The sequence below is a fragment of the Vibrio lamellibrachiae genome, assembly GCF_050337265.1.
GTDB lineage: Bacteria > Pseudomonadota > Gammaproteobacteria > Enterobacterales > Vibrionaceae > Vibrio > Vibrio kyushuensis.
The window spans coordinates 1-115,343 of sequence record NZ_JAKJSU010000009.1 but is presented as its reverse complement, the minus strand read 5'-3'; the positions used below and the strand labels follow the sequence as shown (position 1 = coordinate 115,343).

113 protein-coding genes (1 of these 113 running past the window's edge) are annotated in these 115,343 nt (G+C 42.1%); 69 read left to right on the top strand and 44 right to left on the bottom strand.

What is annotated here, in order from left to right:
- From L4C54_RS15625 to L4C54_RS15615, 3 genes are all read right to left on the bottom strand, one after another.
- Positions 1-135 carry the 5' portion of a putative pterin-binding protein gene (locus L4C54_RS15625; RefSeq protein WP_428802947.1) on the bottom strand. Its footprint begins 339 nt before the window's first position, so only the first 135 of its 474 coding nucleotides appear in the window; its start codon is at positions 133-135; the stop codon falls past the left edge of the window.
- A gap of 254 nt (positions 136-389) precedes the next feature.
- Complete coding sequence (locus L4C54_RS15620) at positions 390-1,760, bottom strand: YjiH family protein (protein ID WP_428808891.1); 1,371 nt, start codon at positions 1,758-1,760, stop codon at positions 390-392.
- A 297-nt stretch (positions 1,761-2,057) separates the two neighbouring features.
- Positions 2,058-2,465, bottom strand: coding sequence for a GFA family protein (locus L4C54_RS15615; RefSeq protein WP_428802945.1), 408 nt, complete (start codon positions 2,463-2,465; stop codon positions 2,058-2,060).
- 155 nt (positions 2,466-2,620) lie between these two features.
- Between L4C54_RS15615 and L4C54_RS15610 the strand changes: the two genes are divergently transcribed.
- Both L4C54_RS15610 and shyA read left to right on the top strand, forming a co-directional pair.
- Positions 2,621-3,379, top strand: a complete 759-nt coding sequence (locus L4C54_RS15610; RefSeq protein WP_428808890.1) for a hypothetical protein — start codon at positions 2,621-2,623, stop codon at positions 3,377-3,379.
- 258 nt (positions 3,380-3,637) lie between these two features.
- Positions 3,638-4,939, top strand: a complete 1,302-nt coding sequence (shyA, locus tag L4C54_RS15605; protein ID WP_489686482.1) for a peptidoglycan DD-endopeptidase ShyA — start codon at positions 3,638-3,640, stop codon at positions 4,937-4,939.
- A gap of 148 nt (positions 4,940-5,087) precedes the next feature.
- On the opposite strand, the gene L4C54_RS15600 is transcribed toward shyA, so the two are convergent.
- Together L4C54_RS15600 and L4C54_RS15595 are read right to left on the bottom strand one after the other, a co-directional pair.
- Positions 5,088-6,932, bottom strand: a complete 1,845-nt coding sequence (locus L4C54_RS15600; RefSeq protein ID WP_428808889.1) for a putative bifunctional diguanylate cyclase/phosphodiesterase — start codon at positions 6,930-6,932, stop codon at positions 5,088-5,090.
- A 272-nt stretch (positions 6,933-7,204) separates the two neighbouring features.
- A complete protein-coding gene (locus tag L4C54_RS15595) occupies positions 7,205-8,092 on the bottom strand; it encodes a LysR family transcriptional regulator (protein ID WP_428808888.1) in 888 nt (295 codons plus the stop codon).
- 90 nt (positions 8,093-8,182) lie between these two features.
- Here L4C54_RS15595 and L4C54_RS15590 point away from each other — a divergent pair, with 90 nt between their 5' ends.
- Positions 8,183-9,439 (top strand): multidrug effflux MFS transporter, encoded by a 1,257-nt coding sequence (locus tag L4C54_RS15590; protein WP_428808887.1) that lies wholly within the window; start codon positions 8,183-8,185, stop codon positions 9,437-9,439.
- 93 nt (positions 9,440-9,532) lie between these two features.
- The gene (locus tag L4C54_RS15585) at positions 9,533-9,883 is read left to right on the top strand and encodes a hypothetical protein (RefSeq protein ID WP_428808886.1); all 351 of its coding nucleotides are present in this window, start codon (positions 9,533-9,535) and stop codon (positions 9,881-9,883) included.
- A 190-nt stretch (positions 9,884-10,073) separates the two neighbouring features.
- Here L4C54_RS15585 and L4C54_RS15580 read toward each other — a convergent pair whose 3' ends face one another.
- Entirely contained in the window at positions 10,074-10,697 is a 624-nt protein-coding gene (locus L4C54_RS15580; protein ID WP_428808885.1) for a glutaredoxin domain-containing protein, read from the bottom strand.
- 233 nt (positions 10,698-10,930) lie between these two features.
- Positions 10,931-11,944 carry a porin gene (locus L4C54_RS15575; protein ID WP_428808884.1) on the bottom strand — a complete coding sequence of 338 codons (1,014 nt, stop codon included), beginning with the start codon at positions 11,942-11,944 and terminating at the stop codon, positions 10,931-10,933.
- 662 nt (positions 11,945-12,606) lie between these two features.
- On the opposite strand from L4C54_RS15575, the gene L4C54_RS15570 reads away from it, so the two are divergent.
- Together L4C54_RS15570 and L4C54_RS15565 are read left to right on the top strand one after the other, a co-directional pair.
- Complete coding sequence (locus L4C54_RS15570; protein WP_428808883.1) at positions 12,607-13,653, top strand: porin; 1,047 nt, start codon at positions 12,607-12,609, stop codon at positions 13,651-13,653.
- Positions 13,654-13,966: 313 nt separating this feature from the next.
- Entirely contained in the window at positions 13,967-14,611 is a 645-nt protein-coding gene (locus tag L4C54_RS15565; protein WP_428808882.1) for a fumarylacetoacetate hydrolase family protein, read from the top strand.
- A gap of 50 nt (positions 14,612-14,661) precedes the next feature.
- Here L4C54_RS15565 and L4C54_RS15560 read toward each other — a convergent pair whose 3' ends face one another.
- Positions 14,662-16,410 (bottom strand): phospho-sugar mutase, encoded by a 1,749-nt coding sequence (locus tag L4C54_RS15560; RefSeq protein WP_428808881.1) that lies wholly within the window; start codon positions 16,408-16,410, stop codon positions 14,662-14,664.
- 341 nt (positions 16,411-16,751) lie between these two features.
- On the opposite strand from L4C54_RS15560, the gene coxB reads away from it, so the two are divergent.
- The 4 genes from coxB to L4C54_RS15540 are packed head-to-tail and all read left to right on the top strand — an operon-like array spanning position 16,752 to position 21,059.
- Positions 16,752-17,873 (top strand): cytochrome c oxidase subunit II, encoded by a 1,122-nt coding sequence (gene coxB, locus L4C54_RS15555; protein WP_428809058.1) that lies wholly within the window; start codon positions 16,752-16,754, stop codon positions 17,871-17,873.
- Positions 17,870-19,513 (top strand): cytochrome c oxidase subunit I, encoded by a 1,644-nt coding sequence (gene ctaD, locus L4C54_RS15550; protein WP_428808880.1) that lies wholly within the window; start codon positions 17,870-17,872, stop codon positions 19,511-19,513. The genes coxB and ctaD overlap by 4 nt, the downstream gene beginning before the upstream one ends.
- A 14-nt stretch (positions 19,514-19,527) precedes the next feature.
- Entirely contained in the window at positions 19,528-20,178 is a 651-nt protein-coding gene (locus L4C54_RS15545; protein WP_428808879.1) for a cytochrome c oxidase assembly protein, read from the top strand.
- Positions 20,175-21,059 carry a cytochrome c oxidase subunit 3 gene (locus L4C54_RS15540; RefSeq protein WP_428808878.1) on the top strand — a complete coding sequence of 295 codons (885 nt, stop codon included), beginning with the start codon at positions 20,175-20,177 and terminating at the stop codon, positions 21,057-21,059. The genes L4C54_RS15545 and L4C54_RS15540 overlap by 4 nt, the downstream gene beginning before the upstream one ends.
- Before the next feature lie 47 nt (positions 21,060-21,106).
- Here L4C54_RS15540 and L4C54_RS15535 read toward each other — a convergent pair whose 3' ends face one another.
- A complete protein-coding gene (locus L4C54_RS15535) occupies positions 21,107-21,334 on the bottom strand; it encodes a DUF2909 family protein (protein WP_428802931.1) in 228 nt (75 codons plus the stop codon).
- Here L4C54_RS15535 and L4C54_RS15530 point away from each other — a divergent pair.
- The 5 genes from L4C54_RS15530 to aroG all read left to right on the top strand — a co-directional run bounded on the left by L4C54_RS15530 (position 21,312) and on the right by aroG (position 26,087).
- A complete protein-coding gene (locus tag L4C54_RS15530) occupies positions 21,312-22,184 on the top strand; it encodes an SURF1 family protein (RefSeq protein WP_428808877.1) in 873 nt (290 codons plus the stop codon). The two genes, L4C54_RS15535 and L4C54_RS15530, sit on opposite strands and share 23 nt — an antisense overlap.
- Positions 22,181-22,729 carry a hypothetical protein gene (locus tag L4C54_RS15525; protein WP_428808876.1) on the top strand — a complete coding sequence of 183 codons (549 nt, stop codon included), beginning with the start codon at positions 22,181-22,183 and terminating at the stop codon, positions 22,727-22,729. Before L4C54_RS15530 ends, L4C54_RS15525 begins: the two co-directional genes overlap by 4 nt.
- A 43-nt stretch (positions 22,730-22,772) precedes the next feature.
- Positions 22,773-23,786: a COX15/CtaA family protein gene (locus tag L4C54_RS15520; RefSeq protein WP_428802928.1), complete on the top strand. Its 1,014-nt coding sequence runs from the start codon at positions 22,773-22,775 to the stop codon at positions 23,784-23,786.
- A gap of 17 nt (positions 23,787-23,803) precedes the next feature.
- Positions 23,804-24,697: a heme o synthase gene (gene cyoE / locus L4C54_RS15515; protein ID WP_428809057.1), complete on the top strand. Its 894-nt coding sequence runs from the start codon at positions 23,804-23,806 to the stop codon at positions 24,695-24,697.
- Between the two features lie 337 nt (positions 24,698-25,034).
- A complete protein-coding gene (aroG, locus tag L4C54_RS15510) occupies positions 25,035-26,087 on the top strand; it encodes a 3-deoxy-7-phosphoheptulonate synthase AroG (RefSeq protein ID WP_428802927.1) in 1,053 nt (350 codons plus the stop codon).
- A gap of 90 nt (positions 26,088-26,177) precedes the next feature.
- On the opposite strand, the gene L4C54_RS15505 is transcribed toward aroG, so the two are convergent.
- The 3 genes from L4C54_RS15505 to L4C54_RS15495 all read right to left on the bottom strand — a co-directional run bounded on the left by L4C54_RS15505 (position 26,178) and on the right by L4C54_RS15495 (position 29,777).
- A complete protein-coding gene (locus L4C54_RS15505) occupies positions 26,178-26,918 on the bottom strand; it encodes an oxygen-binding di-iron domain-containing protein (protein ID WP_428802926.1) in 741 nt (246 codons plus the stop codon).
- Positions 26,896-27,525, bottom strand: a complete 630-nt coding sequence (locus tag L4C54_RS15500; RefSeq protein WP_428802925.1) for a chemotaxis protein — start codon at positions 27,523-27,525, stop codon at positions 26,896-26,898. The genes L4C54_RS15505 and L4C54_RS15500 overlap by 23 nt, the downstream gene beginning before the upstream one ends.
- Before the next feature lie 185 nt (positions 27,526-27,710).
- Positions 27,711-29,777 (bottom strand): alpha-amylase, encoded by a 2,067-nt coding sequence (locus L4C54_RS15495; protein WP_428809056.1) that lies wholly within the window; start codon positions 29,775-29,777, stop codon positions 27,711-27,713.
- A 234-nt stretch (positions 29,778-30,011) separates the two neighbouring features.
- Here L4C54_RS15495 and L4C54_RS15490 point away from each other — a divergent pair, with 234 nt between their 5' ends.
- The 9 genes from L4C54_RS15490 to L4C54_RS15450 all read left to right on the top strand — a co-directional run bounded on the left by L4C54_RS15490 (position 30,012) and on the right by L4C54_RS15450 (position 38,560).
- Complete coding sequence (locus L4C54_RS15490; RefSeq protein WP_428808875.1) at positions 30,012-30,656, top strand: hypothetical protein; 645 nt, start codon at positions 30,012-30,014, stop codon at positions 30,654-30,656.
- Between the two features lie 187 nt (positions 30,657-30,843).
- A complete protein-coding gene (locus L4C54_RS15485; RefSeq protein ID WP_428808874.1) occupies positions 30,844-31,770 on the top strand; it encodes an aldo/keto reductase in 927 nt (308 codons plus the stop codon).
- 191 nt (positions 31,771-31,961) lie between these two features.
- The gene (locus L4C54_RS15480; protein WP_428802922.1) at positions 31,962-32,618 is read left to right on the top strand and encodes a hypothetical protein; all 657 of its coding nucleotides are present in this window, start codon (positions 31,962-31,964) and stop codon (positions 32,616-32,618) included.
- A 9-nt stretch (positions 32,619-32,627) separates the two neighbouring features.
- Positions 32,628-33,311 carry an ABC transporter ATP-binding protein gene (locus L4C54_RS15475; RefSeq protein ID WP_428802921.1) on the top strand — a complete coding sequence of 228 codons (684 nt, stop codon included), beginning with the start codon at positions 32,628-32,630 and terminating at the stop codon, positions 33,309-33,311.
- A complete protein-coding gene (locus L4C54_RS15470; RefSeq protein WP_428802920.1) occupies positions 33,299-34,558 on the top strand; it encodes an ABC transporter permease in 1,260 nt (419 codons plus the stop codon). Before L4C54_RS15475 ends, L4C54_RS15470 begins: the two co-directional genes overlap by 13 nt.
- Positions 34,551-35,348: an outer membrane lipoprotein-sorting protein gene (locus L4C54_RS15465; RefSeq protein WP_428802919.1), complete on the top strand. Its 798-nt coding sequence runs from the start codon at positions 34,551-34,553 to the stop codon at positions 35,346-35,348. Before L4C54_RS15470 ends, L4C54_RS15465 begins: the two co-directional genes overlap by 8 nt.
- A gap of 11 nt (positions 35,349-35,359) precedes the next feature.
- Entirely contained in the window at positions 35,360-36,673 is a 1,314-nt protein-coding gene (locus L4C54_RS15460; RefSeq protein WP_428802918.1) for a hypothetical protein, read from the top strand.
- A 2-nt stretch (positions 36,674-36,675) separates the two neighbouring features.
- Positions 36,676-37,755 carry a sensor histidine kinase gene (locus tag L4C54_RS15455; RefSeq protein WP_428808873.1) on the top strand — a complete coding sequence of 360 codons (1,080 nt, stop codon included), beginning with the start codon at positions 36,676-36,678 and terminating at the stop codon, positions 37,753-37,755.
- 13 nt (positions 37,756-37,768) lie between these two features.
- Positions 37,769-38,560, top strand: a complete 792-nt coding sequence (locus tag L4C54_RS15450) for a LytR/AlgR family response regulator transcription factor (RefSeq protein WP_428809055.1) — start codon at positions 37,769-37,771, stop codon at positions 38,558-38,560.
- Positions 38,561-38,612: 52 nt separating this feature from the next.
- Here the strand turns inward: L4C54_RS15450 and L4C54_RS15445 are convergent, their stop codons facing one another.
- Complete coding sequence (locus L4C54_RS15445) at positions 38,613-40,172, bottom strand: EAL domain-containing protein (protein ID WP_428808872.1); 1,560 nt, start codon at positions 40,170-40,172, stop codon at positions 38,613-38,615.
- A 266-nt stretch (positions 40,173-40,438) separates the two neighbouring features.
- Between L4C54_RS15445 and L4C54_RS15440 the strand changes: the two genes are divergently transcribed.
- Positions 40,439-41,149, top strand: a complete 711-nt coding sequence (locus tag L4C54_RS15440) for a substrate-binding periplasmic protein (RefSeq protein ID WP_428808871.1) — start codon at positions 40,439-40,441, stop codon at positions 41,147-41,149.
- A 191-nt stretch (positions 41,150-41,340) separates the two neighbouring features.
- Positions 41,341-42,123, top strand: a complete 783-nt coding sequence (locus L4C54_RS15435) for a substrate-binding periplasmic protein (protein WP_428808870.1) — start codon at positions 41,341-41,343, stop codon at positions 42,121-42,123.
- 42 nt (positions 42,124-42,165) lie between these two features.
- Here the strand turns inward: L4C54_RS15435 and L4C54_RS15430 are convergent, their stop codons facing one another.
- The gene (locus tag L4C54_RS15430) at positions 42,166-42,717 is read right to left on the bottom strand and encodes an MSHA operon transcriptional regulator (RefSeq protein ID WP_428808869.1); all 552 of its coding nucleotides are present in this window, start codon (positions 42,715-42,717) and stop codon (positions 42,166-42,168) included.
- Positions 42,718-43,011: 294 nt separating this feature from the next.
- Positions 43,012-44,595: a nitric oxide reductase transcriptional regulator NorR gene (gene norR / locus L4C54_RS15425; RefSeq protein WP_428808868.1), complete on the bottom strand. Its 1,584-nt coding sequence runs from the start codon at positions 44,593-44,595 to the stop codon at positions 43,012-43,014.
- 227 nt (positions 44,596-44,822) lie between these two features.
- On the opposite strand from norR, the gene hmpA reads away from it, so the two are divergent.
- Positions 44,823-46,001 carry an NO-inducible flavohemoprotein gene (gene hmpA, locus L4C54_RS15420; protein ID WP_428808867.1) on the top strand — a complete coding sequence of 393 codons (1,179 nt, stop codon included), beginning with the start codon at positions 44,823-44,825 and terminating at the stop codon, positions 45,999-46,001.
- 115 nt (positions 46,002-46,116) lie between these two features.
- On the opposite strand, the gene L4C54_RS15415 is transcribed toward hmpA, so the two are convergent.
- Positions 46,117-46,947: a LysR family transcriptional regulator gene (locus L4C54_RS15415; protein WP_428808866.1), complete on the bottom strand. Its 831-nt coding sequence runs from the start codon at positions 46,945-46,947 to the stop codon at positions 46,117-46,119.
- A gap of 260 nt (positions 46,948-47,207) precedes the next feature.
- On the opposite strand from L4C54_RS15415, the gene L4C54_RS15410 reads away from it, so the two are divergent.
- The gene (locus L4C54_RS15410; RefSeq protein WP_428808865.1) at positions 47,208-48,455 is read left to right on the top strand and encodes a DUF1254 domain-containing protein; all 1,248 of its coding nucleotides are present in this window, start codon (positions 47,208-47,210) and stop codon (positions 48,453-48,455) included.
- 302 nt (positions 48,456-48,757) lie between these two features.
- Here L4C54_RS15410 and L4C54_RS15405 read toward each other — a convergent pair whose 3' ends face one another.
- The 3 genes from L4C54_RS15405 to L4C54_RS15395 form a co-directional block, all read right to left on the bottom strand.
- The gene (locus tag L4C54_RS15405; protein ID WP_428802908.1) at positions 48,758-49,303 is read right to left on the bottom strand and encodes a hypothetical protein; all 546 of its coding nucleotides are present in this window, start codon (positions 49,301-49,303) and stop codon (positions 48,758-48,760) included.
- Positions 49,300-49,836, bottom strand: a complete 537-nt coding sequence (locus L4C54_RS15400; RefSeq protein WP_428802907.1) for a YaeQ family protein — start codon at positions 49,834-49,836, stop codon at positions 49,300-49,302. Before L4C54_RS15400 ends, L4C54_RS15405 begins: the two co-directional genes overlap by 4 nt.
- A gap of 71 nt (positions 49,837-49,907) precedes the next feature.
- Positions 49,908-50,117 (bottom strand): cold-shock protein, encoded by a 210-nt coding sequence (locus L4C54_RS15395; RefSeq protein WP_017034739.1) that lies wholly within the window; start codon positions 50,115-50,117, stop codon positions 49,908-49,910.
- 357 nt (positions 50,118-50,474) lie between these two features.
- Here L4C54_RS15395 and arfA point away from each other — a divergent pair, with 357 nt between their 5' ends.
- Complete coding sequence (gene arfA, locus L4C54_RS15390) at positions 50,475-50,690, top strand: alternative ribosome rescue factor ArfA (RefSeq protein ID WP_428808864.1); 216 nt, start codon at positions 50,475-50,477, stop codon at positions 50,688-50,690.
- A gap of 62 nt (positions 50,691-50,752) precedes the next feature.
- Here arfA and L4C54_RS15385 read toward each other — a convergent pair whose 3' ends face one another.
- Entirely contained in the window at positions 50,753-51,916 is a 1,164-nt protein-coding gene (locus L4C54_RS15385; RefSeq protein WP_428802905.1) for a threonine/serine exporter family protein, read from the bottom strand.
- A 471-nt stretch (positions 51,917-52,387) separates the two neighbouring features.
- On the opposite strand from L4C54_RS15385, the gene L4C54_RS15380 reads away from it, so the two are divergent.
- From L4C54_RS15380 to L4C54_RS15295, 18 genes are all read left to right on the top strand, one after another.
- Positions 52,388-52,753 carry an NADH:ubiquinone oxidoreductase gene (locus L4C54_RS15380; protein ID WP_428802904.1) on the top strand — a complete coding sequence of 122 codons (366 nt, stop codon included), beginning with the start codon at positions 52,388-52,390 and terminating at the stop codon, positions 52,751-52,753.
- Positions 52,754-53,001: 248 nt separating this feature from the next.
- Positions 53,002-54,162 carry a serine hydrolase gene (locus L4C54_RS15375; RefSeq protein WP_428809054.1) on the top strand — a complete coding sequence of 387 codons (1,161 nt, stop codon included), beginning with the start codon at positions 53,002-53,004 and terminating at the stop codon, positions 54,160-54,162.
- Between the two features lie 238 nt (positions 54,163-54,400).
- Entirely contained in the window at positions 54,401-54,748 is a 348-nt protein-coding gene (locus tag L4C54_RS15370; protein WP_428802902.1) for a helix-turn-helix domain-containing protein, read from the top strand.
- A gap of 119 nt (positions 54,749-54,867) precedes the next feature.
- Positions 54,868-55,551 (top strand): DUF3313 domain-containing protein, encoded by a 684-nt coding sequence (locus tag L4C54_RS15365; RefSeq protein ID WP_428808863.1) that lies wholly within the window; start codon positions 54,868-54,870, stop codon positions 55,549-55,551.
- A gap of 16 nt (positions 55,552-55,567) precedes the next feature.
- Positions 55,568-55,783, top strand: a complete 216-nt coding sequence (locus tag L4C54_RS15360; protein ID WP_295895397.1) for a DUF3820 family protein — start codon at positions 55,568-55,570, stop codon at positions 55,781-55,783.
- A gap of 413 nt (positions 55,784-56,196) precedes the next feature.
- Entirely contained in the window at positions 56,197-56,913 is a 717-nt protein-coding gene (locus L4C54_RS15355) for an IclR family transcriptional regulator (protein ID WP_428808862.1), read from the top strand.
- Between the two features lie 148 nt (positions 56,914-57,061).
- Positions 57,062-58,021 carry a Bug family tripartite tricarboxylate transporter substrate binding protein gene (locus L4C54_RS15350; protein WP_428808861.1) on the top strand — a complete coding sequence of 320 codons (960 nt, stop codon included), beginning with the start codon at positions 57,062-57,064 and terminating at the stop codon, positions 58,019-58,021.
- Positions 58,022-58,081: 60 nt separating this feature from the next.
- Complete coding sequence (locus tag L4C54_RS15345; RefSeq protein WP_428808860.1) at positions 58,082-58,528, top strand: tripartite tricarboxylate transporter TctB family protein; 447 nt, start codon at positions 58,082-58,084, stop codon at positions 58,526-58,528.
- 3 nt (positions 58,529-58,531) lie between these two features.
- Positions 58,532-60,046, top strand: a complete 1,515-nt coding sequence (locus L4C54_RS15340) for a tripartite tricarboxylate transporter permease (RefSeq protein ID WP_428809053.1) — start codon at positions 58,532-58,534, stop codon at positions 60,044-60,046.
- On the top strand, positions 60,046-61,191 hold the full coding sequence (locus tag L4C54_RS15335) for a mandelate racemase/muconate lactonizing enzyme family protein (protein ID WP_428808859.1): 1,146 nt from the start codon (positions 60,046-60,048) through the stop codon (positions 61,189-61,191). Before L4C54_RS15340 ends, L4C54_RS15335 begins: the two co-directional genes overlap by 1 nt.
- A gap of 18 nt (positions 61,192-61,209) precedes the next feature.
- Positions 61,210-62,124 carry a 2-dehydro-3-deoxygalactonokinase gene (locus tag L4C54_RS15330; RefSeq protein ID WP_428808858.1) on the top strand — a complete coding sequence of 305 codons (915 nt, stop codon included), beginning with the start codon at positions 61,210-61,212 and terminating at the stop codon, positions 62,122-62,124.
- Entirely contained in the window at positions 62,108-62,752 is a 645-nt protein-coding gene (locus tag L4C54_RS15325; RefSeq protein WP_428808857.1) for a 2-dehydro-3-deoxy-6-phosphogalactonate aldolase, read from the top strand. The genes L4C54_RS15330 and L4C54_RS15325 overlap by 17 nt, the downstream gene beginning before the upstream one ends.
- A gap of 2 nt (positions 62,753-62,754) precedes the next feature.
- A complete protein-coding gene (locus L4C54_RS15320; protein ID WP_428808856.1) occupies positions 62,755-63,489 on the top strand; it encodes an SDR family NAD(P)-dependent oxidoreductase in 735 nt (244 codons plus the stop codon).
- A 303-nt stretch (positions 63,490-63,792) separates the two neighbouring features.
- A complete protein-coding gene (locus L4C54_RS15315) occupies positions 63,793-64,287 on the top strand; it encodes a hypothetical protein (protein WP_428808855.1) in 495 nt (164 codons plus the stop codon).
- Between the two features lie 168 nt (positions 64,288-64,455).
- Positions 64,456-66,255 carry a protein translocase subunit SecD gene (gene secD / locus L4C54_RS15310; protein ID WP_428808854.1) on the top strand — a complete coding sequence of 600 codons (1,800 nt, stop codon included), beginning with the start codon at positions 64,456-64,458 and terminating at the stop codon, positions 66,253-66,255.
- 2 nt (positions 66,256-66,257) lie between these two features.
- Entirely contained in the window at positions 66,258-67,160 is a 903-nt protein-coding gene (gene secF, locus L4C54_RS15305; RefSeq protein WP_428808853.1) for a protein translocase subunit SecF, read from the top strand.
- Positions 67,157-68,248, top strand: coding sequence for a calcium:cation antiporter (locus L4C54_RS15300; protein WP_428808852.1), 1,092 nt, complete (start codon positions 67,157-67,159; stop codon positions 68,246-68,248). The genes secF and L4C54_RS15300 overlap by 4 nt, the downstream gene beginning before the upstream one ends.
- A gap of 73 nt (positions 68,249-68,321) precedes the next feature.
- Positions 68,322-68,972 carry a DedA family protein gene (locus L4C54_RS15295; RefSeq protein WP_428808851.1) on the top strand — a complete coding sequence of 217 codons (651 nt, stop codon included), beginning with the start codon at positions 68,322-68,324 and terminating at the stop codon, positions 68,970-68,972.
- Positions 68,973-69,031: 59 nt separating this feature from the next.
- Here the strand turns inward: L4C54_RS15295 and L4C54_RS15290 are convergent, their stop codons facing one another.
- The 4 genes from L4C54_RS15290 to L4C54_RS15275 form a co-directional block, all read right to left on the bottom strand.
- Positions 69,032-69,910, bottom strand: coding sequence for a putative adhesin (locus tag L4C54_RS15290; protein WP_428808850.1), 879 nt, complete (start codon positions 69,908-69,910; stop codon positions 69,032-69,034).
- 147 nt (positions 69,911-70,057) lie between these two features.
- Positions 70,058-70,891: a LysR family transcriptional regulator gene (locus L4C54_RS15285; RefSeq protein WP_428808849.1), complete on the bottom strand. Its 834-nt coding sequence runs from the start codon at positions 70,889-70,891 to the stop codon at positions 70,058-70,060.
- Between the two features lie 158 nt (positions 70,892-71,049).
- Positions 71,050-71,328, bottom strand: a complete 279-nt coding sequence (locus L4C54_RS15280; protein ID WP_428808848.1) for a hypothetical protein — start codon at positions 71,326-71,328, stop codon at positions 71,050-71,052.
- A 31-nt stretch (positions 71,329-71,359) separates the two neighbouring features.
- Positions 71,360-73,288: an alkyl sulfatase dimerization domain-containing protein gene (locus tag L4C54_RS15275; protein WP_428808847.1), complete on the bottom strand. Its 1,929-nt coding sequence runs from the start codon at positions 73,286-73,288 to the stop codon at positions 71,360-71,362.
- Between the two features lie 254 nt (positions 73,289-73,542).
- Between L4C54_RS15275 and L4C54_RS15270 the strand changes: the two genes are divergently transcribed.
- The 7 genes from L4C54_RS15270 to L4C54_RS15240 all read left to right on the top strand — a co-directional run bounded on the left by L4C54_RS15270 (position 73,543) and on the right by L4C54_RS15240 (position 80,482).
- The gene (locus L4C54_RS15270; RefSeq protein ID WP_428808846.1) at positions 73,543-73,935 is read left to right on the top strand and encodes a ribosome recycling factor family protein; all 393 of its coding nucleotides are present in this window, start codon (positions 73,543-73,545) and stop codon (positions 73,933-73,935) included.
- A gap of 258 nt (positions 73,936-74,193) precedes the next feature.
- Positions 74,194-74,613: a D-ribose pyranase gene (rbsD, locus tag L4C54_RS15265; protein WP_428808845.1), complete on the top strand. Its 420-nt coding sequence runs from the start codon at positions 74,194-74,196 to the stop codon at positions 74,611-74,613.
- Positions 74,614-74,672: 59 nt separating this feature from the next.
- A complete protein-coding gene (gene rbsA / locus L4C54_RS15260; RefSeq protein ID WP_428808844.1) occupies positions 74,673-76,178 on the top strand; it encodes a ribose ABC transporter ATP-binding protein RbsA in 1,506 nt (501 codons plus the stop codon).
- A 32-nt stretch (positions 76,179-76,210) separates the two neighbouring features.
- Positions 76,211-77,179: a ribose ABC transporter permease gene (gene rbsC / locus L4C54_RS15255; protein ID WP_428809052.1), complete on the top strand. Its 969-nt coding sequence runs from the start codon at positions 76,211-76,213 to the stop codon at positions 77,177-77,179.
- A 176-nt stretch (positions 77,180-77,355) separates the two neighbouring features.
- Positions 77,356-78,234: a ribose ABC transporter substrate-binding protein RbsB gene (gene rbsB / locus L4C54_RS15250; protein ID WP_428803530.1), complete on the top strand. Its 879-nt coding sequence runs from the start codon at positions 77,356-77,358 to the stop codon at positions 78,232-78,234.
- A 226-nt stretch (positions 78,235-78,460) separates the two neighbouring features.
- The gene (rbsK, locus tag L4C54_RS15245; RefSeq protein ID WP_428808843.1) at positions 78,461-79,396 is read left to right on the top strand and encodes a ribokinase; all 936 of its coding nucleotides are present in this window, start codon (positions 78,461-78,463) and stop codon (positions 79,394-79,396) included.
- Between the two features lie 81 nt (positions 79,397-79,477).
- Complete coding sequence (locus L4C54_RS15240) at positions 79,478-80,482, top strand: substrate-binding domain-containing protein (protein ID WP_428808842.1); 1,005 nt, start codon at positions 79,478-79,480, stop codon at positions 80,480-80,482.
- Between the two features lie 29 nt (positions 80,483-80,511).
- On the opposite strand, the gene L4C54_RS15235 is transcribed toward L4C54_RS15240, so the two are convergent.
- Complete coding sequence (locus tag L4C54_RS15235) at positions 80,512-81,003, bottom strand: peptidylprolyl isomerase (RefSeq protein ID WP_428808841.1); 492 nt, start codon at positions 81,001-81,003, stop codon at positions 80,512-80,514.
- Between the two features lie 291 nt (positions 81,004-81,294).
- Here L4C54_RS15235 and L4C54_RS15230 point away from each other — a divergent pair, with 291 nt between their 5' ends.
- A complete protein-coding gene (locus tag L4C54_RS15230) occupies positions 81,295-83,469 on the top strand; it encodes a CHASE3 domain-containing protein (protein WP_428808840.1) in 2,175 nt (724 codons plus the stop codon).
- Between the two features lie 71 nt (positions 83,470-83,540).
- Here the strand turns inward: L4C54_RS15230 and L4C54_RS15225 are convergent, their stop codons facing one another.
- The 7 genes from L4C54_RS15225 to L4C54_RS15195 form a co-directional block, all read right to left on the bottom strand.
- Complete coding sequence (locus L4C54_RS15225; protein ID WP_428803525.1) at positions 83,541-83,696, bottom strand: DUF3012 domain-containing protein; 156 nt, start codon at positions 83,694-83,696, stop codon at positions 83,541-83,543.
- 103 nt (positions 83,697-83,799) lie between these two features.
- Entirely contained in the window at positions 83,800-85,029 is a 1,230-nt protein-coding gene (locus L4C54_RS15220; protein ID WP_428808839.1) for a hypothetical protein, read from the bottom strand.
- Between the two features lie 423 nt (positions 85,030-85,452).
- Complete coding sequence (sstT, locus tag L4C54_RS15215) at positions 85,453-86,667, bottom strand: serine/threonine transporter SstT (protein ID WP_428808838.1); 1,215 nt, start codon at positions 86,665-86,667, stop codon at positions 85,453-85,455.
- Between the two features lie 319 nt (positions 86,668-86,986).
- Entirely contained in the window at positions 86,987-87,496 is a 510-nt protein-coding gene (locus L4C54_RS15210; protein WP_428808837.1) for a copper chaperone PCu(A)C, read from the bottom strand.
- Positions 87,497-87,530: 34 nt separating this feature from the next.
- On the bottom strand, positions 87,531-88,139 hold the full coding sequence (locus L4C54_RS15205; RefSeq protein ID WP_428803521.1) for an SCO family protein: 609 nt from the start codon (positions 88,137-88,139) through the stop codon (positions 87,531-87,533).
- Positions 88,136-88,591, bottom strand: coding sequence for a hypothetical protein (locus L4C54_RS15200; RefSeq protein WP_428809051.1), 456 nt, complete (start codon positions 88,589-88,591; stop codon positions 88,136-88,138). The genes L4C54_RS15205 and L4C54_RS15200 overlap by 4 nt, the downstream gene beginning before the upstream one ends.
- Before the next feature lie 125 nt (positions 88,592-88,716).
- On the bottom strand, positions 88,717-89,637 hold the full coding sequence (locus tag L4C54_RS15195) for a polyprenyl-phosphate transporter (RefSeq protein WP_428808836.1): 921 nt from the start codon (positions 89,635-89,637) through the stop codon (positions 88,717-88,719).
- 699 nt (positions 89,638-90,336) lie between these two features.
- On the opposite strand from L4C54_RS15195, the gene gltS reads away from it, so the two are divergent.
- A complete protein-coding gene (gltS, locus tag L4C54_RS15190; RefSeq protein WP_428808835.1) occupies positions 90,337-91,563 on the top strand; it encodes a sodium/glutamate symporter in 1,227 nt (408 codons plus the stop codon).
- A 97-nt stretch (positions 91,564-91,660) separates the two neighbouring features.
- Here the strand turns inward: gltS and L4C54_RS15185 are convergent, their stop codons facing one another.
- Positions 91,661-92,395: a PilZ domain-containing protein gene (locus tag L4C54_RS15185; protein ID WP_428808834.1), complete on the bottom strand. Its 735-nt coding sequence runs from the start codon at positions 92,393-92,395 to the stop codon at positions 91,661-91,663.
- 260 nt (positions 92,396-92,655) lie between these two features.
- Here L4C54_RS15185 and L4C54_RS15180 point away from each other — a divergent pair, with 260 nt between their 5' ends.
- A complete protein-coding gene (locus L4C54_RS15180) occupies positions 92,656-93,594 on the top strand; it encodes a phosphotransferase (RefSeq protein WP_428809050.1) in 939 nt (312 codons plus the stop codon).
- A gap of 71 nt (positions 93,595-93,665) precedes the next feature.
- Here L4C54_RS15180 and L4C54_RS15175 read toward each other — a convergent pair whose 3' ends face one another.
- From L4C54_RS15175 to L4C54_RS15165, 3 genes are all read right to left on the bottom strand, one after another.
- Positions 93,666-94,157 carry a GNAT family N-acetyltransferase gene (locus L4C54_RS15175; RefSeq protein ID WP_428808833.1) on the bottom strand — a complete coding sequence of 164 codons (492 nt, stop codon included), beginning with the start codon at positions 94,155-94,157 and terminating at the stop codon, positions 93,666-93,668.
- 67 nt (positions 94,158-94,224) lie between these two features.
- On the bottom strand, positions 94,225-95,217 hold the full coding sequence (locus L4C54_RS15170; RefSeq protein ID WP_428808832.1) for an endonuclease/exonuclease/phosphatase family protein: 993 nt from the start codon (positions 95,215-95,217) through the stop codon (positions 94,225-94,227).
- Positions 95,218-95,236: 19 nt separating this feature from the next.
- Positions 95,237-96,187 (bottom strand): helix-turn-helix domain-containing protein, encoded by a 951-nt coding sequence (locus L4C54_RS15165; protein WP_428808831.1) that lies wholly within the window; start codon positions 96,185-96,187, stop codon positions 95,237-95,239.
- A gap of 179 nt (positions 96,188-96,366) precedes the next feature.
- Here L4C54_RS15165 and L4C54_RS15160 point away from each other — a divergent pair, with 179 nt between their 5' ends.
- From L4C54_RS15160 to L4C54_RS15120, 9 genes are all read left to right on the top strand, one after another.
- The gene (locus tag L4C54_RS15160) at positions 96,367-96,762 is read left to right on the top strand and encodes a rhodanese-like domain-containing protein (RefSeq protein ID WP_428808830.1); all 396 of its coding nucleotides are present in this window, start codon (positions 96,367-96,369) and stop codon (positions 96,760-96,762) included.
- A gap of 92 nt (positions 96,763-96,854) precedes the next feature.
- A complete protein-coding gene (locus tag L4C54_RS15155; protein ID WP_428808829.1) occupies positions 96,855-97,454 on the top strand; it encodes a glutathione S-transferase N-terminal domain-containing protein in 600 nt (199 codons plus the stop codon).
- Between the two features lie 145 nt (positions 97,455-97,599).
- Positions 97,600-97,788 (top strand): hypothetical protein, encoded by a 189-nt coding sequence (locus L4C54_RS15150; protein ID WP_428809065.1) that lies wholly within the window; start codon positions 97,600-97,602, stop codon positions 97,786-97,788.
- A gap of 24 nt (positions 97,789-97,812) precedes the next feature.
- The gene (locus L4C54_RS15145) at positions 97,813-99,021 is read left to right on the top strand and encodes an MFS transporter (RefSeq protein WP_428808828.1); all 1,209 of its coding nucleotides are present in this window, start codon (positions 97,813-97,815) and stop codon (positions 99,019-99,021) included.
- A 172-nt stretch (positions 99,022-99,193) separates the two neighbouring features.
- Entirely contained in the window at positions 99,194-99,814 is a 621-nt protein-coding gene (locus L4C54_RS15140; protein WP_428808827.1) for an NAD(P)H-dependent oxidoreductase, read from the top strand.
- Positions 99,811-101,727, top strand: a complete 1,917-nt coding sequence (locus L4C54_RS15135) for a monovalent cation:proton antiporter-2 (CPA2) family protein (RefSeq protein ID WP_428808826.1) — start codon at positions 99,811-99,813, stop codon at positions 101,725-101,727. Before L4C54_RS15140 ends, L4C54_RS15135 begins: the two co-directional genes overlap by 4 nt.
- A 196-nt stretch (positions 101,728-101,923) precedes the next feature.
- Positions 101,924-102,610, top strand: a complete 687-nt coding sequence (locus L4C54_RS15130; protein ID WP_428803550.1) for a sulfite exporter TauE/SafE family protein — start codon at positions 101,924-101,926, stop codon at positions 102,608-102,610.
- A 36-nt stretch (positions 102,611-102,646) separates the two neighbouring features.
- Positions 102,647-102,937: an antibiotic biosynthesis monooxygenase family protein gene (locus L4C54_RS15125; protein ID WP_428803509.1), complete on the top strand. Its 291-nt coding sequence runs from the start codon at positions 102,647-102,649 to the stop codon at positions 102,935-102,937.
- Between the two features lie 11 nt (positions 102,938-102,948).
- Entirely contained in the window at positions 102,949-103,380 is a 432-nt protein-coding gene (locus tag L4C54_RS15120) for a YccF domain-containing protein (RefSeq protein WP_428803508.1), read from the top strand.
- Positions 103,381-103,429: 49 nt separating this feature from the next.
- Here L4C54_RS15120 and L4C54_RS15115 read toward each other — a convergent pair whose 3' ends face one another.
- The 4 genes from L4C54_RS15115 to L4C54_RS15100 all read right to left on the bottom strand — a co-directional run bounded on the left by L4C54_RS15115 (position 103,430) and on the right by L4C54_RS15100 (position 106,960).
- Complete coding sequence (locus L4C54_RS15115; protein WP_428808825.1) at positions 103,430-104,347, bottom strand: LysR family transcriptional regulator; 918 nt, start codon at positions 104,345-104,347, stop codon at positions 103,430-103,432.
- 109 nt (positions 104,348-104,456) lie between these two features.
- Positions 104,457-105,326: a glycerol kinase gene (locus tag L4C54_RS15110; RefSeq protein WP_428808824.1), complete on the bottom strand. Its 870-nt coding sequence runs from the start codon at positions 105,324-105,326 to the stop codon at positions 104,457-104,459.
- Between the two features lie 111 nt (positions 105,327-105,437).
- Positions 105,438-106,568, bottom strand: coding sequence for an HlyD family secretion protein (locus L4C54_RS15105; RefSeq protein WP_428808823.1), 1,131 nt, complete (start codon positions 106,566-106,568; stop codon positions 105,438-105,440).
- Complete coding sequence (locus L4C54_RS15100) at positions 106,568-106,960, bottom strand: DUF3302 domain-containing protein (RefSeq protein WP_428808822.1); 393 nt, start codon at positions 106,958-106,960, stop codon at positions 106,568-106,570. Before L4C54_RS15100 ends, L4C54_RS15105 begins: the two co-directional genes overlap by 1 nt.
- 197 nt (positions 106,961-107,157) lie before the next feature.
- Here L4C54_RS15100 and L4C54_RS15095 point away from each other — a divergent pair, with 197 nt between their 5' ends.
- Complete coding sequence (locus L4C54_RS15095; protein WP_428808821.1) at positions 107,158-108,042, top strand: DMT family transporter; 885 nt, start codon at positions 107,158-107,160, stop codon at positions 108,040-108,042.
- Positions 108,043-108,093: 51 nt separating this feature from the next.
- Here L4C54_RS15095 and L4C54_RS15090 read toward each other — a convergent pair whose 3' ends face one another.
- From L4C54_RS15090 to deoD, 4 genes are all read right to left on the bottom strand, one after another.
- Positions 108,094-109,674: a diguanylate cyclase gene (locus tag L4C54_RS15090; RefSeq protein ID WP_428808820.1), complete on the bottom strand. Its 1,581-nt coding sequence runs from the start codon at positions 109,672-109,674 to the stop codon at positions 108,094-108,096.
- On the bottom strand, positions 109,655-111,142 hold the full coding sequence (locus L4C54_RS15085; RefSeq protein WP_428808819.1) for a hypothetical protein: 1,488 nt from the start codon (positions 111,140-111,142) through the stop codon (positions 109,655-109,657). The genes L4C54_RS15090 and L4C54_RS15085 overlap by 20 nt, the downstream gene beginning before the upstream one ends.
- Before the next feature lie 175 nt (positions 111,143-111,317).
- Positions 111,318-112,787: a transposase gene (locus tag L4C54_RS15080; RefSeq protein WP_428808818.1), complete on the bottom strand. Its 1,470-nt coding sequence runs from the start codon at positions 112,785-112,787 to the stop codon at positions 111,318-111,320.
- 61 nt (positions 112,788-112,848) lie between these two features.
- Entirely contained in the window at positions 112,849-113,559 is a 711-nt protein-coding gene (gene deoD / locus L4C54_RS15075) for a purine-nucleoside phosphorylase (RefSeq protein WP_428808817.1), read from the bottom strand.
- Positions 113,560-113,966: 407 nt separating this feature from the next.
- Here deoD and L4C54_RS15070 point away from each other — a divergent pair, with 407 nt between their 5' ends.
- Positions 113,967-114,866: a L,D-transpeptidase family protein gene (locus L4C54_RS15070; protein WP_428808816.1), complete on the top strand. Its 900-nt coding sequence runs from the start codon at positions 113,967-113,969 to the stop codon at positions 114,864-114,866.
- 316 nt (positions 114,867-115,182) lie between these two features.
- Positions 115,183-115,343 (top strand): transposase (locus L4C54_RS15065; RefSeq protein WP_428809049.1); only part of this gene is annotated, 161 nt, incomplete at its 3' end.

The window sequence follows — 115,343 nt, the reverse complement described above, 5'->3', positions numbered from 1 at the left end:
AGAGCTGGCGGGAATCTCTTGGCTAATTTGTTCAAACGACAAAGTGACAGTCGTATCATCGGCTAAACGGACCACAAGAGGGGTCGCTTGAGAAGAAAAGCTTAAAAAAAGCAATATCGCGAATATCCATTTCATTCGACAAACCTCAAAACAGGGTTATATTAATTCGAGTCTTGTAGTAGGACAGAATTAAGTAGGGGGCTGAATATAAGTATAAGGGAAGCTTTGAGGCTTTACATCAAATAGTAATCAATTGCTCAATAGTGATTACTATTATTATGCATTGAAACCAGTATATGCTGAGTGTGAGCGTAATAAAAAAGCCCCGCAATGCGAGGCTTTAGAGTCAGTATCTGTTTGTAAAAGCGGAACTTTCTTGCGGGTACACCTTAGAAAATCAGGTGAGCAACACCGGCAATGACAGGTAGCGTGATGAGCGTACGTAAGATAAAGATTACAAACAGCTCTAAGATGTTCACTGGAATACGGCTACCTAGAAGTAATGCACCAACTTCTGACATGTAGATAAGCTGTGTAACTGACATTGCTGCTATTACAAAGCGTGTCATCTCGTTATCGATAGAAGCCGCTAAAATGGCAGGGATAAACATATCAGCGAAGCCAACTACAATCGTTTCCGAAGCTTGTACTGCTTCAGGAATGCCCAGCAGTTCAAGGAATGGGATGAACGGCATACCTAAAATTGTAAATACTGACGTATATTCAGCAATAACTAGTGCGATTGTACCTAAGCCCATAACAACCGGAAGCACACCAAACACCATATCAATTGCGTTTTTAACACCGTCACCAAATACCGATTTCAAAGACGTTACTTGACCCGCTTTGTTACGTGCTTGCTCAAGACCCCAAGACAGAGTCGAATGACCTGCAGGAATTGCATCTGCATCTTCATCACGTGTTGTGCCGTCAATAAAAGTATCTTTTTTACGGCTAAGAGGTGGCAGTCTTGGAATAATAATCGCCGCAACTAGGCCTGCTAAACAGACAGCGCCATAAAATGGTAAGAATAGGTGTTCTAGTTCTACTTGAGCGATGATAACAAGGCTGAACGTGATTGATACCGCTGAGAACGTTGTTCCCACAACAGCCGCTTCACGTTGCGTATAAAATTTGTTTTCGTACTGCTTACTTGTCAGCAAAATACCAACGCTGCCATCACCAAGCCACGATGTCATACAATCAATCGCGCTACGGCCAGGAAGGTTGAATACAGGGCGCATTACTTTACTAAGCAGTGTGCCAAATAGTTCTAGCAAACCGAAATTTAGCAGTAAAGGTAATAGTAGGCCTGCAAAAATAAAGACAGAAAATAGGGAAGGCAGTAGCCCTTCTAGAACTAATCCACCTGTATTCTCTTCCCAGATAGCCATTGGACCAATTTGGAAGAAAGTTAGCGTTACTGCGATACCGCCGATAACTCTTACTGCGAGCCAAAGTGGTGATGGGCTAAACAAGCCATGCAGGAAAGCGTTATTTTTAATAACGGCAGGTTGGTAAACCTTATAGATAACCGAAGCGATGGACATAAATGCAATGATCGCAACTATAATTGAGACCAGTGACTCTCCAAAGATTGCTTGAATAGATTTGGCTAAGACAGCAACAGGAATAGTTAGGCCGCCGTCATAGCTAATCGGAGCCATGAATAGGAATAGACCGATCAGGGATGGGATGAAAAACATCCAGAAGTTGCCTTTGTTCTTCGGCGTTTCGATTGATTGAGATTGATTCTGCATTTTTTTACTCGTGCTACTACTAGTCAAATTTTGCCCATATCCGTGGCGAAAAATGTCTAAACATCCATGTTTATCTATTGGTGATAAGAATATCCACAATGAACACTCATTGCAAGATTATTCATTAAATGTCGCTAAATATTCAACATCAAAGTCTGTGCGTGCAAATAATACGCGAATAATGTGTCGCTGGTGTGAATCATGTTAGTGTTTTGTGATGCTTGTAATTCTCGATTGTTAGGTGTTCTTATTGCAATGCATAGAGTTCCGTATCTGTTTAACCTCTACAGTTTGGGGCTAATCAAGGGGCTCTATTTGGCTGTCAAATTTTACCCAACCATGTTTTCTCTGTTCATAAATAGAAAAGCTTGGGGGAGGAAACTCATGATCGGAAAATATACCGATAGGAACCACAACCGAATCAGGTGAGGCACTGAGTTTGATGAGCATAGTTGTGCTACAACGAGGACAAAAATGGTAGGTGACTTGATTGCCAGAGTCTGCAATGCGCGAATATTGAGTTAATTCTCCATTGTAGGAGACTTGATCGGTCAAGAACCGAACCTGAACACCAAATACACTACCGGTTCGCTTTTGACATTCAAAGCAGTGACATATGGCAGAGCGGACGGGTTCTCCACGACATACCAAGTTAACGAGACCGCAGCTGCAATCCGCCATATGAATTGACGATTTACTTACCATGCTATTACCTTAATCTACTTCTAGATCACAGAAATTGTGATAGCTTCTCCTTGAGTATAGAATACGACAAAGTTCTGCTCCTCTCCCCTATGTTTATATAGAGAGATCTGTCTAGAAATAGGTTTATCGAGTTTAGTATTTAGAGTTCACGGGTTATGAAAAAGCGCATTTTACCAATACCACTTATTTTATTGATTCCAATCGTACTGCTAGTCGCTGTAGTGATTGCAGGAATCTATCGATTTAGCTTAAATGATGAGGATATTTTAAATAAATTTCCTCAGCATGCTCCCCTCAATCCTATTGTTGGGCAGTTATTTAATATTGACTCCAGTAACCCGTTAACGATTGATGTTCCAGAGAATGATGCGTTTGCCTTTATTAGCTTTGTTGATGAGAAGCGTGCACTGGCTGTTGGCCAATATGACTCAGGTTCGGAGCGAGGAGGGGTTTCCATTGATACAAACTTGATTACCCCAATGGAAATCGATAACGAAACCGTATTCGTCTCATCACTTGCTGTATCAAATCAAGGGACTGGCGTGTTTTATTATTTGGCATTGTATCGATATGACGCAATGAGAGATCGTATGATTCTGGCCGATTATGAGTTCTTAGGCGATCGCATTCGAATTGATATTCTTGCTATAAACGAGCAAACCGTTGAAAGCCCGATTAGTGAAGAGCCTGCCGTTAATGAAGACAGTGCATCTCGTGAAGATAAGTCGAACACTGATGGTGACATTTCTGATGATATGAGTAGCGCTGAAAAGCAGATTTCCATCACTTTTCGTACTCGTAACGTAGGTGAAGCTATGGCGAAACCAGCTACGGTTGAGCAGACACAGCTATTTAGAGTTAGTGAGAAATTTATTATAGAGCAAGTGTTACCTCAAGGCTCTGATGCTTCCTAACAGGGTTATCAACGAATTAGGTTAAGCCTTTTTGTGTGTCATTTACAAAATGGGACAGCTTTACATTCTAGGGCAATTTTACATAAATGTGACCTGAGCTTTGTATAATTGTTATGTAAGTGCTTACTCTCATGGCTAAGTAATTACACTAACCCGTGAATGACACAGTTTTGCAGGGCATTTGCTTTCCTCAGATGACATTTTGCTGAGAAACCCTTAATCTATTCGCCAGATTCATCATTCAAAGTGGAATACCTCGTGAGTTCAAATTCTATTGTAAGCCGATACTCTGCGCTCTCTAAGCGCAAAAAAATGTTTGCTATCAGCTTACCTGTCGTCGCTATTATTCTCTTATCTTCTATGAGTCCACGTTCTCTACAAAGATCGGTTGAACTCTCTTTGTCTAGCTCTCAAGCGGTCAGTGACTTTTTTGATGGCTCTACTGACAGTAGTGCAACCCGTATTGATATGCCTGATTTTGAATACGTCATTCAGTCTGGTGATAACTTAAGCTCGATCTTTACTCAGCTTGGATTTCGATATCAAGACATGATGCGCATTATGGAGACGGATTTAAACTATCTTGCACTTGATACATTGAAGCCGGGTAATACCCTGCGCTTTTGGCAAGGGGAAGAGCCCTCTGACCTTGCAAAAATGGAGCTACAATTCAGTGTTGTGAATCAGGTGGTTTATACACGGCTTGAGGATGGTGACTATACATTTGAAGAGATTCTAGTTCCTGGTGTTTGGGTCGAGCACCCGTTAGTTGGTGAGATTAACGGAAGCTTTTCCCAGTCAGTTAATCGAGCTGGTCTAAACAGTGCTGAAATAGAGCAAGTCGTTTCGCTGCTAAAAGACAAGATTAATTTCTCTCGTGACTTAAGAGCAGGTGATCGTTTTGAGCTTGTTCAATCCAGACAATATGTTAACGATGCACTTACTGGAAATCGTGAAATTCAAGCCGTGAAGATCTATAACCGTGGTCGTGAAGTCTCTGCTTATTTGCACAAAGACGGGCAGTATTACGATAACGAAGGAAACAGTTTACAACGAGCCTTTCAGCGTAAGCCTGTGAATGGTTCTTATCGTCTAAGTTCTAGCTTTAACCCTAAGCGTTTACATCCAGTAACGGGAAGAGTCTCTCCGCACAATGGAACGGACTGGGCGACCCCAACAGGCACCTCTATTGTTTCGACAGGTGATGGGGTTGTTGTTATGACACGTAACCACCCATATGCGGGTAAATACGTGGTTATTCAGCATGGCAGTACCTATAAAACGCGCTACTTGCATCTAAGCAAAATTTTGGTGCGCAAAGGGCAGACTGTTAGCCGTGGTCAACGTATCGGGTTATCAGGCAGTACCGGGCGAGTAACAGGGCCTCATATTCACTATGAACTAATGATTCGTGGTCGCGCTGTGAATGCGATGACGGCCAATATACCAATGGCAAACTCAGTACCGAAGAAAGAGATGGCTGGTTTTGTAGCAAGACGTAATGAGCTTGATTCGTTATTAAAAGAACAAGTAACAGAGTTGGCTTTAAACGCGCTGTAGCGTAGAGTTTTCATTTAAGCACCAACTTATTATTTAAACATGCAATAAAAACGACATTGAGTAACTATCTCAATGTCGTTTTTTCTTCTTTACTGTAGCTAACGACCTAATCATTGCTATCTATTCGTCGGATGTTAACCTCTGAATATTATGCGCTTCTTACTCCAGTTTTGTTATTAAGTGAATCGTAGTAGTTATTCACTATTGAGCGTGGTGTTTCTGGCCGAGAGAAGTAGTAGCCTTGAATTTGAAGACACCCCATCGAATAAAGCTTCTCTAATGCTTCAATTGTTTCCACGCCCTCTGCGACAAGTGCGACATTAAGTTGTTCGGCCAGTTGAATAATAAGCTTCACCACTCGTTCTGACTTTTGATTATTGAGCATATTCCGAATGAAAGTAGCGTCGATCTTAATACAATCGATTGGGTAGCTGTGTAGATAGTTCAAGCTTGAATAGCCTGTTCCAAAATCATCTAGTGCAATGGTAAAACCGAATGCTCGTAGCCGATCCAATATTTGTTTTACCTCATCCCCCCTCGTAATCAGTACTGTTTCCGTCAGCTCAATGACAAAATCATGGGGATCAAATCCATAACTGTCGATGGTGCTGGTAAGGTGTTGTATGTAACGCTCTGAACCACTAAGTTCATGTGCAGAACAATTTATTCCGAGTTTAACTTTATGACCAAAGCCTTTTTCTAATTCTAACTTAGCCTCACAGGCAAGTTGTACAATACGTTCACCCAGCTCAATAATCAGCCCTGACTGTTCAGCCGCTTCAATAAATTCCAGCGGGGAAATAGTTCCTAGGTGTTCACTGTTCCAACGAGCTAAGATCTCGAAATAGCGCCATTGCTCATTGTGTTTATGGACGATAGGTTGCGCAGCAACGAAGATTTCACTTGGCTTGTCTTTGGGTTTAGCCAACTCACTTCTTAGGGCATTGATAACTTGAGTTTTACGATGGTAAACCGCACTTAGTTGAGTGTCATAGCATCGGATTTTTGTTCCAGTCGCCTTCTTACAATCTTTTAAAGCAAGGCTGGCGTTAAGGATCATCTGCTCCGCGGTCAGTATCTGCTCTTGTGTTCTTGTCATCCCAATGCCTACTGACACACTGATATCGTGAGAAGGGTCTTTATATCCCTGTTTGAGTGAATGAATAATCTCGTGGCAGATACGGATTGGGTCACAAGCGTACGTGATAAAGGCAAATTCATCACCTGCAATTCTGAATGCGAGGTTATTTTCTGAAATAGCCTCGGTGATGACTTTGGCTACAAAGCGTAAAACTTGGTCACCAATGTAATTACCGTAGAGGTCATTAATCGATTTGAAATTATCAATATCGACGTAGGCCAAAGTAAATGGATTTGTTGAAGACTGAGTCAGGATTTCTAGTCTATCAGCTAAGCAACTACGGTTTCTCAGACCTGTTAAATTGTCGTGCGAAACCTCGTAGCTAAGTTGATTGACCAAACTGTCTGAGCGTTGAGCTAACCATTTTGCTCGTAAGCTATGAACGATAATATTGGCGAGTAAACTGTGATAGAAAAGAAGCTCTCCGGGATCGTCGATCGGCTTGTCATAAGTAGAAAGGAGAATCCCCATGATCTCGCCTGTCTGACTTTTTAATGGGATGCCAATATAACCACATAAGTGATTTTCTTGGATGTAGCTGTCTAAGGGAAACTGCTCAGCTAGATCTTCGATGAATAGACAATAATTGGCTTGTGTTTTACCAACAAACTCGCAGGGGGTATTTTTGAGCGCGTAGTGAAAGCTTGGTTGCAGGCTTTTATTGCACGCATAAGAGATAGTTTGAGCGTGATAGCGCAGTTTATCGAATTCGATGATGCAAGTTGAGAAGCTCTGAAATTGCTGATGCAACTTTAGAGTGACATGATCGAGTAGGGTGGAGCCTTCCATAAGTAAGGTGTCATTAACTTCGTCTAAGCCTATAACACCCGTGTTTTCTAGCCTCATAGCCATATTGAGATCTCACGTTTTGGTGATTTTTAACTTTTTTTATAATAAGTATATGCACTTAGACACTATGGTAGAGATCACGGTTTTTTGCAAACCAGATCCATGCCATTCAAGGTGAACTTTTTATTAAGTTTTGACGAATCATAATGTTAAATAGCAAAAAAAATGTGAACTAAAATGTTGGCGTTTTTCTTGCAAATATTTCGTGTTTTTTTGCTTTGAATGTTAGGTGTTTAAAGGTCTAGGCATTGAAAGCCAAGGCTATTAACGAAAACTCAAGGCTTATTAATAAGCTCTAATTTCTCTTTAAGGTAGTCAAGGAACAATCCCGTACGAGTATGCTGATAATCCAATTTTGGGTAGTAGGCAAAAAGAGTTCCTTCATCTACAGTGATGTCAGGAAGAATACGAACTAAAGCGCCTGAACTTATTTCTTCTTTAATCATAAAGTTATTGGTTAACAAAATGCCCATGCCACTTTTTCCCGCGTAGAACAGAGCTTCAGGGTTGGTCGTAGAAAAGTTGCCGCATACGTGAATTCGTTTGTTTCTCGCAACTGTGATCTCCCTGTGAGGTTGCTCTCCCCAAGTGAGCACATTGTGGCGAGTGAGCTCATCTACATTTTTAGGCGTACCAAACTTTTCAATGTAATTTGGTGAGGCATAAAACCCTGCCTGATGTGTAAAGAGTGGTTTGGCAATAAAACTAAGAGAGTTCAACTGTTCAAACTCACGGCTGATAAATAGATCAAGGCTTAGCTCGGGCAGTTGACCGGGTGTTGTTGTTATTAGTTGAATTCGAATATCTGGGTATTTCTGCAAAAACTCATCAAAGTGTTGAACAAGAAACTTAGACCCTACCGCCAATGTTGCGCCTATCTTTAATAGACCCGCTGGCGTTTTATTAATGCTACGGGTTTCATCAACAATAGATTGCCAGGTATCTAATTGAGTTTTGGAGCGTTGATAGAAAAGTGCCCCTGCTTCAGTTTGAGTCACTGAACGGGTGGTTCGAAGTAATAGCTGAACGCCAAGACGCTGTTCGATTGAGTGAACACGCTTGCTGATGGCTGAACTTGTGGTGTTGAGCTTCATTGCTGCGCCTTTAAAACTGCCTTGTTCGACGACTTGAATGTAACTTTTTATGCCTTCAATCCAATCCATAATACTCTGCCTTTTAATTTCCAATATGGATGTAATCTATTTCCAAATGGAGGAATTATCAAGTTATGGTTGTTAATGTAAGATTGTTGAATGAATAAAATAGACCCTAGTAAATTGAATAAAACACAACCATTGAATCAAATGCCTTCATTCAACAAGGTCCCGATGCTACTTGCCATTATGATCATTGCGACAGGGCAGGTAGGGGTGAGTATTTATTTGCCAGCGTTACCTGCGATCAGTGAATCGTTATCGGTCAGTCAGGCGCAAGTGCAGATGCTAGTGACTCTTTTTTTAGTCGGCTTTGGTGTTTCACAACTATTTTATGGCCCAATGTCTGATGCCATTGGGCGTCGACCTGTGTTCTTATTCGGCCAAGGTATTTATCTACTAGGTACACTCGTTTGTTTTCTTTTTTCCGATCAATTTGAATGGTTAGAGTTTGGTCGTTTATTGCAAGGGCTAGGTGCAGGCAGTGCATCAGTTCTAGGTCGTAGTGTATTACGAGATAGTTATGAAGGCGCACATTTTACGAAAGCACTCTCTTATCTTTCCATCACTGCATCAATCTTACCTATCGTTTCTCCGGTGATCGGTGGAGCAATCGCGTTTCACTTTGGCTGGCAATCGGTATTTAGTTTTGTATTGATCTATCTAGTGAGTATTTTTGTGATTGGCTGGAAGGTGCTGCCTGAAACGCTACCCTATAAGAAAAAGCGCTTTGATGGTCGCACGATCATAAAAAACTATGGTCAGTTGATAATAAACCCACAAGTTATTAGTAGTGCGAGTTATAACTGGTTCACCTATTTGGCTGCCGTTGTCTCGCTATCAATTTTGCCTTTTATTCTCCAAAACCAACTCGGTTTATCGATTGCTGAATATGGCATGATCATGATTATTCCATCCGCAGGTCTACTTGTTGGTTCTGTAGCACTTAATATATTGACCCGATACTACTCGATAAGCCGTTTATTGATGTGTTCGTTTATCATTATCGCATGTTCAGGTTTATGGTTAATCGTAATGCCATTTACTCTTTTCCATGTGGTTTGGGCCTTTACTTGGTTAACCGTTGCTCAAGGTCTCTCGTTTCCGTTATCAATACGTTTGCTTATTTCTCCGCATAAACATCAAGCGGGTGCAGTATCTGCTCTCTCTGGCTCGATTCAAATGGCATTGGCAGGCATGGTGGGAGGTTACCTCGTTCAGTCTTGGGTCACCGTCCACAGTGAACTGGGATATTTTTACTTAATGATTGCAACCATATTGGTAACGGTACTGTTTTTTAGCTGTAAGAACTCATGGAATGGTGAACCTCTTAAAGCCAGTGCTGCTAGCACCTAACCGAACCTTGGCAAGGTCTTAATTGAGCTGATGTGCTGAACGTTATACAATGCAGACCATATTTTGGTAAGACCACCTTTTGTGAGTGAAACGATGCAACATAACGAATTTGAAGCGCTAGTAAAAAGCCTATGCCAATTGGAAAGCTTACCTCAAGCTTTGGAAGCACTGAAAGCTTACGAAGATAAAGATATAGCGGAAGTTGCAGCTTCTCTATCTGGCCAATTTGCTCTAGCTGATGTTGATGGTGAGTCTCGTGTTTACCATGTAACAGTTGAAGACAACGAACAGGGTGAAGAGCAAGAGTTTGTAGAGCATGTAATGAATGAAGGTGATGATCTTATTAAGTTTGTTGCTTGGTTCTTTGATGCTCAATTTGGTATGAAGCAGAAAGAGACCTACCAAATCGCAGGAAAAACCTACCGCCAACCAAAGCGCAGCTAAACAATAGACAGCGATTAGCTGCAGTCTTAGGTAACGACTAAAAATTTAAGCCCCTTTATGATCTTGCTATCGTAAAGGGGCTTTTAGTTATGGCCTATTGGTTACCACACATTGCAGCTTTGAATGGATGATTCAAATCTTGTTTTGTCTTACTTAGAGAAGTCACGGTATAGACATACCTAATCAATCGTTAGCCTACAGAAGAGGTATTCGTACCCATGGGTACAACATTGTCAGGAATACTGTTTCGGTTATTTTGTTTTAGCCATGCTTCAAGATTATCAGCCCCACCGATGTATTGACCATCAAGCCATATCTGGGGAACGGTAACAGGCGTTTTCTCGCCAATGATGGCTTTGACTTCGGGAATCATGCGATAGAGCGCTGCACTCTCTTTCACGACATCGTGATATTGATATGTAACCCCTGCATCATTTAGGAGCTGTTTGGCTTTTACACAGAACGGGCAGGTCGCTTTTCCATAAACAATGTTTCCTTTCAAAGTGTCATGTTTCACCCACTCTTTAATCACCGATTGAACCAGTACACCACGATTAAGCGCTTCGCCTTGGCTGATAACTTTTCCTTCGACGACAAGAATAGGGGCATGCCATGACCCGAGTTTTAACGGTTCCCACCAATGGGACAGCCAATCTTTAACTTCAAGTTCAATAGGAATACCATTCAGTTCATTGTCGAAAGTATCGTGTAAGATATCTTTGGTTAAGGTGCACTCCCCACATGGGATGTTGACCTTGAACGGTCCCCAGCTTCCGCCCCAGCGATACAGTGTAATTTTTATAGGTGTGGTCATTTTCTCATCCAATTGGCCTGTGTAATCTAATAGAACGGGCTAAAGAAACATAAATTTCATCAAAATAAATATAAACACATGGTGAATTGTAGGGCTATTAGCGCAGTTATACAGGTGTAATTGGCATTTTAACTAGAGGTTTAACTTTATTGAACTGAAAAAAGGCCGAGTGAACGCTCGGCCAATTAATTAGGCGTGGACTTTAAAATAGGTTTCGATAATCGGGCTAGCGATTAGAAGTCGTAGCGTAGGCCTAGACGAATAGAGTCTTTAGCGTCTGCATCGTAACTAGTGTCTTTGTTGTCTAGGTTGTTTAGCATGTAAGATGCGTATGCACGAATTGATTTATTGAAGTCGTAGCGACCAGTCAGCTCGAAGAAGTCTGATCCAATCTCTTTAGAGTTGTCTGCTTTGTCTTTTAACTCAGTCTTCTGGTAAGCCGCGATCATACGAAATTGGCTAGTCAATTTGTACTGAGCTGAGAATTCAATACCTGTAAACTCCTCTTTATCTGAGCTTGTGTCAGAGTACTCAATGTCGCCCATAGTGTAAGTTGCACCAAGGTATAGAGCGTCCATTTTATAGCTAATACCACCAATGATCTGGTCCGAACTACCATTACCTTCACCGTTATCACCAGCAGCATAACCAAGGCCTAGATCTAGACCCATTGGTAGAGAGTAAATACCAGAGATGCCGAATCCGTCAGTATCTTTAGCGTTGCCTGCGATGAAGCTAGCTTGAAGATTTAGAGAATCCGTGTTGTACCCATATAGGAACGTGTTATTGATTTGTTCGTTACCAGCGTTGATGAATTCTTTTTGTGCACCAGTGTAAGTGGAGATATCAGACATACCAGAAATCTGTACACCTGCCGTATCTTGGCGACCTACAGAGAATGCACCAAAGTCACCTTTTAGACCGACAAACATGTAGCGCTGTTGTAGGTTCTCTGTTTCGTCGTTATCTGAACTAGAATTTACACTCTGCTGAGCTTCCCATTTACCAAAGCCAGCTAAAGAGTCGTTAATTTCTGTATTACCCACAACGTTTAGACGCACACGGCTACCATTCTTCATAGTGCCGTCGATTTCTTTCCCTTTTGAGTCTGCACCGAAATCACCACGGAACTCAGCACGGCCGCCGATAGAAAGGTCTGTGCCATCTGCGCTGTAAACGTTTGCTGCTAGAGCTGAACCAGAAACTAGTGCAGAAAGAACTGCTGATGCGATTACTGCTTTTTTCATCTTAATTACCTTTATAAATATGAGAGCTATATTGCTCGTCTTAATAATCTATCTTGCGAAAGTGCAAGGAAGCGTTTGAATGATGAGTAAGTTAGTAGAGAAAAATGACGCTTTGATTTCTGATTTATGACGTTTCCATGTCATTGATTTTATTGTTCAAAATGCGATCAATGTTGATGGCAGTTGTTTCATAGGTTGGATTAATAATTAAAGAAGGATGATTAGGGTGGCTTGAGCAAGATTCTGTAGGAAGCAAGATCACACTTTAGAGCTATCAATGAGTTACGACAATAAAACAGTATGCAGAATTTGCCTATTTGATAGGTTTGACACTATGACTCGCATGAATGAGTTGCGAGAGTTTGTATTAAAATTCATATATATACGATCTAAAAGTGTGATTTGGATCGGTGGATTAAACGTTGTATCAACTTGTTACACAGTTCACATTTTTTAATCACATTGCGACACGAGTCGTAAGTTTATGATTTTTCGATGATTACATTAATTTAGAAGTGGTTTTTGTTGTTTTATATCATTTTATGCAACTTTTCAGAGTTCGCTAGGTACAGTCGATGCACTTGTTAACCAAGGTGTAACACCACTTCCGGTGAATCATCGGGTTGTCAGTGGACAAACCAAACGTATATATGGACTTTAAAATGAACAAAAAACTATTAGCTGTAGCAATCGCTGCTTCTGCATTCGGCACTCAAGCAGTTGCTGTTGAACTTTACAACAACGACGGTACTACTTTCGCAGTAGGTGGCCACGTTTCTGTTAACCTTAACGGTTCTGACGACGGTGCTACTGAAGTTGGTACTAACTCTTCACGTATTAACATGACAGCCACTCAAGATGTAGGCAACGGTTTCACAGTTGATACTCGTGGCGAATGGGCTCTTAACTTCCTTGACGGTGGCGAAGAATCATTCACTACTCGTCTAGGTTACGTTGGCGTAACTCACGAAGACTTCGGTCGCGCTGTAGCTGGTACACAGTGGGCACCTTACTACGACGTAGCTGGTGTTGCTGATATGCCAATCGCATTCGCAAACGACTTCCTATACACGCTGCATGGCGAAATGGGTACTGGTCGTGGTGAGAACATGGTTTCTTACCGTAACGGTTTTGACTTCGCTGAAGCTGGCGCAGTTAACTTTGGTCTAGCATGGCAGGGTCAACAATCAGTAACTTATACTGAAGAAGAGCGTAACGAAGTTACAGATATCATTGAAATCTCTCAGTTCGATGTTAACTACGGTAACCGTGTTCAAGCTACAGTTTCTTACTCTCTAATGGGTGCTACTCTAGGTTACGCTCACAACACTGGTACAGTTGAAGGTTACTCTTTAGATTACAACACAGTAAGTGCTTCTTACGGTTCTTACGGTAATGGTCTATACCTTGCTGGTGTTTACCAAAATACTAAAGATAAGCAATTTGACGACAAAGTTGACGCTTACGAAGCACTTGCTGCATACGGCCTATCAAACAGCCTTAACCTAAGCATCAACTACGAAATGGTTGAAGGTAAAGACGGCGTTACAGGCGACAAAGCTACTGCTCGTGAAGAGATGGCTCTACAAGCTGAATACAACTTTGCTTCTAATGTTGTAGGCTACGCTGGTTACCAGTTCGATCTTAAGAGCGAAGATGGTTACAAGTCTGACGACATGTGGACTATTGGCGCACGTGTTTACCTATAAGCTTCTCGCTTAAAGGAAAAACGCAGTAACACTTTGATGTTACGCTGATAGTCAAAACGCCCTCTATTTATAGAGGGCGTTTTTTATTACGTGGAAGAAACTAGCTCATTATCAAGTTAGGATTGATTGATGGCTAATAGATGATTTCATAACTTTGAGGGAATGATCTTAGTTTTACATTTAAGTCACTAAAATTGGCTTTATTGTCATTTTTATAATCAATAAATCCGTTATCATCAGCGCTCTGACTTTCTCACCACTCCCTTTCAGTTTAATTATTCACGATGCAAGCATGTTTTGATAAGGATAGATAATGAATAGCGTACGTATAGATGACACCTCAATTACTCCCAGTAAAATCATCTGTATTGGTCGCAATTATCTTGAGCATATCCATGAACTAAATAATGCCGTTCCCGATGAGATGGTGGTGTTTAATAAACCTAACAGTGCAGTAACGAGCAAGCTTCTTTCAAGTGCAGCCCGCTGTGGTGGGTTACTGCTTTCAGACGCTGAGACCATACATTATGAAACTGAAATCTGTTTTGCGATTAAAAAAGGGCAAATAGATGCGGTCGGGATTGGCCTTGATTTAACCAAGCGTGCGTTGCAGTCAGAACTGAAAGGGAAAGGGTTACCGTGGGAGCGCGCCAAAAGCTTTGACAATTCCGCTGTATTTAGCCGTTTTGTGTCTATACGTGATATTAATGTTCATCAGCTTCAGGTCGAACTTTTCATCAACTCAATGCGTGTGCAGTGCGGTAGCGTGAGTGAGATGATCTATTCCCCTTCCACTATTCTTGCCGAAATCAAAACTTACACAAGCTTGGCCGATGGCGACATCATTATGACGGGTACACCAAAAGGTGTTGGTGAAGTCCATCAGGGTGATATCTTCCTAGCAAGACTCAAGTGTGATGAAACAACCCTTATTGAGATTGAATGGGCCGCTGAGTAAATGTTTATAAAACGACCTATAATCAGCTGATTTACTGAAGAACCAATCATTTAATCTTCTAGTGCTAACAAACTGAGTTGGTGAGCATCAATGAGCTTATCCATCGTTTGTTGAGTTTGGCGCTCTATCACTTCAAAACTATCTTCATCGTGTAATGGCTCGATCACTTCGTAGTAGCATTTTAATTTTGGCTCTGTGCCAGACGGGCGAACAATGACACGGATATTTTCCTCTAAGTAATACACTAAGGCATCAGTACACGGAAGATTAAGCACCTCTGTCGCACCACCTACAATAAAACGTAACGACTGTTTTAGATCTTCATAAGCCAAAACTTGTAGCCCAGCTATCCGTTCTGGTGGATTAGACCGAAGCTTGCTGCATATAGAGGTTTGTGCTGATGTTACTTGTACACTTTGCTGCGCTGTTAGGTAATAGCCGTACTGGCGATAGATCGATTCAAGTTTCTGCCAAATGGTTTGTTGTTCTTGAGTTAGTTCAGCAGTTAACTGCGCAAATAGGATTAAAGCTGACAAGCCATCCTTGTCTCGAACGACTGGGCCAATACAGTAGCCAATCGACTCTTCATAGGAAAACAAAAAGTCAGATTGAAAGTGTTGGTTGTGCATGGCGATATTCGCTAGCCATTTGAAGCCAGTTAAGGTCTGATAATACTCGGCATTTCGCGTGAGTGCCATTTGCTTTAACAGGCGCGATGAGACAATAGTGTTGCCAACTATGGGCGTAGCAGGGTGGTTAAGTAATCGCTCCTCGTTAATCGCATAAAACTTTTTAATTAAGTAATCAGCAAATAGCACACCAATTTGATCACCCGTTAACTGCTTGTACTCCCCTTCGTTTTTTCGGACTGCGACTGAGAATCGATCCGCATCGGGGTCATTGGCACAAGCGATTTCGGCGTTGATTGAATCAGCAAGCTCGATAACTCTATCCATTGATCCTTTTTCTTCAGGGTTTGGAAAGTCAATATCAGGGAAGTCACCGTTCGGTTCATGCTGTTCAGATACGCTCATTACGCTTTTAAATCCTGATCGTTTAAGCATAGAGATCGCCAGCGGTCCGCCTACACCATGAAGTGCGGTATAGGCAATGGTGACGTTGATCCCCTCGCTATCGGGCGTAAATAGTGCTTGGCTGAGAACAGAGGTTTGGTATGACTCTTCATAGCTCTCACTGAGCCATTCAAATAACTGGTGTTTTTCAGCGTCATTCAGTGACATCTGCGGGATAGGTTTTGGAGCGGCTATATCTATTTCATGGGCAATACCGATATCATGCGGGGGAATGATTTGAGCACCATTCTCCCAAAAAACTTTAAATCCATTGTATTCGCGAGGATTGTGACTTGCGGTGATGACGATTGCAGCAGCCGCATTTAAATGGAGAATGCCATAAGCGACAACTGGTGTAGGTGTCTCTTTTGAGGTTAAGTAGACTTTAATACCTAAAGCGGTCAACACTGAAGCGCAATCATGAGCGAACTGCTTGGAATCTGTTCGCCCGTCGTAGCCGATGATCACACCGCGTTTATTGGCATTTTTTACCTTAGCGACTAAGTAATGCCCAAGCCCGGTTGCTGTTTGTTGCACAACTAAGCGATTCATTCGGTTTGGCCCGCAGCCTACAACGCCACGCAATCCCGCAGTGCCAAACTTTAGCCTCGCTTTAAAACGGTCATCTAACTCTTCAACCATTTTTTCGTCGATGAGATATTGAAGTTCTTCTCGCGTTCTAGGGTCTGGGTCACGTTCTAGCCACCGTGTAACTTGCTCCAACATGTTCATTTCCTTATTGATATCGGCCTAGGTGATTTCATCGTTTTTGTTACCTGTATTCCTAATATAGGCAATCAGTGATTTATAGCACTTTCTTGTTGTCACTTTCTTGCGCATTTCAAAATCACTTACTAGCATCATTAACATAAATATAACAAATTGTGTCGAAATTGCTGTTTATAGGGAATTTTTCCCAGATCAATAGGTGAATTAGTGAAGGCTAATTTAGATTGAGCACCAAGGTTGCAGCCAACAAGGTTACGGTGTTTGGGTACAGGAGAGATCTTTTGAGAAGACTATCGGCCACGAGTTGGCAATTGAGTGGTGTGATACTGCTTTCTACCATGACATCGAATGTTCTAGCTAAATCATCAATGAATATGACCCAAGGGGTTACTGAAATCAGTCAGAAAGTCTATGACTTACACATGCTGATTTTTTACATTTGTTGCGCTATTGCGGTCGTTGTCTTTGGTGTGATGTTCTATTCCATCATCAACCACCGTAAATCTAAGGGAGCTGTTGCTGCCCATTTTCATGAAAGCACAAAAGTCGAAATTATTTGGACGGTGATACCTATCATCATTTTGGTTGCTATGGCGATACCTGCAACCAAAACATTGATTGCTATGGAAGATACCTCTCAGTCAGATCTCACGGTAAAAGTCACAGGTTCACAGTGGAAATGGCATTACAGCTATTTCGGTGAAGATGTTGAATTCTTCAGCCTTCTTGCTACCTCTTCAAAAGAAATTGAAGGCATCGAAGAGAAAGGTGCGCACTACCTACTAGAAGTTGATAACCCTCTTGTTGTTCCTATCAATCGGAAGATTCGTTTCTTATTAACCTCAGATGATGTCATCCACTCATGGTGGGTGCCTGATTTTGCGGTGAAGAAAGACACTGTTCCGGGCTTTATTAATGAGGCGTGGACCAAAATTGATAAACCCGGTGTTTACAGAGGTCAGTGTGCAGAACTTTGTGGTCGTGCTCATGGCTTTATGCCAATCGTGGTTCATGCCATGGAAGAAGATAAATATGAAGCATGGTTAGCAGGTAAAAAAGCGGAATTAGCGGAAGCGAAAAAAGAGGCTGAAGCAGCACTCACAGCGAACCTTTCGATGGACGATTTAATGCAGCAAGGTGAAAAAGTGTATGGCGAACGATGCGCTGTTTGTCACCAAGCTAGTGGGTTGGGCGTTACTGGCGCATTCCCTGCGATCAAAGGCAGTAAGGTCGCGCTCGGTGAACTCGACAATCATTTGGATATTATCATCAATGGCCGGAGCGGAACCGCGATGCAGGCCTTTGCAAATCAGTTAACGGAGCAAGAGATTGCTGCGGTCGTGACTTATCAACGGAATGCATGGGGCAACGATACGGGTGACACGGTTCAAGCTTCAGATATTAATGCATTTAAGGAAAAGGCATCTCAGTCGAATGAGTCTAAGGAAGCAGCGCAATGAAAAAGTCTATAGAGAGTGAAGTAAAATCAGCTCAGGCGTCAGAAGCTGACCTAGGCAGCGGTCATGGCAGCGCTCATGACTCGGATCATGATGACCATCACGCACCCACCGGAATTGGACGTTGGCTTTACTCAACCAATCATAAAGACATAGGGACACTTTACCTGTGGTTTAGCTTGATTATGTTTTTTACTGGCGGTGCAATGGCGATGGTCATTCGTGCTGAGCTATTTCAACCGGGCCTGCAACTCGTAGAACCTGACTTCTTTAATCAGATGACAACCGTTCATGGCTTGATCATGGTGTTTGGTGCGGTCATGCCAGCCTTTACCGGGTTGGCAAACTGGATGATTCCTCTAATGATAGGCGCGCCAGATATGGCCTTGCCTAGAATGAACAACCTCAGCTTTTGGATTCTACCTTTTGCATTCTTGATATTGATTGCTTCACTGTTCACTGAAGGTGGTGGGCCGAACTTTGGCTGGACTTTCTACGCGCCTCTTTCGACTACTTACGGTCCAGACAGTACAGCTCTGTTTGTCTTCTCGGTACACATTATGGGTATTAGCTCGATCATGGGAGCGATCAACGTGATCGTAACCATAGTGAACATGCGAGCGCCAGGAATGACTTGGTTTAAAATGCCATTGTTTGTTTGGACGTGGTTAATTACAGCTTTCCTATTAATAGCGGTGATGCCCGTACTCGCGGGCGCAGTCACGATGATTTTGACCGATAAGTATTTTGGAACCAGCTTCTTTGATGCGGCAGGTGGGGGAGACCCAGTGATGTTCCAACACATATTCTGGTTCTTTGGACACCCCGAAGTGTACATTATGATTTTGCCATCCTTTGGTGTGGTTTCGGCTATTTTGCCCGCTTTCAGTGGCAAGAAACTGTTCGGTTACCATTCAATGGTGTACGCCACTTGTAGTATCGCGTTGTTATCATTCCTTGTATGGGCACACCATATGTTCACCACTGGAATGCCCGTCTTCGCCGAACTCTTCTTTATGTACTGCACCATGTTGATAGCTGTCCCCACGGGGGTCAAAGTCTTTAACTGGGTCGCGACGATGTGGCAGGGGGCACTGACGTTTGAAACGCCGATGCTGTTCTCTATCGCCTTTATTGTGTTGTTTACCATTGGCGGTTTCTCGGGGCTGATGCTCGCGATTGCCCCTGCGGATTTCCAATATCACGATACCTATTTTGTTGTAGCCCATTTCCATTATGTACTGGTGTCTGGTGCGATCTTCTCCATTATGGCTGCCGCCTATTATTGGCTTCCTAAATGGACGGGGCATATGTACGACGAAAAGCTTGGGCAACTCCATTTCTGGTGTTCGGTTATATCGGTCAATATCCTATTCTTCCCGATGCACTTTTTAGGGTTAGCAGGTATGCCAAGACGTATCCCTGACTACGCCATTCAGTTTGCTGATGTAAACCAAATTGTGTCAATTGGTGGCTTTATATTCGGGCTGTCTCAGCTGATATTCGTATGGGTAGTGGTGAAATGTATCCGAGGCGGGGAAGCTGCACCGGATAAACCTTGGGAGCGCGCTGATGGTCTTGAGTGGACAGTGCCAAGTCCTGCTCCTCATCATACCTTTTCAACGCCCCCGAAAGTTGATTAACGGAGCATATCGATATGGCCTCTGAGAACCAGCCAAATCAGCCTAATGAGCCGGGTCTGAGTAAGAAACGGCCACACAAGAAACTGACGTTGAAACTGTTGGCGGCTACCGTTGCGATGTTCGGCTTTGGGTTTGCGTTAGTGCCTATATACGACATTATGTGTGATGCCTTAGGTATTAACGGCAAGACGAACACAGTTTCGGCAGTACAGCCTAAAGGGATGATGCCAGATACCTCGAGAACGGTTCGAGTTGAGTTTATGGCGCATATCAATAAGGGCATGCCTTGGACGTTTACACCGGAAAAAAGGGTGATGGATGTTCACCCAGGACAAGTTATCCAAACGGCCTATTTTGCTCATAATAAGTCTGATTTTTCATTAGTTGGGCAGGCGGTTCCCTCAGTTTCTCCGGGGCAAGGGGCAACATACTTTAATAAGATTGAGTGTTTCTGTTTCAATCAACAACCTTTAGCGGGCAATGCAGAGGCTGAGATGCCGTTGATTTTCTACATCGAACCAGAGATCCCAGATTCAATTCATACGCTAACGTTATCCTACTCTTTATATAACATTACCGAAGCTGACAAAACCGCTACTGAATCAGACAGCGAAACCTTGGCCATGCAGGATAGTGCGTCAAGTATTGCAAGGAGCAAACCATGAGTTCTAAACATCAACATTACTATGTCCCTTCACACAGTAGTTGGCCTATTCTTGCTGCATTAGCACTGTTTCTGGTGGCGGTTGGCGCTGGCCTGACTGTCCAGAATTTGCAATCAGAAGGTGCCGGCGGAGTGTTCGGTAACGTCATATTAGTCATTGGTTTTTTAGTGCTCCTGACGATATTGGCAGGATGGTTTACTAACGTGGTGACCGAATCGATGTCAGGTCTATATTCGGATCAAATCGCTCGTTCATTTCGTCAAGGCATGAGTTGGTTTATCTTTTCCGAAGTGATGTTTTTTGGCGCATTCTTTGGTGCTCTTTTTTACGCTCGAATGTTGTCAGTGCCTTGGCTTGGGGGCGCCGGAAATAATGTGATGACCCACGAAGTTCTATGGCCTGCATTTGAGGCGCTTTGGCCTTTAGAACTGACACCGGGTGGCACTGAAACGGAAGCGATGCCTTGGCAAGGCATCCCCCTGATTAATACTATTTTATTGCTGCTCTCTTCCATTACGCTCCATATGGCGCACATTAGCTTAGAAACAAATAAGCGTATGGCTCTCATCGTTTGGTTGGAGTTAACGATAGTGCTCGCTGGCTTCTTCTTGTATTACCAGATGGTGGAATACAGCCACGCGTATCATGAAATGGGATTAACGCTCTCTTCTGGGATCTATGGTAATACTTTCTTTTTATTAACGGGGTTCCATGGTCTACATGTTTTCCTCGGTACGATGTTCTTAATTGTGCTTCTAGCGCGAATAGCTAAAGATCACTTTACTCCGAAAGATCATTTTGCCTTTCAAGCGGGAAGTTGGTATTGGCACTTTGTCGATGTGGTTTGGTTGAGTCTGTTTATATTTGTGTATGTTTTATAGACATAGAGTTCGGAAGAGACGGAATAGCTAATTAAGGCTGATAGGAGTTAATAAGGGCGAATGTTTGGTTCGATAAAGCCACTTAGAAGAGCAATCAGAAGAAGGATAACAATCAGCGCGGAGAACATCACCCGACGACCAAGATAGTAGCTCATTGAGCGCTTGTTCTCTTGATCTTCGGAAGGCTCTTTGACCATTTTTACCAGCGCGCTGGCTAGATTGAAAATGATAAAAAGCAACAGCAGGATCAACATGATTTTAAATAACAACGCCATTTTGTCTCCTATATGCATATTGTTGAAATCAATACGTTTTTGGTTTGGCTTATTGTTAACTGTGGTTGTTTTTTCTCTATTGGTCAAATTGGGTTTCTGGCAATTGTCTCGTGGGGAAGCAAAGCAACAAACAGAACTAGCTTTATCCCAACGTGCAGACCAAGAGCCTATCCCTTTGGCGTTGGCTATACAACGTTATCAGAACCAGCCGTTAACCGGTGTGAAGGTTACGGTGGATATCAAACCACTACCTTTCGAAAGCGATGTAACAACGACTAAGATACCGACTTCACCTTCAAAAAATAAAATTACCTTCATATTAGATAACCAGATCTACCAAGGAACGGTTGGCTATCTTGCTTATCAAGTGGTGTCTGACGGAGAGGGGATGTTTTTTTTACTGGAAAGAGGCTTTGTTACTGGCTCAAAACAGCGTTCTCAACTTCCTATTGTTCAATGGCTAAATACTCCTCAAACCTTATCAGGACGCTTATATCAAAAGTCGACCAACCGATTAAGTACTGAGCTTAGCCTTGAAGAAACGAGTCCGGTACGGATTCAAAATCTAAACTTACCTGCTCTCTCACAAGAACTTGGTATTGAGTTGGCTCCATTCGTATTTCAACCTCAGCAAGCCAATTGGTCTTACCCTCAGCCCTGGCAACCCGTTCCTATGTATTCTGCAAAACACTTTGGCTATGCCATTCAGTGGTTTTCTATGGCTGTGGTATTTGCCATTTTATGTATCTATGTCTTAGTTCGAGCAATGAAAGCAGCTAGAGACAATGCAAATACCCCAGAACCGACTAAGCTAAAAATTAAAGAGTTAAATCATAAGGATATGATATGAAAAACCCAGTTTGGCGAGGTCGGATCTTATTGCTGTCATTGATTTTCGTATTTTCGATGCCGGTGATCAGTGCCAAGCTGATTTTGGCGAATAATTGGTACGAGCCAGGTGTGACTAACCGTGGCTTGTTGGTTGAACCATCGACCACTTACACGCTACTCGGGGTAGATAACCCACTAGAAAAACATAGCTGGCAATTGGCGTATATGATCCCAGAAGTGTGTGACTCTTTTTGTCAAACTCAGCTCCATTTACTGGGCCAAAGTTATGCCGCTCTAGGTAAAGATAAGTCACGTGTTGAGCCAGTCGTTTTAGTTACCGAAAGAAGTGATCCTCAAGTGGTTTCAGATATTGATTATCAAATGATCGAAGTAACGAGTGCTTTTACAGACCGTATTCAAGGATTTGAATACGTCATTGTTGATCCCTTAGGCCAGCTTGTAATGCGATACCCTAAAGCGGCACAAGAAAATGATTTAGTAAGCCAGAGCAAGGGGCTACTTGCAGACTTCAGGAAATTACTGAAATTATCTCGAGTAGGGTAATAGGAATAAGAACTTAAGCAAGAATGTATGGCAGGGAGAGCATATGAAGCTAGTTGGTTTGGTTAGGTTAACGCTAATATTATCCGTCTTTGTTATTTTGATGGGGGTGTATACCCGTCTATCGGATGCTGGCCTAGGCTGCCCAGATTGGCCGGGCTGTTATGGGCAATTGATCGTCCCTAGCGGTGATGATATTCCTAATGCAAACTCAGCATTTCCTGAAAGAGCTGTGGAACCGGAAAAAGCTTGGCTTGAAATGATTCATCGATACTTGGCAGGAACTCTCGGCCTGCTTATTTTTGCGGTTAGCGCCTTGTGCATTAAGCAAAAGAAGATGAAACCGACTCTGCCCGTTTTACTGTCTTTAGTGACTGTTTTTCAAGCGCTTCTTGGTATGTGGACAGTGACTCTTAAACTTCTCCCTATAGTGGTAATGGGGCATTTGTTAGGGGGTTTTACTATCCTTGCGGGGCTTTCGATTATGTCGTGGCGACTTAGCCATCAACGTGAACCTATTGATCACCTTTCTATACCTTCATCAATACGAACCCTAGCGGTAATGACCTTCATTATTGTTGTACTTCAAGTTGTGCTCGGAGGTTGGACATCCTCTAATTACGCCGCACTGATGTGTAGCAGTTTACCTATTTGTGAAGGCGACTGGATGTCTCAACTAAATTTTCCTGTCGCGTTTGATTTCCTTCAGGCAGGTTACAGCAATTATGAATTTGGTGTGCTCGATTACGATGCGCGAATGACGATACACATATCCCATCGCATAGGCGCGATTGTTACAACATTTGTGGTAGCGGTGTTAGCTTTTCAATGTATTTCGAGTCTTGAATCCCAGTTAAATGGAGTTGGCTGGCGTTTGATTTTTGCTTTGTTGCTACAGATAGCACTAGGTATCAGCAATGTTTTATTTTACTTACCGCTTGGTATAGCGGTTGCCCACAACCTCGGTGCAGCCCTATTGCTGATCACTGTACTACATGCCAATTTTTTACTTTGGCAGCCCAATAAGGAAATTGCTTTAAGCAAGGAGAGCACGCAATGATCAAATCACAATTAGAGATGTCGTCAGCGATACCAAACGACATGACATATCGCTCTCAATGGAAGGTATACCTTGCACTGACTAAGCCTAAAGTGATTGCGCTCATGCTTTTGACGGCGGTTGTCGGCATGTGCTTGTCCACAAATGGTGTACTGCCTTGGCAACCGACGTTGTTTGGGCTGATTGGTATCGGTTTGATGGCAAGTTCTGCTGCGGCGTTTAACCACCTCATAGATCGACGTATTGATGCCATAATGGCACGGACTTATAAGCGTCCCTTGCCATCTGGGGAGATTAATGCTTCGCGAGTATTTCTGTTTGCTCTTGCCTTAGGCGTTAGTGGATTTACCCTACTGTACGCAATGGTCAATGAGTTAACTGCATGGTTAACATTTGCTAGCTTAATTGGCTATGCGGTCGTTTATACCTTGTATTTAAAACGAGCAACACCGCAGAATATTGTCATTGCTGGTATTGCGGGTGCCATGCCACCACTACTAGGTTGGACGGCGATAACTGGTGAGTTACATGCCAATGCTTGGCTACTTGTGATGATCATCTTTATCTGGACTCCTCCCCACTTTTGGGCGTTAGCAATCCATCGCAAAGATGATTACGCACGTGCAGATATACCCATGTTGCCAGTAACACATGGGGTTGAATATACCAAAACATCGATATTACTTTATACGGTTCTGTTGGCTATTGTTTGCCTGTTACCGGTTTTAGTCGGAATGAGCGGCATGATTTACCTGATGGTCTCGTTAGTATTGAGTGCAGGTTTTATACATTCAGCTTGGCAGTTGAAGTTTACTGATGATAGTGCCCAAGCGATGCAAACATTCAAATTCTCAATCTATCATCTGATGATTTTGTTCGCGGCTTTATTGTGTGATCACTATTGGTTTTAATGGTTTACGCTACGATAATCATCATGTTATGTTGGTTTTTCTGTAAGAAACTGACAGTTCTGATCAAAACAGATAGTAATCCTCGTTATATACCTTTTATTTCGATTCCTTCCTTGAGTGAGTGCCTATTAAATAGGCACTGACAGGCGTAAGTAATATTTTACACTTTACGCTTCATGTAAAAATATTACAAATATTGCCTTTTTGGTAAATTAATGATTGCAGTTGTCGTGCATAGTCGATAAGTTACAGGGAACAGGAAATGATTCACCGAGTAAACGCTTCGGATTTAATACAGAAGTACTCGTGAGATAGATAATATAGGAAGTAGTAAGCAATGTTTCAGACTGATGATGTAAGAATTAATAAAGTAAAAGAACTATTACCACCCGTAGCAGTGTTAGAAAAATTTCCAGCAACTGAAACAGCCTCTTCAACTACGTTCCAATCGCGTGAAGCGATTTCAAATATATTGCAAGATAAAGATGATCGCCTATTGGTCATCGTTGGCCCTTGTTCTATTCATGACCCTAAAGCGGCAATTGAGTATGGTCAGCGCTTGAAAGTGCTGCGCGACGAACTGGGTGACCGTTTAGAAGTTGTTATGCGTGTTTACTTTGAGAAGCCGCGTACAACGGTTGGCTGGAAAGGTCTTATTAACGACCCGTACCTAAACGACACATTCAAAATTAACGATGGTTTGCGTACCGCTCGTAAGTTGCTATTGGACCTTACGGATATGGGTATGCCAACAGCAAGTGAATTCCTAGATATGATCTCTCCACAATATGTGGCCGATCTTATCAGTTGGGGTGCAATTGGTGCACGTACGACTGAATCTCAAGTTCACCGTGAGCTATCTTCAGGCCTTTCTTGCCCAGTTGGTTTCAAAAACGGTACTGATGGCAACATCAAGATCGCAACCGATGCGATTCGCTCTGCAAGTGCTTCACACCACTTCTTATCAGTGACTAAGTTTGGTCATTCAGCAATCATCGAAACCACAGGTAACCCTGACTGCCATATCATCCTTCGTGGTGGTAAAGAGCCAAACTTCAGTGCGGATCATGTTGGAACGATTAAGAACGAGCTTGAAGCTTCAGGCCTTCCAAAAAAAGTGATGATTGATTTCAGCCACGCAAATAGCTCTAAGCAGTACCAACGTCAAATGGTTGTTGCCGAAGATGTCGCAAATCAGATTTCTGGTGGTGAGGATGCTATTTTTGGTGTGATGATTGAGTCGCATCTAGTTGAAGGTCGTCAAGACCTCGTTGAAGGTAAAGAACTGACTTACGGCCAGTCTTTAACCGATGCATGTATTAGCTGGGCTGATACGGAAAAAGTACTTCGCCAACTGGCTGATGCAGTACAGGCTCGACGCGATGCATAAAACGGTTTAAGCATTCGCTTTTAACGGTTATAAAATAGAAATGGCTTCCTGATGGAAGCCATTTTTTATGTTTATTCATTCTCGATTTGTCTAGTTAGAATTGATGGCGATGCCCACATCTAACGCGTCTAACCAGTCAAGAAACCGCTTAACATCGTCTCCACGGAATATACCGCCATGCTGTGGACACATCATATCGATATCTAATCTGCTGACTCTCTCTATCCAATCACGTTTTGCACGATTTGAAGGCATCCAGCGCTTGTGAAAGTACTCCATCTTAGGAATGTGCTCGTTAAAGTTTTCAACAAAGAATGGTGCATCGGGTTTGTCGAGGGCTGCGCCCACATCCCCAGACATCAGGATTTTTGCTTCAGGATCATAAACAGAAAAGTTACCCGAAGAGTGCATGTAGTGAGCTGGTATAAATTGAATTTCTTGCCCTGAAAGAAGCACCTTCCCACCATTATCAGCAATACCAGAAAATGTGATGGATTCCATACCAAAGTGACGTATAAACGATTCCCACAACCAAGGAGTATGCAGTGTTGCCGAGGGTAGTGCCTTGTCCCACAAGCCAAGAGACGAAATGATGTCTGGATCTTGGTGCGAGGCAAATAGGTGAACAATATGCTCTATTGGTACCTCTTTAACAACACAACCAAGCATCGCGGAGAACAGTTCAATACCGCCGGGATCAAGAAGAATAGCTTGATCCCGATTAACGATCATATATTGGTTGGTATCGACAATTTTTTCTGGTTTCTCTGGATCTCGCGCAAATACTATCCAGCGGTGTTGTCCATTTTCATATAGTACTTTTGATTGCATAGTTCACCCTAGCAAAAAGAGAAAAGAGTTTAAGAGATTGCAGAACGTGTTTTTGAATCGCCTCAGCAAGTTCGGTAACACTATCGGCAATGGTATTGAGTTGAGCTTGATATTTTTCATCAGCTTGAGAGGCTTCAACACTCAGCATAGTAGAAATGATTTGAGCAATTCTTAGTTCGTCATAAAGGGTTTGAAGCATGTCATGCAGGCTTTTTGCTTCAGAGCAAAAGCGATGGCTGATTTCGGAATATTCAGACTGATTACTCTCTCTGGCTAGGTCGAGTGTACTAAGGTATTTAGCGTCAGGATTTTTAGAATACGCTAAGTCAAAACGGTCAACAGCTGAAGAGGCTCGAGTACCTGCGGTTGCTATTTTACTCAGGTTTTGTGCTTTCACATTGATAGTTTGCGAGGTATCTAGCGTGACTCGAACGAGATCATCAATAGAGTCAGTGATAGGGCGAAATCCGGCAGCACTTTCACCAGCTCTCAATGCTAACGCTCGTGCATTACTTGCAACAAGCAATAGGCGTTTAGCAATGAGCATGCCGCGATTAAGCTCTGCAGCAACTTCCGCTGCAATTACAAATACAGGTTTACTAGCCATAGTTATCGTCAATATTCATTAACTTATAATGATTAACTATAGACTAGATATGAATAGTGCAAGCAAAGCGGGGGGAATAATTCCATATTTTTAGGGCTCTTTTGTTTTACTTCTAATACAAGAGTGAAATAGGAACAACCCAATTCGTTTTAAGATTGTTCCCAAGAGCGTTGGATCGCAACTTTTTATTCAGAGTTACCAACAAATGCGACCACGACTTTGTCACCATTTAGCTCGCGAGAGAAAACATAGGCATTGTCTTGAACGATCTCTTTATGCACTCCCGCGCCAATCGCGGGGTGTTTTTGACGAAACTGTCCCAGCGTTTGCCAGTGGGCAAGTAGCGTCTCTCTATCAGAGTCAAGCTGCCAAATCATATCGGAACGGGTGCCCTGGTGAAAATCGTCCGCGTATGGGCCAATTTTTCGTGCAACTTCGTCGCCGTAGTAAATTTGTACTGCACCGGGTGAGAGAAGTAGTGCGTTTGCAGCATTTCGCTGTATATCGAATGATTTGAAGCGGCTGAAAAATAGTTCGGTGTCGTGTGATGACATGTAACTGACAGGAATAAAGTCATCTGCTTGCTGCATCTTTTCAGAGTAGTCGTGATAGGTCGATGCCATCTGACTAAAACAGACAGCGCCTTTATCCAATTTCTTCTGCATATCAAAGTTGATCAATGCATCAAAGCCGTCGTCAAAGTAGGGGGTACGAAAAGCGGAGTGTCCCCAAACTTCACCCATCATCCAAAACGGTTCACCTGTACGATTGTTCTCTTTTCGCCACTCTTCTAGGCTTTGAGTTGCTTTATGTTTTAGTCTTTTCCATACCTCGCTTTCTACATGCTTAACGGTATCAACGCGGAAGCCATCAACACCAAATCGCTTGACCCAACTTGTTTGCCATTCTAGTAAGTAGTCACTAACGGTGTAGTCGTTTCGATGTTCAACGAGAGTTCCGGGGTTATCAAGTAGCCACTTAGGTGGGGTAACAAACTCTTTTGACTCAGTTCTAAAATCGGGTAAGCCTGCAAGCGTCATGGAGATATCACTTGATCCGGGTTTTGTGTAACCCGGTAAGCCTGCTCTCACCCAATCTTTGCCCCACCATTCGCCCCAGTTTTGACTATCGTAGTCGATCTGCTGATGAAAGCTGTGCCAGTTTTGGCCTGATTCTGGTGTCCAGTCTGCCCAACTATCCGGCATATTTGAGGTGCTAACAACATCAATACCATCAAACTGTAAATCGGCCAATGCGGCATAGCCTGAGTGGTTAATCACAGCATCAAGTAAGACCTTCATCCCACGCTTGTGCGCTTCATCGACTAAGGCTTTTAAATCCTCTTCTTGGCCGAAGTTCTGGTCAATTTTAGTGAAGTCGCGTGTCCAATATCCGTGATAGGCGTAAAAGGGAAAGCTGCCACTATCTCCTCCGCCAACAAAGCCATGTATTTGTTCAACAATAGGTGATAACCAAATCGCGTCTGTTCCTAAGCTTTGGATGTAATCAAGCTTTTCGATGACGCCTTTTAGATCGCCACCATGAAAAGTACCCACTTCGTCTTTGTTGTCATGCTTTCGGCCATAGCTGTTGTCATTGGCGGTTTCGCCATTGTTGAAGCGATCGACCATAACGAAATAGATATTGGCGTTTTTATAAGTGAAAGGAAGAGACTTTGTTTCAGATAAGAGGGGCTCAAGTAAAATAAGCCCACCACTTTCAGTTGAAGCTTTTAACGTGACCTGTTGATCCTGAACCGTAACAACTTGTTGAGTGAAGACTTCACGCAACTGAGTGCCGTCAGCAAAACTATCTTCGAGCTTTATTGTGTGGTGTGTGAGCGTGTTTGTTTCGCACTGTAGTTTAGGAATAGGGCGCTTGAATGCTTGTTTGTTGCCAGCCTTCGCTTGTCGATTAAATGAAAGAGTCTGTTTTTTTGAATCGTAATGAAAAGCGTAGTCTCCGCTAAAGCGGATTTTTAGAGGCAAAGCTAACGGACCAGAGCAAGATAAAGCGATCGGTTTACTGAATTTAATCTTTTGGCCATCTACCGACTGACAATCACCATCGATACCAGACACAGTCAGGGTGTAGCTCTCTTTTGATAGTGAGATGACTAAAGGTGCTTCATCACTTAATGGAAAGTCTCGGCTTGTTGTCGTGGTGGATACCGTTATGTTTGGGCTTGCCATTGCTTCTGAAGACATTAGTGCTGAAGTCATTAGTGCCGAAGAAAGCGCAGACAGAAGCATGCCGGATTTGATTCTTTTCACGTTCAATCCTTAGAAAAGTGATGAAAAATCAATCATAAATGCCAAGTGTATTCGTCACATCATTCTCACCATCTACGCCCTAATATTTGCTCCATTTCACAAAAGTGGATTTAGGGGGCGCAGACCGTATGCAATGAAGGGGGATATTCACAAAAGGCATGTTTGATAAGATAGTGGTCAATTATCTTGTGGGAAGTAGTAGGAGCGAGCGTAGTGAGTAAAGCGATTTACATTAGAGGTTTGTACTCAACGCTAGTCGTTCTTGTTATGGTTTTAGCGTCTTTAATCTATACGGTTGCCAATGCGGCCCCTTTAAACAATCTCTCTTCAATAACTAATGCATCGCGTTTTTTAGAGCCTTTCAGGACGCAAGAGCCCATTTGGGATCTTAACAAGCTCAAGCATCAAGCTGATTTGTATGATTGTGGCATTAAAATGGATGATAAAGTGTTTTGTAGTGAGCAAGTTTGGTACTACAAAACCCCCGTTGAGGTTCGATTTTTTTTAGACCAACACAACTTAGCGACTCAAGTTCAATTCATTACAGAGTTTAATCAGAGTGCTTATACCGACCTACAATTAAGTTTGCGTAAAGATGGTTTTCAATTAATGAAAGTCTCGAAAAGTGGCCGACATTTTTCGGTCGCTGAACAGTTACAGCAATTTGATTCTCGAACGGTAAATAAACACCTCGTACAGTTTATAAACCTTGGATCTATTTTTGATCCTATCGAAATGCGCTGGCAATTCGTGAATGCGGCTGTTGTGGAAGAGCCAGAAGTTTGGGCAGTTTTGAGCAGTCAAAAAAAAAGGATTGAAATCACTTTCTATACTCAACCGGCTCTAGCTTTGAACTAGCTAATATTGATATTCATTGAAACTGTTTTGATTGATAGCAATAGTGGCTAAGTTTTATCGAATTAAATTCGATAAACGTGTCTTATTGCACAAAATAAACACCTTTTTATGCGAATGATTTATCAGAGATTGAGCTAAAGCACATTCACACATACTCTGAGCGCAGTTAATTATAGGAGAACCGCACATGGTAGCTAAGCTAAGCAAACCAGCCAAAGTGACAATGGCACCGCAAGGCCCTGAGTTTTCAGAGCTAGTTCAAGGCTATTGGCGTCTTGGCGAATGGGGCATGACACCTCAGCAGAGACTGACATTTCTAAAGCAACATATAGAGCTAGGAATCACGACAGTCGATCATGCCGACATTTACGGTGGGTATGCGTGTGAGCAACTGTTTGGTGAAGGTTTAGCGCTGGATAAATCAGTAAGAGACGATATTCAAATCGTCACCAAGTGCGACATTAATTTATGTACACCGAAAGACCCACAACGCAAAATTAATCACTACGATACCAGTGCGGCGCATATTCACCAGTCTGTGAATAACTCGCTTACTCGCTTAGGCGTAGAGCATGTAGATGTGCTGTTGATTCATCGCCCAGACTTACTGATGGATGCAGATGAAGTCGCTGAAGTCTTTAATGAGCTGCATAAAGTGGGAAAAGTGAAGCACTTTGGAGTGTCGAACTTCTCTCCTCGTCAGTTTGATTTACTGCAATCAAGGTTGGGTAAATCGCTAGTGACGAATCAAGTCGAAATCAACCCACTTAATTTTGAAGTTGCACATGACGGTACACTGGATCAACTACAAATGAACCGTATTCGTCCTATGGCGTGGTCTTGTTTGGCTGGTGGCGCGCTGTTTAATGGCAAATCAGAACAAGAAAAGCGTGTGATTAAAGAACTAGAAGCACTACGTGTTGAGATTGGCGCTGAGAGTATCGATCAAGTGATTTACGCTTGGGTACGTCGCTTACCTTCAAACCCGTTAGCTATCATTGGTTCAGGTAAAATTGAGCGAGTGAAGTCAGCCGTGGCTGCGCTCGATATGGAACTGACTCGTGAGCAGTGGTATCGCGTGTGGGTTGCATCGAAAGGGCACGGTGTGCCATAGGCAGCAGTTTACCAATCAAAATAATATAAAGAGCCAGTGTAGTGCTGGCTTTTTATTACTTACAAGATCAAAACCATTCATCCCCGTTTTCTACCATTCACTCCCGTAATTCCCCATTCGTCGCAAACGCCTGCACACTGTTCAAGTTCATTTTAATCTTTCACCATCAACCAGTGAAAGGGACGACCAACATGACCATGAAAACAATATCTAAGTATGCTGCAATTACACTATTAGTCAGCAGCCAAGCAATGATTGCACCAAATGTAATGGCAGCACCAAGTGAAGCTGTGATCTCTCAATACAACCTTGCAGCAGCGGGCGATGAAGACAAAGTTGAAGTTGTATATGAAGAGCTGAGTCAGCAAGTGGAATCTGAAGGTGCTGACGCACTGAGCATGGTTTATTTAGGCAGTACACAGACCTTGATGGGCCGTGATGCCTTTATGCCTTGGAATAAAATGAAGTATACAGAGCAAGGCTTGGCAACAATATCAAAAGGTTTGACGCTTTTAGATGCACACCCGATGGATCAGCAAGAGTATCGCCAAGGTTTACCAGAATCTATTTTAGCTCAAGCCATTGCCGCTTCTACCTTTACGTCACTGCCTGACATGTTCAATCACTTTGAGCGTGGCTATGACATCTATTTAGAGTTACTTGCAGACGAATCATTCTCTGAGCAACATTATGACGCAACATCTTGGATTTATATCTATGCAATTAAAGCGTCATTACGAGCGGGTGATGTAAATCAAGCTCATCAATGGCTATCTGAGATGCAAACTAAAAACTCTCAACATCCTATGACACTTCAAGCCGAAGCACTGATCAATCAAGCAGCTTAGGGGGCGACTATGTTGACATTTAATCAAATCAGTAAACGTTACCTGCTAGGGCAACAGAGTGTTCAAGCGCTAACTGATGCGAGCGGTTCAATTGCGAAAGGTGAGATGGTTGCTTTATGTGGTCCATCAGGCTCAGGAAAAAGCACCTTACTCAATATATTGGGAATGCTAGATATGGATTACCTTGGTGATATCTCACTTGCAGGTGTTGCGTATCCAAAAGATCGCATGGCCGCTGCAAAAATTCGTCGCAGCCAACTAGGATTCGTTTTCCAAAAATTCAATCTCGTGCCTGTGATGAGCGCGTGGGAAAACGTGGCGTATCCATTGATGCTAAATGGACACTCTTCTGCTGAACAAAAAAAACTCGCAACCGCGATGTTAGACAGAGTCGGACTAGCTGATTTCGTGAATCATCGGCCAGATAACCTGTCTGGGGGGCAGCAGCAAAGAGTAGCCATAGCGCGAGCGTTAGTCCATAAGCCTGGAATTGTGATTGCTGATGAGCCAACGGCAAGTTTAGACAGCCATACCGCCAGTATTGTTATCGATATTATGAAGCTATTGGGTAAAGAGATGGGTACGACGTTTATCGTCGCCACTCACGATCCAAGAATGGCCTCACATTGTGACAGAAGCATCGAGTTATTAGATGGCTCTATTAATCAGGAGGTGATCAAATGGGCAAGCTAATACCACATTCATTTCGTATCGCATATCTAAACCTTAAGCGTAATGGGCGAAGAAGCTTACTGTCTGTATTGATTGTAGCGATCGCTGTTTTTGCTTTAACTAGTGCTGGCGGCTTTGGTTTGTATACCTACGACTCACTGAAAGAGTCCACTGCACGAGATACTGGTCACTTAACGTTGAGCCAGCCTGGTTTTTTTGAGAAAGACGAAGAGACACCACTGGCCAATGGGCTTTCAAACACCGATACCATCGTAAAACAGTTATTGACCAATCAAAGTGTTCGGGGCGTTCAGCCTCGAATAGAGTTTACAGGACTTGTTTCTAATGGCACTAAGTCGACTATATTTGTTGGGTCTGGCGTGAACGAGCGTGAATTTGATATGAAAGGGCCATTTCTAGATATACGAGAAGGTAAAACGTTATCTAATATTCAATCGCCACGTTATGACGAAACAGAGCCTGAAGTGATGCTAGCCGTTGATTTGGCGCGAAACCTTAGTGTCAGCATTGGTGACTGGGTCACACTGCTTGCGACGACTAGCGATGGTGCTTTGAACGCGTATGACTTTAAAGTACGAGGTATATACTCAACGGGTGTTCCTGAACTTGATAAGCGTCAGCTCTATCTTCACATCAACTCAGTTCAAGATCTGTTAGCGAGTGACAAAGTCAGTACGTTATCAGTATTTTTATACGGTACAGAACAAACAGCTGAAACTCAATTATGGGTGGAGGATAAGCTCGCAAGCATTGCTCTAGCACAAGAGATAGAAGTTACTCCGTGGCAAGATAGAGCATTCTTTTATACGCGTGTAAAAGATCTCTATGATCGAATCTTTGGCATCATGGGCGCAGTGATGGCGTTGGTGGTGTTCGTTGCTTTATTTAACACCATGACCATGTCTGTAACTGAAAGAACACGGGAAATTGGCACATTGTCGGCTCTTGGAACCTACCCAAATGAGATCGTTTCTGGCTTTATTCGTGAAGCTGGCTTGCTTGCGCTGATAGGCTCTTTGATTGGGGGTATTATTACTTTATTAACCAGTTTGATTTTGATGGTAGCAGATGTGCAGATGCCGCCTCCTCCGGGTCGAACTGATGGTTATCCACTTAATATCTATTTCTCGGCTGAGCTTCTTGCGTATTGCGCTGTTGGTGTGATGGCTATTTGCATTGTAGCTGCATGGATTTCTGCGCGAAAAGGGGTCAACAAACCTATTACGGAGGCACTGGTTTATGTTTAATATTAATCGTACTTTACCAGCATCAATTAAAGCGATTATCGCTTCATTTCCTTTGGCTTTAATCCTTGCAATAACGAGCTTTCAAGCTCTGGCTCAAGATAATGTTGATGACATGATCAAACAAGCCGACTTATACCGAATGGAAGAAGATTCGGCCAAAATTGTTTCGCTGGTATCATTGTTCGAACATCACGAGCTTGATAAAACTCGTGAGTACCATGTCTATACTCGGCCAAATCGTGAGTCTTTGGTGGTATTTAAATCTCAGGTTGAAGCTGGGCAAAAGATGCTGATGCTTGGTGATAACTACTGGTTACTCATGCCAAAAAGTCGTCGCCCAATTCGAATTACCCCAATGCAGAAACTGCTTGGAGAAGCTTCTGTTGGGGATATCTCAACGCTTACCTGGAGTGAAGATTATCAGGGCGAGTTGATAGATAAAGAGCCTGTTCCGATTGAGTCTGGCGAGACGGTTCAAACTAATCGATTGAAGCTTACAGCTGTGACATCGGGGGCGAGTTATCAAAAGATCGACTTGTGGCTTGATGAAAGCAATAACTTCCCGATCAAAGCGGATCTTTATTTACGTTCAGGCAAGCTAGCAAAACAGGCGTGGTTTGAAGAAGGAACTCGAGACGGACAACTTCGTGTCGTCGCAATGACTTTACTTGATCAAATTCAGCCGGCGAAAAAGACCGTCATTGAATACAAAACTATTGAAGCTATTGAGTTAGAAGAGAAGTATTACAACCCTGCTTACCTAACTCGTAATAAGTCAGCGGATCTATAACGGTGAACACAATGAACGCGAATGGAAAAGTCGTATCATGTGGCAGGACTAGTCAATACCTAAAAGGGTTTGTCAGTGTTGTTGGGTTGGTACTCGCTTTTAGTGCTGTTGGCTCGGAACTTAATCTCGACTGGGATTGGGAGCTAAGTACTAGCAGTACCGCTCACCGAGATACGACTTTAACCGGAAAAGCGATGCCGACAAAAACAGAATCGCTAGATGCGTTATTGGATGTGCAAGCAAGCTGGAAAGAGCTGACGGGTCTTTTTGCTCTAAAAGGCACCTCAATTTGGAACAGTGACGATCAACAGACGTTTGATGCTGATGGCATTGTTCAAGAACTATTCTGGCAAACGAGTATCGATGTAGGAGCGTTACCTATTGATCTTACGTTCGGTAAGGTTCGATTAGATTGGGGAGTTGGTTATGGTTATCGACCTCTGGATGTATTTAAACCGTATCGCCGTAATCCCATTGGTATCCAAGTAGAGGAGGGAGCGGGCACTGCTATGGCCTCATACTTTGATATAGATGGTGAGTGGAGCTTGGTTTACTCCGACTCATCTTGGACTCAACAAGAAGGCTCTGAACTTGAGGAGCAATCGGAACAACAAGGTTTTGGTATGCGTCGATACGCACTGTTTGGTGATAGTGAGTGGCAGGGGATTGGTTATTATGATGATGTTCGACAAGGTTTAATTGGTGGCTCGTTTGTGACCGTTGTCAGTCACTCATGGGAGTTTCATGCTTCAGCGCTCTATCAGCGTAAATATTTGGCTTATGAGCAAGGGAGTGCATTAACAGCGGTCAACTTAGATACTCAGCGGCATGGATATCAATCTTTGGTTGGTGTTAACTGGGCCAACAGTAGCGGGCACAATGTGATCATGGAGTATTGGTACGACAGTCGAAGCTGGAGTCACAGTGATTGGCAGCAAGCTTTCGATCGAGGACTTTATTTATCTTCAGCGGTTCAAACAGAGTCACTAGCATACTCTTACGCTCAGGGTTTTAACCACGCCAACCTTGTACAGCACAATATCATGCTCCATTGGTCTCTAAACTCCAGTAGTTGGAGTCATTGGGAGTGGAGCAAAGATTGGTTGTGGCTGAACAATTTTGAACCAACATTTGATGTGATGTTGTCCCCTGAAGACAGTGGTTTTATTGCGACTCAATGGTTTAACTATCAAGTGCTCGATACAGGTGCTACATCATTCAATGTTGAACTTGCCGCTCGATTTTTGGGTGGTAGCAGTGATTCGGTGTATGCAAATCTACCTGATAAGCATATGATTCTGTTAAACCTTAAAGGGAAGTTCTGATTATGAAGTTACGTGATTTTATACGGAAGGTCACTGTATGTAATGATCATGTAAATAATGCTCCTGAGAGTAGTGCGATAAAAAGCATCATTTTTACGAGCCTATTTTGCTTAGTGATTGCAATTGCGACGACGTTGATTTGGCCTGGTCCCTTCACAAAGCACTGTTTGATCAGTTTTGGCTATGGTTATAGCGCCGTGTTTAGCGCCCTTATTGTAGGTCGACTCTTTCCTGACCTAGGCTTGCGGTGGGTTAATGTATTTTCGTTGTCGACATCGATGATTCTTGGCACAAGTAACGCTGCCTTCTGGTTAGAGCAAGACAGCAACTTTAATAACTTCTATAAGCTAAAGCCGGTGATTTTTCTTGGGTTTGTATTTACCGCGATATGCTTTCTGTATTTCTATATTTATGAACAGAAGTTACTTGCCCAAAAAGAGTTAGAGAAAGCAAAACGGAAACAGGCAGAGCAAGAAAAAGCACTGGTAATTAGCCAGTTAAAGCAGCTACAAAGTCAAATTGAACCCCACTTCTTATTCAACACGTTAGCGAATATCAACGCGCTTATTGAGCAGAAACCAAAAGATGCCCAATTAATGCTAGAAAAGCTAACGGATCTGCTACGCGGAACCCTTAAGGTCAATCGCCAAGAAAATACATCTATTTCTGGTGAATTAGACCTCATCGATGCTTACTTACGTATTCAGCAGATTCGATTGGGTGAGAGACTGAGTTACAAGATAGAGAATCGACTCGACCAAGATGTGGGCTTTCCACCTTTGTTGTTACAACCACTGGTAGAGAATGCGATACAGCATGGTATTGAACCAAAAGCCGAAGGCGGCAGCGTATCTATTGAGATAGAAGAGGTTCAAGGTACTGTCGTGATATCCGTTAGAGATAGCGGTATTGGTTTGATGATTGAATCAGCCAATGTAGGGCATGGTATTGGGCTTGAGAATATTAGACAACGATTACAAGCGCTGTTTGTAGATAGAGCCAGTTTTGTGATTATCGAAAATGCAGAAGGTGGAGTCACTGCCAAGCTTAATATAGAGTTAATGGACTTAAAATCTTTATAGGGAAATATGAATGATAAATAGCGCTGCTATCACGGCTATTATTGCAGATGATGAGCCCTTATTGAGGCATCATTTAAACAAAATCTTAGCGGAAGTTTGGCCGACGTTAGAGATTATTGCCCTGGCTGAGAATGGTGAGCAAGCCTTACAGCTTATTGATCAACATCAGCCTGATATTATATTTTTGGATATTAAGATGCCTCAGCGAGATGGCATGAGCGTGGCTAAAGTATTGGCTAAAAGTCAGAGCCAAACAAAAGTGGTGTTTATTACTGCGTATGATGAATATGCGGTGCAAGCGTTTGAAACCAACGCTGTTGATTACCTACTCAAACCAGTTTCAGAGAAAAGATTAGCTCAGTGCGTCGATAAGATTCAGGCTCAGTTTTTAGAACAAACACCTACCGCAGTCCCTGATGTTTCTTCATTGATCGATCAAATACAGCAATTGACCAACCAAACAAAACCGAATTACTTAACGTGGATTAAAGCTGCTAAAGGAGATGATATTCATCTGATTTCGTTGTCTGAAGTGCTGTACTTTAAGGCTGAAGATAAATATGTCTCTTTATACAAGCAAGAAGCAACGGAAAGTGTCGAATACCTGCTGCGTACATCATTAAAAGAGCTATTGAGTCAACTAGATCCCAACATGTTTTGGCAGATCCATCGTTCGAGTGTGGTGAATGTATCTGCTATTAAAAAAGTTAAAAAAGATTTTACCGGTAAGATGATGGTATATGTTGGTGGTGTAAAGCTCCCCGTCAGCCGAGCGATGCAAGCTCAGTTTACCAACCAATGGTAAACAGGGCTTGCACAGAGACTTAAACGAATATTTGCATTAGGTCATCACATTATTACGCCAAACCGAACTTAATAAAATCGTTAGGTTTCATTGGAGGAGAAAAGTAATAACCTTGAATATACCTAACCCCCAATTGCCTTAGCTTTTCGATTTGAGCTTGGGTTTCTACTCCCTCCGCTATCACTTTCATATTTAGTTCTTCTCCAAGGTGGATCATTGATTCAAGTACGGGAGTAATGGTTGCTTCAGAGCGAAGACCATTAACAAATACTTTATCAATTTTGAGTGCATTAAAAGGGTGCTGACGAAGGAAATTCAAGCCTGAATAACCAGTGCCAAAATCGTCAACAGCAATTTTAAAACCAAGATCACTTAACACTCTTAGAGACGCAGTAGCATGTTCAAGCTCCTGATTGGTGTAATCATTATTTTCGGTGATTTCAAGCAATAGTGTTGGAACGATATTAGTATGGCGCTTTGAAAACTCGATTAAATAATCAATAAAATTGGGGTCAATCACAAGTTGCCGGCTGATATTTAAGCTGATGTACTGACCATTGAGGTGACTAGGGTGGGAATAAATAAATGTGGTCACCGACTTGATCATTACCTTAGTGATTTGATCGATTATACCCATACGTTCTGCCAAGGGTATAAACATATCTGGAGGAATAATACCCTGAATAGGGTGGCGCCAACGAATTAGAGCCTCACTGCCTGCGATACGCTTCTCCACAATATCAACAATAGGTTGTAGGTGCAGTTCAAGTTCATCATCTTGTACAGCTTGCAACAGTGAGTATTCAAGTGACTCTTTGGTGAGGCGATAGTTGTTTATAGCCAAGTAAATTAATGAAAGCAGAGCCGCAATAAGTAGCGTTTGCCATAGGTGTTGAACGAAATAGTACAAATATGCACTGTGATTGAGGTGCAGAGTGATAGCAAGTGGGTACAAGTGAGAAGAAAAACTAAACAAATTTAGGGCAGAATCGATAGAACCATGAGTACTTTGAATTGTCTGGCTTAGCACAGTTATTTGATAACCTAGTTTTTGTCCAGCTAAAGTAGGAGAAACCAGATCAAGAAACTGGGCTGGGGATAATAATGCGTTAATACCACTATTGTTTTCATCATAGGCGTAAATAAAGAAAGTCTGCAGTTTACTCTTGGATTTTGTAAGTGAAATAGTAATGTTATTTGCTGAATTATTGAGCCGATTAATAGTTGAAGACGAGAGAGGGATATGGTTTTTTCCTTCGTTACTGGTACACACAACAATCCCGTCGTTATAAAGGCCAATCTCTTTTAGCATGCTTGAATAGAAAGCATGTTCACGTAGTTTAAGAACATCTTGTCGTTCACAAGAGGTTGAAACTTGTTTCTTGAGCTGTAACAGATCTAATGCAGTGACCGCTATATATTGTTCGAGTTTTTCAATGGATTCTTTGCCTTGTTCTACTGCGTGATTATTGGTGGCGTAGAAATTAAATATCGCAGCTACGATAAAGACACTGACGAAAATTATTCCTATGGGAATGATAGATTGTCCATTTTTTCTTATTTGCTGTAGCAGTGGTGAACGAGCTTCCTCGCTCATTTGATGGTATTTCATAGTATGTACTAGCCATTTCTTTTTATTATGTTTTAACTATATGCCTATCGAATTAAAACTGAATACATATTAGGCTTATTTTTGTATATATTTGTCTAAGTTATTATTTTTAAGAACAAATGTTGATGATTCTGTTAGTTAGTTCTTATGTTTTATCGAGTAGAGTCTCTATTCGTAAGATTACCTTCTACATAAATTACGTTAAGCAGTGACTCGTTTCTACTCTATAGTTTTTGTATAACCATTGACCTTTGATGAGGTTTTGTATGAAGAATATAGGGTTTAGTTTACTGCTGTTAGCATGTTCATTAAGTGTTTCGGCAAAAAGTATTGTGCTATCCACCCATAACCTCTCTCCCTATGGTAGCTACGCAGCTGGGGCTGATATAAAAAAAGTAGCGAATAGTGATTTTACTGGTATTGCCGTAGATCGAATTCGTTGTGCATTTAAAAGCATGGAAATAGAGTTAACGATACTAGTTGTGCCTTGGGCTAGAGCCCAACTTTTAGCTCAAAGTGGTGAAGTAGACGGTTTTTTTGCGGGTTCACAAAACGAATTTCGAGACGGCTATGCCGTTAAAACAGACATTATTGCCGAGCAGAAATGGAATTGGTATTGGCTAAAATCTAATCCTCAAAATATTGATAGCTTAGAACCTATGCCACGAATAGGTGCGTTTCTTGGCTCGAATATGTCCAAATGGCTTGCAAAGAACAGTTACCCAATACACAGCCAGCCTGAAACCACGGAGCAATTATTATTGCAGTTGAAAAACGGTAGAATTGACCTGTTCATTGCCAATAATTTAGTAACGGATAAACTTGTAAAAAATTCAGGAATGGTTGATCAGTTAGAATCACGATTAGTTAAAGATAAGCCGTTATATCTTTACTTAACTCGAAAATCACTTTCTACTCATCCAATGCTGATAGATAACTTTAATAATGCTCTTAAACAATGCTATTCGAAAATGTGATCTTATATTATTAGTACTTAATACTTTTGTATTCAGGCTATCTCAATGTTAAATATGACATTATTGTATTGGTTTAAAATTGGAGGTTCATTTCTCGTTTAAAAATTGTTGAGCATATAGTTTTGTGGCTAGACGCCATTTTGTTTGTCAACTAACGTTTAAAGGTAAATAACTTTAAATAGAAGATGACGATGTATAGCTTTAAATTTCTACTGATGGCAGTGACGTTGCTTTCTTTTTCCATACCTGCTGCTCTAGCTCATGGGGAAGGAGATGACCTTGGACGTTTGGTATTTTTGACGGAGGAATACCCACCAGCCAATTTCATGAAAAATGGACAGTTAACGGGGTATTCGGTTGATCTGTTATATGCCGCTTCTGTGTCTGTCGAAGATAGCCTTGATGATGCACATGTAGTGCTGCAGGTGTGGTCTGATGCGTATCGTTCAGCTTTAACAAAACCTAATACCGTTGTATTTTCGACCACACGCACTGAGCACCGAGAAGAATTATTTCAATGGGTAGGCCCCATTGCCGAGGTAAAAGTGGTTGTGATGGCGAAGAAAGGCAGCGGTATCAAAATCACGTCACCTATTGAAATGGCGAGATATAAAATAGGTGTAGTAGAAGATGATATTGGGGAGCAGCTATTGCTCGATCTAGGTGTTCCGAGAGCGGCAATGTTAGAGGCTTCAGATGTGGTCGTATTGGCCGAGCTATTAACTAAAAATAGAATCGACTTAATCGCTTACTCAGAGCGGACAGCCTATTGGTATGCCTCGCAAGCTGGAATTGATAGTGACATCTTTGTACCAGTGTACACCTTGAAAGAGGGGTATACCTATTATGCATTCAATACAGACAGTGACCCTGCTCTAGTGAAAAAACTACAGCAAGGTATTGATAATGTTAAGGAGAGTGTCAACGAAGATGGTATTAGCCAGTATCAAGCAATATTAGATAAATACCGATAAAGGTCAAGTTTATCGCCTAGTCATCTGAGTACAGAACCGGGTTTATTTAATAGCAGCTTTTTTAACAAAAAATGGGTTGTTGAATTTCTTCGCATTGCCAAGTTCGGAAGTGACTAACCTATTCCACAACTGCTTATCAAATTCACCCTTAGGCAATGAAGGGTATAGCGTATCTACCTCTTCAAATGCAAATGACATAAACTGCTTTAATTTTATCTGATTGTACTTCTTAGCTACTCGATTGTGCTTTTGTATCCACTCCCTTTTAAACTGAATCAAGGCAGGCTCTGCTTGCTCTAGGGGAATTGTTGATAGGTAGATGCGTTGGTATGCCACCTTACGATCAATCATTGAGCGCATGACGGTTTGAATATATTTACCATGATGGGTAACAGAGATATCATCGGCTTTTACAAGCTTAATATTCCAACCTGTTGGTGAAAGCTTGTGATTTCGAAACTGAGCATTACGAACTTGCAATGCTTGGTGAAGAACAATATCAGAAGTTCCTCTGAAGGTCTGTTGCCATTTCCCAATTCGAATTTGGAGCGAGTGGGGTAGACGATAGATATTCGTAAATTTGTCTTCAGTCATTGGATTATTACACACGCGCTTTAGTAGTTTTGAGCAACTCAATAGTTTCGAGAAAATCAGTAGCTTTTAGCAAATGGGCTACGAGTACATGGTATACAAGTCACCGTTCGAGTATAGAAGTTTTGAAATATGTAGAGATATTTAATAGTGAACAGCAATTGTTCATTAGAACGTAACATTCTACATTGATCTAGGTTGCTATTGCTAACTTTAACAATTACTAGCTAGTAATTTAATAGGAAGATATATCAAATTACTAGCTAGATCAGCAGTGAAATTGAAATTTAGCTGACTCTATTGATGTATCTTATGCTCTTTTGTCACTGTGATTCCAAGACGTTTTGCTAATCGAGTTAAATTTGCACGATCAGTTTGTAAGTATCGACTTGCTTTTGCCCAGTTAAATTCGGCGCCCTCTAATGCAGAGGTAATCAGTTGGCGTTGATACGTTTCAGTTGCTAGTCGAAGGTTTAGGGTTGCATCAGTCTGATTGGGCTGCGACTGAATATCCATTGGAGCAGCATCAAGAATTGGAGTGTTATCGAGTGATCCAATATCTTCGTTGGTAACAGTAATCGTTGAACGGTGTTGGTTTCTCGCTCTTGATTTTAGCGCTGCTCGGTTGATGACATGTTCAAGCTCACGTACATTCCCCGGCCAGCTATAAAGCATGATATACCTGAGTGCTTCTTGCCCCATTTTTAGCTGAACAATACCGAGTTTACGACGTGCTTGCTCTAGAAAGAACCCGGCCAAAAGAGCAATATCACCTTCTCGTTCACGCAGTGGTGGGACCAAAATAGGATAAACGGTTAATCGATGATATAAATCCGCTCGAAAACGACCTTGGCTCACTTCTTCTTTTAAGTCACGGTTAGTCGCGGCAAGTACTCTTACATCAATGCTTTCGACTCTATCTTGGCCGACAGGCTGTATTTCGTTATTTTGTAGAGCACGCAATATCTTGCTTTGAGCCGCTAAAGGAAGCTCTCCTATTTCATCGAGAAACAGTGTGCCACCATTTGCGAGTGCAAATTTACCCAAACGATTTTTATCCGCGCCAGTGAATGCCCCTTTAACATGACCAAAGAGTTCGCTCTCGACTAGATTTTCAGGAATAGCCGCGCAGTTAACGTAAATCAGAGGTTGCTTTTTCCGAGAGGATTGGTGATGCAGTGTCCGAGCAACAAGCTCTTTACCTACTCCGGTTTCACCATGAATAAGAATGTTGAAATCGGAAGGAGCAACAACGTCGATGTCAGTTTTTAGGCCAACCATGGCTTTACTCGAGCCGATGATCTCTCCGCCATCACGCTCCCACGCCTCTTCATTCAACTCTTCTACACGCTGCTGGCTCTGTTTAGCTTGCTGTTCGAGTTGTGAAAACGTCATTGCCATTTTTAGTGTGGACGCGGCGATAGCTGAAAGCACTTCCAAACTTCGGTCGGGGATCTCATTGAATAAACCAGGCCTTAAACTATCCAAAGTAAGCACACCCAGTAGCTTGTCACCAAAAAGAAGCGGAAGTCCCATGCAAGAGTGCATAGGCAGGTCGCCATCATGATCAAGTAGAAGGCCATCAAAAGGGTCTGGTAAAGGACTATCCGCATCAAATCGAACAGGCGTCTTAGCTCGACATATCTCATCAAATCTCGGATGCTCAGACGCAATAAAGCGACGACCTAATGTATCTCGCGTTAATCCTTGCATAGCTAAAGGCGTGAGTGTTTCCCCTTGAATGGAAAGAAGCACGACGCTGTCACACTGAATAGTCTTTCGAATTGCATCCAGTAATTTATTAAAGCGGTCTTCATCGTTTAAACCGCTTGCAAGTCCAATGGTCATTTCGACGAGTGTTGAAACAGAAATATCTTGCATGTAATGAATCCCAATTAGGTGTTACCAATATTATGAAGTCTAAATGACGCATAGTAAAGAGGTCATTAAGACATGTTGAAATGTTGAGGATTACGCCAAGTTACTGATATTTCTATGTTATTGTTGTTGGCATAGATAGTGCTATTACTTGAATTAATTAGAGCGAGTAGAAACTTGCCAATTACTAAGTAAAGCCAACAATCATAACCCCAATGGGAGATTATTTAATGCTCAATGAACAACATATTAAAACAGTAAAAAGTACGATTCCTTTATTAGAACAAGCAGGAACAGCGCTAACGAAACACTTTTATGAACGTATGTTTCGTATCAATCCTGAGCTTCAAGATATCTTCAATATGGCCAATCAGAAAACGGGTCGCCAAAGTGTTGCACTGTTCGAGGCGATTGCTGCTTACGCAAAAAATATTGAAAATTTGGGCGCATTAACTTCGGCCGTTGAGCGTATTGCTCATAAGCATACGAGCTTCAATATTCGAGCAGAACATTATCAAATTGTAGGTCATCACTTAATTGAGACATTAAGAGAGTTAACAGGAGATGCGTTTAGTACTGAAGTAGAAGAGGCATGGACGGCTGCATATCTGTTTTTGGCTCAAGTATTTATCGATCGAGAAGGTGAACTTTACTTACAAAGAAAACAGGCAATCGGTGGTTGGGAGGCTGCTCGTGAGTTTATTGTAACGGATAAAAAACAAGAGTCATCGTTAGTAACCAGTTTTGTATTCACACCAGTAGATAAAGCTGCGGTGCTTAGCTACCAACCGGGTCAATATATTGGGATTGAGGTTAAGCCTGAATCTAGTCAATACAATGAAATTCGCCAGTATTCACTTTCTGAACAATCCAATGGCGTGAGCTACCGGATCTCTGTGAAGCGAGAGGGAGCGGGAACCGATCAAAAAGGATTAGTCTCTAACCACTTACATGATGATGTTGAGGTTGGTGACAGTATAAATTTATATGCGCCGGCGGGTGACTTTTTCTATGTTGAAAAGCAAAGCCCTGTTGTGCTCATTTCTGCAGGGGTAGGAGCGACTCCTGTTCAAGCCATGCTTCAAAGTTTAAATGGTTCAGGAAAAGATAACGTAAATTATCTACATGCCTGCAACAGTAGAGATCAGCATTCATTTATTGACGAAACGAGTACATTAATCGCAGTAAATGGCTGGCAGCAAAGTATTTGGTACATGGAGGGGGATTCAGATTTTCATGGTCCAATGAGTTTGTCTTCAGTTGAATCTACGTTACCGTTAGCAGATGGCGATTTTTATCTTTGTGGGCCAATAGGTTTTATGGATAGCATCGTTAAGCAGTTAGAATTGCTTAATGTGTCGCGAGACAGAATTCATTATGAGGTGTTTGGTCCTCATGCAAATTTGTAGATAAATAAGAGATAGAAAGAGGAGCGAGAGCTTCTCTTTTTTGTTTTTATAAAGTCTGCTTTAACCGTGAGGCTTACTATATAAGCATTAGCCCGATTAAGGTTGAGCTTGGACATTAAGTGAAACTGGCTTGTAACTGTTTCATTATTTGCTTTCGTAACACCCTATGCTGGATATCCTTTTCAAAAGAGCGGTGATAGAGCAAATTGAAGGTAATTGGCTGTAGTTCAAAAGGGGGCTTTATTATTTGAAGTTGAAGTGACTTGGCATAATCAGACATACTTTGAGGGACAAACCCCAAGTAATCACTACTGGATACATATAACATCAAGCTAGCAACGCTGTTAGTACGGTAAACGATATCTCTTGGTTGAGGATCGACAGTAATAAGGTTGAATAAGTCACTATTACTTCGTCTAGTCGCTAATGCAATATGCTGTTCACTATAGAATTCAGCAGGAGTAATCTCCCCTTGAATTCTGGGATGGCTTCCAGATGCGATCATTACCATTCTTTCCGTCGCGACTTCTTCTCGAATAATACAGGCATCTACAATACCCACAGAATCAACCACTAAGTCTACTTTACGGCTTCGTAAATCATTAATTAAGGTATCTTCGCTCTTAGGGGCATCTATAAGTATTGCGTTTACATTTTTGAGGCCGTAAACAAGCGCTTCTTGAATGTATACTTTGTAGCGGACATCATGGATTGCTTCTCTTACTAAATCACGCAACGAACCGAGTTTCTGTGCCATATGGTGTGCATAACTCGTCGCCTCAATGGTTCTGCCCTTTTTAACAAACAGCCCTTTTCCTAGTTCACCTTCGAGTTTTTTTATTCGTTGACTCACTGCTGACTGGCTAATACCTATCTCTTCACTCGCCTTTGAGTAGCTTTCATTTAGATACACTTTCATGAACGTATCCAATAAATTTAGATCCACTATGACGCCTTATCTATTAGCTGTGCTTATAGCTAACTTTAGCATTAAGCCATTTTTCTTCAAATAATTATTGAGTAAAGTTTAACCCGTTCAATGAGCTAAGGAAGCACTGGCCGGTTGAGCGTCAGTAGGGCAAGGGTTGCAAATAACATAAGAGCGCACTGGAACACAGTGACTGAGGGTTGCATGTCTTTTTTGAAGATCCATTGCCCCGCCTTATCAGTCATAGAATTTAAACCATACCTTGATAGGTGAAATAAATGATTAAAAAAACAATGGTCGCCGCCGCTTTATTATTGTCTTTCAATGCGATCGCTGATGAGAAGGTTTATAGTGGAACGTTGCCAAATGGCACCGAAGTCTCTGCAACTGAAGCTGAACTTCATGCTTACAAAGCGTACCATCACTTAGAATATTTGATCTCTCTTGCCCAAGCTTCGGGTGGAACAAATGTACTGGCACATACGCGTGAGCTACCTGTTGATGGCGCTGATGTCGTAACACCTGCGCTTGACCAAATTTATTCACGCTCTGTATTAGATCTAACCAACGGCCCTGTGGTGGTTAATTTTAGCGACGTTGAGACTGATCATTATTACTCGATTCAGATCGTCGACCAAGAGCACTACACAACTTATGATGAAATTCGCCCAGTAGGCTCTTATGTATTCGTACGTCAAGGTTATGAAGGTGAACTTCCAGAAGGCAAAGTTCTTACTCAGCGTGGTGACTACCCATTCTTGTTCATTAGAACTCAGGTGAAGGATACATCTATCACTGAGTATGCGATTACACATGCAATCCAAGATGGTATTTCATTAGAATCGACAACCTCAAGCTTAATTGCTGCGGATGATCTTATTAAGTTTACTGTTGAGACTCATTCCCCACATAAGGAAAATGCTGAGTTGCTAAAGAGCCAGGTGGGTAAGTTCGATGCTGAATCACATCAACGTATGTTTATGCTAACTTCCGCAAAGTTCCTAGCAGGGTACCAAGCTTCTAATGTAGGTATTTTCAATGATATAGGTCAGGGCATGGATGACCCAATGGCACGAGCGATGGCGATTATTGGTCATCTCGGCCTTCCTGAGCATCACGCCTATTATGATGCCATTGCATTTAACTGCGACGGAGTGCCACTGAATGGCTCTAACGTTGAAACTGTGACACTTCCTTATGAACCAGGAACTGACGAGTTTTGGTCTGTCACTCGATATAGCTCTATGACTCGCAATTTGTACCCTAATCAAAACGACATATTTAATTCGTTCAATACCAAACCAGATGCAAGTGGGAATGTCACGATAACGTTTTCAGCGAATGATCCAGAAGATGGAACTTATTGGATGCCGGTAAATGAGAATGAACACTACTACATAATGAACCGATACTATGCACCTAACTATGACGAACTTGTTGTTTGGTCTCAGTGTGGTGAATTCGAAAATGTGATGGAGCGTGACTATCGTCACAATGAAGTACAGCGAAAACAATTTGGGTACTAATTTACGCCCTTAGTTGTTTCAATTTGGTCGGTCATAGAATGAGCATATTGCTTAGTTGCCAATAACCAATAACCAATAACCGATAATCAATATCCAATAAAGGCTCGAGCACTAGTTACGAGCCTTTATTTTGAAACTTTCTTTCCTACTTTCACACATCAAAAGCACCCACTATTCCAGTGTTAGATGATCCATACTGCTTCTTCTAAGTTAGAAGCTCTGCTTAGAGTCAATTATGCTTTCAAGGGACTATTGAAAAGTGGTACTTGTGTGATGATGATTGCTTATTTTTAACCCAAGATTTAGTCGCGAGACTTGCTAAATAAACGCTTTATCCATTGGCTGAGGCTTCCTTTGCTTGTGGGAGCACGGTTTTGATTGCCGAGGTAGAAGCTTTCTAGGTATTGAGTGCGAAGCTGTTGTACGTCTTGAGATGTCACTGAGCTAATTAACTTGGATGTTTCGTGAGCATGGTCGTTCGCTAAGCTGAAATCCATCCCTAGAAAACCTTGGATATAAAGCCAAGCATGAGTAATAACGGTTAGCTCGTCAGTATCACTCGTTTTAAATTTATTTACATGTTCTTGACCGACCGTCTTGGCTATCGCTGTTTGCATGTCGTTGATCGATTCAAGATATTGAGTAAGACCAGATGCAATTTCAATGTGGCTTTTGGTCAACATTCCAAGCAAGTGTAACGTTGCTGAAGTCTGCGGTTTGCTCTCAAGAACCTTTGAAAAAAGTGGCTGCTGGGAAGATTGCCATTTACTCCATAAGTCCTTGTGTTCCGAAATAGTTACGAGCTCAGACAGACCACAGTGATGACAAGCTTGCTCTAGTGTTTTCATTTAGTTTGTAGCTCAAAAAACTCAACTTCTTGAGAACCTTTTTGGCTATCAACAAAGATAGAGTTGCCCGTGATCATGACAGATAGCTCCATGCCACGCTCGATTAGCTTTGTTAACCCTTCGACACCTTCAGCATCAAAACGAGTGATATCAGCGTCTAGCATGCCAATTTTGTCTTGGTTCTGGTTCCACCAAACATTAGATTTAGTGTTGAAACTGTAGACTTTGACTTTCTTAGATAAACGGGTCGATTTTTTAATACGTTCAGGATCGGGTTCACCCATATCAATCCATAGTTCAACTTGACCATCGAGTGTTTTTAACCAGATATCAGGCTCTTCGATGGTTGATAGACCTTTTGTTAACTGCAGTGACTCATGAGCGTTGAGACAATAAGCCAAAATGCGAGCCATCATTCGTTGATCATTTTCAGAAGGGTGCTGAGCAACAGTAAGGTTTAGCGAATCGTAGTAATCACGATTCATATCCGTTAAAGAGATACGGAATTTAAAAATAGTCGGTTTTAGAGCCATGGGTAATACAAGATCTCAGGCAAAAAAATAGCCAGCACGAGGCTGGCTATTTTTAGAAAAAAGGTACTAAATTAAAGTACTTTGATGTTTTCAGCTTGTGGGCCTTTTTGACCTGTAGTAACTACAAACTCAACTTTTTGACCTTCAACAAGAGTTTTGAAACCGTCGCCAGTGATCGCAGAGAAGTGTGCGAATACGTCTGGACCGTTTTCTTGTTGAATGAAGCCGAAGCCTTTAGTTTCGTTGAACCATTTTACTGTACCAGTAACTGTGTTAGACATGATAAATATCCTAATTAAAAATATTGTGCCGAAATTGGCGCGGATAGCGTGGAAAAGTAGACTGCTATTGCGTACCACACGGAAGTTACAAGTAATCCAACGAGACGCATATTTAGACAAAGAACTGCTTTCTAGCTGTTGGTGATTTTAGCCCAATCTAGAGCTAAGTCAACGTTTACTCGAGTTAATCCACACATCTTTTTAAAGTTTTCTGCAGTTTTATGCGCGTCGTGTCATTTTTGCATATACGTTATTGAGATTAATGTAATTGTGTTCTGTTCTTTCCATTTGATAATCATTGAGTTTGATTAAACTTTGTACGATAATCGCTGTGTTTTAACAAAAGAGGATGGACCTGTGGGCCAGAAAAAAAGTAATAAGCAGTTTGACTGCTTAGAGTCTCCCAAAAGCGATTTGGATGCGGGGCGAGGTAATATTAAAGACAACGCATTAAAAGCAGTAGTCACGAGTAAGATTTTTAAATTAAGAGTTGAGCAAGCCAAAAAAGGTAAAGGGAGTTTTAGGCGAAATAACAAGCATAAGGGCAAAGAGCCCTATTCAAAAGCAGCGTAGAACGTAGAATTTGAATAGGGCTTTTTCATAGATTAATAACCTGTGATTTTCACTTTCTTTATCTAGTGTTCAATCTTGGGTGAGTAAATTGAGTATGCGGTGATTTGTCCGGCGACAATGGCTGAAAACATAAATAGTGCAGAAAGGCCAATGCTTGGAATAGGTAAAATGGACTGTTCAAATACTGATTGGCTGGCACTGATTAATACTCGGCTCCCTGGAACTAAAATGATAATCCCTTGCAGAATGTATATCGCACCAGTGAGTTCCATCTTTTTAGCAACCCATGTCCCATAAAGGGTGATTAACATCGTTGTGACCCACGTTCCAACGATCCAGCCACTATCAAAACCTAAATAGAATGGACCCCACATACCGAGTACGGCGACAGGAAGCCCAAGTAAAATATCTCTCGCTCTAGCGTTGAATATAATGCCAATTGAACCTGATAGAAGAAAGACGCCCATGATGTGCATCCAAGTCGGGACATCATTTAGATAGTTCAAGGTTTCACTTGTCCCCCATATGGCTTCGCCAATATTGAGTCCCATCACGATGCCAACAAATAGTTTTATTAACGTGAGCGCACTCTGCCCAAGAAGACTCGTTCCTGAAACAAGATCATTGAAGGCTAAACACTCCAAAGCGTTGGCAATGGATAACCCGGGAACAAATAATATGATGGCGGCAATGCATAGTGCCCAAACGGGGATAGGTAATCCGGTACTTGCAATAAAGGCAACCAAAACTCCAGTGATAAGCGCGGATATAAACTCCACAGCAATGCTGCGACGCCCTTTACAAACCAACTGACAAACCCAGACCATAAAGCCAAGAAAAACAGAAAATGCAATAGCTTCCATAGTGCTGCCAACAAGCATCAAGTAGGCAGGCGGAATACCCATATTAGCAAGCGCAACCACCCATTTAGGGTAGCCTGTTGGTTCGGGTACAGGCTCGCTACTCGGCTGGTTGATCCGAATAATGGTATTGGCCAACAAGCTCAGGTTGATTGATGCCGGTTTAAGGCGCTTCATAACGACCGCGTTATTGTCATCAGGAAATTGATAATTGATGGTTGTTGGTAAAGCTTGGATCATTACGTCGACATTATGCTTTCTAGCGTAATGCTGAGTGTATTTTTCAACTTTATAAGGAGCACAACCACTTCGGTGCAATGTGTCGCCAATTTCTACAATTTTTTTAATTCGGTATTCGGAAGGCATAGCGCTAGGATCAACAAGCTTAAGATGTGCATAAGGTATCAAAGCGCCTTATTTTTGACGAGAAATATAATCATACTTTGTTCACTAAATGGGTATTAATTTCTGAACTCTATTTTATGCTTATTGCCATTCATCATTTCGATTATTCGAACCCATTCCATTACATTAATAGTTTCACACGATGTCGATCTATGTCACATGTAACACTCTGTTACAAACTCTTACGGTTTAATTTTATTTGTTACTTTTTTGTGTGTTTTTTCTGCTGATGCTTTGGCTGCCTGTAATCTGGAGGTGTATTCGATTGCATTATGTTAGCAAACTGTTAACTCGCATTGGCGCTGCGAATGTGAACGAAATTTGTTGGTTTTATAGCCTTGCAATTGCATTTGAAAAAGAGACAATGAGCGCAAAATGAGTTTGCAAAAATGAAAGGATGCAATTCGTAGGTTGTTAAACGAGGCGTTAATTATGAAAATATTTGTTATTGCATTGGTATCTATACTTGCTGGTGTTGCATCAGCTGAACACTTTCACTCTTTCATTTTAGGTTTAGGTATTTCAACCTTAGCGGTTGGTAGCTGCTATTGGTTAGCATTCCGTACCACTCGCTTTCCAGAGCTTGTTTTATTGCTACTTTTCCTAGGTATGTTTGCAAAACTGATGATTACGGTTGTGGGGATTGCACTAAGCGTCTCTGCTGAATTGATTACCTCACCATTTATATTTGCGATGTCTTATTTGTTCTTCTCTATGGTAGCGACGTACTTCTGGTTTAGTTATCGTCAAAAAAGAACACCTCATTGGACAACATTAAACACACGTTTTGCGAATTAAAATGTAACAATTAGAATCATTAAATGAACAAATTTCTTGAATGACCGGTAGCTTGCTATCGGTCATTTTGCTTTAATGGTGGAAATATTTGATTTTTGGAGTGTTAATTGGCCTAACTTCGTCGATTAAACCGTCACAATGTAACTAAAATCAAATTATCGTAAGGATTGGTAAAGCCCTAATTTATCTTTCCTACTTTTATATATACTCAAGCAATATCTATCTCATTTGGCTAAGTTATGATTAATATGGATTTTCGTTTCTCGGGTGCTTTACTCTCTACTGCTCTTATCTCACCTCTTGCAGTCGCCGCACCAACCATAGTGCCTGATGCGCCAGTTTTAGGTGCTAATGGCTACGTTCTTATGGATTACCATACAGGCCGAGTATTGGTCGAAAAAGATGCGCACACTAAACTAAACCCAGCTAGCCTGACCAAATTGATGACAGCTTACGTAGCTGGGCAAGAGATACAATCAGGTAATATTGGTAAGCACGATAAAGTGGTTATTAGTAAGAATGCTTGGGCCAAAAAATTCCCAGACTCATCAAAGATGTTCATTGAAGTGGGTAAAACCGTTGATATGATGGATCTTTACCGTGGTTTGATTGTTCAATCTGGTAATGATGCGAGTGTTGCCATTGCGGAGCACGTTGCGGGTTCACAAGACTCTTTTGTTGCTTTGATGAACTCATGGGCTCAGCGATTAGAACTAAACAATACCGGGTTCACCAATCCCCATGGCTTAGATAGCGATGGACTTTACTCCACCCCTTATGACATTGCGACTTTAGGTCGTGCGATCATTCGTGACCTTCCAGAGATCTACCCACTATATAGTGAGCGTTCATTTAAATATAACGGCATTACTCAATATAACCGTAACGGCCTGCTTCGTGATAGAAGCATGAATGTTGATGGTATGAAAACGGGCTATACACGTGGAGCAGGCTATAGCTTAGCGAGTTCAGCAACGAGCGGTAACATGCGATTAATCTCAGTTGTTATGGGGTCAAATAGTGCCAAAAGCCGTGAAGCAGAAAGTAAACAGTTATTGAGCTATGGCTTCCGTTTCTTTGATACCGTTTCTCCTAACTCAGCGGGCGATGAGATAGCGATGCCAAGAGTGTGGATGGGCGAAAAAGATAACGTAGCAGTCGGTGTTGCTGAAGATATTTTCTTAACTCTGACTAAAAGTGATATCAGTAAGTTGACTGCGAGCATCGAGATAAACCAAGAGTTGACGGCACCGATTCGCAAGAATGATATTTTAGGCAGTGTTTCTTACCTTGTGGAAGGCGAGCAAGTTGCACAATCATCATTAGTCGCTCTTGATGATGTAGAGGAAGGTAGCTTTTTCAAGAAAGCAATGGATTGGTTTAAGCGTCTAATCGCGAGCTTTTTCTAACCAAACCTCTAGGTACTAGCTAAGTTACATCTCTAAATCCTTAGTAATTTAGAGCCAAAAGGTCACGTTGATTGTGACCTTTTTTGTGCGTGGAACAAAAACAGTGAAACTAAATATAGGTAAATTGGTGATTGTAAGTGCACTGCAAAACATTGGTCAAAACCTGACGATTGGCTGACATGTTATCAATGGATTAACGCAAAATTCATCCATATTTGGAATGCTAGAGAACGTTACCGTGCAGTTTACTCAACAAGATAGAGATGCCCTATACACCACTTGGATGTCACAAAAAGCCAAGATGAGACTGACCCAGATGGAAATGGCCAAAAAGATGGGGATGACGCAAACTGAGTTTTCAGAACTCCTTCGGGGCAATACAGAGCTTTCTATGGAATTTGTACATCAATTTTGCAGCAACCTCCATGTTGATGCGTACCACATCGTGCCATCGTTAAAACTCACCAATAAATCAGCACAACAGTTAGTTACGTTGAAAAGTACCATATCCTTTGATGGTGAAATCCAGCGAGTTTACGCTCAAGGAAATCAAGTTGTTGTTGAGTATGTCCACACTGTTGTCTAGTACCAATTGGTTTTAGTTATACTGTTCGAACTTATCCATACAACTGTTCAATAATTATTCTTTTATCTAGTTTTTATATGGTATACCATACCGTCACATTCTCAGGTGTGGTATCCATTATGAACAATACTTTTACAAAACTTCTCATCATAACTGTTACAGGCTTATTGTTAATTGGCTGTAGTACCATACCACGTGTTCACGCTACCAAATTTACCTCTTATGAAGATTTCTCAGCAGGGCCTGAAGGTGGTGTCGACCTTGTGTGGGCACGAATTGGCCTGCGTAATCAGGAAAGGCTGACAGCAAAACTCGATGAGTACGATTCTGTTGTTATAGACCAAGTATTTGTGGTTGCTGAAGAGGGGAGTATTGATGAGGAACAAATCGAAGAGCTTTCAAGTTATGTCATTGAACGCTTAAAGCAGAAGATAGAACCGTATAAAACTATCGTAGAAGAGCCGACGGGTAACACGTTGAGATTGAGTGTTGCACTTAGTAATGTTGAAACTCCAAATCCTATCTTGGCAGTAACAAGCAGTATCCTCCCATATGGGCTAGCTATTTCAACAATTTCAAAAATTACTACGGGTGAGCACACTAATGTAGGCAGTGCGACGATTGAGTTATTGGTCAGTGATGCACAGACAGGGAAGCCTCTTTTCGCAGCTATAGACCGAGAGGCTGGCAACAAAGACTTCTCTACTATGATTGACGCTCTTGATGATGCCAAAGACGCAATTAACTTTTGGGTTGAACGCTTAGGTGTTACTCTTCAAGGCCCTGACTACCCTGAGAAATAGAGACCAGAGCAGATCTATGCTTGAAAAAGAGAACCTAGTAAAATTAGCAAGAATGCCAATGCCGTTTGGTAAATATGCTGGCCGAGCGCTGATCGATCTCCCAGAAGAGTATTTGCTGTGGTTTGATAAAAAGGGTTTCCCCTCTGGTGAGTTAGGTGATCTATTGAAGCTTTGTTTAGCACTAAAAATTGAAGGATTGGACAGCGTTGTGAAACCGCTCAAGCGGATGTAATCCCTCGTAGCAGTGCTAGGACTAGAATAGAAGTATTATCTCACTGCCTTCTATGTTCATAACGTATTTTCACTGGACGTCGTAAACAAGAGCCCCCCCCCAAAAAAAAACATGCTAAAGAGTAGGTTACTATCGAACTCGAGCACTAATAAATCCCTATCACTTTAACGTTAGATACAAGCTATTCAGCTTGACCCATTAGCAACGCTGCTTTTAGCCTTTGTCATGCTCAAATGATCCTACAATACAGCTCAATTGCATGTGCCTTCTTATTGACAATGTTGAATGTAACTCATTGATTTCCACTATGTGGAAATCTAATCTCACAAAGTGGAATCGAGGTGGTGATCACAATTACAACATCTGTAAAACACTATATTAGCTTTACTGACAATTTGATTAGAAGAATAGTGATGAGCCAGAACCAGTCTGTCGTCAAAGCGATTAGTATTATTGATGCGGTTGCAATGGGAGATCGAAATCTAAAAGCAATTTCTGAAAGAGTGGATATACCGACGACTACCGTTCATAGAATGCTACAAACACTGATCTCTCAGCATCTCATTCGTGATGTAAAAGGTATTGGTTTTACGTTAGGTACGAAGCTCATCACTTTGGGCAACATAGCAACACAGTCAATGCCGTTGAAGCATATAGCAAGACCGTTTCTAGAAGAATTGAAAAACCTAACGAATGATACGGTTCATTTAGGTATTAAAGATGAAGACCAGATATTTTATCTAGACAAAATTCCTGGAAATAGAACCATTCAGTTACGCTCTAAAGTAGGCGATCGACTTCCAATCGCAGTAACGGGAATTGGTAAATCATTAATGATAGATATGCCTAAAACGGAATGCCATCGATTAATTAAAGAACAGGTACCAAATAAAATGGAAGAGATGATAAGTCGAATGGATTCTTATTCTCGTGGCGGTTATAGCTTCGATTTAGAAGACAACGAAGATTTCGTTCGCTGTGTTGCAGTACCTATTAGAAATAAGACCGGAAATATTATTGCGGCTATCTCAGTGACGAGCATTAAAGATTATATGGATGACAAGAGAATGAATGAACTTATCCCTATTATTCAAAGCTACAGTGACCGAATTTCAGAACAAATAAATTAATAATTAATTAATACTATTCGTGTTAATTACATAATGGGCCGTTTAATTAGTTTCAATGATATTTGATATCATAAACTAATTAAGCACCTCAATATAAATATCTCATGAAGCCAAAGAAGCTTCTCCCTACCATAATAAGGTTATGATAATGAATAAACTCTTTAAAAATGTATTGATGTCTGCTGTTATCGCGAGCGCATCAATTGCTACTACTGTAGGCGCTACTTCAACGTATCCTGATTCACCGGTAAAAGTAATCGTTCCATATTCTGCTGGTGGAGGTTCAGATAGTGTAAGCCGTGCTCTTGTAGAAGCGCTTAAAGATAAGTTTCCAGAAGGTATCGCTGCGGAAAACCGCACAGGTGGCGCTGGCGCTATTGGTATGTCTTATGCTCAAAATAGTAAACCTGATGGCCGTACGATCGGTATGGTTGCGCCTGAACTTGTGATGCTTCCGCACCAAGGTTATGGGTCTAACCTTGACTATGCGAAGTTAACTCCTCTTGCAATTGTAAACTCTGGCTACGCAGCAATCACGGTACCTGCTGATTCGCCGTATGAAACGCTAGAAGACCTTATCAAAGACTCGAAGGATAACAATCTACTGTTTGGGAATTCTGGTGCAGGTAGTATTTGGCACCTTGCTGGTGCAGGCTTAGAAGTAAAAGCTGAGACACAGTTTACACATATCCCTTATCAAGGCTCTTCTGCAGCAATCACAGCTTTATTAGGTAAGCACTTAGACGCGGTTTCAGTATCTTACGCTGAAGTTGCATCGCAAGTAGAAGCAGGCGCATTACGTACACTCGCTGTTCTGGCACCTAATCGTTTAAAAGACGCACCTAATGTTCCTACTGCACAAGAACTGGGTTACGACGTAGAGATCGGCACGTGGCGTGGTTTCATGGTTCCTAAAGGTACACCACAATCAACGGTTGATTTCCTAACGGATGCAATTTTAGAAGCTGTTGAAACAGACACGTTCAAAACATTTATGGCAAACACAAACAATGATATCGAAATCATTAAATCTGACGAATTTGCGAAAAAATTAGAGCGTGAAGATATTTTCTTCAAAGAGCTTATTACTAAACTAGAGCTTAACTAAGCAATACCTGTGAAGCTTATTCTTTAACGAATAAGCTTCACAAATGTAGGGGCGATAATTATGCGTAAAGCTCATTTAATTTCAGCTGTAATTTTTATTTTTTTCTCTCTTGTGGCTTTATATCTATCGAACGAATTGCCAGATTCTCGTAGAGGTGTTCCTGGCCCAGCAGTATGGCCCATGATTATTTCTTGTGCCGTATTAATATCAGGTTGTATTTTCTTTATTAAAACGTTTAGAAAAACAGATAGCGAAGCATTAGAACTTATTAATAGCGATAATATAAGAGTGTATATAACAATGGGTGTTCTCGTTGGTTATTTGATTCTTATGAATGTGATTGGCTTTGTAGTGACATCATTAGTGTTAATGTTTGGACTATTTACTTGGTTTAGTGATATTCCAGTAATGAAACGAATGTTATTTTCAATCGCCATTGTTGGCATGGTGTATGGCGTATTTAATTACGCACTTAATGTCCCATTCCGGTTTGGAATCTTGTTTTAAGGAATATATAACGTGTTAATTGAAGCATTAGACTTGGTGTTACAGCCAAATGTCATTTTATATCTTCTAGTGGGTGTAGCAGGTGGCATGTGTATTGGTTGCTTACCGGGATTAACAACCACGATGGGTGTCGCACTAGTACTGCCGTTAACGTTTGGAATGGACGCTGTTCCAAGTATTCTTTTGCTGATTGGTGTGTACGTTGGTGCGGTTTATGGTGGTTCATTATCGGCAATACTGCTGAATACCCCAGGAACACCAGCGTCAGCGGCGACCGCTCTTGATGGCTATAAAATGGCATCACGGGGCGAAGCTGGACGAGCGCTTGGGATTTCCACGATCAGTTCGTTCATTGGTGGGTTAATTAGCTGTATTTTCCTAATTTTGATCGCACCAGTATTAGCTGACTTTGCTCTTAAGTTCAGCGCGCCAGAGTTTTTTATGCTGGCTGTATTTGGCCTGTGCATTATTTCATCAATATCGGGTAAGTCCATATTCTTGGGATTGATCAGTGGTTTCATCGGTATGTTCATCGCCACGATCGGTCTTGATGATATTACGGGAAATATGCGTTTTACGTTTGACAATATTAACTTGTATTCAGGCATCAATTTCATACCCGTAATGATTGGGCTGTTTGCAATGTCTCAGGCGTTTATTGGCGTCGAACAAATTAGTGTTAAAAGTAAAGCGACAGGAAAAATTAAACGTGTGATTCCAAAAGGATCAGATTGGAAGGTCATTTTTAAAAATGGTGTTCCGTTTGGTAGCTTGGGTGCGTTTATCGGAACCATTCCTGGTGTTGGTGCTGACATTGCTTCATTCATTGCCTATGGACAAGCAAAGAGTATTTCTAAAAAACCTGAAGAATTTGGAAAAGGATCACCAGAAGGTGTTTCAGCTCCGGAAGCGGCAAACAATGGCGTAACAGGGGGAGCGTTAATCCCGATGCTATGTCTAGGGGTACCTGGTGATGCAGTTGCGGCAATTATGATTGGTTCTTTAACGGTTCAAGGTATTCAGCCTGGCCCGTTACTATTCCAAAACGATGCATCAACGGTCTACGCCATCTTTATTGGTTTATTGATCGCTAACGTGTTCATGCTAATTCTAGGTTTGAGCTCAGTTCGAATTTTCACAAAGGTTCTGTCTGTCCCTAAACCGGTGTTAGTACCCACCATAATGCTACTGTGTTTTGTGGGTAGTTACGCCTTAAACAACAATATGTTTGATGTTGCTGTGATGCTGTTTTTCGGTGTAGTGGGGTACTTTTTCCAAAAACTCGATATATCCGCTTCTCCTCTCATTTTAGGTTTGATCTTAGGCCCAATGGCCGAAAGTAACTTCAGACGAGCTCTGCTGATGTCTCGAGGCGACTACTCAACATTCTTATCTACCGGAATCTGTTGGGCTTTCTTTACTCTTATTATCATTTCACTGCTATTCCCAATAATCAAAAACAGAATGTTGAAGAAGCAGAATAACAACGTAAATACACATGGCTTTGAGAGAAATTAATGAAAATTATAGACGTAATTCCACACGCAATTTCAGTTCCATTAGACGATCCATTTTATTTTTCTCAAGGATGGGCTAAAAATCGAAGTGCGGTTATTGTTGAAATTATCACAGACGAAGGTGTGGTTGGCTTCGGTGAATCACTTTGTCATGGGCTTCAAAGCCCAATGATCGCCGCTTCAATCATTGAACATAGCTATAAGCCTTTGTTGATTGGGCGCGACCCTTTTGATGTCGAATGCTTGTGGGAAGAAATGTATAACCTTTGTCGACCATTTGGACAAAGTGGTGCAACGGTCAATGCCGTGAGCGGTGTCGATATTGCACTTTGGGATATTATCGGTAAGTCCCTTAATAAACCGATTCATAAGCTACTAGGCGGCGCATTTAGAAGCGAAGTGACGCCTTACGCAACGGGATTCTATCGTGTTGCAGATGGTAATTACCCACAAGATTCACAAGAAGAAGCAAAGCAGCATATTAAGAATGGCTTTAAAGCATTTAAATTAAAAATTGGCTTTGGAATCGAAGAAGATATCGAGCTGATTAAAGCCGTACGTGAAACAGCAGGTGACGACATAAAAATCATGGCTGACGCCAATGGTGCTTATAACGTAGCTCAGGCGCGTAAGCTTATTAATGAAACTGAAAAGTACAATTTACACTTCCTTGAAGAGTTGTTGGCTCCTGAAGATATCGACGGTTACAGCGAAATAAAATCAAACTCACCAACGGCTATTGCGGCAGGCGAACAAGTGTTTGGCAAGATGGGCTATCGCCCTTGGTTTGAAAAGCGTTCGCTAGACATCATCCAGCCTGATTTATGTTCAAGCGGTGGTTTTACCGAATGTAAAAAAATCGCGGCGATGGCACAAGCGAGCCACACAACACTGATCCCTCATGTGTGGGGCTCAGGTATCGGTATTGCTGCGTCACTACAATTTATCGCGTCCATTCCGTGTAACCCATTATCTCTGAATCCGACTGAGCCCATGCTTGAGTTTGATCAGTCGTCTCACCCGTTTAGAAAGGATCTCATTTGCGATGGTATTCATTACGCAGATGGAAAGGTAACAATCCCAACGAAACCAGGTATTGGTGTGGATGTCGATATAGACATCATCAAGCAATACAAAATTAATTGATTAGTGAGTTCTAACAATATGTTATCTAAAAATGATATTGAGTTTCTTATTGTAGATTGGGGCACGACTAACTTTCGAGCGTTTGCAATTAATCATGAAAATAAAGTTCATGCGCATATCGAATTACCAATGGGCTTGAAACAAGTCACCGACAATGAATTTGCAAGTGCTCTAGAGCAAGAGCTGAAAGCTTGGATTTCAGATTATCAAGAACTGCCCATTTATATGGCGGGGATGGTGGGCAGCGCTAACGGATGGGTAAATGTGCCCTATGTCAGCACCCCTACGAGTGTAAGCAAACTGGCGGATAAAACGTACCGGTTTACCCTGCCTTGGGGCGCAATGGCCTATATTGTTCCCGGCATTAGCCATCAGACCGGCCATGGTGAATTTGACGTTATGCGAGGGGAGGAAGTTCAAGTCTTCGGCCTTATTAACAAGCTAAACAGTGGCTCCTTTACCGCGGTTTTGCCCGGTACTCATAGCAAACACGTTATCGTTCAAAATGATGAACTTGTGCTGTTTGATTCCTTTATGACGGGGGAACTGTTCTCGGTGATCAGAGAGCACACCATCATTGGTCGAGATCTTCCAGAACAAAAACAATCGCATACTGCATTCGTTAAAGGCGTGTTGTCTGGACAAAATGGCGGCGCGACGAGTCAAATTTTTAAAGCAAGAACTGGAAAAATATTCACTCAAATAGAAGAAACAGAAGTGGATGATTTTCTGTCGGGAATACTCATTGGAAGCGAATTGAAAGAGCTTGCCAGTGAATCAACCTACTTGGTAGGGAATGGAAAACTATGTAACCGCTATCAAATAGCGTGTGAAACCACACATAAAGTGAGTGAGTTCTTTAACGGCGATGAGTGCTTTATTGATGGCATGCTACTAATAAAACAGGAAATTGGAAATGACACAGCGATTTAATCCAAAAACAGATGTTCCTCTTATTGCTATTTTACGAGGTATAGAACCTAAAGACGCGCTTCGTGTCGGTCACATCCTGATTGATAGCGGCTTTAAAGCCATTGAAGTGCCATTAAATTCACCTGATGCGTTAAAAAGCATTGAGCTAATGGTGAAAGAGTTTGGCAACCAGTATTTGATTGGAGCAGGGACAGTAACGACGCCTGAACTTGCCATGCAAGTCATCGCGACGGGAGCCAAGCTTATTGTTACACCAAACTACAACGAAGAAGTTATTAAATTGGGTATCGAAGCGGATTGTCAGGTCTATCCTGGTGTGGTTACTCCAACGGAGGCATTTAATGCGTTAGAGGCCGGAGCGAGTGGCATTAAGCTATTCCCCGTCACAGTGCTTGGTACCAGTGGGGTCAAAGCGTTAAAGTCTGTTTTACCCAAAGAGACACTCTGTTTTGCTGTTGGTGGTATTAACCCTGAGGTTAATAGCATGAAACCATACCTAGATATTGGCGTTGATGGCTTTGGACTAGGAGCTTCCCTGTATTCGCCAGACCTTTCAGATGACGAAATCAGACAAAACGCTCAGATGTTTATCAAATCTTATAACGAAGCAAACTCAAAAGAAGGGTAATTATGGCTACTTATTTAATCACGGGTGCAAGCACAGGAATTGGTGCAGAAACAGCGAAGCTACTTGCTGAAAACAATGATTTAATTCTTACTTATTGCCACTCTTCTGATGAGGCTTTCACTTTACAATCGGTTTTATTGCAAGAGTATCAAGCTAACAGTGTTCACTTTATCAAGGCGAATTTAAGCACGGAAGAGGGGTGTATTGAACTCTTTGAACAAGTGACAGGCATGACGGATAAACTTGATGCCTTGATCAATAATGCAGGTGGCATGGTCACTAGAGAAAGTATTGATAACTTTAGTTGGCAAACGATGGAGTCAATTTTTAACTTGAACACGTTTAGCCTATTTAAAGTGACCTCTCTGGCTCTTCCGTTATTAAAGAGATCGGATGCCCCTAGTATCGTCAATTTAACCTCGATAGCATCAAGACTCGGTGGCCCTAGTACAACGTTATACGCAGCGGCTAAAGGAGCGGTAGATACCTTTACAAGAGGCGCAGCTAAAGAGCTTGCACCAGAGGTCAGGGTTAATTCTGTCTCACCTGGAATCATTGAGACTCCGTTCCATGAAAAGATGAGCACCAAACAGCAGGTTTTAGAGTGGCGTGAGAATAACCCATTAAAACGAAACGGGACTGCTTACGATGTTGCTTCTGCAATCAAGTTTTGTATAGAGAACACGTTTGTAAACGGTGAGTCTATTGATGTGAATGGAGGACTTCACACACGATAATCAGGAGTATTGCGATTTCATTAAATCACTAGAGCTAGAGTTAGAACCTCTAGCTCATTCGAGTCTTAAGATGAGTTACTGAGGTATTTTGATGTGTCACATGCACGTAGAGGCTGGTGTCACAATGCTTCTCGTTCTTTTTGGTTACCAATTTGTTCGTTTTATTATTTATATTCCCGCTGATTTACCGTGGCTAATCATAACCATTAAGGTTTGTTTACATTTCCATTCAATCTTGTTGTGTTCATTTTTCTCTGTCTTGATATGATAACCATGTATTAGATTCATACAGGTTATTAATTTTTGCTCAAACGTAGTTATCAACTATTCATTATGTTCTATCTATCACTATGCGCACAGCTAGTGACTGCGGGAGTGTACACTGAAGATAAAAACGTTAATCTGAATTTTAACGATAGCCAAGTGACGGCTAATGAGCTGCATAATGCTCAAAGTCGAGACTTCTTCTCCGAGCGCCTTACTTCTGAGCCTTTAACGATTGAGGTTGAAGATTCCCAAGATGACGGTTTTACGCTTTTTGATACCGACATCCCGCATTTTTTATCTGCGACACGTCGTATTGTCAGTGACGACAATTGTGTAGGGCATGATATAAAGCCAGAATACTTCCTTTTAGTTGCTTTTTTGCCTCCGGCTCTTTTAGATATCGCTAAGGCAAGCACCGTCATTCCTAAACCATCTTTTCACTGGACCAGTCGTGTAACTTCGAGTTCACGCTTATCTGGTTGGAAAGAGAGTAATCTTATTTACTCTCAGCAACATTCCCGACTCTCATAACTCTTTTTCTCTAAATTTTTAGGTAACGAGTACATATTATTCGATGTGCTTTCGCCTATTTCGTTATTGTTTTATCTCTGTATATCCCATGCTTTAGTTTGCTCATTTAGCTTTTAATGGCCTTATACATTGCTAAAACTCTATCAATAAATCTATTGAGAGATAGAGTTGTATATGAAAAAAACAAGTAATCCCCAAATTATTAATCGCTATTCTGGTTGGAAATATGTCGTTTTAGCCGTCAGCATAATCGTGATGACCCTCAGTGCTCTACCGTCATGGTATGGCGAAAACGCAGCGCTTCATGTAAGCAGCAGAAACCTGCAAGATTTTGATGCCACCGTAATTGCCAACAAGCTGAATAATGCTGATATCGACATTCTAAATATCGATCAACAGGGCGATCGCATGATCGTTGTTCTAAAAAATAAAGAGCAGCAGAGTCGAGCTAGAGATCAGGTCAACAACCTTGTAGGAGAGGATGCTACCGTTGCGCTAGCTATGGAGCCAGCAGCACCATCTTGGATGACAGAGCTAGGATTTGAACCTATTCAATTAGGGTTAGATCTTCGTGGTGGTGTTCAGTTTCTTCTTGAAGTTGATATGGAGCCCGTCTATCAAGCTCATCGACAAACCTTAATCGATGATGTTCGAGCTGAAGTTCGTTCTAGTCGCGGTCGCCAGCACAATGACCAAGTTGTCTTAACATTACGCAGTGACCAAGATGTACAAACGGTGCGACAGCTCATTAATAGTAGCTACCCTAGTTGGAGTATTAACCGCTCAGAAAGAACAATAACGGTAACTCAATCCAACGATGAAAGGGCGACGCTTCGCAATTTAACGGTGCAGCAAAACTTACAAATCATGCGTAGCCGAATTGAACAACTTGGTATTACCGAAGCATTAGTCCAGCGGCAAGGTGAAAACCGAATTCGTATTGAGCTTCCCGGCGTGCAAGACCCCGCAGCAGCGAAGGATGTTATTGGAGCAACAGCCTCATTAGCCTTCCACTCTGTACCCAATACCCCAACTTCAAACGTTTTACGACTGTTAGATAATGATGGCAATCAGGTGTTAGTTGGCCGCCGTGCCATCTTAGGTGGTGAACATATTATTGACGCTCGTGCAGGCGTTGGCGAGATGGGAGCCGCTGAAGTTAATATCTCACTGGATTCCGCTGGCGGTAGGAAAATGTCTCAATTCTCACGTGCCAATATAGGCAACCCAATGGCGACGGTGTACAGCGAATACAGCCGAAACGCGAGCGGACAAAGCCAGCAAGTTAGCAATGTTATAAGCGTAGCGACCATTCAATCTCAGCTTGGAAATCGATTTAGGATTACAGGCGCAGGGAACATGCAAGATGCACAAGAGCTTGCTTTGTTGCTTCGAGCTGGCTCGTTGACTGCACCTGTCACTATCATTGAAGAACGTACTATTGGTCCGACATTAGGGGCGGAAAACGTAAAAAATGGGTTTTCAGCGCTTGCTTTGGGACTAGGTTTAACACTGACGTTTATTGCGCTTTGGTATCGTAAATTAGGTTGGGTGGCGAATACTGCTCTAGTCACAAACCTAGTTATTCTAGTGGGGCTCATTGCGCTACTTCCTGGGGCAGTGTTGACTCTCCCCGGTATTGCGGGGCTTGTATTAACGGTCGGTATGGCGGTTGATACCAATGTTCTTATTTTCGAACGAATTAAAGACAAAATGAGAGAGGGACGCAATTTTGCTCAATCCATTGATCGAGGATTTGATTCTGCGTTTGCCTCTATTCTAGATGCGAACTTAACCACAATGATTGTTGCCCTTGCTCTTTATTCGATAGGTAATGGACCGATTCAAGGTTTTGCTCTCACATTAGGCTTAGGACTACTGACCAGTATGTTCACCGGAATTTTCGCTTCTAGAGCGTTGATTAATTTAATTTGGGGACGCGATAAGCGTCGCAATGTAAGGGTATAGCCATGAACCATTCTCATACATTACTTACGCGTATTCGAGTTTACATGTCAGCAATTTCAATATTGTTGTTCAGTATTTCTGTTCTATTTATTGGGTTTAAAGGTTTTAACTGGGGATTAGATTTTACCGGCGGAGTTGTTGCCGAGGTTGTTGTAGATAAAGAACTATCAGCATCAACGATCAATGAGCATTTAAATGAAGCGCTAGATCAAGATGTTCAGTTAGTGAGCGCAGGTGAAGAGGGTCGATGGAGTGTTCGTTACACTCAGATTGAAGAGAACACAGCGCCAATTCAAACCGTTTTTGGTTCTATTAGTGATAGCGTTCAAGTACTAAATAGCAGTGTTGTTGGCCCTCAAGTAGGACAAGATATGGTTGAGCAGGGTGGGCTGGCCATCATTGCTTGTTTCGTTCTGACCATGCTGTATTTAAGTTATCGATTTGAATGGCGCTTAGCGCTTGGTGCTCTGGCGGCCCTGATCTATGACGTTATTATCGTATTGGGCTTATTTGCTATGCTTCAGTTAGAGTTCAATTTAACTGTTCTAGCAGCCGTACTAGCGGTTTTAGGTTACTCATTAAATGACTCTATTATTATTGCGGATAGAGCAAGAGAGTTACTGAGAGGTAATCCAAACGGGCAGACAAGCCATCTTATAAATGATGCGGTGAAAGCAACCCTATCACGTACTTTAGTCACGTCTGGCACTACTTTTGTCACGGTCTCTTGCTTGTGGTTATTGGGCGGAGCTTCATTAGAAGGATTTGCAATAGCGCTTTGTATCGGCATTGTAAGTGGTACTTGGTCGTCCATTTCAATTGGCGTGACCTTACCTCAACTCTTAAAGCTTAGTCCGTCACATTATCAGCCCAAAGTACCAACTGAAGAGGATGAGCGTCCATGAGTACATTTTTTAAAAATGAATTTGTGTTGTTTTTAGGTTTAATCACCGTCGTTGTTTTTAAGCTCGGTGGAAATGACATATTGGCGTCGGATATCGGCTCACCGCTTGGGATTCTAGCAACCATTGCGATTTTTATTGTAGTGATGAGCGCTATATTCTCGGTGGTTAGGCATTCAGATGCGTTGGCTATAAAGCTTGGTGATCCTTATGGCACGTTGATTCTTACTTTAGCGGTGATCTCGTTAGAAGTCGTAATGATCTCCTCTGTCATGATCACAGGGGAGTCCAATCCAGTACTGGCCAGAGATACGATGTTTGCAGTCGTGATGACGGTGTTTAACGGCTTGGTTGGTATAACGTTACTCATTGGCGGTATGAAGTACCACACGCAAAAATACAATGTTGATGGCCTGCAGTCCTATTTGGTAGCGATCATTCCGCTGTCATTGTTGTGTTTGGTGTTACCGAGTTTCACTAGTTCAAATGATGTGGGGGCGATGTCAGCTTCATTAACTTGGACGCTAGTGTTGGCATCGATTGGTCTGTATTCAGTCTTTTTGTTTATTCAAACCAAAAGTCATACTCACTTTTTCATGGATGAAGATCACCACGATGAACATGAATTTCATGGTCCGTTAGGCAGTAACCTGTATCACTCATTAATGTTGATCGGCTATTTACTCGTGGTCATATTGCTAGCGAAAAGCCTCGCAATTCCTATCAACAGTACTATCTCTATGTGGGGCGCACCGCCAGCGTTAGGAGGCTTAATTGTTGCTTGTTTAATTCTTGCACCAGAAGCAGTAGGTGCAGCAAAAGCCGCGTTAAACAATCAGTTACAGCGAGCGATGAACCTCTTTTTTGGTTCTGTTTTAGCGACCATCGCACTGACGGTTCCTGCGGTTCTGATGATCTCTCATATGATCAATGAACCTGTTCATCTAGGGCTAGAGCCACCAGAGATGATATTGCTGGGTATGACACTGTTAATGGCGGGCGTTAGCTTTAATCGAGGTAGCACGAATTCATTAAATGGTGCGACACATCTCATTCTATTCATTGCCTACGTCATCTTGATGTTTGATTAATTTGATTACCTGATCCATGTACGGAGGAGAAATCCTCTGTGCAGACCATTTTTCTAATAAGGATCCATTTACAATGCAAGAAATGTTAGTCGCCATTTGGCATCAAGATTTTGATACGCTTCAACAAATCAGTACGTTGAAATGGTTTTTACTCGTATTGGCTTTGATTCTATTTATTGAGTCGGGTTTTGTATTTTTGCCATTTCCCGGTGATAGCTTAGTGCTGTTTGTTGGTGGGATGATTGGTTTAAGTGTGTTTGGTTTTTACCCTGCATTAGCTCTATTATGCCTAGCAGCGTCGCTTGGAAGTATGTGTGCTTACCTTCAAGGCCGATTTTTGCACAAGACCAAGTTTGTTGGGTTTCTAGAGCGTATATTACCCGAAGATTCATTACCCAAAGCGAAGTCATTGCTTGACGATTATGGCTTTTTATCGCTGTTTATTTCTCGATTCATTCCCTTTGTACGCGTATTGACTCCTATGTTGATGGGCGTGTCTAAGCTGAGTGCGTGGCGTACATTAGTGATCAGTATATCCAGCTCAATGATCTGGTGTTTGGTGTTATTAGTGATAGGCAAAATGGTGATGGTCAACCCATTGATGAGTGAGTATCAGGCGTTGCTTACCAAGAGTACGTTAGCCATGAGTTTGATACTGATGATCATTGCGGTCGTTGGGATCATTTATAGGGTGATAAAGTCGCGACAAGAAAGCGTGAGCTGAATATGTTTGATGTAGCATGGCTAGAGAGCATTACTAACCATGCTAGTTCGAAGTGATGATTAAATCGCAAGACCACTTTTAAGCAGCATATTCTTGATTGCTTTGATATTCATTGGCTTATCAATACATGCATTGTTTAATTGCGCTTTGGGTTTCGGTTTGGGCAAGGCGTTAGGCTTGGATTTTTTCTTAGTAAAATTGACCTCGAAGTTAGTGTCTAGCTGCTTCTTTTTTAACCTTATCACGTCTGCTGTCGTCATAAAGCCGCCATCACTTTCTGCAAAGTTTAAGATTGGTTCGACTTTATGAACTCGATTAAGTGAGAGTGCTTGGCAACACACCCAGTGGATTTCTATGTGGTCGAAATTCTTAATAAATGTACGGAAAACATCATCTAATTCGCTAAAAATATCACTCAGTGTTCTATGGCTGTGACCTGTAGGGCAACTAATCAGTGCGGAGGCATCTCTATCATTGTTCTTATCTCGATAGAGAATAATGGTGTCGCCTTTATTGATGTGCCCTGGCTTGTACTCTTCCGCAACTAAATCTTGAGAATCAGGCGCTTTTCTTGTTGTTACATTGGCAAATTCTGCAGGCTCATTCTTTGGGCGAATCGATTTATAATAAAGTGGTGTAGGCTCTGCCGCACTCGCAGAGTTTTTCTTTTTTCGATACCACTCGAACGCATTTAAATCTGCTTTTCTTTCAGCTGGCGTTATTGGTGACCACGTATAGTTAGGTACCAAGGCGTATTCAGGGCGAATAACCTCAGGTGGTTTTTTCCAATCTCCAGCCAAAATATACCTTGCATCACACGAGAGTAATGTCTTACCAAAACCGATAGGCCTAACAAAAGTACAGTTTTTAGGTACTTTTACGTAGCCATCGTTGGGCTGCCAAGCGCCATGGCCGTTTATATAAAGTCGTAGAGTCAATGTTCATCCTTAATCATTGTTTATACGAGTGTTATCGATTACTTACTGATTATTTAGTAGTGAAAGCGTAGCGCCAGATTAATCATTTTGATAATAAAACTGGCAAACTTTGCGAGTGAAAGATGGGTAATGAGAGGTGAAGCGGATCTAAATAGGCTTTTTTAACTGTGCCATGATTTTTTCACGCATCATTGTATGCTGATTATCATGAAGGTTTCGTTTGTGATAGATCATACTAAAAGGCGTCATGTTTAATGCCATTGGCGGAGTCAGCAGCTGTAAGCCCAGCTTTTTAGCGAGGATACTCGATGCTCGTTCCGTGGTGATCGCCAGCCCGTCAGAGTTAGAGGCCATAATCAGTTGGCTCATTGGTGAACTAGCAGAGTATAAAACTTGTCTCGGCTGAGGGTTGTCTGCCAATAAAGTGAAGATATCGACGCCCAGTCTTTTTGCGATGACCGTTACGTGCTTTTCTTGGTAGTACTGCTGTTCAGTAATACTTCCCTGAATTCTAGGATGATCGCTTGCAGCAACGATCACTACTCGATCATCAATGGGTTCAGAAATAAACGCGGGATCGTTGATAGGGCAGAGATCAATGGCTAACTCTGCTTTTTGACTTCTGAGATCATCAAAAATTTGAGTTTGAGATACCGGGCACTCGATTAACTGTATATCAGGGATATCAAGTAGCGTGTACACGTAGTGTTCTTGAGAATAGATAGTGAATGTTTCGGGCTGATAAAATGCATCGTCTATAGAATCAAAAGGCTCGCTTAAGCGATGAGCTAATTGTGTTGCGTAACTGGTTGGCTGAACGCCTCTACCTTGGCGGACAAAGAGCGCCTTATCTAACTGCTGCTCTAAGCGCTTAATAGACTGTGAAATAGCCGGTTGTGATACATCAAGCTCAGCCGCCGCTTTGGTGTAGCTACAGGTTCGGAACACGACTAAGAAAGGTTTGATTAAGTTGTAATCCATTGTTGCCCAATAAATAGAGACCGTAATTAGATACTACACGTAATTGATTCAATTACTCAATTGGATGATAAACGGTTTGCTAGCCACGCTGAAGACAAAGCCAGTAACTGTGTTACTGGCTTTATTCATAAGGCGTTAATGTACTGAAGCTCGATACACTACTTTAAACGCTTAGGCATTGGATGACAGGTTTCAAGTGTTCCGTGGTAATGACAGAACTCACCTGATTCATTAATCCAGGAAGCGCTGTAATCGGTTATTGAAGCTAGCTTCAAATCATCAAATGAGTAATTGTACACATTCATCTCTGGCGCTGAGTTCAAAGCTAGAAGGAAAGCATCCGCGTTAACTTCTGGGATATGAATGATACCGTCAGCATCACAAGCTAGAGCCGTCATTGACATACTTACTAATAAAACCATAAGAAAACGTTTCATACTCTCCTCCTAGGGTGAGACCTTGAATAAGTTAGCGAGTGACTAGAATAGGCTCGTTAGTTGGCTTGTCGAGAGAGCCGAAGAACGTTGGTACCGTCGCTGCATCACCATCAACCGTAATCAAACCTGCTTGAGCAGATTCTACGAAATCAACTTGACCAAGAAGAACTCCAATGAACAGTTCACGAGAGATATTCACCGTTGCTTTAGCATCACCAGAGAAGTCTTCATGGAACTGAGCAACACCGCGACGCACTTCTAGAGCATGCTGTGTCTCACCAAAGTTGAACGCAATCGTGTAGTGATCGCTTGCCGTACGTTCAGCACTCAGGTTGAAGCGCATCGCACCAACAAGCTGGCCTTCACTGTAGGTTTCGAATAGGTCAGGAGCAGACATTGGGAACTTCAATGAGCGATCAATGGTGCCATCAAGCTCAACAGCTGCAGTCAGGTACCAGTTACGCCAGTTATTATTTGTTTCAGCATAAGCAAGCTCACGCATCATTTCTGCTTTGAAGTCTCGAGGGCCCATATCTTCTGTGTCTACGCGGATAGCATGAGTCGCTAGTTCAGCTGCCCACTGGTAATCACCAGACTTCGCTGCATCCATTGCGAATTCCATCATATTATCAACGCCGCCGACCATCTCTACATAACGTATAGACGCTTCTGAAGAGTGGATAGGGTTAAGCGTTGTTGGGTCACCATCAAACCAACCAAGCTCACCTGTAAATACTTGTTTAGCAGCGTGTCGGATTGAGCCATAGAAGTCACCAAGGAACGGGTGTCCTTCTAAGTGAGCAGGTAGCGTGATATCGCGAATGAGATCTTCACCGGTAGAGCCGTTGTTGATTGCCTTGATAGATTGGTCGTAGGTGAATTGAATCGCATCACGGTAAGCCGTTAGGGTATCTTCTACGTGTGCAGCACCGTTAATCGGGCGGTTGTGAGCACCTAGGTAGATATCAGCGTCAAAGCCGCGTAGAACGTCGATACCAGGGTACCAGTTTTGTGGGTCACGGTAGCGAGTACCACGGATGGTGTGCAGGTTAGGGAAAGACTCACCTTGCACCACTTCAGCACCCCATAAAATGTTCTCTTCTGGGAAATAAGCAACAATCTCATCCGCTGATTCTGAAGGGATGTGAGCGACGTGCATTTTCACACCAGAGATTTCAATATCGAGTGTACCCCAGTGACCTTCCACTTCTGTGTTTGGGCGGATAAGAGTAAGCTCTTTAACCAAGAAGTCAGGCCCTAAACCACCATTAATACGACCTGTCTCTTCTGCTTGAATAAGAGTACCAAGAGAGTAGTCAACACGGAAACCGATGGCTGGACCAAGGCCGCCCATGGTGTTGTTGATGACGTTCTTCATGAAAGTATCATGAACGATGATCTTCACATCATCTGAGATGTTATCTAAACCGCGTACACCACCGAAGTGATCCATATGCCAGTGTGAGTAAACAATGCCCGTTACTGGCTTATCAATACCAGTCTCTGCGCGGAAGACTGCGATAGCATCACGCATTTTGTCGGCTGACTCCATTGGATCAAGAACGATAATGCCGTCGTCACCTTCGACAATAACTGGTGTCGTTAGACCGTAGCCCCACAGTTGGTACATGTTGTCACCAATGGTGTAGATACCTTTTTCAAATTTCTCTGAGTGAGCATTAAGATCTGGGTGAATAAAGTTCGAGCCTAGTGCGACTACTGCATCGTTACCGCCCGTCGCTTTGAAAGAGATACGACCATCGTTTTCACCGTGCCAAAAGTGGTCTGCTTTACTGTCTTCACCTAGATAGTAAGAGTGAGAAAGATGAGGGATGGTAATTTCAGCGTTAGCGAAACGATCGACTTGGCTGTTATCAAGTGCAGATGTAGACGTTGATGCAAAAGCAATAGGAGCCAGTAGTGTAGAAGCAATGACCGTACTAATAAGTGATACTTTCATAATGACCTCAGTCAGTAATAATGTAGATAAGAGCTAAATCCTTCAAACTATTTATATGCGCTAATTCCATTAACGCGATGAGGTCATTATTCGTATCTTTGTATGCTTAATAAACAGGGTGGAGCTTTCATCTTTTATAAGCACTGCTTATGTTTTAGATGTGTGCCGATGGAGTAAAAAAACAAAAAGGTGTTTGAATTAGTCAGAGCTGATACTGTGATAGTCAGACAATCCCAGTATTTATTAATACCTCAATGACCGAAAAAACAGTTCGTATACCATTACCTTCTCTAATTCATCGAATAGGAGGAGAGAACGTTAAATACGCAAAAAGCATCGCCTTAAAATTCGAATGTGAATTAAAGCGGGTTCGTCGATCCCGAAATTGGAGTGTGACTGGTCTACCGTCTTCGCTGGAACGGTTTTGTCAGATGCTAAAGAACAATGATAGTGAGTCTTTTCTATACCTAACTAAGAAGGTGGAAGAGACATTGCCGAATTTAATCGTGGTAGAAGAAACATTAGAGGCGAAATTACTCAGGTTAATTACGGAAAGTCCGAACGTCACTTTGTCTGAGTTAATGCAACAAACCAATTGCTCCATATCACAAGCAAGACGAGCAAGATTTTCGGCTGACATACTCTAATTGCATCAATACTGATAGATTCATCAGTGACAGTTGTCACTATTTTTCATTTCATTCCGCCAGATTCAAAGATCAAAATCACACATTGATTTTCTTGCCTATGCAAATTTAAATCAGTTAACTATTATTCATCGAAACGTATCGATGGTAATTTTTGTTTCGATATCGATACGTTTCGATGAGAGGCTTGAACAAGAAAAATTGATTCAAGTTATCACTCATTTTAATTTTGATGTTACCGACTGTTAAGGTCCAATAATGAAAAAAAGTACGCTCATAAACGCCGATCTTTCTTACCTAGTCGCGACACTAGGTCATACGGATGAAATTACGATATGCGATGCAGGTTTACCTATTCCCGATGAAGTAACGCGAATTGATTTGGCTTTGACTCATGGCGTACCAAGCTTTCTAGAAACGGTCAGCGTGCTTTTATCTGAATCTCAAATTGAGGGCGTTGTTATTGCTGAAGAGTTTGTGACTGTGAGCCCTGAGCTTCACAGTAAATTACTACAAGAATTAAAAGCAGACGAAGAGCGTACAGGTAAGTCGATTAACATTGATTACGTGTCTCACGAAGAATTTAAAGTGCGCACCCATGATAGCCGAGCGGTTGTACGTACAGGCGAATGCACGCCCTATGCAAACGTGATCTTTCAAGCTGGCGTTACTTTTTAATACCTATGTTGTTGGGTATACGAATTTTAGCATTTCCGATTTTTAATTGAGGACATGATATGACTCAAGCAATTTTACAATTGAATGCGATGGAAAAAGCGTTTCCGGGTGTGAAAGCACTGGATAAAGCTAGCCTCAATGTTTATCCCGGCCGTGTTATGGCGCTAATGGGAGAAAACGGTGCAGGCAAATCAACCTTGATGAAAGTGTTGACCGGTATCTACTCATTAGATGCGGGTGATATTTACTACCAAGGAAAAGCCACAGCATTTAAAGGCCCGAGAGATTCACAGCAAGCGGGTATTAGCATTATTCACCAAGAGCTAAATCTCATTCCAGAGCTGACGATTGCTGAAAATATATTCCTTGGTCGTGAGTTCACAAGTCCATTAGGGCGTATTCAGTGGCAGAAGATGTATCAAGAGGCAGACAAGCTTCTTGCAAGACTCAATGTTAAACACAGCTCTAGCAAACTCCTTGGCGATTTGAGTCTTGGTGAACAGCAGATGGTTGAAATTGCCAAAGCGCTCTCATTTGAATCTAAAGTCATCATCATGGATGAGCCGACTGATGCTCTAACTGATACCGAAACGGAATCGCTATTTAAGGTGATTAATGAGCTTCGCGATCAAGGTTGTGGTGTTGTTTATATCTCTCACCGACTGAAAGAGATCTTTGAAATTTGTGATGACATTACCGTGTTGCGTGACGGTAAATTCATTGGCGAATGTACGGTTGCTGAAACCAATGAAGATGGTCTTATCGAGATGATGGTAGGACGCAAGCTTGAAGACCAATATCCGCGTGTTGATGTTCAACATGGTGATGTTTGTCTTGAGGTATCCGGTCTTACTGGATCCGGTGTTCATGATGTGAGTTTTACACTTCAGCGTGGCGAAATTCTGGGTGTTTCTGGGCTTATGGGCGCAGGGCGTACCGAGTTAATGAAAGTCATTTTTGGTGCACTACCGAGTGAGCGTGGCGTCATTAATCTCGATAACAAAACGATTAATCCAGTTAGCCCGCAAGATGCACTAGCCAATGGTATTGCTTACATCTCTGAAGACCGCAAAGGGGATGGCTTAGTGCTCGGATTGTCGGTGAAAGAAAACATGTCTCTTTGCGCCCTCGATAAGCTAACTAAAAGCGGTCGAATTCAACATAAAGACGAAGTGATTGCAGTCGAAGATTTTATTCGATTATTCAACATCAAAACCCCGACTTATGATCAAATTATTGGCAACCTTTCCGGTGGTAATCAACAGAAGGTTGCGATTGCTAAAGGGCTGATGACAAGGCCAAAAGTTCTCATTCTTGATGAGCCAACTCGCGGTGTTGATGTCGGTGCTAAAAAAGAAATTTACCAGCTGATTAACAAGTTTAAATCTGAAGGCATGAGCATCATTTTAGTCTCATCAGAAATGCCGGAAGTCTTGGGAATGAGTGACCGCATCATGGTGATGCACGAAGGACGTATCAGTGGCGAGTTTGATGTCAAAGATGCAGATCAGGAAAAACTACTCGCCTGTGCGGTAGGTAAAAAGATGAATGAGGAAGCAGCATGAGTGCTAATGCAACCAACAAGGCAGCAAACGCTATGACTAAAACAGCGCAAGACAATGGCAAGAAACTATTTACCAAAGAGTGGTTGATTGAACAAAAATCATTGATCGCATTACTGTTTCTAATCGTTGTTGTCTCTTTCTTAAATCCGAACTTCTTTACCGTAGATAACGTTCTTAACATTCTGCGCCAAACATCTGTTAATGCCATCATCGCGGTGGGTATGACGCTGGTCATCCTAACTGCTGGTATCGACTTAAGTGTTGGTTCAGTTTTAGCTTTATGTGGTGCGTTTGCAGCAACAATGATTGGAATGGAAATTCCCGTCATGATCGCTGTACCTACTTCACTTTTAGCCGGTGCGGCTTTAGGTGCGATTAGCGGAATTATTATCGCTAAAGGAAAGGTTCAGGCCTTTATCGCAACGCTTGTCACCATGACGTTACTGCGCGGCGTGACCATGGTTTATACCGATGGACGTCCGATCTCTACAGGCTTTACTGATACAGCCGATGTATTCGCTTGGTTTGGTACAGGCTACGCGTTGGGAATTCCAGTCCCAGTATGGTTGATGGTTTTTGTCTTTGCAGCGGTTTGGTACCTACTCAACCACACCCGTTTTGGCCGCTATATCTACGCAGTTGGCGGCAATGAATCAGCAGCGCGTCTTTCTGGTATCAATGTCGACAGAGTTAAAATCGGTGTTTACGCCATTTGCGGCATGCTAGCAGCCGTTGCGGGAATCATTATTACGTCCCGTCTTTCATCTGCGCAGCCTACTGCAGGTATGGGTTACGAGCTAGATGCCATTGCGGCCGTCGTGCTTGGTGGCACGAGCCTGATGGGCGGCAAAGGTCGCATTATGGGGACATTGATCGGTGCTTTGATCATTGGCTTCCTAAACAATGCACTGAACTTACTAGATGTTTCTTCTTACTACCAGATGATTGCAAAAGCAGTGGTGATTTTGCTGGCCGTACTGGTGGACAACAAAAACAAGTAACGACGTTACTTCTAAGCAATACGCAACAAACAATAAGCATTACACAACATTTACTAAATACGTATTCGGCTAAATGGTTTTAGTCAAAAATACGAAGAACGAGCCAAATACATTGGGACACCCCGTTCATTTGGAAACCAGTGAATTTGGCTCACCCTACACAAAGGACTATAACGATGAAAAAACTAGCTACTTTTATTTCTGCTGCATTACTTTCTTCAACCGTTTCAGTGTCTGCTCAGGCGCAGGATACGATGGCGATTGTACTATCGACTCTAAATAACCCGTTCTTCGTTACCATGAAAGATGGTGCGGAAGCGAAAGCTGAAGAGCTTGGTTATAACTTGATTGTTTTGGACTCTCAAAATGATCCAAGTAAAGAGCTATCAAATGTAGAAGACTTAACGGTTCGCGGTGTGAAAGCGATTCTTATTAACCCAACAGATTCTGATGCAGTATCGAATGCCATTCGTATCGCGAACCGCTCAAACATCCCAGTACTGACGCTTGACCGTGGTGCAAGCCGTGGCGATGTTGCAAGTCACATTGCGTCAGACAACGTGGTTGGTGGCGAAATGGCAGGCCACTTCATCATGGAAAAAGTCGGTGAAAAAGCAAAAGTAATCCAACTTGAAGGTATTGCAGGTACATCAGCAGCTCGCGAACGTGGTGAAGGCTTCATGAATGCGGTTAAAGGTAGCGATATGGAACTTATGGCTAGCCAACCTGCTGATTTTGACCGTACTAAAGGTCTGAATGTAATGGAAAACCTACTTGCAGCGAACCCTGATGTTCAAGCCGTATTTGCTCAAAATGATGAAATGGCATTAGGTGCGTTACGCGCAGTTCAAGCATCTGGAAAAGACATCATGATTGTTGGTTTTGATGGTACAGATGACGGCATTGCAGCGGTTAACCGCGGAATGTTGGCTGCAACAGTAGCACAGCAACCAGACCTAATTGGCGCACTTGGTATTGAAACGGCGGTAAAAGTCCTTAAGGGCGATGCTGTTGAAGAGTACATTCCAGTACCGCTTAAAGTTGTGACTAAATAAATTTCTTATTTACAGAGCGTCTCAACATAGGCGCTCGCCAATATTAATTATTGCTCTCCTCTTCCCCCTTTAGTCGATGTTAGGGGAGAGCAAAATTGATGTTTAGGTGTTTTTAAACAGCGACATATCTAGTTCTAGAGAGCATACAAACATCAGTTTTCGAGTGAATTCTCACTCTGTATTTTTCTTACTCAAATTAGGTTCTTAGAGAACCGAGGATAACCGTATGAATAAGTTAGTGGTATTAGGTAGTGTAAACGCTGACCATGTTCTTCAAGTGCCTTCATTTCCTCGCCCAGGCGAGACGCTTCATGGTCGTCGTTATCAAGTTATCCCAGGTGGAAAAGGGGCAAACCAAGCGGTTGCCGCAGCTAGATTGAACGCCGATATTGGTTTCATCGCGTGTGTTGGTGATGATGCGTTTGGTATCAACATTCGTGAGAGCTTCAAGTTAGATGGAATCAATATCTCGGGTGTAAAAATGCAGCCGAACTGCCCAACAGGCATTGCGATGATTCAGGTTTCGGATAGTGGTGAAAATAGCATTTGTATCTCTGCAGAAGCTAACGCCAAGTTAAGCGCTGAAGCAATTGAACCTGATCTAAACAATATTCGACATGCAAAGTATCTACTTACGCAGCTCGAAACGCCCCTAGACGGTATTGAAAAAGCAGCGCAGTTTGCTAAAGAGGCTTGTACTCAAGTTATTCTAAACCCTGCACCAGCACGTGAGCTTCCAGAGAGTCTATTAGCGTGTGTTGATGTTATAACCCCTAATGAAACCGAAGCCGAAGTACTCACCGGAATAACGGTAACAGACAATGATTCAGCGCAGGAAGCCGCTAACGTATTGCATGGTAAAGGCATTGAAATAGTGATGATTACCTTGGGTGCTAAGGGCGTTTGGGTGAGCCGCTCTTGTTCGAAAGGAAGTGGTCGTGGTGAATTGATTCCGGGCTTTAAAGTTGATGTAACAGACACGACGGCAGCGGGAGATACGTTTAATGGGGCACTAGTCACTGGTTTATTGGAAGATATGCCTTTAGAATCAGCGATTAAGTTTGCACACGCTGCAGCTGCGATTTCTGTTACGCGTTTTGGCGCGCAAACGTCTATCCCGAGCAGAGAAGAGGTTGATGCCTTTCTCCGTGAAAGAGCGTAGCGAGAGAGTTAACCTTAAACTCAACCCTAGACTCAAAGAATAGAGTGTTAGTCACATTTTATTACTCACAAGGAATGTTCCATGGCGACAATGAAAGACATTGCAAGATTAGCTAGCGTATCCACTTCAACTGTAAGCCATGTGATCAATAAGTCTCGCTATGTGAGTGAAGAAATTTCAGAACGAGTGAATAAGGCTGCCAACGAGCTAAATTATGCGCCATCAGCCTTAGCTCGCAGCCTTAAAATGAACCGGACTAAAACCATTGGAATGCTTGTTACCACCTCAACAAACCCTTTCTTTGGTGAAGTGGTAAAAGGGGTTGAGCGTAGTTGCTACCAAGAAGGCTACAACCTTATCCTGTGCAATACCGAAGGTGATAGCGAACGCATGAAAGCGTCGATCAATACGTTGCTACAAAAGCGTGTTGATGGCGTTATTCTTATGTGTTCGACCCTTGAAGGTGAACGAATAGACGTTTTTGAACGTTACCCTGATATTCCTGTTGTTGTGATGGATTGGGGGCCAATGCTATTTACCAGTGACAAAATACAAGACAACTCCTTGCGTGGCGGATACATGGCGGCTAAGTACCTTATTGAGTCTGGCCATAAAGAGATTGGCTGTATTACTGGACCACTAATTAGGCATCAGGCACAGATGCGTTATGAAGGTTATAAGCGTGCCTTAAACGAAGCTGGGATTGAAATTAACCCCAACTGGATAGTGGAAGCCGATTTTGAATGTGATGGTGGCTATGCGGCTTTCAATACTATGAAAGCAAAAGGAGCTCTACCGAGCGCTATTTTTGTGAGTAACGATATGATGGCGATGGGCGTTATTAATGCGGCAAATGAGAATGGTATCAAGATTCCTCAAGATGTCTCCATCATAGGGTACGATGATATCCATATTGCAAAATATATGACCCCTTCGCTTACCACTATTCATCAACCTAAATATCGGTTAGGTAAAGCGGCAATAGAGACGTTATTGAAGAAACTAGAGAAAGAGTCAAGTGAAGCGATCGTTGTCCAACTTGAACCAACGCTTGCTGTTAGAAAGAGTGTGAAGATTTTGTCGTAACTCGTTAACTCTACGGGTATTTATTACGTTTAAGTCATCGTTACTCGTTCAATGATTACCGCTTCAGTCGGAACATCGTCGTGACCCTTAATTGATGTGGTTGGGACTGAAGCAATACTATGTACAACCTCCATTCCTACTGATACCTTTCCAAAAACAGCGTATCCCCAGCCTTTATTAGTCGTGGCGGTATGATCTAGAAAATCATTATCAGCCAAGTTGATAAAAAACTCTGACGTGGCGGAGTGGGGTGACTCGGTACGCGCCATCGCAATGGTACCCGTTAGATTTTTTAAACCTCGATTCGCTTCATTCACTATGGCGATTCGCGTTGGTTTTTCTGAAAGCTCTTCAGTAAAACCACCTCCTTGAATCATAAAGCCCGAGATAACTCGGTGAAAAATGGTCCCTTCATAAAAGCCCTCTTGGCAGTATCTAAGAAAGTTTTTGGCGCTGACAGGTGCTGTGGCTGTGTTTAATTCAATACAAACATCACCAAAATTGGTGTGGAGGGTAATCATAGTGCAAGGCTCAACAATTTTTAGTGTGGCAAGTATACGTAATATGGAAAAGAGGCAACAGTCCTGAGTGTGAATATGGCCACTGTCAAAGTACTCCTTTGTTTGTAACGTAGCTCGATTTATTGAGATTAGCGACCTATAACTAAGTATAAAGATTACAAACATAGTAATTCAGTTGGAAAGGGCTTATGTACTTATTTTGGGTTTATCTACCTATCTGAGGCTTTTAAATGAGTTAAGTGTCCGTCCCTGCTGATCGGAAAGGTAATAGATACAATAGGGACATTTAGTATGTTTTTTAAAAACCTCGCATTACGTTACAAAATAGCCTTCGGAACCGGTATACCTCTGGTTTTGCTAGTCCTTCTCTCTTTTCTTGCTATTTCTAGCTCTAACTCTCAAGTCGAATCAAGTGGCATGGTTGATCATACTCATAAGGTGATTCAGCATGCGATGAAAATAGAGGCGGCTGCGGTTGATATGGAGACGGGAATGAGAGGGTTTCTGTTAGCTGGTAAAGAAGATTTCCTTGCCCCCTATGTAGGGGGAAGAGCCGCGTTTACTGAGCGAGTGAGTCAATTAAAGCAAACGGTGAGTGATAACCCAGCTCAGGTAAACCGGCTTTCCGATATTGAGAGTAATATTAATGATTGGATAAACAACGTGACTGAGCCAGCTATTCAGTTGCGTCGTGATATTGGTGATGCGAAAACCATGGACGACATCGCAGACCTAGTAGCAGAAGCTCGGGGTAAAGTATATTTTGATAAATTCCGAGACCAAATAAGTTTATTTATAGATAGAGAACAAAGGCTGTTAGAAGAGCGTTCGATAAATAATCAAAAGAACTTCTCGTTAACGTTCAAATTACTAGGCAAAGTGAATCAAGAAAGTGGTTTTAACCCACAGCAATTTCAGCAAATTGGACAGTATTTGGATTCGATTGAAGAAGCCAGCAATTGGGTGAACCATACCTATAAAGTGATCAATACGGCTCAAGATATTTTGGCCTCAGCCGTGGATATGGAAACAGGAATGCGGGGATATTTGCTTGCAGGGAAACCTGAGTTTTTAGACCCATATAAACAAGGTAAACAAAAATTTGAATCTTTGATTACTAGCCAAAAGGAAACAGTATCAGACAACGCTGAACAAGTGAAACTACTCAATGAGATGCTAAAAAATATTACAGATTGGCAAACGAATGTTGTCGATCACAATATTGCGCTTCGAACCGAAATAGGCGACGCCAAATCAATGAACGACATGGCAGCTTTAGTTGGAGAAGCGAGAGGTAAAGTGTATTTCGATAAATTCCGTGGCCAAATTGCTGAATTTATTAGCATTGAAAATACCTTAATGATCGAGCGACAAGCTGCGGCTGAAGGGGCTTCAAGTAATACCAATCGAACAATTTTAGTGGGTATGTTGATGGCAATCGTGTTGGGCGTATCTGTTTCATGGGTGATTCTAAAATCAATTACAGGACCCGTCAGTGAAGTGGCCAAAGGGCTGTCAGCTCTCGCAAAAGGTGATCTCACCACAACGATCATTGTTGATTCTCAAGATGAACTAGGCCAAATGGCTGAAAGTTATAACCAAGCGGTGCATCGAACAAACCGGGCGATGAAAGAGGTATTGAGTACCACAGAAGATGTCGCTGAAGGAGCAAAATCAATTACCCAAGCTAATGACAGCATGGTCAATGAGCTGACGGATCAAGCAGATCAGGTGACTCAAATATCTTCGTCGATTGATCAAATGTCACTGAGTATTCAAGAAGTTGCTCTTAAATCAGCAGAGGCTACAACCAGTGCACAAAATGCAGGTGTGACAGCCAATTCCGGAGGAGAAATAGTTAAAAACACCATAGATGGAATGAACTCAATTGATGATGCGGTCTCAGCGTCTTCCAACAGCGTTCTTGAACTAGGAAAACGTGGATCGAAAATTGGTGAAATTATTGGGGTCATTAATGATATTGCGGAGCAGACTAACCTTTTGGCTTTAAATGCCGCTATTGAAGCTGCAAGGGCGGGAGAGGCTGGACGAGGGTTTGCTGTCGTGGCCGATGAAGTGCGGACTTTAGCGGATCGAACTACATCAGCGACTAAGGAAATTGCCCAGTCCATTGAAGCAATTCAAAGTGAAACACAAACGGCGGTTAAGGGAATGGAGTCAGGGACTGCCCATGTAAAAGAAGGGCTAGAAATGGCCCAGAAAGCCGGGGTGAGTTTGGGTGAAATTGTAAGTGGAGCTCAAGAGGTGGCGACTATGATCGATAGTATTGCTGCGGCCGCTGAGGAACAATCTCAAGCAAGCAGTGAGGTCAGTAAAAATGTTGAATCTGTTTCAAGCGTCTCACGTAGTGCCAATGAGCAAGCCAGTGTCGCTGCGATGTCTGCGCGTGAGTTAGAACAGAAATCAGAAGAACTCAAAGCGCTTGTTTATCAGTTTAAGGTCTAAATATACAAAATATGTTAGAAAAATGGACCCATTAGGGTCCATTTTTAATTTAGGAATCTTTGCTTGGAGCATTAAAATACACAGTGCTTGGCATAATCGCCAGCTTCATTTGCTGTCCAATCGCCTTTAGGTGTCTCTTCCATATTTTCACACCATGCTTCACTGCCGACTTCAGTACAAGCCATAAGTTGTGTAGCGAGAAAAAGTAACAGCGCGATTCTTTTCATTTGATGTCCTTATCAATTAAGCTTTGAAAATACAGGTTAATTAATTAGCTGACTATAAGCAAATCAGTTTCTGCTAATCGCGATAGCAGCAAGAAGCAATTAGTTAAGGCGTAGAGCCAGACACGGCGATTTCATGCCCATCTAATATCCCTTTGCCTTCCGATAGCTCTTTAAGCCGTGCATTGATAACACCGTCTGTGCTTGTGAAAGCAACCGAATATCCTTCAATATATTCCTGAACATATCCGGTAGAGAGTGATTTGAGCTTTTCGATATAGACGACACCTTTATTGAACTCTCCTTGAGAGACTACGGCCAAATTAGGGGTGAGTAGTTGGATGAACTTATAGGGGTGCGCGACAAAGCCGCTACCCATCACCAGAGCGGCGATAATAGGGGTTGTAATTACTGCATTTTGGAACCACTCCGAAAAGCGTTTGTGATCTTTAACTAAGCTCGACATTGAGTCACGGTTTACCCATTCAGTTTTGGCTCGTTTTAAAACCTTACCAACTAACGAACGCTGGACCATGTAATCAACCAGTTTTACAATTCGCTCAAACAGCCCAGTAATTACGCTGACGAGCATACCGGCTCCAGCGAAAGCGTCTCCCGCAGCTTCCAAACCAATTTTGGTTACCCCAACAGCAGCGTTTTTCAAGCCACCCATAAGGCCGGAAGCTGAGTGGCGAGCAAGTGCATTGGCGATAATACTTGGGTGCCCGCCAAGTAGTTCAACGCCTCGACCTGCGTAATATTGCGACACCAAATCGCGTGACTTGAACGCCGCTTGTTTTACGCCAGAGTAGATGTCAGATGCGCTTTGAACATAGCCCCAACCGGGTATGAAACTAGAAAAGTTTCCTGCGAACTCAGCGGTTAACCAAGCGCCAAATTCAGCAAACCACTCTGCCCCGTAAAGCGCATCGCCATAAACCATTTTAACTTTGCTGACTAACATGCGAAAGAATTCAGAGATGATCTGTTTGACCTTAGCAATAACCACTGATGTTGCTTCTCCCACAACGGTGACGGCTTTAGTAACCGATTTCCCCACTTTGGATTGTTGTAGTTTCGCTACGGCATCGGTTTTGTTCAGTAATCCCATTGAAACAGATTTGAGGTCACTAAGTGGCTCCGCACCAATAACAAAGTTGTCAAAGAGATGCCCATTAGAAAAAGAAGAGACCTTATTAACATCTGTGTTGGCAAGCATGTACATAGCCCCCATGCGAGCATCTGCCATCTCAAGCAATTGTACATCCAATGCAGTATTGGTTGTTTTACCAAACAGTTTGTCTTTTACTTTTCGTTTGAATACTTTTAGGCGCATCTCATCTCCCAAGAGCGAAGTCATTAAGCACTTTAATAAATCATAACTCTTAGTGTTGATGCATTCATTTGAATTGTAAATGTATTGATGATGATTTTGTTTACAGTTTGTAGCCAATGTCCTCCTAAAATGCTCAATAAAACCAAGCGGTTCTAAATGAAACGCCGACGATAACAAATAGGATGGAGATAATGGTGATGAAGTAAATACTGTTTATCCGATTATAACTTGGTGTAGCGGATCGGGAGTCACCATAAATTGATGCCGATTTTAGACGAAGGAAATGTGTATCATTACTTCAATAAAAAATCCCCATCAACAACGTTGATAGGGATTTTTGGCTAACTGTAGAACTGTTTAAGTGCTCTTAAACCATCGCTCTTGAACAAACGGTCCTAAACAAACGTCCCTAAACAAACTAAGTTACGCTCGCTTTTGTTCGGCTTTACAAACAGCCGCTGTGAAGACAACATCTGTTGAGCTATTAAGTGCTGTTTCAGCTGAATCTTGGATAACGCCTATGATAAAGCCAACAGCAACAACTTGCATCGCGACTTCATTCGGAATACCAAAAAGACCACATGCAAGAGGAATTAGCAGCAGCGAACCACCTGCAACACCAGAAGCACCACAAGCAGATACGGCAGCTACAACACTTAGCAATAATGCCGTCATGATATCAATTTCGATGCCGACAGTATGAACAGCAGCAAGTGTAAGTACTGTAATTGTAATTGCTGCGCCAGCCATGTTGATTGTTGCACCCAGTGGAATAGATACTGAATATGTATCTTCATCAAGCTTTAGCTTTTCACAGAGAGCCATGTTTACTGGAATGTTTGCAGCACTCGAGCGAGTGAAAAATGCTGTAACTCCGCTCTCTCTTAGACACTGTAATACAAGTGGGTACGGGTTCTCTTTGGTTTTCACGTAGACAATGATTGGGTTAACAACCAACGCGATAAATGCCATTGCACTTAATAGCACAAGAACCAGTTGACCGTAGCTTGCTAAAGCTGCAAAGCCAGTGGTCGCAAAAGTCACAGACACTAAACCAAAAATGCCGAACGGTGCGAGGCGAATGATAAAGCGCACGATTTGCGACACGCCGTGGCTAAGATCTTCAAAAACAGCTTTAGTTGTTGCTGATGCATGATGAAGAGCTAAACCTAGAGCAATAGCCCATGCCAAAATGCCGATGTAGTTAGCATTCATCAATGCACTAACAGGGTTATCGACAACTTTGAACAGTAGAGTATTGAGGACTTCTGCAATACCTTGAGGTGGTGTTGCTCCAACTGGGCCTGCGACTAATGTTAATGTCGTCGGGAACATGAAGCTAAGAACCACAGCAGTTAATGCGGCTGTTAACGTACCAATCAAATAAAGAACGATGATTGGGCGCATGTGCGTGTGCTGATTTTTTTTCTGATTGGCAATAGAAGCTGCAACTAAAATGAATACCAAAATTGGGGCGACAGCTTTCAATGCACCAACAAACAAGCTTCCCAGTAGACCAGCACTTTTGGCTGCATCTGGAGAGATTGTGGCTAGAAGTACACCGAGTACGATTCCGGCAAGAATTTGTAAAACCAGATTACCTCTGGCGAAACGGGCAAAAATGTTGTTGCTTTGCATAATCATTCCTGTGACTAATAAGTATGTTTTATTGTGATTATATGGATTGCTTTATTGGGCGGGTCAATAATATATACGCAATATTTTATGTCTAGGAATAATTTCAGAATGGTGATAAATGTTGTGGTTTTGTGTTTGTTGTGAATTTTAACGCTAAATGGGTGTTGCTTTTTGGTTGTTTAGTCTTCTGCTTTGTTCGTTCTTTAGGCGTGACTGTTTAAATGCGTATAAAAGTGAAAATATGACGAACAAAAAATAAGAGGAGACATTTCTGCCCCCTCTTACTATTGTCTAGCTGTAATCAGTGTGAATACTTAGCTTAGTGATGTTTCATACCCGACATCACTTTTTTGATTGGTGCAGTAAAAGTGTACTTCTCACCGTTCTTAAAGTTTAGTTCAACGTCAATCGTTTCGCCTTCAACCAATGGCTGTTTAAGATCGAACAACATAATATGTAAGCTACCCGGTTTAAGTTCAACCATACCGTCTGCAGGGATGGTTAGTTGATCGATCTGGCGCATTTTCATCATATCGCCGTCTTTAATCACATCATGTAATTCCACTTTGCCTGCAGCTTCAGTTGTTGCACTCACAAGAACTTGATCTGTTTTACCGTGGTTCATTAAGTGGGCAAATATGGCACTATTAACAGCTCCTGGAGCCGTAGCTCGAGCATAGGGGTGGTGAGCCATAACATTCATGTCCATCGTCGCCATTTCCTTAGCGCCCATGTCATGAGGTGCTGAGTCAGTAGCGGTTGTATCTGCAGTTGCATAGCTAAATGGGCAAGCAATAAGGCTACAAAGAATCGCAGTTTTCAATTTCATGTGACTAATATCCTATAGGGTTGTTTTTCTTTTGTTATTTGGTCTGTAATTGTTTTATCGCCTCAACTAGGGGGGCTGGCGATAGGGTATGTGGAACTTTGGTTAATAATGTCCCATCGGGCTTTGTGAAATAGAAATAGGAACTATGGTCTATGGTATAGCCGAGTTCTGAGTTCTCTAACTCTGTTTTTCGAAAAATAACACCATAGTTATGAGCTAGATCGGTAGTTACTGAGACTGGAGCAGATAACCCTTCGATCATTGGGTTAAAATATTGAGCATATTTATACGCCGTTTCTGCTTGATCTCTTTCTGGATCAAGTGAAATAAACAGTGGTCTAAGTTGCTCTTTTGATGGCTCATCTAATTCATTGAGCGCACCTGCTAACATAGCTAAAGAGGTAGGGCATACATCAGGACAGCGAGTAAAACCGAAGTAAATGACTCTTATCCGGTTATCTTGTGTGTCAAAAATATCGACAGCTTTACCACCTTCGCCAAAAAAGATCGTAGGCTCTGTAGTTCCGTTATTCACGCTTTCAGTCTTGTTATCCTCGACTTCTGCCTGTTGCGTAATGTAACTGTTGATTGCGATGCCTAAGACGAATGCAACGACAAGTAATAGCGACCAGTTTTTGTTCATCGTTCAATCCTTATTGCTGGAAATACAGTTTGTGAACCATCAGTTAATGTGCCTACCCAGGTCATCTTTTGAGTGGTACAAATGGGTAGCATGATTTCAGCTTGATAGATGTTTTCTTGAGTTGGTTTAAGTAGATACTTTACAGAACCCATGTCCATCTCTAACCCCTTCATATCGAGTATTAAACTCTCTGCTTGAGCGTCTTCCCAATGAACAGTGAACGTGGTGGGGACTAATGGTTGAGCAGTATCTTTATCGAGTGTCATGACTATTTTGTTTTGCTCACAAGATTGGGTTGAGACAAAGCAATAGTCATCGACTGATGGCGGTGGAGATTGTGCAGGGGCGGTTGATGCCGTAGCAGGCGAAGAGACGAGTTGACGAAGGTCATTAGCAAAAAAACCAATGACAAGCGCGGCCACGACAGCAGTAACTTTTAACGCGGGATGCATAAGAATATCCATATCATTACTCTATGAGAGGTGGATATTAGCATGCTTATAAATATGAATTTTAAGACTATTATAAAAATGTGCTAACAATCATGCGGAGTATAAAATACTCCGCAATTAGATGGCTAAATGTCGTTTTTCTCGCCAAATTTTTCAAGCCCAAGCACGAGAGCTATCGCACAAAGCATCATCACAACAGAGATAATCAACTGAGCAGGCTCTGATGTATTGGATTCGTAGTTCAATGGTGATAAGTTTTGCTCGATTAAAGGCACTTGTTCACCACTCGAGTTGGTGCGCCAAGAAAGAGTTTCCTTCCAAGGCCATATTTTAGGCAAAGTCCCCATCATTAACCCTGTTAAGAAGATTAATGTTAAGTCTCTGAATGAATTGAGCAGCTTCGACAATAGGTGAGAAAAGCTGAGTAAGCCAATCACACAACCAGAAAGAAATAACATAAGAACATCAAGTTGGAATGACTTTACTGCTGCTAATACCGGCGTGTACATACCGATAAGTAATAGAATAAAACTGCCTGAAATTCCCGGTAAAATCATTGCACAAATGGCGATAGCACCAGCTAATAAGATGTTGAAGTTTGTGACTTCAAGCTGCAAAGGATGTAGAACCGTAATGCTGTAGGCGAACGCTACCCCAAGCAACATGAAAACTAAGCGAGATAGTGAACGTTTTTCAATTTGTTTAAGAATATGAAAGATCGACACCAATATTAAGCCAAAAAAGAAAGACCATAATGGAATCGGGTGTGTTTCTAGCAGCCATGAAATGAGCTTCGCTAAGGTCGCAATACTTGTTAGTACACCACCAAAAAGAGCGATTAAAAATAAGCCATTAATATGAGCAAACGCGGCTGTGAATCCTTCTCGTTTCCAAATCCCTATTGCTGTGGGATTTATCCTACGAATACTCTCAAGAAGTGTATCGTAAATTCCGGTGATGAATGCGATTGTGCCACCAGAAACACCAGGGACGACATCTGCAGCCCCCATCGCCATGCCTTTTAGAAATGTAGTGAAATAGTTCATCGTGAAACTGAGTAATTAATGATTTTACGCAGTATACAAATTCTGTGTCGAAAGTGTATGAAAATAAGCGACTAGCTAGAAATGAAAATTGTTGCCTAGGTTAAATTTCAATATACCCAGATAATACGTAATCTATTAATAAGCAATTAATGGAATAGCATTTTGCTTCTTGTTGCATTTTGCAAATGCAGTATGCAAACAGTGCTGCACAAAATTGAAGTTTATGCGATCTAGTGCTGCTTTTTTAAGGTTATATTCTTGGCACGCTAACTGCATTACTTAGTTCGACCCTTCTTAAGCCGAGGGTCACCTAGCCAACTGACGTTGTTAGTGAATTTTTTGTTCACAATATATATCGGCCAATCGCGACATTGCGGTTGGCCATTTTTTTTGCTACTAATCCCCGCTTAGTGACGACTATATCGACGTACTATTTAACAAAATTAGACAATGGCGCTCTAATTGTTTCATAATGCGGCTCTTTTCTTTTAGCTGTCCGTCCACATTACTATCGTTTAGAGACACAACAATTTTTCTTTTAGGCAATGATAAGAATCGATTTCTAAAAATTCACCTAAAATAGAGAAGGACGTGGTTGATGTTTTTTCGACCAATGCAGAACATCAACACGCACTAGTTCTTATTATAGAAACGTACATACTCGTTATGGAAGATGAGTGAAACAACGAAAGAGGTTATATGAATCAATTAATTTCAGTTGGGCCACTAGAGTCTTTCCTAATCGCAATCAGCGTATTATTCCTAGGCCACTTTGTTAACAATAAGCTCCCAGTACTAAAAAGGTTCAACATTCCAGAGCCCATTGTTGGTGGCTTGATTATTGCCATTGCGATTACTGTGATGCACTTTAATGGCATCGATCTGTCGTTTTCTTTGCCTTTGCAAAATACCTTTATGCTGATGTTTTTCAGTACCGTTGGGCTTGCTGCAAACTACACTCAATTGATGAAAGGTGGGGCAAAGGTCTTTTTGTTTCTTGCTATCGCTTCGGTATATATCATTATTCAAAATGGCGTGGGCGTAACACTGGCTACAGCGCTTGGTCTTGATCCTTTAATGGGGTTAATAGCGGGTTCAATTACATTGTCTGGCGGGCATGGAACAGGTGCAGCGTGGTCACAAACGTTTTCTGATACTTATGGCCTGTCGAATACACTTGAAATCGCAATGGCGTCAGCGACATTTGGTTTGATCATAGGCGGTATCATTGGCAGCCCTGTCGCTCAGAAGTTGATTGCAAAGCATGGCTTTGAGTCAGAATATGGCAGTGGAATTCATACCCACGAGCGTTTTCCTGAACTTGTTACTTACAACGAGTATGAAGAAGATAAAGTCACTGCAAAAAAGGTGATTGAAGTACTCTTTATCTTATTGATTTGTGTCACCGGGGCTAAGTACTTGGAGCAGTGGGTCAGTTCGTTAAATATTGAGTGGTTGATGATCCCAGATTTCGTCTATGCGTTGTTTATTGGTGTGTTTATTACCAATGTTATGGAAGTAACGAAAGTTCATAAGGTTGATACTGAAACCGTCGATATTCTCGGTACGGTATCACTATCCCTCTTTTTGGCGATGGCTCTGATGAGTTTAAAGTTGTGGAATATTTTTGATCTGGCGATTCCATTCCTTACGATATTGGCCGTTCAGTCTGTGATCCTTGGTTTATTCGCTTACTTTATTACTTTTAAAGTGATGGGCTCAAACTACGATGCTGCGGTAATTTCGGGTGGACACTGTGGTTTTGGTCTTGGTGCGACGCCAACGGCGGTAATGAACATGGGGTCATTGGTGAATAAATATGGCCCATCACCTCAAGCGTTCATGGTTGTTCCAATTGTTGGTGCATTCTTTATCGATATCGTCAATCTTATCATTCTTCAAAGCTACATCAGCTTTATTGGCTAATTCCAAAATCCCTTTCTAAAAAATAATGGCCAATTGCAATTTGCATTTGGCCACTTTATTTCAAGTAGAACGTCAATGTGTAACGTTTTCAAATCAACTACTTGAATGTCAGTTTTGTTCCGTTGTATTTGAGCTGACCTAATAACGCTTTTGCATTTTCTTGTCCACGCTCATCAAATTCTAAGCCATAACGTGCGTAGTGCAGTGACCGCTGTAAATTGCATATCTTACCAATCAGAGGTGCAAATTCTTGCTTAGCATTAACGCTAGTTCGAATGCCGATTGTGACCTGGTCACCTACCTGAAAAGGTCTGCTTAATGGGGCAGTAATGAAACGGCATCCACTTTTAGACAGATCTCGAACTTCACAATCACCTTTATGAGAACCTGAAACCACTTTCCCCGGTATATTCACATCGTAACGAGATTCCTTACGAAGTTGTTTTATTTGCATGGTACTGGGTATTGAAAGCGCAACCATGGTAATTGGTTCTTGGATAAAGTGAACGAGCTTACAGCGGAAATTAATCGAAGCGCCTTCGCCTCTCGGTGAAATCGCTTTAACCAAAACCCAAAACCCTTCTTGGAAAAAGAAATTCAAGTCTTCGTTCGATACTTTAGGTATTTCGATTAAGATTAAATTGTTATTGTGGGTACCGATGAACGGTGTCGTGCATCGAAACGTCGTACCTACAGGGGTGCTGATAGCTATAGAAAGATCACTGCCATGCTCTACCATTTCAAGTGCATCTGTACTATTGATAGTAGAAACAGCATCCAAATTACGGGCTCTTTTTCTTTGATCATTAGCCGTTGCCAGTGGAGAATTCATCTAGCTATCCCTTACGTCGTATTTTTGTTTAAAAGCAGCAAGGTAACTTCTGCGGCTAGTATTGTTAATTGCATATATTATTGCAGTGAATTATTAGAGTAATCTATCATTTTCGATGGTTGGTAGTACGGAAGTGTGTGAAAAGTCTCGGTTTTAGCCCTTAGACTACTTTTTGGAAAGCCCATTGACTGGGTCTGGTTTGTCAAAATGTTCTGGAAATCTAAAAATTGATTATAGATAGAGAGTTAAAATTCTTAGAGATACTTGGTTGGGGTAAAATCGAATCGGAAGAGTGTCTTCAGGAGTTATGGGGAGGGTACGGTAAATTAGTTCGTTTACGATCTCAGAATGAAAGTGCCATCGTTAAATGTGTTGAAATTCCTGAATATATTACTCACCCAAAGGGCTGGAATACTAAGCGGTCTCATCAGCGTAAACTGAACTCCTACCTTGTAGAAATGCGCTGGTATCAAGATTATGCCGCGTTATGTGATAGGCATTGTTACGTTCCGAAACCGATCTATATCGATCGTCAAGCTCAAAGTCATTTGCTAGTAATGGAAGACCTTGCTCAAGTGGGCTTCCCAAATATTACTAATACTCCAACTAAGCAGCAAATATCAGCATGCTTAAAATGGCTTGCCTACTTTCACGCAAAGCATATCAGTCATAAAGGAGAAGGGCTTTGGCCTTCTGGTACATATTGGCACTTACAAACAAGGCCAGATGAACTCGAAAAATTGACTGATGTAGCACTTAAAAATGCGGCGACTAAACTTGATCAGGTGCTAACTAAGGCTCCGTATCAAACTTTAGTGCACGGTGATGCCAAGCTAGCTAATTTTTGTTTTAGTGAATGTGGAACAAAAGCAGCAGCAGTTGACTTCCAATATGTAGGCAAAGGGTGTGCGATGAAAGATATCGCACTCTTCATAAGCAGTACTGTTGATCCAAAAGAATGCTCAGACGCGGAAGATAGATTACTTGATGAGTATTTTGGGTATCTGAAATCGGCAATAGAGCAGTATCGACCTGAATTGGCGCATAAGGATGTTGAACAGGCTTGGCGTCCACTTTTTTCTATCGCATGGGCAGATTTTCAGCGATTTGTAAAAGGGTGGAGTCCAGAGCACTGGAAGATCAACCCTTATACTGAGTCATTAAAAGATCGGGCACTTAAGCAATTATCTGAGAAGTAGCAACGAGAGGCAGTAACACCACCTCTATTTTCTATCCGTTCTTCATATTAATACTCATGAGGAGATCTAATTTAGATCTTCACTCTAGCCATATAGAGTGTGTCAATAAATTCGCCGTGACGAAAACTTCCCGCCCTTGCGGTACCTTCAACTTCAAATCCGAATTTTTTATAGCAGGCAATAGCCGCACTATTATCACTGTTAACTTCAATTTGAACACGTTTGACTTGCAACCAGTTGTCTGCCAAATCAAGAACCGTTGCAATAAGCTTACTGCCGATGCCCTTGCCGTGATATTCATCATGAACACCTAATCCAAAACTTGCACAGTGTAGTGTTCGAGGTCGCTGAGAGTGTTCAAACCCTATATTACCTACAACTTTGCCATTAACCTCGGCAACGTATGAATAGACTCCCGTTGGCATGTTCTTGAGTCGGTCGGTCCACATGTTTAGGGAAGGGTTAGGTAACTGTAATGTCTCAGCTTGTGCTTTTGGTTGAGAATAGATTTCACAAAGAGCATCAGCATCTTCGATTCGAGTCGGTCTAATTGTAATATTCATAGTGATGTTGGCTCCTTGGTCCAATTAAGTGAACACTATTTAAACCACATAATGAACGTAATATGAACTAAATAATTGAAATATCGACAGTTACAATGCCGTGGTCACTGCTCACGTGGTCGATCCCATAGCGCGGATTAACAATATGTGAATCTTCAACGTGGTAATGATTTACCACTGCTAGAGACTCGTTTGAGCAGGACGAAAATTCACTTGAGAGCAGAATGTAATCAAGCTCTTTACCTTCTGCACCGACATAGTAGGTGGGTGAATGAGAGCCGCTACTCTCATCTAAGGTAATATCTCGGCTGTTGTACATGTGAAAAGGTTTTAATGTTTCTGCCGACTCCTTTTTACGGAATAGGTGTTTTGAAACAAGGCAGTAGAATTCAGGACTGTAGAGGCTTTGATTGAAGTCTCCCATGAGGACGCAGGGCCTTTTTTGTTTCTGTTTTGTCTCTACAAGGTGCTGATGTAGTACATGAACTTCCATGCCTCTTTGCATTGTTGAAAGCCACTTTCCCTGGTTTTCAGCAAGCCACTGTTCGGTCAGTGATGGGTCAGCAGAATCAGGTGAAGACACAAGCTCGCTGGGTCTTTGTGACTTGAAGTGAACAACATAAACATCAATAGCGCCTAATTTTGGTATATCAATTACGGCATGGATAGGAGAGCGACTAAACTCAAAACCTGCATTATGGTTTGCGACTGGCGAAGAGAGGGTAATCGGTTGTACATCCTCAATAGGGTAGCGAGATGCTATGGCAAGAACAGGGTTTGAATAGATATAATCTTGCTCTATGTCAGGCATATCAACCGTGACAAAATGTTGATAGCCAAGAGTAAGCATTGTGTCTTTTAATGCATCAATACTAAACACTTCTTGAAAACCGATGATATCCGCATCGATTCTTTCTACTGTTTTCGCTAACCAACGAGTTTTTATTTGCCACTCTTCAGTCGTGTAAATATTGGCAAAATCATAGAAGGCATTTGGCGGCTCTACATAGTTAAATAGATTAATCGTACAGATCTTTAGCTTTTGAAAAGAGATAGTCACGCTGTATTCCTATGGATGATTAATCAGTAGTAGCTTGCTGAGAGAATTGTTGTCTATAGACTTTAGGAGCGACGCCAACGAGCTGACGAAAATGGTGGCGCATTGTAACTGCGGAGTCAAACCCAGCGGTTTGTGATAGCTGTTCTATGGACAAATGGCTACTTTCTAATAGACCTTTTGCTCGCTCAACACGCTGTGCAATTAGCCACTCTTTAGGTGAAAGATCAAAACTCGCTCGGAACTTACGATCGAAGGTTCGACGAGACATATTAGCTTTTATAGCTAGAGAGTCGATGCTGATTGTCTGTTCAATGTTATTGATTGCCCACTCTAGAGCATGTGAAAACTGATTGGGAACTTCTAATATCGGCGACTCGACAAATTGAGATTGTCCGCCGGTTCGATGTCCTGAAATGACCAACCTTTTAGCGACTTGATTAGCAATCTGGTAGCCAAAATCGCTTCTTATTACCGCTAACCCGAGGTCGAGCCCGGCAGAACTACCTGCTGAACAGCCTATGTTGCCATCTAAGACATAAAGAACATTCGAAGCGTAATTTATATTTGGGAAGCGCTCGCGAAAGAGTGATTCAAACTTCCAATGGGTGGTGGCTTTTTTTCCTTTCAGTATCCCAAGCTCTGCAAGCAGAAACGCGCCAGAACAAAAAGAGATGATCCGCTTCCCAGAGGCGTGAAATTTAAGAATTTCCGAACTGATTTTTTCTGGTATTGATTGCCCAGATGTAGACCAGTTTGGAACAACCAACAAATCATAGTCATCCAGTGATGCGACAAATTTCGTGCAGAGACCTATATTTCCCGTACTTCTGATTGCTTGATCATCAAGATTAACGACGTCTGTGTGATACCAAGTTTCAAATTCAGGCCTAGGGAGTGCAAACAGTTCGACGGCGCATGCAAGCTCGAACAATGAAACGTCACAGTGGGTAAATATCGCAACCTTAGTCATTTTCATTCCTCGATTTTTTCAAAGTCGTTACTTGCGGTGTTCGTATATAGTATTGGCTTATTATTAACGCATAATGTCTTTTTAGCCAATGTTTAATAATCATACACTGCTTAATAATGGTGTTTACTAAGTAAGCGTATTTACTTAAAACATGAACAGTTACAGACTAGGGAGTGGTTATGAGCAGTGCAGTTTCAAGAGTAACAGCCGCAGACAGTGAGGATGCACTTAAGCATTTTGAATCATTATTAAAGTTTGAGACAGATTGCTGGGATGTTCACCACGCTACTACTAATGGACGCCAAGATTTCGTATTAGTGGATGTAAGAGGTGATGAGTTATTTGAACGAGGGCATATTGACGGGGCGATCAGTATCCCTCATCCCAGATTGAACGAAAAGAGACTGAGTGAATTTCCAGAAGACACGCTTTTTGTGGTGTATTGCGCTGGCCCTCATTGCAATGGTACGGAGAAGGCTGCTATTCGTTTGGCTAAATTAGGCCGCCCAGTGAAGAAAATGATTGGTGGTGTTACGGGGTGGATTGATGAAGGCTTTGAGTTGGTTGCGACTTAAATTATAAGCGGTTTAGTTTGTCTCCGCTGCGCATCAATAAATTGAAATATGGAAATCATGGATAAAATTGAAGGAAAGTTAAGGAGAATAAGATGGAATTAGTCGTAGGAAGAGATTCAACCTGGTCGTTAAGAGCATGGTTATGTGCGCAAATAGCCAAAGTGGATTTAACTCTCATAGTGATTGACCTAACTCTGCCTGATTATAAACATGAGCTATACCGACATACAGCATCAGGCTTAGTTCCGGCGCTAAAGTTGGACGATTGCGTGATACATGACTCTTTAGCGATTGCGGAGTATTTTAATGAAATTGGTGCGACGGGTCTATACCCTGTCGATTCTGTGCAGAGAGCGCAGGCAAGAAGTTTAATCTCAGAGCTTCATTCTGGATTTTTCCAACTTCGACAGCAATGTCCGTTCTCGTTAGATCCTGTAGAGCCTTTAATTGAAATTAGTGATGAACTTCAATTGGAAATCCAACGCGTAGAGATGATTTTCTCTAAAGCGACACTCCCATTTATGTATCGTGAAGCAGGAGCTGTTGATGCGTTCTACGCCATTCTTGCCTTTCGCCTACAAAGTTACGGAATAGTGTTTGAAGATCATGCGGGAAAATATCAAGAAAGCCTGCTTAATTGGCCTTTGTTACAAGAATCAATAGAACTTGCTATGCAGTGGAGACGAGCATAAAAGAGGCGTAGCTCAATCAGTAAACACTATGCATAAAATGCATAGTGTTTGTGACCAAATGTCATTTGAGTCATTGTTGGTTTGTCACTACACTTCGCGCTCTTTTTACTAGATGAATTGTGTGAGAGTAAGGGTTGTAACATTTATGAGTATTAGATCTATATTGGTCTCACAATCAATGGTTGCCCAACTGACGAGAATGGCTCTTTTATTAGCGTTATCTTTAGCGGTGGTACATAACTCACCAGCGTTACTCACCTTATTGGCTGAGCAAGCAATAAACAGTGGTTGTCACCAACAAACGGGTGACATGGACCATTCTCACCACCATTAACAACACATTTGCGAATAACATTGTATGAGTATTTTTCGGTTTCCACTTTTAGTTTGGCTAGGGATTGGCGTTTTAATTATTTGTCTTGGAATTAGACAGTCTTTTGGCATTTTTATGATGCCGATTTCAGATTACTTCGGCACAGGTCGAGAGTTTTTTAGTTTTGCTATAGCGCTACAGAACTTAATGTTTGGTGTGTTCCAGCCTTTTGTTGGTATGGCTGCCGATAAATGGGGCGCAAAACGCATCATTGTTTTAGGTGCCATTTCCTACGCGATAGGCCTGTTCTTAACTTCTATCGCAGTAGAACCGAGTATGCTCTATTTATCACTTGGTGTTTTTGTCGGTTTAGGGTTAAGCGCAACGAGTTATGTGATTGTATTAGGGGCGGTAGCTAAAGTTGTTCCTGCTAAACATGCGGCTAAAGCGTTTGGATTAACAACGGCGGCAGGATCATTTGGTATGTTCGCCATGATCCCTGGTGCTCAAACGTTGATGACGCATTTTGATTGGCAAGGTGCAATGCAGGCGTTCGCGTTGCTTTGTACCGCAATGATAGCCTTTGCTATGTTTATGAAAACAGCAAAGCCTTCTGATCTAGCACAACAAAATCAAGAAGACTCTCAAACGCTAAAACAAGCGTTAAATGAGGCCTTTGCGCATAAAGGATATTGGCTGATTCATGCAGGATTCTTTGTGTGTGGTTTTCACGTCATGTTTATTGCCACACACTTGCCAAGTTTTCTAGCCGATAAAAACCTACCTGCATCAAGCGCTGCAATGGCGTTGGCGTATGTCGGTATATTTAATATATTTGGTTCTTACTTTTGGGGCGTGATGGGCGACAGGTACAATAAACGTCATGTTATGTCTGCTCTGTATTTTATGAGAACGCTTGTGATTGGTGCGTTTGTGACGCTTCCTGTCACTGAGCATACAGCGGCTATATTTGGTGCAGCCATCGGTTTTTGTTGGCTAGGTACAGTACCTCTGACGTCAGGCTTAGTTCGACAGATATTTGGGGCTCGTTATCTTTCAACGTTATATGGGTTAGTCTTCTTTACTCACCAGGTGGGCAGCTTTTTAGGCGCTTGGGTTGGGGGTCTCATCTATGACTATTATGGTTCTTATGACCCGATTTGGTGGTCGACGGTTGTCTTAGCTTTTGTTGCTGCTTTGATTCATTTACCGATCAATGATAAGCCTGTGGCTAGACTAGCCGCTCAATACTAGCTCAGTCCTTTTAAAAAACTTTTATTAACTAGAAAGCCCATCATACTGACTGATGGGCTTTTTTTATATCAGCAATGAAAACATTATCAGCACGAAAACATTGTGTATCTCGTGAGACGTGGTAATAATTTAACAATAAGTTATTCATTTAATTGATGGTTAAAGAGGCCGTATGGAGAAGAAAAAGGTGTTGGTACTGTATGCGCACCCGTCGCAGCACAGATCTGAAGTGAATCAGTTTTTATTTGAAAAAGCATGCTCCATTCCAAATGTTACTGCTGTTGATCTCTACGGCCTTTACCCAACTTTTGACATCAATATCGACAACGAACAGCAACGCTTGGTTGATCATGATGTGGTGATTTTTCAATTTCCACTTTATTGGTATTCGACCCCTGCCATTTTAAAAGAGTGGCAAGATTTAGTGCTGGAGTACGGTTTTGCATATGGCCATGAAGGTAACGCATTAGAGGGGAAAACCTTTTTATGCGCGATCACTGCGGGCGGAAAAGAAGACGCGTATCAAAGTGAGGGTTATAACCACTTTACGATTCGCCAGCTACTTCAACCACTAGAACAAACGGCCACATTAACAGGGATGAATTATATTGCGCCCTTCGCTCTGTTCGGTTCACGTACTGCATTAGAAGAGAATCGAATTAATGATCATGTGGATTTTTGGTCTTCTCTACTGACGGCATTAGTCGAGAATACATTGGATTTAGAAAAAGCGGCCAATGCCGAAAAGCTGACGCATATCTTGGATGAGTTGATTGAAGGAGGAGTGAAATGACTGGCCTATTTTTACAAGCTTTCATCTACTTAGCTGCGGCAGTTATCGCTGTTCCTATCGCGAAACGACTAGGCTTAGGTTCAGTTTTAGGCTACCTCATCGCAGGGGTTATTATTGGTCCTGTTATCGGGCTTGTTGGAGAAGAGACGACAACGATTCAGCACTTTGCTGAGTTTGGTGTGGTAATGATGTTGTTTTTGGTGGGTTTAGAGCTTGAACCAAAAATGCTCTGGGCGATGCGAAACCGATTAATGGGGCTAGGTGGTTTGCAGGTTGTGGGCACTACTGCGGCTGTAATGGGAATCGCTTTAATATTTGGCTTTGTCTGGAGCTTAGCTTTAACCATAGGTTTGATCTTTGCTTTATCTTCTACTGCGATAGTGTTGCAAACCTTTAATGAGAAGGGACTGAATAAAACAGAAGGGGGCCAAAATGCCTTCTCTGTGCTGTTATTCCAAGATATCGCCGTCATACCAATGCTCGCATTTATTCCACTTCTTGCTCTGCCGGATCTCGTTGAGAAAGCACAAAACGCCGCTGTTGATGCATCGCAACACCATGAAGAGTTGAGTCTAGTCGTCGGCCTTCCCGGCTGGGCTTATGGTTTAGTTATCATGGCCTCGATTGCTGTTGTTGTGGTTGGTGGACATTTTTTAAGCCGACCTCTGTTTCGCTTTGTTGCCAGCTCTGGATTGCGTGAGATATTTACCGCAACAGCTTTGATGTTGGTGGTCGGCATTGCCGCATTAATGAGTCTCGTTGGATTATCTCCTGCGTTAGGTACGTTTTTAGCTGGCGTAGTTCTTGCCAATAGTGAGTTTAGGCATGAACTTGAATCGAACATCGATCCCTTTAAAGGGCTGTTGCTAGGTTTGTTTTTCATTACCGTGGGAGCGGGGATTCAGTTTTCAACACTGTTTGATCAGTTCTTCATCATTATGGCGTTAACCATCGGCGTTATGCTGCTTAAAGGTGCTGTGCTCTTTATTTTAGCGCTTATTTTCAAAGTAAAAGGCAGTGATCGCTGGCTATTTGCGTTGAGCTTGGCACAAGCAGGGGAGTTTGGTTTTGTGTTACTTGGCTTCTCGGTACAAAACCATGTTGTGCCGATTGAAATAGCGCAAACGCTCTCTTTGGTTGTGGCAATATCGATGTTTTTAACACCGGGCTTATTCATTCTATTTGATAAAGTCATCCTTCCTCGGTTTGAAGAGAAATCCAATGATCGGGAAGCGGATCATATCGACGATTCTGGCTCGGTCATTATTGTTGGAATTGGCCGATTTGGACAGATTGTAAATCGACTATTAGTGGCAAATGGTATTAAGACCGTCGTTTTGGATCATCAGGCTAATCAGGTTGATGTAGTAAGAAGAATTGGTACACAAGCCTATTATGGGGATGCGACACGCCCAGATTTGTTGCATACCGCAGGTATTGAAGAAGCTAAAGCCATTGTTATTGGATTGGATAATCAAGAAAGCAGTGTGGAGTTGGTTAAGTACGTGAAGCATAGCTATCCGCATGTTTCTGTTATTGCACGTGCCTTCGACCGTGGTCATGGTTACCGATTACGCCAAGCGGGTGCAGACTTTATCGAATTAGAGACTTACCACTCATCGTTAGAAACCGGTGGGCATGTGATGAAAGTGATGGGGCTACATCCCTTCTACATTGAACAGCAGAAGGTAACGTATAAACGAGTTGAAAAGAAAAAATCAGATCTATTGTATACAGCTTGGGAAGACGACTCTGAAGGTGAACGTTTTGATAATAACTACCGTGATCTGTTTATGCATTTAGAGCAATTTATGGCAGAAGAGATGAAAGTAGATAGAAGCGATAAACACTCAAGAGCGGAGCGAGGTTGGACGCCACCTCCGAAAGGCTATGCTGATAATTTGGATGAATAAGTGTCGAGCTGAATAAAGCAGCGTTACAACACTTGGAACTGATGTAAATAAGCCAACATGATGTTGGCTTATTTGTTGAGAATTTGTTTTATTTAGCCATTCTATTTTCAAATAGATAGACTATGATGGGGCCTGACATCAAGATGTAAGGAATCGTGTCGTGGCTGAATGGATAACCCCCCCCGCTCTAATTGCAATGTTTCTCATTTTTCTAGGCTCTTTTGTTCAAACCGCTATTGGTTTTGGGCTAGCTATTGTTGCCGCGCCGCTACTGTTTCTCATTTCCCCAGATTATGTTCCTGCCCCTATTTGTTTGGTGGCGCTGTATATCTCGATTTTAAATGCAATGAAACATAGAGCAAATGTATCTATCGGAGGCCTCAAAATGGCGCTGATAGGGCGAGTTCCCGGTTCGATTGCTGGTGGTTTTCTACTTGTTATGGTTTCGACTGAATTGTTAGCGCTTTGGCTGGGGTTCTTAGTACTGTTTGCCGTAGGGGTAAGCTTACTACCGTATCGTATTGAACCGACTCCAACGCGTATGTGTGCCGCTGGCTTCTTTTCTGGTTTCTTTGGCACAAGCTCTGGCATTGGCGGTCCTCCGATGGCGTTATTACTACAGCATCAAGAAGCGAATCAATTACGTGGTAATTTATCTGCATTTTTTGTATTTAGTTCGTTGATATCTTTAATCATTCAAATCCCAGCGGGCTTTCTGAATACGCATCATTTATGGATAACCATTCCGCTTATTCCTGCTTCTTGGTTGGGTTATAAACTTGCGATGGCGACGACACAGACTTTGCCTAAAGAAAAAATACGAATTGGAGCACTGTTACTATGCTCAGTCAGTGGTGCGACGGCCGTTTGGCAAGCATTTTAATTATATGGTTCATGTTGAGTTAAGGTTTCGAAAACTATGATAACGGAAGTCGCTATATTGGATATAAAGCCAGAGCTTGTTAATGAGTTTGAACCTGCTTTTTCAAAAGCACAGACGATCATTTCAAGTATGGACGGATATATAAATCATCAGTTACAGCGTTGTATTGAAAATAAACATCGTTATATTTTAATCGTGAACTGGGCTTCATTAGAAGCACACACGAAGGGATTTAGAGAGTCTGAACAGTATCAGAATTGGAAAGCACTGTTGCATCATTTTTATGAACCTTTTCCAACAGTTGAACATTATGAGCGTGTTTTTTAATAGAGGTAGTTATGCGTACGATAGGTAATATAATCTGGTTTTTGTTTGGTGGTGTGTTTATGGGCCTGATGTGGTGGATGTTTGGCTTGTTAGCTTTCATCAGCATTATCGGTATTCCGTGGGGACGTGCGTGCTTTGTTATGGGTAATTTCTCGTTCTTTCCGTTTGGGCAAGAAGCGATAGCTAGAGACGAGCTTACCAGCCAAAATGACATTGGTACTGGCCCTTTTGGGCTCGTTGGCAATATTATTTGGTTTCTGTTAGCTGGCGTTTGGCTTGCTATTGGTCATATTTTGTCAGCCGTAGCATGCTTTATTACCATCATTGGTATTCCTTTTGCGCTTCAGCACTTAAAGCTCGCACTTATCTCGCTAGCGCCGATTGGGAAGACTGTGGTACCGAAAGAAGAAGCGGCGGCTGCTAAATACTCTTCCAACCGTTAACGATCCCCATAGTTAAACAATTGCTGATGCTCTCTAGCATCAGCAATTATCAACCATCAATTGTCTGCTTGATCAGCCGAGTTAACCACTGTACCGTCGCATCATTGCGGTTTTTACTTCGATAATAAGCATAAATATCAGGCTCGATTGAAAAGTCATCTAAAAACACATCGACGCTTCTAAGTTGTGGATACTTATCAATATTAAATAGGCGCGATGCTGGGAATATCATATCAGATTGGCTAACCACATCGACAATAGCAGACGGCAATTCTGAGCGAAAAGCAATCCTAGGTGTTATGCCTCTATCCTTCATTATTTTCTCTGCAACTGCTTGATGAGAATTCCAATCTGGCACGATGATGGATGCGAAGGAGTACTCAAATCCAGGTTTGATATTTATCGTGTCTTCCTTGTGAGGGTGGTCTTTTCGTAAATAGACTTTGAGGCTGTCTTTGATGAGTTTTTTCCGAGCCAATGTTTTCGGCGCGTGCTGAATATCGTAGTTTACCGCTAGGTGTAACTCATCATTATTGAGCTCTTCAATCGTGCTCTTAGACCAATTCAGTAAGTGGATGTCGACATTAGGGGCTTCTTGCTGAATAGCGAGGTACAGTTCGGCAGAAATAGAACTCAAGATAAACGGAGAGAGTGCCACTTTTAACGTTCCGTTGAGTTCTTCTGGTTTAAACTCTTGAGAGCGGTTAACAACGAGTGAAAGGCTATCTAACAGAGGAGAAAGAGACTCTGCAAGATCCTCTGCAAAGGGTGTTGATTCAAGGCCATATTGTGTTCTCACTAACAGCTCATCGTTGAAGTGATCACGAAGCTTTTGAAGTGATTTACTTATTGTTGGTTGAGACACAGCTAAACGATCAGAAGCTTTACGCATGTTCTTCTCTTGATGAAGAATGATAAATGTACGCAGTAAGTTAAGATCGAGGTTGGAGAAGATGTCTTTAGCCATTAATTGTACCTGTTGTTCCGAATTCTATTATTGATATTCTGCATTTTAATCATTACGTATTAGGACGTTCAAAGCAAGGAGCACCGATTCGAAGAAAGTGTCACTTAGGCTAATAGCCTTTGATACCAAACTCTCTGAGCTTCCTAGGGAGTACTTCATCCAGTTTTTCACTGTCTTCTGGAAAGAGTTCAATTAAATGAAACTTGTGCTGTTCGTAGTGAGCTTTGGTTTGGCTAATCGTATTGTCATCCGTTCGGCCCAAATCTGTACCCCAATACTGCAAGTAGACATTGCCTGTCGGTAGATAAAAATCACTGAGTAGGTTTTCTTCAATAGGTAACTGACGTTGATAGGCATGGGGTATACCATTCATATAGAGCCAATTATCAATTCTAAGCTCACCGATAGAACAGACATAGTGCCCATCTAGAGTTCGGTGCTTGGCTTCAAACTTCTGCCGAAAGTTGAATATAGATTTGTCGGTCGAGTGCTCTGCGGCAATTTGGCCAAGAAACTCAACAACCGATTGCCTCAAGTGCTTATTTTTGCCCACCGAGTCATGCCATAGAACAAATTTCTGTTCGGACGCTTTATTTTGTTTTTGAATGGCTCCCACACTGGCTCCCGAACTCGTTATACTCCACCCTTGACCAGTCTTAATTATCCACCCTAATTCACTGAGCAGTTGATTGATCTTTTTCGCACTAAGGTGGAATTTCTCTCCTATATCGGTCGAAGAGAGAGAATCACCTGTGAAGCTACCTAGATCGATAAGCAGAGTCGTTGGCCACACAATGTATGCGCCAAATTTAGGATGTTCAAAGTACTCTCCACCGAATTTAACGCCGATTTGAGTGAGAATCCATTTGTCTTCAAAGCGATTAATGTACCCAGCTTTTTGTAGATCAGAGAAGAGAAGCTTAGAATCGACGTTTTTAAGCTTTGCAAGGGCTGAAGTAGAGAGTTTACTTGTATTCAATGGGGCACCTTAAAACATTGTTTAGCATTAAAGTGAGCGAGCACCCAATGGATGCTCGCGATTCGTTATGCTTACTTATCTAATTATACCGTTGGTGAACTAAGTATAGAATTAATGATCTAAGTATAAATAGTTCTGCCAGCTTTTCATGCGTATCAATATCTTACGCATAATGGATACGTGCGTGAAACTATCAGAATAGACAGCAACTTCTACCGCAGTACCTAATGGTAAATGATAATCAGACAGATCATCTGTAATGCGAAGTGAAACAAGCACACGTCCATTGGTACGTAGAGCTTCTGTTCCTAGAAGTGCACCACGAGCTTGGAATTGACCTTCTCCAATCGCTGGCAATACTTCAATTACTTCACCTTTAAAGACACGCCCAGGCAGTGCTCTAAATAAAAACTCAGCCTCGTGACCAGGTTGTAGTCGCTGAAGGGAGTTTTGACGAAATGCAGCGGTATAGATCTTCTCTTCCGAGTGAACAAATGTCATGACCGGTGCTAATGGTAACGGTACGGCCATAACACCGGGACGTAGTGCCAATTGGGTCGCATAACCATCTGTTGGAGCTGTGACGATCGTTTGTTCTAGGTTGAACTCTGCTTTTCGAAGGTCTGCCAATAAACTTGCAACGGCTGTATTCTCTCCGCCTATTTCCGAGTTCAATGCTATTTTGGCTTGCTCTACTTGAGACTCCGCAACATCTAGTGCAGCTTGGCTAGCCTTAAAAGCTTGACGTCTTGTATCGAGTTGTTGCTCTGTAAAGGCTCCTTTGTCGAAACCTCGCTGATATCTATCGTATTCACGTTGTGCTTTGTCTCGTTCGGCCACTGCTTTGAATCGAGCAGATTGAGCCTCACTCACTCCTGATTCTAGCCCTAAAGCACCTTGGCTCGCTTCTTTTACCTTAGCGCGAATTTTTGCCACTTCAGCTTCGAACGGAATCGGGTCAATTTTGAACAGTATGTCGCCTTGTTTCAACAGCTTGTTTGGTACAACAGGTACCTCAACAACTCGACCGCGTACACCGGATACAACAGGTGTGGTTGAATATATTTGGTTACCGAGCTGTGTGAATGGGTGGTTGTAGTTCATTAATAAGATCAGTGTGCCGATTAAAACTACACCTCCGAGTACCGCGGTGGGTACTGTCCACTTGTTTAGTGGAATCTTAAAGATTTTGAAAATCGCAATACAGAAGGCGGTATACGTTAGAATTAATAGTAAATCCATTATTTTTCCTCCTTGTTTTGCTCAGGATTAGACGCAAGTTCAGCGCCTATATTGAGGTTTTGTATCTTCATACTCGCGACCTCAATTTTCAGTTGTTCAACTTGATCGATAAGCTGATCCACTCGGTGATGAATATCGTGTTGCTCAGCTTCTAGCTTTTGAAATCCCCAACCGCGTTCTTTGCGCCATAACGTCGCCCAAATCCATAAGAACGGCCAAATAGTGTGTAAGGTGAAGAGACTGACCCAACCCGCATAATGGATAGCGTCTTGATGAGGGTGTTCACGCTCTTTTGCGATTTCGTAAGGAATGTCGTGAATAACAATGATGCCGTAAAAGATAACGAGTGCGACAAATATAAGTATGCCAAGGGCCAAATAATCGAGAAACATAGGTACTTCCTTGTGTCTAAAATGCTAACGTATGCAATTAGTTAGTACATAATGTAAAAGATATGTAATAACGATATAAATGTATAGCGATAAATCAGTAATTTGGGTGGAAGTAATCACCTTTTTTATTTCGGTTGATGATAGTTTGAATTTGAAATTTGAAAAGTAATCCATGAGCCAATGGAGTGGTGTTAAAAATGTTTTATGGTGAAATAGCAGCGTTATCTGCGGCAGTGGTATGGGCAGTCGCGACATGGATTTACAGCCAATTTAGCCATCAATTTTCTGCTATGCAGCTCAACATCGTCAAAGGGACTATCGCATCAGCAATGATGTTGTTAGTTCTGCCGTTGATTCCGGTACCAGATTTCTCTTTAACACCAACCTATATCGCTGTGCTTGCTGTTTCAGGCGTGATTGGCATAGCGATTGGTGACTCTGCCTATTTCGCGGCGCTAAAACGAATTGGACCGAATAAGACGTTATTGCTTGAATCTCTCGCTCCGCCACTATCTGGTGTGTTGGCTTTGGTGTTTTTAGGGACGGTTATTTCAATGCAGGCGTGGTTAGGTGTCGTAATCACCACAGTGGCTGTTGCGTCGGTTGTCTTTCAGCCTAACGAAGGTTCAGCTTCGGTTTCACGCTCTGGTATTGGATATGGATTACTAGCAAGTGTGTGCCAAGCTAGTGGGGTGGTGATCTCTCACTACGCTTTGGTCGCAGGAAATCTGCCACCATTATTGGGTGCGTTGATCCGGTTGGCCGTTGGAGTCCTTGCTGTGGCTTTGATAATTTCTTGGTTCGAAGATAAGCCATTTAAGGAGATTATGAAAAATTTATGCTCGATGGGTAATAGATCATTTCTATGGCTATTTAGCGCCATTTTTGTGGGTACTTTTTTAGCGTTATGGCTTCAACAAGTGGCATTAAAACATGCGAATCCAGCGATTGCACAAACACTCATTGCAACAAGTCCACTGTTCATATTGATTATCTACGCCATTAGACGTGAAGCCATTACCAAGCAAAGTGTTATTGGGACATTATTTGCGCTTGTTGGTATCTCACTGTTCTTTCTTTAAATTTTTAGTTACGGATTAGGTTCTTTAACCAGGAATCGCTTGTCTGATTCGCTACTCGGTACAGACTTGATTTCGTCCATTGGCTTTGGCGCGATAGAGTGCTTTATCCGCTCGGTAAAAGGTACGTTGAGTATTCTCTCCTTCACGATGAAGAGTAATGCCGACACTTACCGTTAGCCCTCGCTCACCAAGGATATCTTGCCAACCGAATTGAAAGATTCGCTCTCGGTAATTTTCCGCATGCATTTCGGCTTGCTCAAGTGTTGCCTTTTCCAAAATCACCAGAAACTCTTCACCACCAAAACGAACACATGACGCACCTCTAAAGCGGAAGTAGGCGGATAGTTCATGAGATACATTGACGATTGCTTTGTCTCCGACCAGGTGACTAAGTTCATCATTGATGGATTTGAAGTGATCGATATCGATCACCATTAAAGCAAAAGGTGTTTCGTGCAACAGTAAATCTTTGAGCTTTACATCCAACCAACGGCGATTGTGAAGTGCTGTTAGAGGGTCGGTAAATACATCTTGCTGAAGTTTTTTAACGGTATTTTTCTGACTTTCTGTTGTTTCTTTTAGCTCTCTGTTTTCAATTTCAGATAGAATCAGTTTTAACTGCAATTCATAGCGAGATAAGCGACGTAGTTGGCTTGCCCCTAGCTCAGTTATAGGGATGTTTTTCATCAAATCCGATTCAATTCGGTAGCCTTTCTTCTGGTAGGCAAGGGCTTGCTTAAAGTCGCCTTGAATTTCACAAATATCACTTAACGTATCAAATAAGTGCTTCGATAAAATAGGACTAGAATTTAGTTGAATTCGCTTACTCGCGTTATGAAGCACCAGTTTAGCGAGTGGAGATCTACCCACATCGCCTAAGCAGTATGCTAGCTCAAGGCGAACCATGCTAGAAAGCCAAGAAGAGTTTATATTACCAGCACTGTATTGTACGTTAGCTATAGATAATAAAGCCTCGTCGCTGTTACCCTGTTGACGATGCAATTTGGCTTGGTAAAGGTGGATTTGCCCAGCAAGGATCTTGTCACTAACTAAAATGCTGAGTTCTTCACACTCTCTAAGCAAATCATTGGCAGCGGCGATTCGTCCAAGCTCAATAAAGCAAGACAACATGTAGAGTTTGTACCGAAGTCGAAGAGAGCGACTTGAAATCGCATGGTCTATGCCATCAATTTTTTGGTAATAACGTAAAGCCCGGCTGTGATCGCCATAAGCATCACACAAGTTCCCCATGCCTAAGATAGACAATGCATACTCATCAATAAAACCGTGCTCAACTGAAATAGCCGATGAGGATGTGTACTCTGTTAATGCACCAGAATAATCACCTATGTCAACCAAGTGCTCACTTAAGCTATTTTTGACCGATAGAATGGTTTCTGAATCGTTAGGCAGCTGAAGCTGCTCCAAAGCAAGGCGAAGCTCATCAATGCACGCTTGAATTTGGTTTAACTCAGAACGGTATTCAGCGCTGATGATGTAAGTTTGGGCGCGTTCTTGATTAGTCGTTGCGATATGCTGCCTGACATGGCCCCAAAAAATGATCGCTTCTTCACCAGTGACAGAGGAGGCATCAAGCCCGGAGTCCGAAATTTTATTTAGTAATAACTCCATTCGGTGCCTCCGTTTCTAAGCTTTCTTCTAATTGCTCCAGTGTAAACGGGAAGGTGAGTATATCTTGCAAGATAACTTTAGGTAGGCAGCTATTCATCCCTTTTCGTTTCCAAGGGTATATTTCGATCATTTTTGCTAAAATTTGGAACACCTCAATGGCTATATCATCTTTGTCACTCAGCAAAAGTGCAATTCGGTCACTACTTAGTCGTGAAAGAAGATCTTGATGATTACACAGTGAATGAGCGATTTGAGTACAAACATCTAAATAGGCGTTTTCATTATGCTGAATAATGATGATGGCATGATTAGAGCGTTTTAACTCAGTTTTGAATAGAACTAGCTGTTCCCACCAATAGGTTTCAGAAACCATATTGGTTAGGTGCTTCTCTGGATCAAACTCATGCTGACCACGGATTCGGTTAATGAGTTTTCGAGCTCGTTGTTCAAGTTGGCGTTTTGATGTTCGGGCCTTATCAAGGCCGACTCGCGCTGTTTGTTCTCTAAGCATTTCAAGAGAATGCTTTCGGTATTTTTTAAATGCAATAAATGCACTCTTTAAATCATCTTGTTGTTCGGCAACTAAAGATTGCTGGAAACAAATCTGTGATAGCAATTCACCATTGTCAAACTGTACGGCTGATGCTTCAGCTTCAATGAGTAACTGGGTTGCTTTATCTGGATGATTTCTTAGTAACTCCAAACGTGCTCGGCTAATATAAGAGTGTGCTTTCATCCAAACAAGATCATTCTTTATTGCGAGTTCATGCGCTTTGCCTGTGGCAATTTCGGCATCTTCAATACGTTCAAGTCCAAGTAACGCAAGGCCTCTGAAGTCCCAAACTTCAGCACTCCAGGTTTTATCAAAATGGTTCTTGAGGACTTCTTCAGCCCCGTCAAGCACAGTTAGCATTTCGATGAAATTATTGAGTAGGTAGAGATCCCATGCAAGGAGAATGCGAGCCTTGCCTTCTAACCAATCAACTCGCATGTTGTTTGCAACTTTTACTGCGAGTTCATGGGTCGAACAAGCGAGTTTATATTCATTGGTAATACGCCAAACATTACCAAGACCGATTAGGCATTCGATCTGTATTTCTACTTCGTCAACTAACGTCGCTTGTTCTAGTGCGTTAATCCAATATTGCTGAGCTGAGTAGTATTTAGCTTGTCCCCAGAATTGTAGGGCATGAATATGAAGAATTTCGGGAAGGTAGTCGTCGGTATCGAGTGTGTTTTGAAAGTTAAAGGCTTCTTTAATGAACTTCAGCCCTTTCTTGTAATCCATTAAACACCAAGAGCACCGGGACATAATGATCAGGCTTTGTATGATACCTTCTTGAAACTGTGTTTGCGTCGCTCGAATGTGGCACTGTTCTGCGGCCACCATAACCTTTTCAGGCTCTGATTCGACTCGAGCTTTCAGCTGTTCAATTTCTACTTCGAGAAGGTGCTGAGTTTTATCCAAATCTAACTTATCCCTAATGAGTTTGAGGCTCTGTTCCTTTATAAAGATTATAATATTTCTTAGTAAATTAGCACTAACTAAGTTACACAAGTATATACTACTTCACCATTATAAGATGAAAACTACGGTGTAGTTCACGTCACTTTATAAAAACACACTCAGGAAAAGCTAATGTTTAAGAGAGCAAGTCTCTTAATGTTAGTGGTAGCTCAGCAATACCAAGGTTTTGAGCTGCCGTTTTCCCTTGCTTATCTTGATAGCATAAATTGTGCCAAGCTCTGAAGATGTCTAACATTGGGAGAATACCACCCGGGCGGAGTTTTCTTCTTGGCTCATTGATGAAGCTAGAAAACAAGATTTGAAAACGTTGCTGATAAAAAGAGGTATGCTGTATGGAAGCTGACTGTAACCAATGAGTTGGATCGGTTTTCTCACCGGCTAGGTAGCAAATGCCTTTTGATACACTGTCTTGATTAGCGATGGCCCAACGGTCTCGCCACCATCCCATATGTACGATGTCAACTTTTTGAAAAGGAACGTCATTTTTCCATGATGCATCTTCTTCTACATACATCAAGTCAACATTTTGACTCGCTATGCGAGGTACACAAACACTTAACGCTGCAGAACGAAGAAGAGGATCTTGTGGCATGAATAAGCTGAGGCGTTTGTCATCGTCACACAGCTCTAATATGTGCAAGTAGTGCGCATAAGAAGTATAAGGTGGGCGTATGAGTGCGCCTTTCGATGGATAATTGAAATTAGTTAAATTACCCATTGGGTCTTCAACATTACCCCTAGCTAGTATCGTCTGATATTGTTGGTCAATACGGCCACGCAGAGATTGCTCTTTGGTCGTGGCGGCACCACTGACTTCAGATGAGTATTGTTTAGAAACAAAACGTGCAGGAATTGAGTAGGGGTCATGATCCACTGATCCTTCTGCCTGCTCTGTTGAAGAGTAATTAACGTGCTGGCATAAAATATAGCCAGTGTTCGCCTCACCCGTTGCAATCCAAAATACACCATTATTGCTGTTCGGTTGAAGTGCTACGTAATCCGAAGCCAGTTGATAGTTTTCACCATGCTTCATCCATCTTGCGTCAATCATGGCAAGCTTTCGACGACAACGACTTGCGATGTGTTCAACATGATCGTAAAAGGTTTTAGGATTAATATCTAGCTTTCGGCATATCTCGCGTACCGAATAACTCATAAATAGCAGACCGAGTAAGTTTTCCTGAAAGGCGAGGTTTTTGTTCGCCCCAGACCACTTATCTACAAAGGTTGTTTGGCATGATTTACAACGATACCGTTGACGATCACCGCTGTAGCCAAATGCATGGTAAAGGTGTTTATGAGTATGAACGGAGAGATCGAAATTTTGACACTCGTCATTACGACAAGCCGGTAAACCTTCACTGTGAAGATGCTGAAGGCGTTGAAGTTCGTTAATAACTTCTTGGTTATTAAGTAAGGGGGGGAAAGCGCCACATTCACGGCATACCATCGCTGGTCGTTTAGGATTCGTATGTTGCAGTACATAACGTTCTGCGTTGCTCAATCCAAAGTTGTCACACGCCAATGTTTTACAAAAGTTGAGTTGTAACCCTACAGCTTCCTTTGGTAGCTTGCCGTCAGACACAATCACCCCCTCGAGTATTGAACGGCTATAGAGATGAATCCATAGCGGAATATTTGATGAATTAGATGTTAATTGCTGTTTCTAGCGCGACTTTCATCATGTCGTTGAATGATTTTTGACGATCTTCTGAACTTAGCTTCTCACCACGGATGATATGGTCTGAAACTGTTAAGATAGTTAGCGCTTTAGCACCAAGGTCAGCCGCTACGCCATAGATACCCGCCGCTTCCATATCAACACCAAGAATACCTAGTTTTTCCATTTTTCCGAAAAGGTCAGCTTCTGGTGTGTAGAAAAGGTCTGCAGAGAAGACATTACCGACTTTTACTGGAACGTCTTGGATTCGAGCTTGCTTTACTGACTCTTCAAGAAGACCGAAATCAGCAATTGCAGCGAAATCATGGTTGTTAAAGCGGATACGGTTCACTTTTGAGTCTGTAGAAGCACCCATACCGATAACAACGTCCATTAATTTAACGTCGTCACGTACAGCGCCACAGCTACCAACACGGATAACATTTTTTACGCCAAACTCAGCGATCAACTCGTGAACGTAGATACAGCATGATGGAATGCCCATACCGTGGCCCATTACAGAGACTTTTTTACCTTTGTAAGTACCTGTGTAGCCGAACATATTGCGCACGTCACATACTTGTTTTACATCATCTAAGAAAGTATCAGCGATGTATTTAGCACGTAGAGGGTCACCAGGCATTAAAACGGTTTCTGCGAAATCACCTAGTTGAGCATTAATATGTGGGGTAGCCATTGTCATTCTCCAAAGTTAGCGACGGTATTTACGGAGTGAAAATCCTAAATTACCAATTTTGTTGAATCGCTTTGATTCTGTTAAGGCAATATTAGCGAGTAATAATAAGGTGTCTTGAGAAGTTCATCACATATTTGTTCGAACGGAACTCTAAAGTGCTTGTTGATAACAAAATCTGTTGAAAGCGGTAAGGCAATCGATTTGATGAGAAGGTACTGGTAGAAAAGGAACAAGCTATAATGATAGAAATATCGATGGTGCTGCAAAGGGGGGAGTTTTAAGTACGCAGAAACTTTTTACTAAATGCTCGTTGCAATTGGGATTAGGCAACCCTTTCATACAGCATGGAAGAAACGATGACCTGAATGAGTTATCATCGGGTTAATTAAGATTTTAAGGATGAGTTAATGCTCTATCGGTTACTGGCGCTTTGCTGCATGAGTGCGTCTACATTTGCTGCAACTTATAATTTGCCTTCAGAGGGCAGTAGTATTGTGGGGCGAACGCAATATCATGCGATTAATGAAGGTGAAAGCCTTGCAGGTATCGCTAAGAAATACGATGTAGGCTTCTTGTCTCTAATGGCTGCAAATAAGGGCGTTGACCCATTTTTGCCTCAAGCTGACTATGTATTAACGATTCCATCTCAAATAATTTTACCGCAGGTTGATTACAAAGGCATAGTGATCAACTTAGCGGAGCTGCGTCTTTACTATTTTGAGCCTGAAACGGATTTAGTCCATATATTCCCTGTTGGTATTGGGAAAATTGGGCGAGATACTCCAGAAATGGAAACTAGAATTAGCCAAATGCGGCCAAATCCGACTTGGACGCCGCCTGCTTCCATTCGAAAAGAGTACTTAGAAAAAGGTATCGAACTCCCTGCGGTTGTTCCTGCAGGCCCTGAGAATCCGTTAGGTGAGTACGCACTTCGTCTTGCTTATGGGGCGGGGGATTACTTGATCCATGGTACGAATAAGAACTTTGGTATTGGGCTTCGTGTTAGTTCCGGCTGTATACGTATGGACCCAAAAGACATTAAATGGTTATTTGAGCAAGTTAGTGTTGGTGTTCCAGTTGCGATCATTGATGAGCCTGTGAAAATCGCACTTGAGCCCGACCGAAGTGTTTTTTTAGAAGCACATGAGCCACTAACTCGAAATGATGGAAGTAAAAAATCTTTAACGTTGCCACAAGAGTTAAGTTGGTGGTTAGATGAGTTTGATATTCCTGATAGCAAGGCAAGAGCTGCGGTTTTAGCGCAAAATGGTGTGCCAGTAGAAGTCGTCGCTGGTCATTTAGATTAATCGTTGTTCTTAGGTTTGCACCTTAGATGAAGTACAAAATGAAAGGGCCTGTCGAAAGACAGGCCCTTTTAAGTCATATAATGGTATTGAGCGGTTTATTTAGTGTAATGCGTAGCCCTCTCACAAACCGGGTAAAATCAAGACTTCCCTACTTATACAATGCCTTAAAAGTGGTGGTTTTATCAATATTGTTTAATAATTATCAGTGTTAGGAAAACCTGTCACACTTTAATATCATTGTGACTGTAGTGGCATAGTTAATTTGGCCACCTAGTTAGAGGTGATATCATCACCTCATAAGTTAACAGGTGACACTATGACGAAACGAACAAGACGACTTTTTAGCGCTGAATTTAAGTTAGAGGCTGCACAGCTAGTCCTCGATCAAAATCACTCAGTTACTGAAGCTGCTCAAGCCATGAATGTGGGTAAGTCCACCATGGATAAATGGGTTCGACAGCTAAAAGAAGAACGCCA

Coding starts and splice junctions, on each gene's coding strand:
- L4C54_RS15405 (WP_428802908.1), bottom strand. CDS start 49,303: ATGAAAACACTAGAGCAAGCTTGTCATCACTGTGGTCTGTCTGAGCTC.
- secF (WP_428808853.1), top strand. CDS start 66,258: ATGAACCATTCTCATACATTACTTACGCGTATTCGAGTTTACATGTCA.
- L4C54_RS15285 (WP_428808849.1), bottom strand. CDS start 70,891: ATGGATTACAACTTAATCAAACCTTTCTTAGTCGTGTTCCGAACCTGT.
- L4C54_RS15355 (WP_428808862.1), top strand. CDS start 56,197: ATGAGCCAGAACCAGTCTGTCGTCAAAGCGATTAGTATTATTGATGCG.
- L4C54_RS15165 (WP_428808831.1), bottom strand. CDS start 96,187: ATGACTAAGGTTGCGATATTTACCCACTGTGACGTTTCATTGTTCGAG.
- L4C54_RS15335 (WP_428808859.1), top strand. CDS start 60,046: ATGAAAATTATAGACGTAATTCCACACGCAATTTCAGTTCCATTAGAC.
- L4C54_RS15070 (WP_428808816.1), top strand. CDS start 113,967: ATGCTCTATCGGTTACTGGCGCTTTGCTGCATGAGTGCGTCTACATTT.
- rbsK (WP_428808843.1), top strand. CDS start 78,461: ATGAATAAGTTAGTGGTATTAGGTAGTGTAAACGCTGACCATGTTCTT.
- L4C54_RS15225 (WP_428803525.1), bottom strand. CDS start 83,696: ATGAAAAGAATCGCGCTGTTACTTTTTCTCGCTACACAACTTATGGCT.
- L4C54_RS15505 (WP_428802926.1), bottom strand. CDS start 26,918: ATGCAATCAAAAGTACTATATGAAAATGGACAACACCGCTGGATAGTA.
- L4C54_RS15480 (WP_428802922.1), top strand. CDS start 31,962: ATGACCATGAAAACAATATCTAAGTATGCTGCAATTACACTATTAGTC.
- L4C54_RS15325 (WP_428808857.1), top strand. CDS start 62,108: ATGACACAGCGATTTAATCCAAAAACAGATGTTCCTCTTATTGCTATT.
- L4C54_RS15590 (WP_428808887.1), top strand. CDS start 8,183: ATGAATAAAATAGACCCTAGTAAATTGAATAAAACACAACCATTGAAT.
- L4C54_RS15520 (WP_428802928.1), top strand. CDS start 22,773: ATGAAGCTAGTTGGTTTGGTTAGGTTAACGCTAATATTATCCGTCTTT.
- L4C54_RS15375 (WP_428809054.1), top strand. CDS start 53,002: ATGGATTTTCGTTTCTCGGGTGCTTTACTCTCTACTGCTCTTATCTCA.
- L4C54_RS15365 (WP_428808863.1), top strand. CDS start 54,868: ATGAACAATACTTTTACAAAACTTCTCATCATAACTGTTACAGGCTTA.
- L4C54_RS15330 (WP_428808858.1), top strand. CDS start 61,210: ATGTTATCTAAAAATGATATTGAGTTTCTTATTGTAGATTGGGGCACG.
- L4C54_RS15530 (WP_428808877.1), top strand. CDS start 21,312: ATGATTTTAAATAACAACGCCATTTTGTCTCCTATATGCATATTGTTG.
- L4C54_RS15100 (WP_428808822.1), bottom strand. CDS start 106,960: ATGTTTCTCGATTATTTGGCCCTTGGCATACTTATATTTGTCGCACTC.
- L4C54_RS15090 (WP_428808820.1), bottom strand. CDS start 109,674: ATGGAGTTATTACTAAATAAAATTTCGGACTCCGGGCTTGATGCCTCC.
- L4C54_RS15210 (WP_428808837.1), bottom strand. CDS start 87,496: ATGAAATTGAAAACTGCGATTCTTTGTAGCCTTATTGCTTGCCCATTT.
- L4C54_RS15595 (WP_428808888.1), bottom strand. CDS start 8,092: ATGGATTGGATTGAAGGCATAAAAAGTTACATTCAAGTCGTCGAACAA.
- L4C54_RS15320 (WP_428808856.1), top strand. CDS start 62,755: ATGGCTACTTATTTAATCACGGGTGCAAGCACAGGAATTGGTGCAGAA.
- L4C54_RS15410 (WP_428808865.1), top strand. CDS start 47,208: ATGATTAAAAAAACAATGGTCGCCGCCGCTTTATTATTGTCTTTCAAT.
- aroG (WP_428802927.1), top strand. CDS start 25,035: ATGTTTCAGACTGATGATGTAAGAATTAATAAAGTAAAAGAACTATTA.
- rbsA (WP_428808844.1), top strand. CDS start 74,673: ATGACTCAAGCAATTTTACAATTGAATGCGATGGAAAAAGCGTTTCCG.
- sstT (WP_428808838.1), bottom strand. CDS start 86,667: ATGCAAAGCAACAACATTTTTGCCCGTTTCGCCAGAGGTAATCTGGTT.
- L4C54_RS15205 (WP_428803521.1), bottom strand. CDS start 88,139: ATGAACAAAAACTGGTCGCTATTACTTGTCGTTGCATTCGTCTTAGGC.
- L4C54_RS15150 (WP_428809065.1), top strand. CDS start 97,600: ATGAGTATTAGATCTATATTGGTCTCACAATCAATGGTTGCCCAACTG.
- L4C54_RS15545 (WP_428808879.1), top strand. CDS start 19,528: ATGGCCTCTGAGAACCAGCCAAATCAGCCTAATGAGCCGGGTCTGAGT.
- L4C54_RS15575 (WP_428808884.1), bottom strand. CDS start 11,944: ATGAAAAAAGCAGTAATCGCATCAGCAGTTCTTTCTGCACTAGTTTCT.
- L4C54_RS15155 (WP_428808829.1), top strand. CDS start 96,855: ATGGAATTAGTCGTAGGAAGAGATTCAACCTGGTCGTTAAGAGCATGG.
- L4C54_RS15430 (WP_428808869.1), bottom strand. CDS start 42,717: ATGACTGAAGACAAATTTACGAATATCTATCGTCTACCCCACTCGCTC.
- L4C54_RS15240 (WP_428808842.1), top strand. CDS start 79,478: ATGGCGACAATGAAAGACATTGCAAGATTAGCTAGCGTATCCACTTCA.
- L4C54_RS15220 (WP_428808839.1), bottom strand. CDS start 85,029: ATGCGCCTAAAAGTATTCAAACGAAAAGTAAAAGACAAACTGTTTGGT.
- norR (WP_428808868.1), bottom strand. CDS start 44,595: ATGCAAGATATTTCTGTTTCAACACTCGTCGAAATGACCATTGGACTT.
- L4C54_RS15535 (WP_428802931.1), bottom strand. CDS start 21,334: ATGGCGTTGTTATTTAAAATCATGTTGATCCTGCTGTTGCTTTTTATC.
- L4C54_RS15185 (WP_428808834.1), bottom strand. CDS start 92,395: ATGAATTCTCCACTGGCAACGGCTAATGATCAAAGAAAAAGAGCCCGT.
- rbsB (WP_428803530.1), top strand. CDS start 77,356: ATGAAAAAACTAGCTACTTTTATTTCTGCTGCATTACTTTCTTCAACC.
- L4C54_RS15485 (WP_428808874.1), top strand. CDS start 30,844: ATGGTAGCTAAGCTAAGCAAACCAGCCAAAGTGACAATGGCACCGCAA.
- L4C54_RS15465 (WP_428802919.1), top strand. CDS start 34,551: ATGTTTAATATTAATCGTACTTTACCAGCATCAATTAAAGCGATTATC.
- L4C54_RS15280 (WP_428808848.1), bottom strand. CDS start 71,328: ATGAAACGTTTTCTTATGGTTTTATTAGTAAGTATGTCAATGACGGCT.
- L4C54_RS15270 (WP_428808846.1), top strand. CDS start 73,543: ATGACCGAAAAAACAGTTCGTATACCATTACCTTCTCTAATTCATCGA.
- L4C54_RS15120 (WP_428803508.1), top strand. CDS start 102,949: ATGCGTACGATAGGTAATATAATCTGGTTTTTGTTTGGTGGTGTGTTT.
- L4C54_RS15125 (WP_428803509.1), top strand. CDS start 102,647: ATGATAACGGAAGTCGCTATATTGGATATAAAGCCAGAGCTTGTTAAT.
- L4C54_RS15160 (WP_428808830.1), top strand. CDS start 96,367: ATGAGCAGTGCAGTTTCAAGAGTAACAGCCGCAGACAGTGAGGATGCA.
- L4C54_RS15295 (WP_428808851.1), top strand. CDS start 68,322: ATGCAAGAAATGTTAGTCGCCATTTGGCATCAAGATTTTGATACGCTT.
- L4C54_RS15140 (WP_428808827.1), top strand. CDS start 99,194: ATGGAGAAGAAAAAGGTGTTGGTACTGTATGCGCACCCGTCGCAGCAC.
- L4C54_RS15230 (WP_428808840.1), top strand. CDS start 81,295: ATGTTTTTTAAAAACCTCGCATTACGTTACAAAATAGCCTTCGGAACC.
- L4C54_RS15235 (WP_428808841.1), bottom strand. CDS start 81,003: ATGATTACCCTCCACACCAATTTTGGTGATGTTTGTATTGAATTAAAC.
- L4C54_RS15435 (WP_428808870.1), top strand. CDS start 41,341: ATGTATAGCTTTAAATTTCTACTGATGGCAGTGACGTTGCTTTCTTTT.
- L4C54_RS15300 (WP_428808852.1), top strand. CDS start 67,157: ATGAGTACATTTTTTAAAAATGAATTTGTGTTGTTTTTAGGTTTAATC.
- L4C54_RS15380 (WP_428802904.1), top strand. CDS start 52,388: ATGAAAATATTTGTTATTGCATTGGTATCTATACTTGCTGGTGTTGCA.
- L4C54_RS15585 (WP_428808886.1), top strand. CDS start 9,533: ATGCAACATAACGAATTTGAAGCGCTAGTAAAAAGCCTATGCCAATTG.
- L4C54_RS15345 (WP_428808860.1), top strand. CDS start 58,082: ATGCGTAAAGCTCATTTAATTTCAGCTGTAATTTTTATTTTTTTCTCT.
- L4C54_RS15445 (WP_428808872.1), bottom strand. CDS start 40,172: ATGAAATACCATCAAATGAGCGAGGAAGCTCGTTCACCACTGCTACAG.
- L4C54_RS15500 (WP_428802925.1), bottom strand. CDS start 27,525: ATGGCTAGTAAACCTGTATTTGTAATTGCAGCGGAAGTTGCTGCAGAG.
- L4C54_RS15525 (WP_428808876.1), top strand. CDS start 22,181: ATGAAAAACCCAGTTTGGCGAGGTCGGATCTTATTGCTGTCATTGATT.
- L4C54_RS15130 (WP_428803550.1), top strand. CDS start 101,924: ATGTTTCTCATTTTTCTAGGCTCTTTTGTTCAAACCGCTATTGGTTTT.
- L4C54_RS15455 (WP_428808873.1), top strand. CDS start 36,676: ATGAAGTTACGTGATTTTATACGGAAGGTCACTGTATGTAATGATCAT.
- L4C54_RS15095 (WP_428808821.1), top strand. CDS start 107,158: ATGTTTTATGGTGAAATAGCAGCGTTATCTGCGGCAGTGGTATGGGCA.
- L4C54_RS15565 (WP_428808882.1), top strand. CDS start 13,967: ATGAATAGCGTACGTATAGATGACACCTCAATTACTCCCAGTAAAATC.
- L4C54_RS15475 (WP_428802921.1), top strand. CDS start 32,628: ATGTTGACATTTAATCAAATCAGTAAACGTTACCTGCTAGGGCAACAG.
- L4C54_RS15400 (WP_428802907.1), bottom strand. CDS start 49,836: ATGGCTCTAAAACCGACTATTTTTAAATTCCGTATCTCTTTAACGGAT.
- coxB (WP_428809058.1), top strand. CDS start 16,752: ATGACATCGAATGTTCTAGCTAAATCATCAATGAATATGACCCAAGGG.
- deoD (WP_428808817.1), bottom strand. CDS start 113,559: ATGGCTACCCCACATATTAATGCTCAACTAGGTGATTTCGCAGAAACC.
- L4C54_RS15580 (WP_428808885.1), bottom strand. CDS start 10,697: ATGACCACACCTATAAAAATTACACTGTATCGCTGGGGCGGAAGCTGG.
- L4C54_RS15460 (WP_428802918.1), top strand. CDS start 35,360: ATGAACGCGAATGGAAAAGTCGTATCATGTGGCAGGACTAGTCAATAC.
- L4C54_RS15620 (WP_428808891.1), bottom strand. CDS start 1,760: ATGCAGAATCAATCTCAATCAATCGAAACGCCGAAGAACAAAGGCAAC.
- L4C54_RS15360 (WP_295895397.1), top strand. CDS start 55,568: ATGCTTGAAAAAGAGAACCTAGTAAAATTAGCAAGAATGCCAATGCCG.
- L4C54_RS15610 (WP_428808890.1), top strand. CDS start 2,621: ATGAAAAAGCGCATTTTACCAATACCACTTATTTTATTGATTCCAATC.
- L4C54_RS15495 (WP_428809056.1), bottom strand. CDS start 29,777: ATGCTTCTGTCTGCGCTTTCTTCGGCACTAATGACTTCAGCACTAATG.
- L4C54_RS15175 (WP_428808833.1), bottom strand. CDS start 94,157: ATGAATATTACAATTAGACCGACTCGAATCGAAGATGCTGATGCTCTT.
- gltS (WP_428808835.1), top strand. CDS start 90,337: ATGAATCAATTAATTTCAGTTGGGCCACTAGAGTCTTTCCTAATCGCA.
- L4C54_RS15200 (WP_428809051.1), bottom strand. CDS start 88,591: ATGCATCCCGCGTTAAAAGTTACTGCTGTCGTGGCCGCGCTTGTCATT.
- L4C54_RS15385 (WP_428802905.1), bottom strand. CDS start 51,916: ATGCCTTCCGAATACCGAATTAAAAAAATTGTAGAAATTGGCGACACA.
- L4C54_RS15105 (WP_428808823.1), bottom strand. CDS start 106,568: ATGGATTTACTATTAATTCTAACGTATACCGCCTTCTGTATTGCGATT.
- L4C54_RS15540 (WP_428808878.1), top strand. CDS start 20,175: ATGAGTTCTAAACATCAACATTACTATGTCCCTTCACACAGTAGTTGG.
- L4C54_RS15145 (WP_428808828.1), top strand. CDS start 97,813: ATGAGTATTTTTCGGTTTCCACTTTTAGTTTGGCTAGGGATTGGCGTT.
- rbsD (WP_428808845.1), top strand. CDS start 74,194: ATGAAAAAAAGTACGCTCATAAACGCCGATCTTTCTTACCTAGTCGCG.
- L4C54_RS15115 (WP_428808825.1), bottom strand. CDS start 104,347: ATGGCTAAAGACATCTTCTCCAACCTCGATCTTAACTTACTGCGTACA.
- L4C54_RS15560 (WP_428808881.1), bottom strand. CDS start 16,410: ATGTTGGAGCAAGTTACACGGTGGCTAGAACGTGACCCAGACCCTAGA.
- rbsC (WP_428809052.1), top strand. CDS start 76,211: ATGACTAAAACAGCGCAAGACAATGGCAAGAAACTATTTACCAAAGAG.
- hmpA (WP_428808867.1), top strand. CDS start 44,823: ATGCTCAATGAACAACATATTAAAACAGTAAAAAGTACGATTCCTTTA.
- L4C54_RS15195 (WP_428808836.1), bottom strand. CDS start 89,637: ATGAACTATTTCACTACATTTCTAAAAGGCATGGCGATGGGGGCTGCA.
- ctaD (WP_428808880.1), top strand. CDS start 17,870: ATGAAAAAGTCTATAGAGAGTGAAGTAAAATCAGCTCAGGCGTCAGAA.
- L4C54_RS15440 (WP_428808871.1), top strand. CDS start 40,439: ATGAAGAATATAGGGTTTAGTTTACTGCTGTTAGCATGTTCATTAAGT.
- L4C54_RS15350 (WP_428808861.1), top strand. CDS start 57,062: ATGAATAAACTCTTTAAAAATGTATTGATGTCTGCTGTTATCGCGAGC.
- cyoE (WP_428809057.1), top strand. CDS start 23,804: ATGTCGTCAGCGATACCAAACGACATGACATATCGCTCTCAATGGAAG.
- L4C54_RS15135 (WP_428808826.1), top strand. CDS start 99,811: ATGACTGGCCTATTTTTACAAGCTTTCATCTACTTAGCTGCGGCAGTT.
- L4C54_RS15470 (WP_428802920.1), top strand. CDS start 33,299: ATGGGCAAGCTAATACCACATTCATTTCGTATCGCATATCTAAACCTT.
- L4C54_RS15600 (WP_428808889.1), bottom strand. CDS start 6,932: ATGGCTATGAGGCTAGAAAACACGGGTGTTATAGGCTTAGACGAAGTT.
- L4C54_RS15615 (WP_428802945.1), bottom strand. CDS start 2,465: ATGGTAAGTAAATCGTCAATTCATATGGCGGATTGCAGCTGCGGTCTC.
- L4C54_RS15570 (WP_428808883.1), top strand. CDS start 12,607: ATGAACAAAAAACTATTAGCTGTAGCAATCGCTGCTTCTGCATTCGGC.
- L4C54_RS15275 (WP_428808847.1), bottom strand. CDS start 73,288: ATGAAAGTATCACTTATTAGTACGGTCATTGCTTCTACACTACTGGCT.
- L4C54_RS15395 (WP_017034739.1), bottom strand. CDS start 50,117: ATGTCTAACACAGTTACTGGTACAGTAAAATGGTTCAACGAAACTAAA.